General features: G+C 54.5%; 99 protein-coding genes, 1 tRNA gene and 1 pseudogene (2 of these 101 running past the window's edge). 61 read left to right on the plus strand and 40 right to left on the minus strand.

Annotated elements, in window-relative coordinates; translation table 11 throughout:
* Positions 1-493, minus strand: partial view of a triose-phosphate isomerase gene (locus ACKPCT_RS16935; RefSeq protein ID WP_090072668.1) — the 5' portion only. 293 nt of this gene lie to the left of the window's left edge; only the first 493 of its 786 coding nucleotides appear in the window; the start codon lies at positions 491-493; its stop codon lies off the left edge, out of view.
* 269 nt (positions 494-762) lie between these two features.
* Positions 763-1,020, minus strand: a complete 258-nt coding sequence (locus tag ACKPCT_RS16940; protein ID WP_319567483.1) for a hypothetical protein — start codon at positions 1,018-1,020, stop codon at positions 763-765.
* A 459-nt stretch (positions 1,021-1,479) separates the two neighbouring features.
* Between ACKPCT_RS16940 and ACKPCT_RS16945 the strand changes: the two genes are divergently transcribed.
* Positions 1,480-1,746, plus strand: coding sequence for an abortive infection family protein (locus tag ACKPCT_RS16945; protein ID WP_407652495.1), 267 nt, complete (start codon positions 1,480-1,482; stop codon positions 1,744-1,746).
* Positions 1,747-1,893: 147 nt separating this feature from the next.
* Here the strand turns inward: ACKPCT_RS16945 and ACKPCT_RS16950 are convergent, their stop codons facing one another.
* Both ACKPCT_RS16950 and ACKPCT_RS16955 read right to left on the minus strand, forming a co-directional pair.
* Complete coding sequence (locus tag ACKPCT_RS16950; RefSeq protein ID WP_319567484.1) at positions 1,894-2,886, minus strand: AAA family ATPase; 993 nt, start codon at positions 2,884-2,886, stop codon at positions 1,894-1,896.
* 327 nt (positions 2,887-3,213) lie between these two features.
* Positions 3,214-3,765, minus strand: coding sequence for a recombinase family protein (locus ACKPCT_RS16955; RefSeq protein WP_319567485.1), 552 nt, complete (start codon positions 3,763-3,765; stop codon positions 3,214-3,216).
* Positions 3,766-3,958: 193 nt separating this feature from the next.
* On the opposite strand from ACKPCT_RS16955, the gene ACKPCT_RS16960 reads away from it, so the two are divergent.
* Positions 3,959-4,858 carry a DUF3800 domain-containing protein gene (locus ACKPCT_RS16960; protein WP_319567486.1) on the plus strand — a complete coding sequence of 300 codons (900 nt, stop codon included), beginning with the start codon at positions 3,959-3,961 and terminating at the stop codon, positions 4,856-4,858.
* Positions 4,859-4,888: 30 nt separating this feature from the next.
* On the opposite strand, the gene ACKPCT_RS16965 is transcribed toward ACKPCT_RS16960, so the two are convergent.
* Complete coding sequence (locus ACKPCT_RS16965; RefSeq protein ID WP_319567487.1) at positions 4,889-6,574, minus strand: site-specific integrase; 1,686 nt, start codon at positions 6,572-6,574, stop codon at positions 4,889-4,891.
* A 99-nt stretch (positions 6,575-6,673) separates the two neighbouring features.
* Positions 6,674-6,763: transfer RNA gene (locus tag ACKPCT_RS16970), tRNA-Ser, on the minus strand.
* A 362-nt stretch (positions 6,764-7,125) separates the two neighbouring features.
* Here ACKPCT_RS16970 and ACKPCT_RS16975 point away from each other — a divergent pair.
* On the plus strand, positions 7,126-7,446 hold the full coding sequence (locus ACKPCT_RS16975; protein ID WP_090072621.1) for a hypothetical protein: 321 nt from the start codon (positions 7,126-7,128) through the stop codon (positions 7,444-7,446).
* A gap of 118 nt (positions 7,447-7,564) precedes the next feature.
* Positions 7,565-8,206, plus strand: a complete 642-nt coding sequence (gene msrA, locus ACKPCT_RS16980; protein WP_319567488.1) for a peptide-methionine (S)-S-oxide reductase MsrA — start codon at positions 7,565-7,567, stop codon at positions 8,204-8,206.
* A gap of 53 nt (positions 8,207-8,259) precedes the next feature.
* Here the strand turns inward: msrA and mepA are convergent, their stop codons facing one another.
* Positions 8,260-9,264 (minus strand): penicillin-insensitive murein endopeptidase, encoded by a 1,005-nt coding sequence (gene mepA / locus ACKPCT_RS16985; protein WP_319567489.1) that lies wholly within the window; start codon positions 9,262-9,264, stop codon positions 8,260-8,262.
* Between the two features lie 239 nt (positions 9,265-9,503).
* Between mepA and ACKPCT_RS16990 the strand changes: the two genes are divergently transcribed.
* Complete coding sequence (locus ACKPCT_RS16990) at positions 9,504-10,109, plus strand: DUF2799 domain-containing protein (RefSeq protein ID WP_139229259.1); 606 nt, start codon at positions 9,504-9,506, stop codon at positions 10,107-10,109.
* A gap of 280 nt (positions 10,110-10,389) precedes the next feature.
* A complete protein-coding gene (locus ACKPCT_RS16995) occupies positions 10,390-11,310 on the plus strand; it encodes a GGDEF domain-containing response regulator (RefSeq protein WP_319567490.1) in 921 nt (306 codons plus the stop codon).
* A gap of 142 nt (positions 11,311-11,452) precedes the next feature.
* On the opposite strand, the gene lepA is transcribed toward ACKPCT_RS16995, so the two are convergent.
* Positions 11,453-13,258 (minus strand): translation elongation factor 4, encoded by a 1,806-nt coding sequence (gene lepA, locus ACKPCT_RS17000; RefSeq protein WP_090072611.1) that lies wholly within the window; start codon positions 13,256-13,258, stop codon positions 11,453-11,455.
* Between the two features lie 161 nt (positions 13,259-13,419).
* Complete coding sequence (locus ACKPCT_RS17005) at positions 13,420-14,532, minus strand: TRAP transporter substrate-binding protein (RefSeq protein ID WP_090072609.1); 1,113 nt, start codon at positions 14,530-14,532, stop codon at positions 13,420-13,422.
* Positions 14,533-14,839: 307 nt separating this feature from the next.
* On the opposite strand from ACKPCT_RS17005, the gene ACKPCT_RS17010 reads away from it, so the two are divergent.
* From ACKPCT_RS17010 to ACKPCT_RS17025, 4 genes are all read left to right on the plus strand, one after another.
* Positions 14,840-15,331, plus strand: coding sequence for an Lrp/AsnC family transcriptional regulator (locus tag ACKPCT_RS17010; RefSeq protein WP_090072607.1), 492 nt, complete (start codon positions 14,840-14,842; stop codon positions 15,329-15,331).
* 254 nt (positions 15,332-15,585) lie between these two features.
* Positions 15,586-15,825, plus strand: a complete 240-nt coding sequence (locus ACKPCT_RS17015) for a FeoA family protein (protein WP_090072605.1) — start codon at positions 15,586-15,588, stop codon at positions 15,823-15,825.
* A 93-nt stretch (positions 15,826-15,918) separates the two neighbouring features.
* Positions 15,919-18,255, plus strand: coding sequence for a Fe(2+) transporter permease subunit FeoB (gene feoB, locus ACKPCT_RS17020; RefSeq protein WP_319567491.1), 2,337 nt, complete (start codon positions 15,919-15,921; stop codon positions 18,253-18,255).
* Positions 18,252-18,488 (plus strand): FeoC-like transcriptional regulator, encoded by a 237-nt coding sequence (locus tag ACKPCT_RS17025; protein ID WP_090072601.1) that lies wholly within the window; start codon positions 18,252-18,254, stop codon positions 18,486-18,488. The genes feoB and ACKPCT_RS17025 overlap by 4 nt, the downstream gene beginning before the upstream one ends.
* 31 nt (positions 18,489-18,519) lie before the next feature.
* On the opposite strand, the gene ACKPCT_RS17030 is transcribed toward ACKPCT_RS17025, so the two are convergent.
* The 8 genes from ACKPCT_RS17030 to infC form a co-directional block, all read right to left on the minus strand.
* Positions 18,520-19,182 (minus strand): nucleotidyltransferase family protein, encoded by a 663-nt coding sequence (locus ACKPCT_RS17030; RefSeq protein ID WP_319567492.1) that lies wholly within the window; start codon positions 19,180-19,182, stop codon positions 18,520-18,522.
* 136 nt (positions 19,183-19,318) lie between these two features.
* Positions 19,319-19,711 (minus strand): ASCH domain-containing protein, encoded by a 393-nt coding sequence (locus ACKPCT_RS17035; protein WP_090072597.1) that lies wholly within the window; start codon positions 19,709-19,711, stop codon positions 19,319-19,321.
* An 80-nt stretch (positions 19,712-19,791) separates the two neighbouring features.
* Positions 19,792-22,212, minus strand: coding sequence for a phenylalanine--tRNA ligase subunit beta (gene pheT / locus ACKPCT_RS17040; RefSeq protein WP_090072595.1), 2,421 nt, complete (start codon positions 22,210-22,212; stop codon positions 19,792-19,794).
* Complete coding sequence (gene pheS / locus ACKPCT_RS17045; RefSeq protein ID WP_090072725.1) at positions 22,209-23,291, minus strand: phenylalanine--tRNA ligase subunit alpha; 1,083 nt, start codon at positions 23,289-23,291, stop codon at positions 22,209-22,211. The genes pheT and pheS overlap by 4 nt, the downstream gene beginning before the upstream one ends.
* A 303-nt stretch (positions 23,292-23,594) precedes the next feature.
* Positions 23,595-23,954 (minus strand): 50S ribosomal protein L20, encoded by a 360-nt coding sequence (gene rplT / locus ACKPCT_RS17050; RefSeq protein ID WP_090072593.1) that lies wholly within the window; start codon positions 23,952-23,954, stop codon positions 23,595-23,597.
* A 46-nt stretch (positions 23,955-24,000) separates the two neighbouring features.
* Positions 24,001-24,198 (minus strand): 50S ribosomal protein L35, encoded by a 198-nt coding sequence (rpmI, locus tag ACKPCT_RS17055; protein ID WP_090072591.1) that lies wholly within the window; start codon positions 24,196-24,198, stop codon positions 24,001-24,003.
* A gap of 309 nt (positions 24,199-24,507) precedes the next feature.
* Entirely contained in the window at positions 24,508-24,966 is a 459-nt protein-coding gene (locus ACKPCT_RS17060; protein WP_319567493.1) for a TspO/MBR family protein, read from the minus strand.
* 178 nt (positions 24,967-25,144) lie between these two features.
* Positions 25,145-25,681 (minus strand): translation initiation factor IF-3, encoded by a 537-nt coding sequence (gene infC / locus ACKPCT_RS17065; RefSeq protein WP_090072589.1) that lies wholly within the window; start codon positions 25,679-25,681, stop codon positions 25,145-25,147.
* Between infC and ACKPCT_RS17070 the strand changes: the two genes are divergently transcribed.
* Together ACKPCT_RS17070 and focA are read left to right on the plus strand one after the other, a co-directional pair.
* The gene (locus ACKPCT_RS17070; RefSeq protein WP_139229258.1) at positions 25,574-25,930 is read left to right on the plus strand and encodes a hypothetical protein; all 357 of its coding nucleotides are present in this window, start codon (positions 25,574-25,576) and stop codon (positions 25,928-25,930) included. The genes infC and ACKPCT_RS17070 overlap by 108 nt on opposite strands.
* Positions 25,931-26,003: 73 nt before the next feature.
* Positions 26,004-26,864 (plus strand): formate transporter FocA, encoded by an 861-nt coding sequence (gene focA, locus ACKPCT_RS17075; protein WP_319567494.1) that lies wholly within the window; start codon positions 26,004-26,006, stop codon positions 26,862-26,864.
* A gap of 77 nt (positions 26,865-26,941) precedes the next feature.
* Here focA and ACKPCT_RS17080 read toward each other — a convergent pair whose 3' ends face one another.
* The gene (locus ACKPCT_RS17080) at positions 26,942-27,556 is read right to left on the minus strand and encodes a LysE family translocator (RefSeq protein WP_319567495.1); all 615 of its coding nucleotides are present in this window, start codon (positions 27,554-27,556) and stop codon (positions 26,942-26,944) included.
* A 150-nt stretch (positions 27,557-27,706) separates the two neighbouring features.
* Between ACKPCT_RS17080 and ACKPCT_RS17085 the strand changes: the two genes are divergently transcribed.
* Positions 27,707-28,648: an AraC family transcriptional regulator gene (locus ACKPCT_RS17085; protein ID WP_319567496.1), complete on the plus strand. Its 942-nt coding sequence runs from the start codon at positions 27,707-27,709 to the stop codon at positions 28,646-28,648.
* A 40-nt stretch (positions 28,649-28,688) separates the two neighbouring features.
* On the opposite strand, the gene ACKPCT_RS17090 is transcribed toward ACKPCT_RS17085, so the two are convergent.
* Positions 28,689-29,885 carry a glycosyltransferase family 4 protein gene (locus ACKPCT_RS17090; RefSeq protein ID WP_319567497.1) on the minus strand — a complete coding sequence of 399 codons (1,197 nt, stop codon included), beginning with the start codon at positions 29,883-29,885 and terminating at the stop codon, positions 28,689-28,691.
* Between the two features lie 84 nt (positions 29,886-29,969).
* On the opposite strand from ACKPCT_RS17090, the gene ACKPCT_RS17095 reads away from it, so the two are divergent.
* Positions 29,970-30,776, plus strand: a complete 807-nt coding sequence (locus tag ACKPCT_RS17095) for an alpha/beta hydrolase (RefSeq protein WP_090072581.1) — start codon at positions 29,970-29,972, stop codon at positions 30,774-30,776.
* A gap of 82 nt (positions 30,777-30,858) precedes the next feature.
* On the opposite strand, the gene ACKPCT_RS17100 is transcribed toward ACKPCT_RS17095, so the two are convergent.
* Positions 30,859-32,163: an aspartate aminotransferase family protein gene (locus ACKPCT_RS17100; protein WP_090072577.1), complete on the minus strand. Its 1,305-nt coding sequence runs from the start codon at positions 32,161-32,163 to the stop codon at positions 30,859-30,861.
* 115 nt (positions 32,164-32,278) lie between these two features.
* On the opposite strand from ACKPCT_RS17100, the gene ACKPCT_RS17105 reads away from it, so the two are divergent.
* The gene (locus ACKPCT_RS17105) at positions 32,279-33,127 is read left to right on the plus strand and encodes a LysR family transcriptional regulator (RefSeq protein ID WP_090072720.1); all 849 of its coding nucleotides are present in this window, start codon (positions 32,279-32,281) and stop codon (positions 33,125-33,127) included.
* 121 nt (positions 33,128-33,248) lie between these two features.
* Here ACKPCT_RS17105 and ACKPCT_RS17110 read toward each other — a convergent pair whose 3' ends face one another.
* The 6 genes from ACKPCT_RS17110 to ACKPCT_RS17135 all read right to left on the minus strand — a co-directional run bounded on the left by ACKPCT_RS17110 (position 33,249) and on the right by ACKPCT_RS17135 (position 40,924).
* Positions 33,249-34,823: a carboxylesterase/lipase family protein gene (locus ACKPCT_RS17110; RefSeq protein WP_319567498.1), complete on the minus strand. Its 1,575-nt coding sequence runs from the start codon at positions 34,821-34,823 to the stop codon at positions 33,249-33,251.
* 246 nt (positions 34,824-35,069) lie between these two features.
* Entirely contained in the window at positions 35,070-36,461 is a 1,392-nt protein-coding gene (locus tag ACKPCT_RS17115; RefSeq protein WP_319567499.1) for an NAD-dependent succinate-semialdehyde dehydrogenase, read from the minus strand.
* 438 nt (positions 36,462-36,899) lie between these two features.
* Positions 36,900-38,270: a tryptophanase gene (locus tag ACKPCT_RS17120; RefSeq protein WP_090072569.1), complete on the minus strand. Its 1,371-nt coding sequence runs from the start codon at positions 38,268-38,270 to the stop codon at positions 36,900-36,902.
* Positions 38,271-38,511: 241 nt separating this feature from the next.
* On the minus strand, positions 38,512-38,889 hold the full coding sequence (locus ACKPCT_RS17125; RefSeq protein ID WP_319567500.1) for an MmcQ/YjbR family DNA-binding protein: 378 nt from the start codon (positions 38,887-38,889) through the stop codon (positions 38,512-38,514).
* 102 nt (positions 38,890-38,991) lie between these two features.
* Positions 38,992-39,885, minus strand: coding sequence for a hypothetical protein (locus ACKPCT_RS17130; protein ID WP_319567501.1), 894 nt, complete (start codon positions 39,883-39,885; stop codon positions 38,992-38,994).
* Between the two features lie 136 nt (positions 39,886-40,021).
* On the minus strand, positions 40,022-40,924 hold the full coding sequence (locus ACKPCT_RS17135; protein WP_319567502.1) for a hydrogen peroxide-inducible genes activator: 903 nt from the start codon (positions 40,922-40,924) through the stop codon (positions 40,022-40,024).
* Between the two features lie 124 nt (positions 40,925-41,048).
* Between ACKPCT_RS17135 and ACKPCT_RS17140 the strand changes: the two genes are divergently transcribed.
* Positions 41,049-41,705 (plus strand): peroxiredoxin, encoded by a 657-nt coding sequence (locus ACKPCT_RS17140; RefSeq protein WP_090072561.1) that lies wholly within the window; start codon positions 41,049-41,051, stop codon positions 41,703-41,705.
* A gap of 102 nt (positions 41,706-41,807) precedes the next feature.
* Here ACKPCT_RS17140 and ACKPCT_RS17145 read toward each other — a convergent pair whose 3' ends face one another.
* Positions 41,808-43,289, minus strand: a complete 1,482-nt coding sequence (locus tag ACKPCT_RS17145; RefSeq protein WP_090072559.1) for a sensor histidine kinase — start codon at positions 43,287-43,289, stop codon at positions 41,808-41,810.
* A gap of 310 nt (positions 43,290-43,599) precedes the next feature.
* Between ACKPCT_RS17145 and ACKPCT_RS17150 the strand changes: the two genes are divergently transcribed.
* The 11 genes from ACKPCT_RS17150 (at position 43,600) to rsgA (ending at position 55,391) form a co-directional block, all read left to right on the plus strand.
* Positions 43,600-44,352, plus strand: a complete 753-nt coding sequence (locus ACKPCT_RS17150) for a pyrimidine 5'-nucleotidase (RefSeq protein WP_090072557.1) — start codon at positions 43,600-43,602, stop codon at positions 44,350-44,352.
* A 332-nt stretch (positions 44,353-44,684) separates the two neighbouring features.
* The gene (rpsT, locus tag ACKPCT_RS17155; RefSeq protein ID WP_090072553.1) at positions 44,685-44,951 is read left to right on the plus strand and encodes a 30S ribosomal protein S20; all 267 of its coding nucleotides are present in this window, start codon (positions 44,685-44,687) and stop codon (positions 44,949-44,951) included.
* A 688-nt stretch (positions 44,952-45,639) separates the two neighbouring features.
* Positions 45,640-46,080: a rhodanese-like domain-containing protein gene (locus tag ACKPCT_RS17160; protein ID WP_244544687.1), complete on the plus strand. Its 441-nt coding sequence runs from the start codon at positions 45,640-45,642 to the stop codon at positions 46,078-46,080.
* Positions 46,081-46,233: 153 nt separating this feature from the next.
* On the plus strand, positions 46,234-47,754 hold the full coding sequence (gene dnaA / locus ACKPCT_RS17165; protein ID WP_407062721.1) for a chromosomal replication initiator protein DnaA: 1,521 nt from the start codon (positions 46,234-46,236) through the stop codon (positions 47,752-47,754).
* A 195-nt stretch (positions 47,755-47,949) separates the two neighbouring features.
* Positions 47,950-49,068: a DNA polymerase III subunit beta gene (dnaN, locus tag ACKPCT_RS17170; RefSeq protein WP_090072549.1), complete on the plus strand. Its 1,119-nt coding sequence runs from the start codon at positions 47,950-47,952 to the stop codon at positions 49,066-49,068.
* A gap of 145 nt (positions 49,069-49,213) precedes the next feature.
* Positions 49,214-50,410 (plus strand): DNA replication/repair protein RecF, encoded by a 1,197-nt coding sequence (gene recF, locus ACKPCT_RS17175; RefSeq protein ID WP_319567503.1) that lies wholly within the window; start codon positions 49,214-49,216, stop codon positions 50,408-50,410.
* Positions 50,411-50,431: 21 nt separating this feature from the next.
* Positions 50,432-50,863, plus strand: a complete 432-nt coding sequence (locus ACKPCT_RS17180) for a c-type cytochrome (protein ID WP_090072547.1) — start codon at positions 50,432-50,434, stop codon at positions 50,861-50,863.
* Between the two features lie 166 nt (positions 50,864-51,029).
* Positions 51,030-53,465, plus strand: a complete 2,436-nt coding sequence (gene gyrB / locus ACKPCT_RS17185; RefSeq protein WP_090072545.1) for a DNA topoisomerase (ATP-hydrolyzing) subunit B — start codon at positions 51,030-51,032, stop codon at positions 53,463-53,465.
* Positions 53,466-53,553: 88 nt separating this feature from the next.
* The gene (locus ACKPCT_RS17190) at positions 53,554-53,979 is read left to right on the plus strand and encodes a cupin domain-containing protein (protein ID WP_090072543.1); all 426 of its coding nucleotides are present in this window, start codon (positions 53,554-53,556) and stop codon (positions 53,977-53,979) included.
* A 255-nt stretch (positions 53,980-54,234) separates the two neighbouring features.
* Positions 54,235-54,594 (plus strand): hypothetical protein, encoded by a 360-nt coding sequence (locus ACKPCT_RS17195; protein WP_319567504.1) that lies wholly within the window; start codon positions 54,235-54,237, stop codon positions 54,592-54,594.
* A 23-nt stretch (positions 54,595-54,617) separates the two neighbouring features.
* Complete coding sequence (gene rsgA / locus ACKPCT_RS17200) at positions 54,618-55,391, plus strand: ribosome small subunit-dependent GTPase A (RefSeq protein WP_319567505.1); 774 nt, start codon at positions 54,618-54,620, stop codon at positions 55,389-55,391.
* A gap of 97 nt (positions 55,392-55,488) precedes the next feature.
* Here rsgA and ACKPCT_RS17205 read toward each other — a convergent pair whose 3' ends face one another.
* The 3 genes from ACKPCT_RS17205 to ACKPCT_RS17215 all read right to left on the minus strand — a co-directional run bounded on the left by ACKPCT_RS17205 (position 55,489) and on the right by ACKPCT_RS17215 (position 58,162).
* Complete coding sequence (locus ACKPCT_RS17205) at positions 55,489-55,989, minus strand: ferritin-like domain-containing protein (protein WP_319567506.1); 501 nt, start codon at positions 55,987-55,989, stop codon at positions 55,489-55,491.
* Positions 55,990-56,226: 237 nt separating this feature from the next.
* A complete protein-coding gene (locus ACKPCT_RS17210; RefSeq protein ID WP_319567507.1) occupies positions 56,227-57,072 on the minus strand; it encodes a fumarylacetoacetate hydrolase family protein in 846 nt (281 codons plus the stop codon).
* A gap of 118 nt (positions 57,073-57,190) precedes the next feature.
* The gene (locus tag ACKPCT_RS17215) at positions 57,191-58,162 is read right to left on the minus strand and encodes a quinone oxidoreductase family protein (protein WP_319569434.1); all 972 of its coding nucleotides are present in this window, start codon (positions 58,160-58,162) and stop codon (positions 57,191-57,193) included.
* Positions 58,163-58,341: 179 nt separating this feature from the next.
* On the opposite strand from ACKPCT_RS17215, the gene ACKPCT_RS17220 reads away from it, so the two are divergent.
* Together ACKPCT_RS17220 and ACKPCT_RS17225 are read left to right on the plus strand one after the other, a co-directional pair.
* Positions 58,342-60,666, plus strand: a complete 2,325-nt coding sequence (locus ACKPCT_RS17220) for an ATP-binding protein (protein ID WP_319567508.1) — start codon at positions 58,342-58,344, stop codon at positions 60,664-60,666.
* Positions 60,667-60,945: 279 nt separating this feature from the next.
* Positions 60,946-61,923, plus strand: coding sequence for a GNAT family N-acetyltransferase (locus tag ACKPCT_RS17225; RefSeq protein ID WP_244544685.1), 978 nt, complete (start codon positions 60,946-60,948; stop codon positions 61,921-61,923).
* A 107-nt stretch (positions 61,924-62,030) separates the two neighbouring features.
* Here the strand turns inward: ACKPCT_RS17225 and ACKPCT_RS17230 are convergent, their stop codons facing one another.
* On the minus strand, positions 62,031-64,319 hold the full coding sequence (locus tag ACKPCT_RS17230; RefSeq protein ID WP_210186734.1) for an NADP-dependent malic enzyme: 2,289 nt from the start codon (positions 64,317-64,319) through the stop codon (positions 62,031-62,033).
* Positions 64,320-64,652: 333 nt separating this feature from the next.
* Between ACKPCT_RS17230 and mutS the strand changes: the two genes are divergently transcribed.
* The 14 genes from mutS to ACKPCT_RS17300 all read left to right on the plus strand — a co-directional run bounded on the left by mutS (position 64,653) and on the right by ACKPCT_RS17300 (position 82,198).
* Entirely contained in the window at positions 64,653-67,373 is a 2,721-nt protein-coding gene (gene mutS / locus ACKPCT_RS17235) for a DNA mismatch repair protein MutS (protein WP_407652426.1), read from the plus strand.
* Positions 67,374-67,549: 176 nt separating this feature from the next.
* Entirely contained in the window at positions 67,550-70,339 is a 2,790-nt protein-coding gene (locus ACKPCT_RS17240; RefSeq protein WP_319567509.1) for a [protein-PII] uridylyltransferase, read from the plus strand.
* Between the two features lie 137 nt (positions 70,340-70,476).
* On the plus strand, positions 70,477-72,036 hold the full coding sequence (gene murJ, locus ACKPCT_RS17245; RefSeq protein ID WP_090072529.1) for a murein biosynthesis integral membrane protein MurJ: 1,560 nt from the start codon (positions 70,477-70,479) through the stop codon (positions 72,034-72,036).
* 179 nt (positions 72,037-72,215) lie between these two features.
* Positions 72,216-73,292, plus strand: a complete 1,077-nt coding sequence (gene trpS, locus ACKPCT_RS17250) for a tryptophan--tRNA ligase (protein ID WP_090072527.1) — start codon at positions 72,216-72,218, stop codon at positions 73,290-73,292.
* Positions 73,293-73,492: 200 nt separating this feature from the next.
* Entirely contained in the window at positions 73,493-73,993 is a 501-nt protein-coding gene (locus ACKPCT_RS17255) for a universal stress protein (RefSeq protein WP_319567510.1), read from the plus strand.
* 211 nt (positions 73,994-74,204) lie between these two features.
* On the plus strand, positions 74,205-74,759 hold the full coding sequence (locus ACKPCT_RS17260) for a NifU family protein (RefSeq protein WP_319567511.1): 555 nt from the start codon (positions 74,205-74,207) through the stop codon (positions 74,757-74,759).
* A 49-nt stretch (positions 74,760-74,808) separates the two neighbouring features.
* Positions 74,809-75,528: a tRNA (adenosine(37)-N6)-threonylcarbamoyltransferase complex dimerization subunit type 1 TsaB gene (gene tsaB / locus ACKPCT_RS17265; protein WP_319567512.1), complete on the plus strand. Its 720-nt coding sequence runs from the start codon at positions 74,809-74,811 to the stop codon at positions 75,526-75,528.
* Between the two features lie 145 nt (positions 75,529-75,673).
* Positions 75,674-76,213, plus strand: coding sequence for a ribosomal protein S18-alanine N-acetyltransferase (gene rimI, locus ACKPCT_RS17270; protein ID WP_090072520.1), 540 nt, complete (start codon positions 75,674-75,676; stop codon positions 76,211-76,213).
* Positions 76,210-76,641: a Fur family transcriptional regulator gene (locus tag ACKPCT_RS17275; RefSeq protein WP_090072518.1), complete on the plus strand. Its 432-nt coding sequence runs from the start codon at positions 76,210-76,212 to the stop codon at positions 76,639-76,641. Before rimI ends, ACKPCT_RS17275 begins: the two co-directional genes overlap by 4 nt.
* A 124-nt stretch (positions 76,642-76,765) precedes the next feature.
* Positions 76,766-77,578, plus strand: coding sequence for a lysophospholipid acyltransferase family protein (locus ACKPCT_RS17280; protein ID WP_090072516.1), 813 nt, complete (start codon positions 76,766-76,768; stop codon positions 77,576-77,578).
* 184 nt (positions 77,579-77,762) lie between these two features.
* The gene (miaB, locus tag ACKPCT_RS17285; RefSeq protein WP_319567513.1) at positions 77,763-79,127 is read left to right on the plus strand and encodes a tRNA (N6-isopentenyl adenosine(37)-C2)-methylthiotransferase MiaB; all 1,365 of its coding nucleotides are present in this window, start codon (positions 77,763-77,765) and stop codon (positions 79,125-79,127) included.
* A 191-nt stretch (positions 79,128-79,318) separates the two neighbouring features.
* A complete protein-coding gene (locus tag ACKPCT_RS17290; RefSeq protein ID WP_090072709.1) occupies positions 79,319-80,425 on the plus strand; it encodes a PhoH family protein in 1,107 nt (368 codons plus the stop codon).
* A 17-nt stretch (positions 80,426-80,442) separates the two neighbouring features.
* On the plus strand, positions 80,443-80,952 hold the full coding sequence (gene ybeY, locus ACKPCT_RS17295) for an rRNA maturation RNase YbeY (protein WP_319569436.1): 510 nt from the start codon (positions 80,443-80,445) through the stop codon (positions 80,950-80,952).
* 76 nt (positions 80,953-81,028) lie between these two features.
* A complete protein-coding gene (locus tag ACKPCT_RS17300; protein ID WP_090072512.1) occupies positions 81,029-82,198 on the plus strand; it encodes a transporter associated domain-containing protein in 1,170 nt (389 codons plus the stop codon).
* 224 nt (positions 82,199-82,422) lie between these two features.
* On the opposite strand, the gene irrA is transcribed toward ACKPCT_RS17300, so the two are convergent.
* A complete protein-coding gene (gene irrA / locus ACKPCT_RS17305; RefSeq protein WP_280141766.1) occupies positions 82,423-82,851 on the minus strand; it encodes an iron response transcriptional regulator IrrA in 429 nt (142 codons plus the stop codon).
* A gap of 616 nt (positions 82,852-83,467) precedes the next feature.
* Here irrA and fabA point away from each other — a divergent pair.
* From fabA to pnp, 17 genes and pseudogenes are all read left to right on the plus strand, one after another.
* Entirely contained in the window at positions 83,468-83,977 is a 510-nt protein-coding gene (fabA, locus tag ACKPCT_RS17310; protein WP_090072510.1) for a bifunctional 3-hydroxydecanoyl-ACP dehydratase/trans-2-decenoyl-ACP isomerase, read from the plus strand.
* 279 nt (positions 83,978-84,256) lie between these two features.
* A complete protein-coding gene (gene fabB / locus ACKPCT_RS17315; RefSeq protein WP_090072508.1) occupies positions 84,257-85,474 on the plus strand; it encodes a beta-ketoacyl-ACP synthase I in 1,218 nt (405 codons plus the stop codon).
* A gap of 13 nt (positions 85,475-85,487) precedes the next feature.
* Entirely contained in the window at positions 85,488-86,303 is an 816-nt protein-coding gene (fabI, locus tag ACKPCT_RS17320; protein WP_090072506.1) for an enoyl-ACP reductase FabI, read from the plus strand.
* Positions 86,304-86,540: 237 nt separating this feature from the next.
* Positions 86,541-88,073 (plus strand): putative bifunctional diguanylate cyclase/phosphodiesterase, encoded by a 1,533-nt coding sequence (locus ACKPCT_RS17325; protein ID WP_319567514.1) that lies wholly within the window; start codon positions 86,541-86,543, stop codon positions 88,071-88,073.
* A gap of 234 nt (positions 88,074-88,307) precedes the next feature.
* Complete coding sequence (locus ACKPCT_RS17330) at positions 88,308-89,882, plus strand: putative bifunctional diguanylate cyclase/phosphodiesterase (RefSeq protein WP_090072502.1); 1,575 nt, start codon at positions 88,308-88,310, stop codon at positions 89,880-89,882.
* A gap of 144 nt (positions 89,883-90,026) precedes the next feature.
* The gene (gene lnt, locus ACKPCT_RS17335; RefSeq protein ID WP_319567515.1) at positions 90,027-91,616 is read left to right on the plus strand and encodes an apolipoprotein N-acyltransferase; all 1,590 of its coding nucleotides are present in this window, start codon (positions 90,027-90,029) and stop codon (positions 91,614-91,616) included.
* Positions 91,617-91,794: 178 nt separating this feature from the next.
* Entirely contained in the window at positions 91,795-92,208 is a 414-nt protein-coding gene (locus ACKPCT_RS17340) for a helix-turn-helix domain-containing protein (RefSeq protein WP_090072498.1), read from the plus strand.
* A 481-nt stretch (positions 92,209-92,689) separates the two neighbouring features.
* Positions 92,690-93,862 (plus strand): methionine adenosyltransferase, encoded by a 1,173-nt coding sequence (metK, locus tag ACKPCT_RS17345; RefSeq protein ID WP_090072705.1) that lies wholly within the window; start codon positions 92,690-92,692, stop codon positions 93,860-93,862.
* A 158-nt stretch (positions 93,863-94,020) separates the two neighbouring features.
* Positions 94,021-94,758 (plus strand): tRNA (guanosine(46)-N7)-methyltransferase TrmB, encoded by a 738-nt coding sequence (gene trmB / locus ACKPCT_RS17350; protein WP_407062720.1) that lies wholly within the window; start codon positions 94,021-94,023, stop codon positions 94,756-94,758.
* Between the two features lie 326 nt (positions 94,759-95,084).
* The gene (gene rimP / locus ACKPCT_RS17355; protein WP_090072496.1) at positions 95,085-95,690 is read left to right on the plus strand and encodes a ribosome maturation factor RimP; all 606 of its coding nucleotides are present in this window, start codon (positions 95,085-95,087) and stop codon (positions 95,688-95,690) included.
* 12 nt (positions 95,691-95,702) lie between these two features.
* Positions 95,703-97,412 carry a transcription termination factor NusA gene (gene nusA / locus ACKPCT_RS17360; protein WP_319567516.1) on the plus strand — a complete coding sequence of 570 codons (1,710 nt, stop codon included), beginning with the start codon at positions 95,703-95,705 and terminating at the stop codon, positions 97,410-97,412.
* Positions 97,413-97,488: 76 nt separating this feature from the next.
* A complete protein-coding gene (locus tag ACKPCT_RS17365; RefSeq protein ID WP_090072490.1) occupies positions 97,489-98,142 on the plus strand; it encodes an RNA-binding protein in 654 nt (217 codons plus the stop codon).
* 29 nt (positions 98,143-98,171) lie between these two features.
* A pseudogene (infB, locus tag ACKPCT_RS17370) lies at positions 98,172-101,117 on the plus strand (translation initiation factor IF-2).
* 154 nt (positions 101,118-101,271) lie between these two features.
* A complete protein-coding gene (rbfA, locus tag ACKPCT_RS17375) occupies positions 101,272-101,706 on the plus strand; it encodes a 30S ribosome-binding factor RbfA (protein WP_090072486.1) in 435 nt (144 codons plus the stop codon).
* 8 nt (positions 101,707-101,714) lie between these two features.
* On the plus strand, positions 101,715-102,761 hold the full coding sequence (gene truB, locus ACKPCT_RS17380; protein WP_175528046.1) for a tRNA pseudouridine(55) synthase TruB: 1,047 nt from the start codon (positions 101,715-101,717) through the stop codon (positions 102,759-102,761).
* Positions 102,762-102,772: 11 nt separating this feature from the next.
* On the plus strand, positions 102,773-103,042 hold the full coding sequence (rpsO, locus tag ACKPCT_RS17385; RefSeq protein WP_090072484.1) for a 30S ribosomal protein S15: 270 nt from the start codon (positions 102,773-102,775) through the stop codon (positions 103,040-103,042).
* A 373-nt stretch (positions 103,043-103,415) separates the two neighbouring features.
* Positions 103,416-105,545 (plus strand): polyribonucleotide nucleotidyltransferase, encoded by a 2,130-nt coding sequence (gene pnp, locus ACKPCT_RS17390; protein ID WP_090072482.1) that lies wholly within the window; start codon positions 103,416-103,418, stop codon positions 105,543-105,545.
* Between the two features lie 187 nt (positions 105,546-105,732).
* Here pnp and ACKPCT_RS17395 read toward each other — a convergent pair whose 3' ends face one another.
* Positions 105,733-106,260 carry an SH3 domain-containing protein gene (locus ACKPCT_RS17395; RefSeq protein ID WP_090072480.1) on the minus strand — a complete coding sequence of 176 codons (528 nt, stop codon included), beginning with the start codon at positions 106,258-106,260 and terminating at the stop codon, positions 105,733-105,735.
* A gap of 442 nt (positions 106,261-106,702) precedes the next feature.
* Here ACKPCT_RS17395 and ACKPCT_RS17400 point away from each other — a divergent pair, with 442 nt between their 5' ends.
* Complete coding sequence (locus tag ACKPCT_RS17400; protein ID WP_090072478.1) at positions 106,703-107,692, plus strand: 2-hydroxyacid dehydrogenase; 990 nt, start codon at positions 106,703-106,705, stop codon at positions 107,690-107,692.
* A gap of 13 nt (positions 107,693-107,705) precedes the next feature.
* Here the strand turns inward: ACKPCT_RS17400 and moeB are convergent, their stop codons facing one another.
* From moeB to ACKPCT_RS17435, 7 genes are all read right to left on the minus strand, one after another.
* Complete coding sequence (gene moeB, locus ACKPCT_RS17405) at positions 107,706-108,455, minus strand: molybdopterin-synthase adenylyltransferase MoeB (RefSeq protein WP_319567518.1); 750 nt, start codon at positions 108,453-108,455, stop codon at positions 107,706-107,708.
* A gap of 29 nt (positions 108,456-108,484) precedes the next feature.
* Complete coding sequence (locus ACKPCT_RS17410) at positions 108,485-109,225, minus strand: DUF2259 domain-containing protein (protein WP_319567519.1); 741 nt, start codon at positions 109,223-109,225, stop codon at positions 108,485-108,487.
* Positions 109,226-109,490: 265 nt separating this feature from the next.
* Complete coding sequence (cysK, locus tag ACKPCT_RS17415) at positions 109,491-110,465, minus strand: cysteine synthase A (protein WP_090072473.1); 975 nt, start codon at positions 110,463-110,465, stop codon at positions 109,491-109,493.
* 463 nt (positions 110,466-110,928) lie between these two features.
* On the minus strand, positions 110,929-111,717 hold the full coding sequence (locus tag ACKPCT_RS17420) for an SDR family oxidoreductase (protein WP_319567520.1): 789 nt from the start codon (positions 111,715-111,717) through the stop codon (positions 110,929-110,931).
* A 44-nt stretch (positions 111,718-111,761) separates the two neighbouring features.
* Positions 111,762-113,252 (minus strand): sugar ABC transporter ATP-binding protein, encoded by a 1,491-nt coding sequence (locus ACKPCT_RS17425; protein ID WP_090072469.1) that lies wholly within the window; start codon positions 113,250-113,252, stop codon positions 111,762-111,764.
* A gap of 52 nt (positions 113,253-113,304) precedes the next feature.
* Positions 113,305-114,240 (minus strand): sugar ABC transporter substrate-binding protein, encoded by a 936-nt coding sequence (locus ACKPCT_RS17430; RefSeq protein ID WP_090072467.1) that lies wholly within the window; start codon positions 114,238-114,240, stop codon positions 113,305-113,307.
* 124 nt (positions 114,241-114,364) lie between these two features.
* Positions 114,365-115,343 carry the 3' portion of an ABC transporter permease gene (locus ACKPCT_RS17435; RefSeq protein WP_319567521.1) on the minus strand. The gene runs 2 nt beyond the window's last position, so the window shows 979 of its 981 coding nt (coding positions 3-981); its start codon straddles the right edge of the window (only 1 of its three bases is visible, at position 115,343); the stop codon is at positions 114,365-114,367.

Raw genomic sequence — 115,343 nt, forward strand, 5'->3', positions numbered from 1 at the left:
TAGATTTCTGTTCATATGACAGCTTGCCGAGCGCCCCACGGACCTGCTCCTCAAGAATATCGCGCGCGTGTCCAGCTTCTTTCTGTTCAAGAGTTTCCCCGATGCAGATCAGCGGTGTCAATCCATGACTTATGGCAGCTTTGGTTTTCAATCCGACTGTCTCATTGGTTTCGCCAAAGAATTTGCGCCGCTCCGAATGGCCCAGTTCAACCAGGTCAAGATTGCAATCGGTCAACATCAGTGGAGAGATCTCGCCCGTCCAGGCTCCAGCCTCCTCCCAATGCATATTCTGTGCACCAACTTTGACTGAGCTATTGGCCAATAAAGCCTTTACTTCGCGTACCATCGTAAAGGGTGGCACAACAAACCTCTGGATGCGAGGATCCCGCACTGGCTCGGCGGCCTTCAGATGATTGGCAAAGGCGACTGCCTCAGCCAACGTCTTGTTCATCTTCCAGCTCGTACCAATCCAGAGGTTAGGTGTAGGGGACATGCTTCATTTCCTTGCCACAGTAGCTTCAATCCTGCGTCCTTCAGATCCTCGGACACACTATTTTTTTGATTGTTGTCCGAGGCGGTCCACTCATGACCTATGAAATCAGATAAACCGCCCAGACAGAGCGCCGATATCGATGGCTCTACGCGCTACCAATCGATACATGATGGCCTGCCTTCGGTCTTCACCTCTCACGAGGAACCTCCACATCCGGCATTTCAGCAGATCCTTTCTGTTTTCGAATGATTTAGCACTGATGTTGGTGGTTATGGCTTGAGGCTTCTGCTCATCAGTGTTTGCGATTTAAGCTGCTTGTGATTGATGTTGCAAGCGGCGCGGTTGGATTGTCTTCTGCTTAATTCTTTCCCATTTTTCAGAATGGCCTGTCCTCGTCCGGAGTAGACGTCAACCGGGGCTAGATTGAGGGTGTCGGTGACATCATGAACCTTCATGATGGTGCACAACTTCCAAACCACCACATTGCAAGAGAAGTCGTCAAGGATAGCCTCGCGTCTCTTTTTCATGCATTCTCGCGCAGGGATTTTGCTTCGTCCAAAAGAATCACAGCAGCTTGCGAAAATGGCATAAGAGCGCTTCTTGGCTTGCCTCGGGTCCGTGCCCAAGCGCTCTTGCAATGTGGTGCGAGGTGTGCCGTCGGGCTTGACAATAAAGGGCCGTAGCCGGTCCGGCACGGTTACCCTTGCGCTTTACTGCCCGCGATAAAAATCGATGTTCTTACCTAGCTTTGCCATCTGCATAGCGACACTCATTTTGAAACAAGCTTTGTATCAAAATTTGTAGCATGCAGCGCATGAGGTCTAGATTGTATAGGGGAATCAAATGGGCAGCAGGAAATGGCGGAGAGACAGGGACATTCGCCAAACCGCAATAATTCTCAATTAATTCATACACTTAACTTCTCATTGCTTGAAGTAAGAGTAGCATAATCTTGTACCAGCATCAAGCCCGACTTGTACAGCGGTTTGTGCTACTGGGGGGGGTATGGGGGAAATTCTGAGTGCAGCGGCTACGATGGGGTTGATACAATTTTCTGGAGCAAAATTCACCGCTTACACTACATTGGTTCCCTTAGAAATAGGGGAGGCGATGCGCATGCTGGGCGAAGATCGCGAGTTGCCTACCAAGCTCGCCATGCAGCATTGACTGTAAACCTTGCTGGATCGATGGCCCTGTTTTTAATCGAAACATGGCAAGCGCAAAGCGAAAAAACAGATCGGAGCGAGCAGTAAAGGACCAGCCCCGATTATTATTCCTCTAGGAGAGAAATAAAATAATAATTGATCGGGACCGGCTATTCACTGGAGGTGTTGCAGCATGACACTACAACATCCTCCCACGTCGACATGCTGATAAGGCTGATAAGTCAGCCCTTGCGGTTATTCGTCCTGTTCACTGTTCGTCTTTCGCTCTGTTCGTACTTGATGGAAAATCTTGTTGTGTTCCCCTTGCTCCAGCCGTCCGCTCTTCATCGCCTTGCTGAATAGGCCGGACAGTTTGGGCTGACTGATGCCAAGGTGATCCGCCAACTCTTGCTGGTTGGCAAATTCTCGTGTTTCGAGCGCCTCGATAGCTTCTTCGACCGGGTCCACTGACGAGCCTCCGATGACTTGCCAGCCCAAGCCGCCAGTCTCCCCTTCGATCAGCTTGAGGGTTTGCCCCGGATTACCTCCGCCGCCACGATCTTTCTTGAAGTCAATCTCAATGACTGCGCCACTGCCACCAGGTGTACCTTGGGGCCGCGACACCTCAATGACCGTGTTCATGTTCTGGGTCATGCGGGATGTTCCGAGATAGTCCCCGTTTTTGCCTGCATGATGGACAAGCAAGACTGTGATGCCTGCGCTCTGCAGTTCACGAAAGAAGCTCTGAACGGGTAGCCACGTGGTGTCTTCGCTGATGGATGCTTCGGTGACGATGGAGCAGAGGTTGTCGAACACCACGACCTCGATGTCGTGTTCAAGGATCTGTTCAAGATACAGGTCTTGCGCTTCTCGGTCGTCAATCGAAGGGAGTGCCCCCTGCGGCCCAGTCCCCGAGCAAAGCATAAAGAAGTCAGGCAGAGGGCCACCATTCAGTGCAACCAGTCGGCTTTTCGTCTCCGCTTGGTTCATTTCGGCTTCAAAGTAGGCAACCCTTCTTGGCTCCGATGCCTCCCAGTCCAGCAGATCTCGACCGTTCGCGACTGCCAGAGCAACCGACATTGCAAACCAAGATTTGCCTATGCCTGTTGATCCATAAATCATGCAGAGAGAACCGGAAGGCAACCACTTGCCGAGCAAGTGTTCTGGCTCTGGAAAGTCCATCTTCATCAACTCCGAGCCTGCCCAGAGCGGTGGCAGTTTGGGGAGAGAGTTTGCATCAGTCTGCATCAGCACCCCTCCTCTTATCATTCTGCAATTGCTCAACGGCAAGCAGCAGAGCAAGCCGAAGCGCATCCACTTGTTTAGCATTTGCTCCGTTGCTGTTGAGATGATCGATGATAACCCCAAATCGGAAGAGGTCGGTCGCGTTAAGCCTAAACGTCAAGTTCTTTGTCTTCATGAGTTTCCTTGAGTGTGCTGCATGACAAATCCACCGCGAAAGCAGGTCCGACAGGGGTGGCAATTTGTGCATGCAATTGGTTTGTGACGATGAGGGCGCAAAAGGCGCTTTTCCCTCAATAGGCACACTCTTTGGGAGATCTCTTCAGATTGCCGTCAGGCGACAGCTAACGCCCGATAAACCGTCGCTTTCGACAGACCTGTCTCTTTCATGATCTGGGGCACGGTCTTGCCATCCTCTCGGGACTGACGGATTGCAGAAATAGTCTCTTCGGTCAGAGCTGGCTTGCGTCCGAACTTCGTTCCTTTCGCCTTTGCCTTGGCGATCCCGTCCATCTGCCGCTCTTTCCTGATGTTGGTCTCGAACTCTGCAAACACTGCAAGCATGCCCAGAAAGGCTTTCCCTGCGGCATCAGAGGTATCGATAGATTGATCGAGCACCCGAACGGTTACGCCCTTATTATCGAGCTGGCGGGTGATCCGCAGCAAATCCTCAGCACTTCGAGCCAATCGGTCGATGCGCGTGAAGACGAGTGTGTCACCCTCTCGCAGATACTCAAGGCATTGCTTCAGGGCCGGTCGGTTTGTGTCCACGCCTGAGCGCTTCTCTTCGAACAGCTTCTCAACTCCGGCTTCCCTGAGTTTGTTCTTCTGAACCTCCAACGACTGTCCAAGGCTCGACACACGCGCGTATCCAACAACGACCATTCTCACAACTCCTATAGCATTCCGAGAATTACGTTATGAGACATGAAAAGAGACCCGTCAAGAGTCTGTCGCAGAATGTATACTTTTTGAGAAGAGACGATTTACCACCCATAAGTTCACTTAAGAACTGCGAGTGAGTTTATTTTGTTTATTTGAAGATGTATAATTTACCCATACAATCAAAGAGGAAGTTATGAGTTACCAGTATGTACTATTTGTAGACGAAGCAGGTGACGACAAAACTGAAGCGCTTAAGCCTACAAATGCAAACGGAAACTCAGAATGGCTCTGTTTGGGCGGGTATCTCATCAAAGCCGAGCTGGAATCCGAACTAGATTCACGAAGAGACGCTCTTCTGCGAGAAATTGGCGGTCGTGATGGCGGACATCTACATTACCGGAACTACAAGCCAAGGAACAGAGTTAAGATCTGCGAAAAACTATCCACCTATTCGGCTCGAGCCTTCGTTGTTTGCTCATTCAAAAAGACAATGGTCGGCTATAGAAATCCTCGCGCCGAAAACAGCCAGACAGACCCGCGCCAGATACTCTACAACTTCGTTGTTCGCTTGCTATTGGAACGAGTTACGGAGTTCGTCTATGAGCACGCTCAGGCCAAAAAGCTTGAGAAACCTACTTTAAAGATCGTAATGGCAAGCAGGAGAGGGCACCACTTCGGGCACTTCGGGCACTTCAAAGAGTACGTGCAAAAGCTTCAAGACCAAGCACGGTATGGCAATACCTTCTTGAAGAAAAAACAAATTAAGCAAGACGTGTTGCAACAAGACCTAATTATTCGCGCCCCAGCAAGGTCTATGGCAGGACTTCAGCTCGCAGACGCCGTCGTTAGCGCGACATTCCAATCCATTGAGCAGATGTCACCTCACTATTTCGATCATCCTGCTCTTAAGCTTCGACGAGTAATTGCAAAAAAACGACCACATCCGAGAGTGCCACCAAAAGCGGAAGATTACGGAATGACGCTTTACCCCGCCAGAGAAGTTCTCGATTTGCTAAACGATGAACAGTGGCAATTCTTTTCTAGCTTTGGATATGATCGGGATTTCCTGCGCAAGAGCAATCGTCGAAAGTGATCAAGCATCTCAGTTATAGCCCTCGATACGCTACCCTGCGCATAGCCTCATCGAGCCGCTGGAGGCTGTATCCCTTGCCGTAGCGCCCCCAGACATGCCGCGTTCACCATGACCTTGCAAGGCATCCATAAGCTCCTTGGAGACGCCATTGTCGCGGCAGGCATCTTCGAAATTGTGTCGGAAGCTATGGAAGGACGTCTTGTCCCGCTTGGCTCCGACGCTTCGAAGGAACCGATTAAAGTGCTTTGAAAATGGCGAGGAATAATAGCCATCCTTGCCCTTCTTCAGGTCTGGAAAAAGCCGCTCAGCCTTCTCTGCCCGCCTACGCTCAACCAGTTTCAAGAACCCCATTTCGATCAGCTTGGGGTGTATCGGGATCAACCGCCACGAATTGAGGTTCTTCAGATGCTGATCCTCTTCTTCTGCATTGACGCTGAGATAGGCAATGCCGCCTTCCTCCTTCACGTCAGCCACCCGAAGCTGAATGATTTCTCCCATGCGAGCGCCTGAGAACCGACTGATCAGCGGCACCCAATAGATGCCAGCATCACGTGGCACGAGGTCTCCGGGCCGATTCCACTCACGAAGGGATTTGCAGCCCGTGTAGACGGGGGCCGAGAAGATCGCCTTCAATTCATCCATCGTGAAGGGATCACGGTCATCTCTGGCTCGCTTATTGATCTTCAGCTTTACGCCCTTGAAGAGATTGGCAGGGGTTTCATCGTATTGCCCCTCTGCCCACGTCCAGAATGAGCCGACAAAGCCAAGGATCTTGTTGACATTCCTGTCGGACATCGCGGCCAGACCAATCTTGTTGGCTTTCTCTGCCGCCTCTGTCAGCTTTGTGATGCCCTGCAAAGGCTTATGCTTGCTCCAATTTGGCGGGATCTGCATCAACGCGGCTTTGAATGCCCGGGCGTCCGCCTTGGTGTAGTCATCAAGAGGTCTGTCGCCTACGGTCTCGATGAAATGCTGCATCCAGACACGATGCTCTCGCTCTGTCTTGGCAACCCAGCTTGTCTTGGCCTTTTCTGCTGCCCAGTCTCGAACCGCATCGGACAACAAAATCACAGAACTTTGAGCGAACGGCTCTTTGTCAACAGCGGGCATTGGTGGCGTCTCGATGACTTCGCCTTCCGCCCTTTCAGCAATGGCTTTCTGTGCTCTGATAACCGCCTTCTGGTTCTCAATGACAGCCTTGCGAAGGCTCGGAGATGCAGGATCCAGCTTGATCCCCATCAGATCTTTCAGGAAATCTAGGGCGATCTCTTCGTCAATCGAGCGAACCTGCCCTCTGGCATAGTGCGCCTTGTGCAAGCGCATCCTTGCGTCAATACCCGAGCGATAATCTTCGAAGATTTTGGCAACATCCTCTTCGCTGAGTCCGGCTGACTGTCCGAACCCTCGCTCACGCATCCAATCATCAAAGTAGAGCCAGCTATGATAAGCCACATCACCGAACTGCTTTATCTGCTCATCAGACAGTTCTTTGGTCGGAGGCGCCGCTTCCAAGGCAAGCTTAGCCCGATGCTCATCGAAACGTTGATCGACTTCGACAGCCGCGATTCGAACAAGCTTCAAGGCTTCTCGGTAGTCCTTGGTCTTGAGCGAGAACTTCTCTTCGGTTTTTCCGTAAGTTTCTTGAATGTCTACCGGCACGACAGCGCGATGATAATAGGTAGCGTTGCGGCGGTATAAACGGGGATGGCCTGACATCTTTTCCATGGCTCCACTGTACCAGTTTGATGGAGCAACGAGAAGTCAAAGTGTTGACGTATCAAGATGTTATTGAAGTTATTGACCTTGGAAGGGTCATGGCGGAGAGACAGGGATTCGAACCCTGGAGACGGTTACCCGCCTACACGCGTTCCAGGCGTGCGCCTTCGACCACTCGGCCACCTCTCCGTACCTCAAGTGTGGGCGCACTATAGCCAAAAAAAGCACGAACGCAAGCCACTAAACTTCAATCTGTTGACAGAAAACACAGCTTCCTTTGCAAAGGTGGCTAAAACGCTGTTTTGCTGGTGTTTTTTAAGTGTAAAGACGGCCCCTTACGCCACGAAAAAGGAAAGACGCATCAAAAGTGATCCTTCAGCAGGCTGACGCGACACGTTATCCCTTGTCAATTTTACGGATCTTTCTAAAATAAAAACTTCCAACCGATTTGTAACAAATATGATATTGATGCGTTCATTCTCTAAAGTATATTGCATTGAGGGCAGACTGCTGCTCTGGCCGCAAGGCAGTGATTTGGAAAGGCTGGTTCGTTGAGAGTCATTCGTTTTCTGTTTTCCTTTATCGGACTCTGGATCTGCGCCCTGTCTTTATTGGCTCTGGTGCTTGATGGTGTCCGTTCGATCGCAGCCAATACTATTGTGATGAAATCACTGGGAGATACCTGGTTCGAGATCAATCGGGACAGCCTCGTCATGGCTCAGGCTTTCATCCAGCGCACGGTTCATCCGCTGATCTGGGACCCTGTTGTGCAGTGGATTCTGATGGCTCCGGCATGGCTGGTCGTGGGCGTAATCGGCATGCTCTTTGTCTATCTAGGGCGGAAGCGACGCCCGAAAGTGATCCGTATCTAGTGCGTGGCCCTACAAGCAGATAGAAGTTGAGGCGCGTAGGCCCACCTTGCCCCTTAGCCTTAACAGACCTATCTGTGATGTTCATGCTATTATGCTTGATCAGCAAGAGGAGACGATCATGTTCGGATTTCAACGTGCGAAAGCGGTAATGGTCAATCCAGAAGAGGCCCTGCTTGGACGCTCTTCGCCGCTTGAGACAGCTCAAACCCACTTCGTGCTTGGTCGACCTCTGCAGCCGCCCTTCCCCGCGTCTTGTGAAGAGGTGCAGTTCGGCATGGGCTGCTTCTGGGGGGCAGAGCGTGTGTTCTGGCAGCTTGAAGGTGTTTACGTGACCGCTGTTGGTTATAGTGGCGGCTATACGCCCAACCCGACCTATGAGGAGGTATGCAGCGGCAGAACCGGCCACGCCGAAACTGTTCTGGTGGTCTATGATCCCAAGCTGTTGCCATTCGAAGCTCTTCTCAAGCATTTCTGGGAAAATCATGATCCGACGCAGGGGATGCGTCAGGGCAACGATATTGGCACGCAATATCGCTCGGCTGTTTATGTCACCTCAGACGAGCAGCTCATGGCCGCAGAGCATGCGCGACAGGATTATCAGGACGCGTTGGCGGCGCAAGGGTATGGCGCCATCAGCAGCGAGATCAAGCGCAGCGGTCCCTTCTACTATGCCGAGGACTATCACCAGCAATATCTGGCGAAGAATCCGAACGGCTATTGCGGCCTTGGAGGCACAGGCGTGAGTTGCCCCGGCCAATAGCTCCATCGGCGCGGGGCAACGTCTGTAAGCAAACTTTCAGGCAAACCTTGAAATCAATAATATAGCGGTCGCGGCTTAGGCAGGACCGTCAGGGTTCTGTCTGCCTCTATGGGCACATAAGCCGCATCGCCAATCTCGGATGAGGCGACAACAGCGCCTGGTGTCGGGGCTGCGGCCAGAACAGCGCGACAGGCATCGGGCAGATCTGCCAGTGTCACGGCACGTTTCTTGACTACCGGTTTTTTCGGATCTGGCTTTTTCGGTGTCCATGGCGCATCAGACAACCACCAGGCCAGATCTTTGCCGCAGCCGTCACCCGCAGGCGGCGGCGCCTGATTTTTACATCCCGCTTGGCCCGGAGGACAAGCAAGCCGGACATGGAAGTGATAATGGTGGCCATACCATGGACGCACCTGTCGCAGCCAATTACGATCACTTCCGGCCATGTCGCACAAGACCTTCTTGATACCGGGATGCACGAAAATGCGCGCAACCCCGGGCGTAGATGCTGCCCTCTTGATCAGGCGAAAATGGGCTGCGGTGAATTTGTCGGGATCGACGGTGCGCGTTCCGCTCTTGAGCATGGAAATGGCCGATACAGATTCGCGCTCTTTTTTAGAGAAGCGGCCCGCAGGCATGGGGCGCAACCAGATATCCGCATCCAGACCGATCTGATGGGATGCGTGCCCCGATGTCATGGGGCCACCACGGGGCTGGGCAATGTCTCCCACCAAGAGGCCATTCCAGCCGTCATATGCCTTGGCATCGGCCGCCAGCTTCTCCAGAAAATGAATGAGAACCGGCTGCCCCCAGTTGCGATTGCGCGACAGGCGCATGGCCTGCCATGCGGGTCCGTCAACGGGCAAGGCGACGGCCCCGGCCTGACACCCCTTGGCGTAGGAGCCTATGGCACGGGCCTGCAAATTGGCAGGAAGTTTCTCTTTGCCAAACAGCACCTTGGCTGGCGTTTGCGCCAAGGCTTCATCCTTGGTGCCAAAGGCAATCGACAAGGAAAGGCAGCCAGCCAACAGGGCAAAACGGCTGATCCATCTGGGCATAAAGGGCGTCTCCCGCCCGTCCGCTAAAATCGCCTTGTCCCTCTTACTTGCTGCTCGATATAATCGCATGGTGCAACTCCGCCTCGTGAAGGTTTCCATGATTGCGATCCTATACATAAATTGTTAACCATATATAGAGCGCGGGAAAATTTCTTTCATACTTGACTCATGCGCGCTTCGAGCAGAGCATCTGTTACGGGATCTATCTGAAATTCAAGTGATTTTACGGATTTCGAGCCTTGAAGACTTTTAAAAGACGAGACATCACCATGCGCAGCTTCCCTGCCCTTTTTCTGTTGTTGCCCCTGTTGGCTGGCTGCGCGAGCCTTTCTCAAGAGGAATGCCAGACCGGCGACTGGGGTGCCGTTGGTGCCAATGACGCCATGGAAGGACGCGATGCCACGCGCTTTTCCGAGCATATCGAAGCCTGCTCGAAATATGATATTGCGCCAGACAAGAAGCTTTACGAAATCGGCTACCAAAAAGGCCTGAGAAGCTACTGTACTCCGTCAAACGGTTTCTCCGTCGGGCGGAACGGCTATTCCTACCGTCAGATCTGTCCTCCAGCAAGCGAACCGGAATTCATGCGCGGCTATTTGCGCGGCAGTGCCTTGCATGAAACCGAAACCGAAATTGCTGAGAAAGAGCAAGAACTGACACGCCTAAAAACCGAACGAGCCGAGCTGCGCGCTTCCAAAAAGGAAGACAAGAAGCGCAAGAGCCTCAGACGCGTTGCCCGCGATATAGACGCTCTGGAGTGGGACTTGCACCGCTTGCGTTTCAAAAGAGATCGCGCCCTTGTTGAAGCAGATCACTTTCTTCAGACAATAGAACCCGTCATCTAGGTACAAAATCTCCTTAGACGTGTACTAAAAGCTTGAATCCGCCTTGGTTGAAGGGCGGGTTTCTATACATTTCTTTCGCGAATTTCCTTATCAAATTAGGCAGTTGCAAGATTTTCTTTATTTTCTTCCGCTTTAAAGCGTGATCAACAGCTTTCTCGATCTCCTGTTCAGAATTTCTTGTAAAATTCCCACTAGGGTCCGAGGAAAGCTGAAGCATTTCTCGTGAAGTAACCTCCCGAGAATTGAAGGGGACATTTGGCAAAAGGGCGCTAAGAACTGCATGAGAATCGTACTGGTTGAAGACAACGACGAAGATCGCGAAGCAATCCGCACCATTCTCGAACAGAGACGGGAGAGCGTTTTTGCCTTTCATTGTGGCGATAGCGCCTGGGAATTTGTGCAGAAAACCCCCGATATTGATGTTGTGATTGTCTCTCTGAATCTTGAAGACGCATCGGGGTTGGAAATCTGCTGGAACTGCCGCATCCTGGCCGCCGAGCGCAAAGCCATGTATGTGGTTGCCATCTCAGAATATACCAACGCCGATATGCTGGTGGAAGCTCTGGATAGCGGCGCAGACGACTTTCTACATAAACCCCTTCAGGAAGATATTCTTTTGGCCCGTTTGCGTGTGGCCGAGCGCGTTATCATGCTTCAAAAGCAGTTGGTACAGCTCGCAAACCGTGACCCCATGACCAATCTGTATAACCGACGCGCGTTCTTTGAAAAGGCCCACGCCTTGATAGAAAAGCAGGGGGACGCCCACCCCGTCTCGGCGATCATGTTCGACATTGATCACTTCAAGTCCGTCAATGACCGCTTTGGTCATGATGTCGGAGATCAGGTTATCAAGACCGTCACCAAGATCGCTCTTGGTGAAAGCGACTTTATCGGCAGGCTTGGTGGCGAGGAATTCGCCGTGCTCATTCAGGGTCAGAGCTTCTTTGCGGCAGCCTGTGCAGCCAATCGCATCCGCGAGATGATCGAGAACACCACCATTATAGCCGAGGGCAACAAGGTTCAGATCACATCCAGCTTTGGCGTTGCGCGCCTTCAGGAAGGGGATGATATCTATGCCCTGCTCAAGCGGGCTGATCGGGCGCTCTATCGTTCCAAGAATAACGGGCGCAATATGGTGACAATTGATCGATCACAAGCGGCTAAAAGAAGCGATATCTCCAGCTGTTGTGCCGCCCAGTAAAGGCGCGGTTCAGGCGTTTGCCTTTGCGCCTGTTCCGTCAACCAGATTCCCCAGCCGCTGTTTTGGCGATCGGGCTATAAAAACGGGCCGTGATGGGCCCGTCTTTCCAAATCCTCATTTCAGAAGAAACACCTGACGCCGCTCAGCTATCCATCTTGAGCGCGGCGATGAAGGCTTCCTGCGGAATCTCCACCTTGCCGAACTGGCGCATCTTCTTCTTGCCGGCTTTCTGCTTTTCCAACAGCTTGCGCTTTCGGGTGGCGTCACCGCCATAGCATTTGGCCGTTACATCCTTGCGCATGGCGGAAATTGTCTCACGGGCAATGACGCGGCCACCGATGGCGGCCTGAATGGGTATCTTGAACATGTGGCGCGGAATGAGATCCTTAAGCTTCTCGCACATGGAGCGGCCACGGATTTCAGCCTGAGAGCGATGCACCAGCACCGAAAGTGCATCCACCGGTTCGTCATTGACCAGAATCGACATCTTCACCAGATCACCCGCGCGGTAATCAGCAAGCTGATAGTCAAAGCTGGCATAGCCCTTGGAAATGGACTTGAGGCGATCATAGAAATCGAACACCACTTCGTTGAGCGGCAGATCATATTGCACCATGGCGCGGGAGCCGACATAGCTTAGGTCGGTCTGCACGCCTCGCCGCTCCTGACACAGCTTCAGAATGGCGCCCAGATATTCATCCGGCGTCATGATATTGGCTTTGATCCATGGCTCACGGATTTCCCTGATGCGTACCACATCAGGCATGTCTGCCGGATTGTGCAGGGTGATCATTTCATCATTGGTCATCTCCATCTCGTAGACCACGCTCGGAGCGGTGGCGATAAGATCGAGATCGAACTCGCGGGAAAGACGCTCCTGAATGATTTCCAGATGCAAGAGGCCAAGGAAGCCGCAGCGGAAACCGAAGCCAAGCGCAGCGGATGTTTCCATCTCGAAGGAAAAGCTTGCATCATTGAGCCGCAGCTTGCCCATGGCGCCGCGCAGATCTTCAAAATCATTGGCATCAACCGGGAAAAGGCCACAAAAGACCACTGGCTGCGCAGGACGGAAGCCAGGCAGCATCGTCTCGCATGGGCGCTTGACATTGGTTATGGTATCACCAACGCGCGTATCAGCCACTTCCTTGATCGACGCGATCAGGAACCCGACTTCGCCGGGCGCAAGAACAGGCACGTCCGTCATCTTGGGCCGGAAGATACCGATACGGTCCACATCATAGGATGCTCCGGTGCCCATCATGCGGATCTTGTCGCCCTTCTTAAGCTCCCCGTCGATGATGCGCACGATAACCACAACGCCCAGATAGACGTCATAATAACTATCAACCAGCAAAGCCTTCAGCGGAGCTTCCTTGTCGCCTTCGGGCGCGGGAAGACGCTTCACGATGGCTTCCAGAGTCTCCTTGATGCCGATGCCGGATTTGGCACTGGCTTCAATGGCCTCCGAAGCATCGATACCGATCACGTCCTCGATCTGTGCACGCACCCGCTCTGGCTCGGCGGCAGGCAGGTCGATCTTGTTGAGAACCGGCACGATCTCGTGATCATTGTCGATGGCCTGGTAGACATTGGCCAGCGTCTGCGCTTCGACCCCCTGAGAGGCGTCAACAACCAACAGCGAACCCTCACAGGCAGCCAGAGACCGGCTGACTTCATAGGCAAAGTCAACGTGACCCGGCGTATCCATCAGGTTGAGCGTATAGGTCTCCCCATCGTCCGCCTCATATTTCAGAGAAACGGTCTGAGCCTTGATCGTGATGCCGCGTTCCTGCTCGATATCCATGCTATCGAGCACCTGTTCGCGCATCTCGCGCTCAGTGAGCCCTCCAGTATACTGGATCAGGCGGTCGGCAAGCGTGGACTTCCCATGATCGATATGCGCGATAATGGAAAAGTTGCGGATTTTGTCGAAGCTTTGTTTGGTCATGGCAGCGCTTATACCCTTAGCTCTTCCATGAGAGAAGAGGCTTTTTGATGCCTATGTCATGGCTTGGGCAAAATATCCAGTCAGAAATGCAAAAACCCGGCCGTAAAAGACCGGGTTTTTAAAAATTACAGGTCCAATCGTGTCTGGACGCGGTGAAAAGGCTAGATCAGGCCTTTTTCAATCGCCATCGCCCGCATGCGTACGATCTCCCATTCGGCATTCATGATATATTCGCTAGCGATATCGCGATATTTCAGGAAGCTGTCATAAATCTCGCCAGCAAGCGGGGAACTGTCAGCAACCTCTTCAAGCACGCCTTTTGATTCCTTGGCCATGGCCATCATCAGTTCCTCGGGAACCTTGTGCATCTGGACGCCTTCCTTGGCCAACAACGGACGCAAGGACATTGCATTGTGATACTGGTAGTCTGCCATGGTTTCGAGCGCTGTGGACTGGGCAGCCTCCTTGACAATCGCCTTCAGATCCTCAGGCAGTTCCATGAACTTGTCTTTGTTGACGATGATCTCGAGCCCCGCGCCAGGCTCATGGAAAGCAGGCATGTAATAGTGTGGAGCCACCTTATAAAGACCGAAGGCCAGATCATTCCACGGGCCGACCCATTCGGCCGCGTCAATGGTACCATTCTGCAAGGAGGTGAAAATATCCGTTGCCGGCAGCATGATGACCGAAACCCCAAGGCGACGCATGACTTCGCCGCCAAGGCCGGCGATGCGCATCTTCAGGCCTTTCAAATCATCAAGGCTTTTGAGCTCCTTGGCAAACCAGCCACCTGCCTGCGTGCCAGACGCACCGGCATAGAAGGGGATCACGTTGAAGGGATCGTAGGCTCGTTCCCACAGCTCCTGACCACCGCCGAAGCGCAGCCATGCTGCATGCTCGATCTGAGTGAGGCCAAAAGGAACGCCGGTATAGAAATGGAAAGAAGGATCCTTGCCCTGCCAGTAATAGGAGGTTGCGTGGCCGATCTCTGCCGCTCCACTGGAAACAGCATCGAACACTTCAAGGGGGGGCACAAGTTCGCCAGCACCAAACACCTTGATTGTCAGGCGACCGCCAGACATCTTGCCGACACGCTCTGCAAAGCGAACACCATTGATGCCGACCCCTGGCAACTGTTTGGGCCAGGACATGGGCATTTTCCAGACAATCGACTCGCTGGCCTTGACGACGGCCGGACTGGCCAACGTTGCTGCGCCACCGACCGCAAGCCCGGTCAGAACCGAACGGCGATCAAGTGATCCACCTTTTCTCATTAAATTATCCTCCGACTGTGAAAAGAACGAGAAACTATTGTTATTTTGTAAAGCATGCTTGCACGACCTAAAGGCGAGCGCAAGATCTGGTCAGCGCCAACCATTTCATTTCCTCATACAAATGCCCGGACAGGTATTTTTTGTTATCCTCTTTTGGTTTATATCTCGAACAAATGAGTGGATTACCCGATAATGTGCGCCGCAATATCGCACTGACTTGGTTTGATTAACGCGCAATTTCCTGTAACTAGTAAGGCTATTGTGGAATAATGTTTCGTATTCCCATTTGAAACAAGGATCAAAAAGCGTGCCGCGCAAAAGCTCCAAGCTCGATCGAATTGATCTGCATATTCTGGATGAGCTTCAGAAAAACGCCCGTATTACAAACAAGGCTCTGTCGGAGATCGTGGGACTGTCACCCAGCCCCTGTCTGCAGCGGGTCAAGCGGCTGGAAGATATCGGTCTGATCAGTGGCTATCTCGGCCTGATCAATCTTGAGGCTCTGTGCCGCCATGTCACCGTGATTGCGACGATCACGATACGCGATCACGATCATTCGATTTTCTCGACATTTGAAAAGGCCATTGCCGAACTGCCCGATGTTGTCGAATGCCTCAAGATGAGCGGGTCATTTGATTATCTGGTGCGGTTTGTCTGCACCGACATCCAGCGCTATCACGCAGTGACCGAAGACCTGCTTGTGCAGGTGGGCGGCAAGATGCAGATCGCTAGTCATGTTGTTTTGGACCAAACCAAACAATATCATGGGGTCGACCTTGAAGAACTCGTTCATGGATAAGTGATTGCTTTGTCTTACTTTAGAATAAATCAAAACTAATATAAGTTCATATACTTAACCCGATAGTCGTTATCAATTGATTCAGTAATAATTTGTATCTTTTTTTCAAGTTTTTTACTTTTTTTGATGCATATCAATTGACATTGAGCTTGATTAGCAGGATGAATTTGCAAGTCATTCTCAATAATTCGAACATCTGCCGTACGGGGAAGCCGACAGAACGTCCGATCCAAGTGAAGAAATGGAGTCAGTCGATGATTGCTACTCTTAATGATCTCACGACCGGAGATCATGGTCGTATCGCCAAGCTGGATGTAGCCAACCGAGCGTATAAACAGCAATTGATGGCCATGGGCCTGACCCGTGGAGCCGAATTCACGGTTATGCGCATTGCACCTCTTGGTGATCCAATCGAAATCAAAGTGCGCGGCAGTGCTCTGTCCTTGCGCAAATCTGACACCATCGGTGTCCAGATCGAGACCGACGACCGCTAGACCCAAGTCCTCCATTTCTTAAAAACGTGTTCGCTTTCCAACGTTGTCCTCCATCGGACAGCGAACGATACCTTTATATTCAAGAGACCGCTTATGACAGATATCCGGATCGCTTTTGCAGGAAATCCTAACTGCGGCAAGACCACTCTCTTCAACGCCTTAACGGGCGCACGCCAACGCGTGGGCAACTGGCCCGGTGTCACGATTGACCGGAAAGAAGGGCATTACACCCACAATGGTCAGGAAGTCGCCATTGTCGATTTGCCCGGCACCTACTCACTTGATACCACCTATTCAAGCGGTCTGGATGAGGCCATCGCCCGAGACTATATTCTGGATGGCGAAGCCGACCTTGTCGTCAATATCGTTGATGCAGCCAATCTGGAACGCAACCTCTTCCTGACCTCCCAATTGCTCGACATGCGCGTGCCGATGATCGTCGCCTTGACCAAAACAGGCCTCGCGCGCAAGGAAGGCATCGAGATTGATGCGGATACTCTCTCCAAGCGGCTCAAGGTTCCGGTCATTGCGGTTGATCGCAAGGATCGCGTGAATCAGGGGCGCCTCAAGGATCTGGTCGAACAGGCTGCAAAAGCAAAAGCCATCAGCGATGTCGCCATCGAGTATGATCCGGAGCTTGAAGTGGTTCTGGAGCGCCTTGAAAGAAAGTTTTCCGATCTGGCCAAAATCAATAGCGTGCATCCCCGCTGGCTGGCCGTCAAATCGCTCGGCGGTGATGGCAAGGCTCTGTCCTTTCTCGATCCGGGAGCCAGAACTCTTCTGGATCATGAACTGCACCAGATTCAGGAGCAGAATGATGAAGATGCAGACCTGCTGATCGCGGATGGCCGCTATGGCTTTGCCAATATGCTGGCCCAGGACTCCATCCGCCATATCCGTCAGGTGCCTCGCACCTGGACTGAACGCATCGACAGCATCGCCCTTAGCCGTATTCTGGGCATTCCGATCTTTCTGCTGATCATGTATGTCATGTTCCTGTTGACCATCAACCTGGCAAGCGCCTTCATCGACTTTTTCGATATTCTGGCGGGCACGGTGATTGTTGATGGTCCGGCGCACTGGATGGCCAGCATGGGAATGCCGGAATGGCTCATTGCCCTTTTGCCAAACGGGATTGGCGTAGGTATCCAGACGGTTGCCACCTTTGTGCCCGTCGTGGCCTTCCTGTTTCTGTTCCTCACCTTTCTTGAAGAAAGCGGCTATATGGCGCGCGCGGCCTTTGTGGTTGACCGCGCTATGATTTCTGTAGGTCTACCGGGAAAAAGCTTTGTGCCCATGTTGCTCGGTTTCGGCTGCAACGTACCGGCTATCATGGCATCGCGCACGCTGGATAATCCGCGCGACCGTATCGTCACGGCGCTGATGGCTCCCTTCATGTCCTGCGGCGCCCGCTTGCCGGTCTATGCCCTGTTCGCTGCGGCCTTCTTCCCGACCGGTGGTCAGAATCTTGTCTTCCTGCTGTACATCATCGGTATTCTCTTTGCGGTCTTCACCGGGTTGGTGCTCAAGAAAGCCGTCTTTGGCGGCAAGGCGCTGCCATTCCTGATGGAGTTGCCCCCTTATCAGCTGCCGAGCCTGTCTTCAGCGCTGATCCGCACATGGGACAGGGTGAAACAATTCATCCTTGGCGCAGGCAAGGTCATCGTCGCCGTGGTCTTCGTGCTCAGCATTCTCAATTCCATGGGCACGGACGGCAGCTTTGGTCATGATGACAGCGAACACTCCGTATTGGCCAATATCGGCAAGTCGCTAACCCCTGTTGTTGAGCCTCTGGGGATTACCGAAGCCAACTGGCCCGCCACCGTCGGCCTCTTTACCGGTGTGTTTGCCAAGGAAGCCGTTGTGGGCACGCTCAACTCGCTGTACAGCCAGATTGACGCCACCAACGCAGAGCTCGCAGCAGTGGAAGAGGAAGAGTTCGATTTCTTTGGCGGCATTGCAGAAGCTTTCGCAACCATTCCAGCTAATCTTATTGATATGACGAATGCCTTTGAAGATCCGCTAGGCATGAGCGTTGGCGATGTTTCCACGCTGGACAGCGCTGCGGCCGAGCTAGAAGTCGACAACAGCACATTTGCAGCAATGATCACACGCTTTGACGGCAAGGTGGGAGCCTTTGCCTATCTGCTCCTGATCCTGCTGTATGTTCCATGCGTGGCAGCCGTCGGAGCCCTGTTTCGTGAAGTCGGACGCACATGGACCCTGTTCGGCATCGGCTGGACGACCATGCTGGGCTATTGCACCAGCGTCTTCGCCTATCAGGCGGGCACCATCGCGCGCCACCCGCAAAGTTCCGTCATCTGGATGATTTCAATGGTCGCAGTCGTCGCAGTCGTCGTTGCCGTGTTGCATATTATCAGCCGCAACACTCCGCAAGGCCCCGGCAAACTGGCAAGGAGTTCGCTATGATTCTGTCAGACGTCAATCGCTATCTCCGGGAGCGGGGAAGAGCCAACACCTCCGACATTGCCACCCATTTTGGCGTGGCGCCGGAGGCTGTTGAAGGCATGTTGCAAATGCTTGAAGCCAGAGGAAGGGTGCGTGCCCTTCCTGCGGAAACCTCCCCATGCGGCAGCAGCTGCTGCAATTGCTCCATCAGCAAATGCTCCAGCCAGATGTGGGAAACGATGCAGCGGCACTAGGCCCGCCGCACGGCCGAAGGCCCGAGGGCCTTCAATCAAGCAGTTCTGGGCGCACCGGTTCGCCAGTTTCCCAATGCAGGATTTTCAATTCAGGCCAAAGGCGTGACATGCGTCTCGCCTTTTTAGCATAGTGCGTCCTGTTGCTTTCCAGCTTGTGGCAGGGACGGATGGTCAGAGCAAAGATGTCCGCCAGACCGAAGGGAGCGGCTACGGAGAGGGTGTCATCCGCCTCGAGCCGAACGGCGACGGCATGGGTGGTGCACATGTAGTTCTCAAGGCTTTCATCCGTGCCCGTCAGCTCGGGATAGGCCCCGCCAAATTTCTCACGATACCACAGATGCACCCGCGCCTGATTGCGCACCTCAATGCGCCCTTTCCACGCGGGCAAGGCCTCGTCCACCTGTTTGATAACAGCGTCCTCAGCGTCCCAGGAGCGATCCGAGGGATCGAAATAGGCAACGTCATAATCTTTGATACCATGGCCCTGTGGTCGGCCTGTGACGCGATTCCACACTGTTTGATAGAGAGCCCCCGAGACCAACCGCCAATCGGGTAGATCCAGCGCGCGGAGTCCTTCAAGGATGCCCATCAGCTGGTTGTCTTCGCGGATGAAGCGCACAAGCAAAGCCTGTCTCTGCTCTTCATTCAACGCTTCAGACTCGTTGTCTTTGCGCACCACAAACGGACTATCCATGCTTCACCCCATCGTGTCATCCAGAGAGAAGACCAAGGTCTTCGATTCTCAGGCATTTGGCAAAGAAGAGACGCAGATATGAACATATTTGCCCGCTTGACGGACATTCGCTCGGCGTTCGGCTGGTCGGTACTGGCTATCGATCCAGTACTTCACACAGGCGGAAGCGTTCGCATACCAGTTTCATGTCTTCGGAAAAGCCGCCATTGCGGGTGAAATATTCCTTATGGCCCTGGCGCCAATATTCGTAGGAGAGATCACCCTCTCCTTCTGCACGCGCAAAGGCTTCATCGACCTCATCAAAGCGGCGGATCGTAACATCAACGGTTTCAATCACCGCAGCGGGCTTCTGGCGCCCATCGAGCAGGAGATATTTGTCTCCCACCCTGGGCATGGGAATATTGTCCTTTTGCATCAATTGCAGTGAGTCGCAAGACGCGGTTTTCTTGCCCTCAAGAACCAGAGCCAACAATTCATCGGCCAGTTCGGGCGAATCACCCATGGCATAGGAATCAACAATGTCATGCATGGCTCTCTCCCCTTCAGAAGCCAGAAAAAAGAAATCCCGCGGCCCTCAAGAGTCGCGGGATTATGGATGTTTTCGTCAGATCAGCCGCGCAGTTCGCCGCCGGTTGCCTTGGCAACAGCTGCGACGATCTTCTTGGAGATCGCTTCAAGATCTTCATCTGTCAGCGTCTTGTCTTTCGGCTGCAGGGTCACTTCGAAGGCAACGGACTTCTTGCCCGGCTCCATATGTTCCCCTTCATAGACGTCGAACAGGTTGACGTCGGTGATCAGCTTCTTGTCGGCGCTGGCAGCGGCCTTGAGAACCGTTGCTGCGGTCACTTCATGGGCCACGACAAAGGCAAAGTCGCGACTAAGTGGTTGCAGGTCGGAAAGCTGCAGAGCCGCACGGGACTTGGCTGCCTTCTTCTTGGGTTCCGGAGCGGCTTCGATGGTGATTTCGAAGGCGCAGACAGGGCCGTCCACCTTCAATTCATCGAGAACCTTCGGATGCAATTCACCAAAGGTGCCGAGAACCACTTTCGGGCCAAGCTGGATCTTGCCGGAGCGTCCCGGATGGTACCAGTCCGGACCACCTGCCACGATCTGCAGCTTGGAGCTGTCCATACCCATCGCTTCCAGAACGGCCAGAGCGTCTGCCCGTACGTCAAAAACGTCAGCAGCCTTGGCCGGATCGCGCCAATGACGGCCATTGCCGACAATCTGGACCGCTCCACGGCGAATGCCGGTGGCATGGGTGAACTGTTCATCAGGCTTGTCGCCAAGGAAGATCTGGCCAACCTCGAACATGGCCAAATCATCAAAGCCACGGTCCACGTTGCGCTGCGCAGCCAGCAACAGGCCGGGCAGCAGACTTGGACGCATGTCGGAAAGCTCAGCAGAAATCGGATTGGTCAGCGCCAATTCCGGTTTGCCACCACCGAACATTTCAGCCAGTTTCTTGTCCACGAAAGACCAGGTGACCGCTTCTACCATACCGCGGGCGGCAAGCTGGCGGCGAGCATTGCGAATGCGTTTCTGGCGTTCGGTCAAAGGTGGCTGGGTGACTGCGTTGAGACGCGGCAGCGCAGCGTTCGGTACGCGGTCCACGCCAACGATGCGGGCCACTTCTTCCACGATGTCCGCCTTGCCATGCACGTCAGGACGGAAGGTCGGCACAGCAACCTTCACATGATCGCTGGCGCCCGATACCCAGAAGCCAAGACGCTTGAGCACGGTCTTGATTTCCAGCTCAGGCACATCAAGGCCAGCCAGACGTTTCACCTCGGAAAGCGGGAAGTCGATGATCTTGTCCTCAACAGGCGCTTCACCGGCAACAACCATTTTCGAAGGTTCACCGCCACACAGGTCCATCACCATCTGGGCAGCCAGATGGCCACCGGGAATGACGAAGGCCGGATCGCAGGTGCGCTCGAAGCGATAACGGGCGTCGGACTGGATGCCCAGCGCGCGACCGGCACGCGCCGTCTTGATCGGATCAAACCATGCGCATTCCACGAAGACATTGGTGGTTTCCGGCTGGGACCCAGTGCCCTCACCGCCCATGATACCACCAAAGCCGACGGGGCCATTGTCGTCAGCGATTACGCAGATATCTTCGCCTGCCTCTATTTCATATTCCTTGCCATCGAGGGCAACCATCTTTTCGCCAGGCTTGCCAAGGCGCACATGGATGTCGCCTGCCACCTTGTCTGCATCATAGACATGCAGCGGGCGACCACGGTCGTAGGAAATATAGTTGGTGATGTCGACCAGCGCGTTGATCGGCCGAAGGCCAATGGCCAGCAAGCGACGCTGCAGCCATTCCGGGCTGGGACCATTCTTGACACCCTTGATGTAAACACCGGTGAAGACCGGACAAATCGGATTGTCGCCTTCTTCTTTCAGCGTCACATTGATCGGGCTATCGAAGCTGCCAGCCACGTCCTTGGGATGATGCTCCTTGAGCGTCCCGATGCCGGCACCGGCAAGATCGCGGGCCACACCATAAACACCAAGCGCGTCACCACGGTTTGGCGTGATGGCAATGTCGATAACAGGATCATCAAGGCCGAGAACCGGAGCGAAAGGTTCGCCGATCGGCGCATCTTCCGGCAGCTCGATGATGCCATTATGCTCGTCGGACATGCCCATTTCGCGCTCGGAACACATCATACCGTTGGATTCGACCCCACGGATGACGGTCGGCTTCAATTTCATGCCGTTGGCCGGAATGACAGAGCCGTTCTGAGCCAGTACGACCTTGATGCCAGCGCGGGCATTAGGCGCACCACAGACGATCTGAAGCACTTCCTTACCGGTGTTGACCTTGCAGACACGCAGGCGGTCTGCATCAGGATGCTGCTCGGCTTCCTCGACATAGGCAACCGTGAAATCCTTCAGATCTGCGGCCTTGTCGATGACTTCCTCGACCTCAAGGCCGATGATGGTGAGCTTGTCGAGAATTTCTTCCAGAGACGCGTCAGTCTCGAGATAATCCTTCAACCAGGAGAGTGTGAATTTCATGAGGAGAGCCCTCCTACCAGAGAAGGAATGTCAAGGGGACGGAAACCGTAATGATCGAGCCAGCGTTTGTCGCCATTGAAGAAGGCCCGCAGATCAGGCATGCCATATTTCAGCATGGCGATGCGATCGATGCCCATACCGAAGGCGAAGCCGGTGTAGCGGTCCGGATCAAGATCACAGTTGCGCAGCACATTCGGATGCACCATGCCACAGCCGAGAATTTCGAGCCAGTCGTCGCCCTCGCCGATGCGCAGTTCGTTGCCCACGCGCTGACAGCCAATATCCACTTCCATGGATGGCTCGGTGAAGGGGAAGTGCGAAGCACGGAACCGCATCTTGACGCTGTCCACCTCAAAGAAGGCCTTGCAGAATTCTTCCAGTGTCCATTTGAGGTGCCCCATATGGATGCCCTCTTCAATGACGAGGCCTTCCACCTGATGGAACATCGGGGTGTGGGTCTGGTCACTGTCGCAACGATAGGTGCGGCCCGGGCAGATCACGCGGATCGGCGGTTCCTGGCTGGTCATCGTGCGGATCTGAACCGGAGAGGTGTGGGTGCGCAGAACCTTCTGGTTGCCTTCGGCGTCGACAGGCAGGAAGAAGGTATCATGCTCCAGACGGGCCGGATGATCAGGCGGGAAGTTGAGCGCGGTGAAGTTGTAGAAATCTTCTTCGATGTCCGGCCCTTCCGCAACAGCAAAGCCCATATCGGCGAAGATTGCAGTCAGTTCGTCGGTTACCTGCGCAATCGGGTGAACGCGGCCTTCGAATGGCGATCCCATGCGGGTGGGCAGGGTCACATCAACGGTTTCGCTCTTGAGGCGTTCGTTAAGCGCCTGATCCTTGAGGATCTCCTTGCGCGCTGCAATCGCGTCACCAACGCGCCCCTTGAGGCCGTTCAGCGCCGGACCCATTTCCTTGCGTTCTTCCGGGCTCATCTTGCCCAGTGTTTTCATCAGCTCCGAGATCTTGCCCTTTTTGCCAAGAGCCGAGACGCGGACTTCTTCCAGTGCAGGCTCATCAGTTGCCGCTTCAATAGCGGCGGTGATCTCCTGCTCGAGTGATTTGAGTTCCGACATAATCATTCCGTTTTGGGCCATTCCGTATGGACCGGTCTGGCCGGGCTTCGTGCCCTACGAGACTTTGCTGTATGCGTTTTAACAGATTGGCATGGACAATAAAGGGTCTTTTCCTCACTTAATCCCGTCAATCTCCTTGAAGACAAATAAAAACCCGCCTCGATCACTCGACGCGGGTTTTTAAACCGTAAAACTAGTTCGTGCGCCGATACGAAATCATTGCAAACCCTTGTCGGGATTGCCTGAATTTCGGCCTCAACACGAATTCCTTCAAAAAGCGATGCTTTTCAACCGGAATGCGCCTTAGGCGGCAGCAGCAGATTTGGCTTTTTCAACCAGGCTTGCGAAAGCCTCTGGCTGATGAATTGCCATATCCGAGAGGACCTTACGGTCGATTTCGATGCCAGCCTTGTTGAGGCCGTCGATAAATCGTCCATAGGTCAGACCCTGTTCGCGAACAGCAGCGTTGATACGCTGGATCCACAGAGCGCGGAAGTTGCGTTTTTTGGTCTTACGGTCGCGATAAGCGTACTGACCAGCTTTTTCAACTGCCTGTTTTGCAATGCGAATGGTTGAACGACGGGCGCCATAATAACCTTTGGCTGCCTTGAGGGTCTTTTTGTGACGGGAATGAGCCGTTACACCGCGTTTTACACGTGCCATTATTCTATCTCCTAAACCAGAATGCTGTATTCAAGCTGCTTGGCGCTTACTTGTAAGGCAGAAACTGCTTGACGATTTTCGCATCCTGCTCAGCCAGAGTGGTGGTGCCACGTGCTTTGCGGATGAATTTGGTGGTGCGTTTGATCATACCATGCTGTTTGCCAGCCTGTGCGGATACGATCTTGCCAGTACCGGTAACCTTGAAGCGCTTCTTGGCACCGGATTTTGTTTTCAGCTTGGGCATTTTGCTCTCCTGAAATCCTTGGCGGATTGTTGTTTTTGACAAAGCTCTAAGAGGGTGTTCCTCGCCATGAAGGCACTGGATCCAACCATCCCGGATTGAGCATTTCAAACTCCCCACGGCAGCCCTAAAATCAGCCGGGCGAGTCACTTACCTTGCAGTCAGACCAGCATCCACCCTAAGGAGACATGCTGGTTGCCTACAGATTGGCGGGTTATAGCGATGCGCGGGAAGGGAATCAAGAGGCAAGATCAAAGAATCTGCCCGTTATCCGGTAAAAGCCAGCGCTGAGGCCATCGGTTGGCTGCGGAATCAATTCAGCAGCCAGATAGACAGGTTCAGATAGCTCGCATAGCCGACCCAGAGCAGATAGGGCACGAAGAGAAGAGCGGCCAGTGGATCGCGCTTTCTGGTCCTCACAATGAAGCTGATGATGATAACAAGCAGAAGCGTGATAATGGCAACAGATCCGGGCAGGTTCTTCAGCGTGAAGAAGACCGGGCTCCAGGCGAAGTTGAGCCCCATTTGCACAAGCCACATGGGGAGCAGATCTTTTGAAAATGCCGATTGATAGATCCGCGCGCCGACGATGCCGATGAGAATATAGAGAAATGTCCAGGCCGGAGCGAACAACCAGTTGGGCGGCGTGAAGGGTGGTTTGACCAGCCCCTGATACCACGGACCGGGAATGTTATTGGCGCCGATCAACAGCCCTCCCCCAACAGAAATCAGGAGAAAAAGCCCATAGGTTAGCCAGCTTGAGGATTTCATGTTCCTATCCTGCGCGTTTTCACTTGTTTTACAACCCTCATAATAAAGGGAACCGCGCCTGTTTTTGTTCCCCGAAACAGGGCACAAATCACATGGCGCCATTTATACGGGCCAATAAAAAACCCGGATCCAGAGATCCGGGTTTTTTTGACGAAAAAGTATTGTGCCCAGAGAATACTTATTTCGGAGCGAGAATCATGATCATCTGGCGCCCTTCGAGTCTGGGTTCCAGCTCTACCTTGGTGCGTTCGATCATCTCGGCTTTGACCTTCTGGAGCAATTCCATGCCGAGGCTTTGGTGCGCCATTTCACGACCACGGAAGCGCAAGGTGAATTTGACCTTGTCACCGTCTTCGATAAAGCGATTGGCATTGCGCATTTTCACTTCATAATCGTGGGTGTCGATGTTTGGCCGCATCTTGACCTCTTTCACATCGACAACTTTCTGCTTCTTGCGCGCTTCGGCGGCTTTTTTCTGAGCCTGATATTTGTACCGGCCATAATCCATGATCTTGCAGACCGGCGGCTTTGCGTTCGGCGAGATCTCAACCAGATCCAAACCGGCTTCAGCAGCCATGTCTAGCGCTTGTCTGGTCGGAGTGGATCCATGGTTATGTCCCTCATCATCGATGAGCTGCACTTCGTCAATACGGATTTGGTTATTGATGCGCGGTCCCGTCTCGCGGGGCGCTTGCGCTCTATTTGGGCGGCGAATGGTCGTAATCTCCTGTTTATTGCAACAATAGCGTCAAATACATATGACGCAGCTTGCGCCACCTTTCAAGCCCTGCCATGGAACAGGGGCAGGGATAAAAGGCAGAATTCTCTATCCTTTCACAAGCTAATGCCGAGTCTTGTCAAAATCTTGCCGTTACTGGGATATTTCGCGCAGCCAAAAGTTCTGCTATGCAAAATTAGCATGGCTCGGGATGACCAATATCAACGATATGCGACCATCGTATGATAAAGAGCCAACAAATGTTATAGCTGGTGCCTGTCGCCCTATCGTGTATCCAAAGAGCAGAAAAGTCTACTCCATGTCCGAAACGCCTCAATTCCAATTTGACGCCCTGATGCCCGCCGAAATGGCCAAGAAAGCCGAGGATGTTGGTGTCTATAAAGCAACCAAACAGCCGCTGACCACATTCGTTTTGGCGATCACTGCGGGTGCCTTCATCGGCATCGCCTTCATTTTCTATACGGTGGTAACCAACGGAAATGGCGATATCGGCTGGGGAGCCAACAAATTCATCGGCGGTCTGGCCTTCAGTCTTGGCCTGATGCTGGTTGTCGTCAATGGCGGCGATCTGTTCACCAGCACGGTGCTCACCGTTGTGGCCAAGGCCAGCAAGAAAATCACCTGGGGACAGCTCGGCAAAAACTGGGTTATCGTCTATGCGGGCAACTTTGTCGGTGCCATCGGTCTGGTTGTTATCATGCAGATTGCCCAGCATTACGAGCAGGGCAACGGCTCTCTTGGTCTGAACTATATGCATGTCGCCCAGCATAAGCTGCATCATGGTTTCTTTCAGGCCGTAGCGCTTGGCGCCATGTGCAATGTCATGGTTTGTCTTGGCGTCTGGATGTCCTATGCGGGACGTTCTGTCACCGACAAACTGTTGGCCGTGACCCTGCCTGTCGCCATGTTCGTTGCTTCCGGCTTTGAGCACTGTGTCGCCAACATGTTCCAGATCCCGATGGCCATCATGACCAAGACCTTTGCCGGTCCGGAATTCTGGGCCGCAACCGGCACCACAGCGGCGGACTTCGCCGATCTGACATGGGGTCATTTCGTGATCAACAACCTGATCCCGGTCACCATCGGCAACATCATCGGCGGCGGCGTTCTGGTAGGCCTCATTTACTGGTTCATCTATCTACGCCCACAGAAGCACTAAGCTTCGCCCGACTATCGCGCATTCGCAAAGCCTGATCTGGCGGCTCGATTCTGGCCGGATCAGGCTTTTTCTTTGTCTTACAAATGGATCAGCATGGGCGCCATGCTGGCAACCAGGAGCAAGGCCATGATCCGGTTGAACCATATCAGCCGGGAGCCTTGAGATAGCCGCTTGCGCAAGGCTGCCCCGGATATGGCCCAGATGCTGATAGAGGGGATATTGACCACCGCAAACACCGCCACCAGCACGATAAGGTTGGTGAGATAATCCTGTTCGGTCATGTAGGTCACGGTTACCAGCAGGGCGACAGTCCATGCCTTGGGGTTGAGCAACTGTAATAGAGCGGCCTGAATGAAGGAGACCGGGTTGGCCAATTTTTCTCCCTCTTTGCCAGCATCGGACCCCATGGATCTGGCGCCAGCAATCTTGTAGGCCAGCCAGAGAATATAGGCCCCGCAGGCAACTCTGAGGCCGGTTTCAACCATCGGCGCTTCCTTGAGCAATTGCCCCAATCCGAGCCCGACGGCAAACACCATCGACAAAAAGCCAAGCGACACGCCAAATATCAACGGCAGAGACCGCAACACGCCGAAATTGGCGCCAGAGGCCAGCAACAGAAAATTGGCGGGGCCGGGCGAGATGGACATGACAAAGGCAAATCCGATGAGGGCAAGTATCATTTCCAAAGGCATTTGAATCTTCGCTCCACAATCATTGGGTCAATCAAGCATTGGGTCGGTCAGCGACCTATCCGCCTCTGCCCAATGCTTGCCGCAATGGCTGGCGCTTGTTAATGATTGAAACGCCCTCATTCTTAGCAGATCGTCCAGAAAGTGATACGCATGCATAAGACAGATCTGATTTCCGATATTTTTGCGACCCTGCGAATCGCCGGGGAGCTCTATTTTCGCGCCCAGCTATCCGGCCCCTTCGCAGTTGCAATTCCTCCCTCTCAGCGCCATATCCGATTTCATATCGTGCTGAATGGCTCCTGCTGGCTCTGTCTGGAGGAAGAAGAGCCGGTGCCGCTGGAGAAGGGCGATATCGTGCTGGTGCCCCATGGCGTAGAGCAGAGCATCAAGGCGACTCCGGATCTCGCACCAACGGATTTGGCCGGATTGATTGCCAGCGGGGCCTTGCTGGACGGCGTATTGAGACTCGGCAAAGAGCGCGATAAAGCCGCCTTGCTCTGCGGTTTTCTGCATTTTGATGAAGAAATCGAGCATCCCGTGCTGGCGCTTCTGCCGAGCCATCTTCATCTTAGGCCAGAGGATATGGCAACCGTGCCATGGATGCGCTCCACCCTTGATTTGATCTCCTTGGAGGCCAATCTCGGGGAACAGGGCATGGCGGCCATTGTCAGCCGTCTGATCGAAGTGATTTTCATCCAGACCATTCGGCAGCTCGCCCAGACGGCCACCGACGAGACCAAAGGCTTCCTGCGCGCCCTTTCAGACAAGGCCATAGCGCGCAGTCTCAATGCCATCCATGCCGAACCGGAGAAAAAGTGGCTTGTTGAAGATCTCGCCGCACTGGCCGGGCAATCCCGCTCTGCCTTCGCTCGCAATTTTGCCGAGGAAGTGGGGCAGACACCGATGGATTATCTCAGGAGCTGGCGTCTCACCAAGGCCCGTATGCTGCTCACCACGACCCATCTGTCGATGGGTGACGTGGCCAGCCGGTGTGGCTATGATTGCGTGCCATCCTTTTCGCGCAGTTTCAAACGGACCTTCCATATCGGCCCGGGCAGCTTCCGCCGCAGGGGCCTTGAAGACGGGCACTGATGAGGAGCGCCGAGTTGGGCGCTAAGTTGGGCGCAATCGGCTAGCGCTCGGCTCCATAGCGATCCGCCAGATCACATCCCAGCAGTTGATCATAGACAGCAAGAGTCTGCTGGCCCATGGATTTAAGCGAAAAGCAGGCCTCGATCAGATTTCTGGCGACCGGGGCCACCTGCTGTTTCTTTGCCTCGGGCATGGTAAGCGTTTGGGCGATGGCGCCCTGCCAGCCTTTTGCATCATCATGAGCGATGACGCTGGCGATCCATTGTTCCGGCGTCACATCCATGGGCGGAGCCACGACCTCGGGCTGGGCGCCCAGATCGCCAACAAGGGTCGGCTTGCCCATGGCCAGTCCTTCGGCTGCCGAGCGTCCGAAGGTCTCCGCATCCTGACTGGGCACAATCACCATAGTGGCCAGCGCATAGGCTGCCGGCATGTCCTTGCAATGGCCAACCCGACTGACGCAGTCAGCCACATCGTGCTCGGCGATCAGACGATCCAGCTCCGCGACATAGGATTCACGCCCCTGTTCATCGCCGATGAGAAGCAATTGGAAGGTTGGCCCAATGGCTTTCTTGAGCGCGCCCATCACTGGAATGATGAAACTCTGCCCCTTCCAACGCGTCAGCCTTGAGGGAAGGATCATCACGGGGCGGGCATCCAATTCCCATTTGCTGCGCAGGGCTTGAATCCGCTCGTCAGAAATCTTTTGTGGATCGAACAGATCCATATCGACACCGCGGTGAATAGTCATCGTCCGGTTTTCCGCATCCGGATTGCGCCCGATGACGAGCCGAGCCGTGTAATGGGAATTGGCGATCACAATATCGCCTTTGGCCATGACCGAATTATAGAAGGCCTTCAGCCGCCCCTTCTGGCTGTAGGCGCCGTGATAGGTGGTCACGAAGGGCACACCGGCGCGCCGGGCAGCAATATAAGCGCTCCATGCAGGGGCACGAGAGCGGGCATGGACGAGATCCACCCCTTCCTCTCGGATCATGCGCTCGATGGCTTTGGCGTTGGAGAAGAGAATCCGCAACGGATTCTTGCTAAGCCCCTTGAGCGGCAACAGGCGTCCGCCCACCGCCTCCAATTCGGGCAGCAACCGCCCTGCTTCAGCGGCCACCAGAGCCTTGCCACCAGAGCTGGTTATCGCGGCTGCGATATCCACCGTTCCGCGCTCTACGCCACCGGAATCGAGCCAAGGAATAACCTGTAGAATTGTTGGGGCTTTCGTCATGCGGTCCACCGCGCTATGTAACTGGCATCCCCGTCGCCGCGCTTGCCAACGGTGCCGTTTGATTTCTTTCCCGGAGACATAACAATGTCAGCCCCCCAAAAGCAAACCTTCCTTGTCGGAAACCCCTTGGTTGAGGGGGACCATCCCCGCGAAATTGCCTTCAAACAGCGATTGGCCGCAAAAGCGGGCCAGCCGGGGCTGTTCTGGATGAATGGCTACAAGTCCAACATGGAAGGGGACAAGGCGCAGTGTCTGGATGAATGGGCGACAGAAAATGGCGCGGCCTTCACCCGCTTTGACTATTCCGGCCATGGCGTCTCCGGCGGAGACTTTCTGGATGGCACCATCTCGCGATGGCTCGCCGAAAGCCTTGCGGTGTTCGATGAAAAGACAGATGGACCGCAAATCATCTGCGGCTCATCCATGGGCGGCTGGCTCGCCCTGTTGCTCACCCGAGCGCATATCGCACAGGTCGGGCTTGAAAAGAGCCGCATCAAGGGCCTTGTCCTGATCGCACCGGCAATCGACATGACCAAAGTGTTGATGTGGGACAATTTTGACGAAGCAGCCAAGGCCGAAATGGCGGAAACAGGCATTTTCCGGCGCCCAAGTGCTTATGATGATGGCCCTTATGAAATCACCGCCAAACTGATCGAGGATGGCAAGGCTCATCTGTTGGGCGATGATCTGATCGAAACCGGTTGTCCGGTGCATATCCTGCAAGGGGTCAAGGACGACGCAGTTCCCTGGCATTCATCAGTCGATCTGGTTGCCCGTCTGGCGCGTGACGATGTCAAGCTGACGCTGGTCAAGGATGGCGATCATCGCCTCTCCCGCCCGGATGATCTCAAGCTACTGATCAGGGCGGTAGAAAATCTGCTTGAGCGCTAAAGCGCTAACAAAATGCAGACGCCATGAAAAACCCGCTGCGGAAGGGTTTCGCACCATTCGCAGCGGGTTTGTCTTTTGTACCCTATTTCGTGGCAGCGGCCATCGAATCGGAAATGATGTTGAGGGCCTTGTCGATTTCTTCGGCGGACACCGTCAGCGGCGGAGCAATGCGGAAGACGCCGCCCATGCCCGGCAGCTTGACCACATTCATGGAGAGGCCGCGCTGCATCGCTTCTTCCATGATTTTGGTACCCAGCTCGTAGCCCGGAGCCTTGGTTTCCTGATCCTTGACCACTTCGAGCCCGATCAGCAGGCCGCGCCCGCGAATATCGCCGATGCAATTGAACTGTTTTTGCAGTTCCAAAAGACCATTGCGCATCTGGGCTCCGCGTTCGGTTGCCTTTTCAACCAAGCCATCCCGAGCGACCACATCCAGCACCGTGTTGCCGATGGCGGCGGGCAGCGGATCGGACACATGGGTGGTGTAGAAAAGGAAACCGCGTTCATGGGCCTTTTCTTCGATTTCCTTGCTCGTCATAATCGCCGCCAGCGGCAGGCCAGCGCCAAGGGTCTTGGACAGACTCATGATATCGGGCGTAACGCCATCGCGCTGGAAGGCAAACATGGTGCCGGTCCGACCGACGCCGGTCTGGGCTTCATCGAGGATGAGCAACATGCCGCGCTCTTCACATTTCTTTTTCAGAGCTGCCAGATAGCCGAGCGGCAATTCGATGATGCCACCGCTTGAAAGGATCGGTTCTGCGATGAAGGCGGCCAGCTTGCCCGAAGTCTGGCAATCGATGAGGCGGAAGGCGTCATCCAGCTCGGTCTGCCAATCAAGGCTGCCATCGGCATTGGTAAAGCGCGGGCGGTAGGTGTCCGGGGCAGGAATGACGAAAGAGCCAACGGACGCAGGCCCATATCCGAAGCGACCCGCGCTATAGGTGGCCGAAGCAGCCGCACCCGTCATGCCATGCCAGCTCTGGGCAAAGGCAACGATCTCATGGCCACCGGTCACCAGTTTGGCCATGCGGATGGCGGCTTCGTTTGATTCGGCGCCGGTGGTTACCAGCATCACTCGATCCAGCCCCGGCGCAAGCTCGGCAAGGCGGGAGGCAAGGTCTACAACCGGACGAGAGAGCATGCCGGAGAAAAGATGGGCAACCGTCGCCATCTGTTTGTTGACGGTGGAGACGATATCCGGATGGGAATGGCCAAGCAGGGCGCTCATCTGGCCGGAGGTGAAATCGAGAATGGCGCGGCCATCGGCGTCATAGACATAGTTGCCTTCGGCGCGCTCGATGATCAGTTTTTCAAAGGCAGAGCCATAGCGGATCAAATGGTCGTTAGCGCGGTTCCAAAAGGCCGGATCATCATTTAAGGACATGCTGTTTCTCTCTGGTATCGGGGCGATGTTTTTTGTTGCTCATCCAGCCTTAGCAAGGCTTGAAAATTCAGGCAAATTGATAATACTAAATTCAGATATCAATCGGACTTATATCATGCAGTCACTCGACATCGCCTTGCTGAAAAATTTCGTCATTGTGGCACAAACAGGCTCCATCAGCCTTGCCGCCCAGCAGGTCGGGCGCACACAGTCGGCGCTCAGCATGCAGATGCATCGTCTGGAGGCTCAACTTGGTAAACCGCTTCTGCATCGCACCGGAGCGGGCGTCAGGTTGACTGCAGCGGGTGAGAAATTGCTTGTCCATGCCGAGGCTCTTCTTACCCAGCATGACGAAATCCTGATGGATATGACCGGAACCACCTTGCGCGGTTCGATCAGCCTTGGCTGTACGGAGGATTATGCAAGCGCCTTCTTGCCCCAACTTCTGGGTAGCTTTTGCGCGCGTTATCCGGACATCGATTTGAGGCTGGCCTGCGCCCCTTCAACAGATCTGAGGCCGCAACTGCAGCAGCGCTTGCTGGATATGGCGCTGGTCTCCCTGCCTTCAGCCAAGGCGGACGGGGTTATTCGCAAGGAGCAGCTGGTCTGGGTGGCCAATGAAGCTGCGCCGGCGATCCTTTCGGCTCCGATTCTACCGCTCGCCCTGCCCACTCCGAGCACGATCGACTATCGGGCAGCCTGCACCGTGATGGAGGCGATCAACCGGCGCTATCGGGTGGCCTATGCCAGCAACAGTCTGGCCGGTCTTCTGGCTATTGCCCGCTCGGGCCACGCCATCAGCGTTCTGACCCGCAGCGCCGTGCCACAGGATCTGCATATCATATCAGATGACTTGCCACCGCTACCCGCCATAGGCATCACGCTGGAACTGGCCGATCAGCGTCCTTCCGCTGCGGTTTCGGCATTGGCGGACCATATCCGCACGACTTTGCCGCACTTATAAGGCTTAGGTCCTGCATGACGGGCAGCTTTCTCGCTCAGATAAAGAAACATCCAGCCCAATTCCTCGAGCTGGATGATGGTCTCACTATCTTGTTTCAGGCTTCTTTCAGGCAGCCATATCCCTAGACAGCATCAATCGCCACATCCTGCCATGCTGCGCGTCGCTCGGCACCAATGAAGTCCTGCCCAATGCTCGGCGTGGCGTCAAAGCGCAGATAGTCGAGCGCCTCGGGATCATGCTGTGGCCAGTCTGGCAGGTCTGATGTCTGCGGATTACCGGTGCGGGCAAACGCAATGAAGCTGTCGCGCATACGTTCTGACACCGTTTGGGCTTGCTTGGTCCATTCAACAGGGAACGGCGCCTCATTGGGCTTGCCAAACGTGAATGCAATATCAGAGGCATGAGCGGCTCCGATCGGGGAGGCCTTTTGATAGTCGAAGCGATAGCTCCAGACATCCGCGCCTAGGCCCTTCAGCTGATCAGCCAAGCGCAAAGAGGGAATACCGGTAAAGCTGTCGCTGAAGAGATCCATCAGCGGATCGCGTTCTGGCCTTGCATGCGCCTTATAGATTCTTGCCAGTTCATTCCATTTTTCCTCACCCACGAGACTGCGTACCTTGAGCGGTAGGCCTTCGAACAGATTTTCAAAATGGGCAAAGGTCTGGCCCTCATTCTCGCAGTGACCAATAAGAGCAGGAATGGCCGAGAGTGTTTCCAGTGGATGCTTGGGCAGAACCGAGTCGCCAATGGCGGGATGGAATGGCTCGCCCCCAAGCAGGATACTCTTGGATTTAGCTCCCATAGCCGCAAAGATGCGCTTGAGTTCTTCAAGTGGCAAAGCCATAAGCTTTTCGTCTTCACCGGGCTTGAGACCTGCTTCAGCCAGTGCAAAAGCCAGCACCTCTTCTGCCTCACGGGCCGAATAAATGGGACGTGCGCCACCGCTCTGGATGATGGCACGGGCGAACAGACCACGCGCGCGCGGCGATCCGATAAGCGTGCTGATGGCCATGGCTCCGGCCGATTCCCCCATCACTGTGACATTGGCAGGATCACCGCCGAATTGCTCGATATTCTTCTGGATCCATTGCAGCGCGGCTACCTGATCGAGTAGAGCGAGATTGGCCGAATCTGCATCCAGCGAGGTGCGCAGAAAACCAAAGCCATTGAGGCGATAGTTGATGGAGACATAAACGAGATCGCCGCGCTCTGCATAGTCATCACCGTAATAAACCGCTTCCGAGCCGGAGCCGGCCACATAGCCGCCACCGTGAATCCAGACCAGCACCGGACGCGGCGTATCAGATCCTTTTTCTGGAGCCCAGACGTTGAGATAAAGGCAATCTTCGGCGCCAGCATCGGGCACCGGCATGCCAGCGCTCAGTGCTTGCTGTACGGCCTGATTGCCAAAGGCAACCGTCTCTTTCTGCCCTGCCCAGGACGAAACCGGACGAGGGGCACGGCCGCGCAAATCTCCAACAGGCGGTTCGGCAAAGGGGATGCCGCGCCAGACGCGGGTGCCATTGGCTTCGCGCGCACCAATAATCTGCCCACCAGTGACAGTAAGGGCCGTGGCGGCATCCACCTTTGTGGTCTCGCCAGCTGCTTGTGCCGTGTTGCTCCAATGCGGGGCAACCCCGAGAGCCGCCAGAGAGGCCACCGAGGTCATGAATGTTCTGCGAGAAATAGCGGTCATGAAAAATCCTTCTTCTATGAGTGGCCGAGCAATAGACCTCAAAAGGGAGCCAGAACCAGCAAATGCCAAATGAGCATCTTCGGCTTCCATCTCTCTGCCTCTTATCTAGCCAAATCATCCAGACCATTCAATCAATGCATCCGCATTGCATCTGTGAACAAGGCTTCTGAATGTGGCGAGAGCCCGCTCAGTACACTGAACGGGCTCCCGATTGCATAAGGTCAATAAAAGGCTTTTTTGAGCCGATCAGAAGGCAGCGTCGATATCGACAACATCAATCAGCTTGTGGTTGACGAACTCGGTCAAACCAAGATCAAGCAATTCGCGACCATAGCCAGAGCGGCGGATGCCGCCAAATGGCAAGTCAGCCTCAACCTTGGTTGGATGGTTCACAAACACCATGCCGGTAGAAATCTGCGCGGCCACGTCTGCGCCGTGTTTTTCATCCTTGGTGAAGACCGAGCCACCCAGACCAAACGGGGTATCATTGGCGATGCGGACTGCGTCTGCCTCGTCTTTTGCCCTGAAGAACATGGAGACCGGACCGAAGAATTCCCAGTAACGGGCTTCATTCTCTTCGCCCAGACCACTCAGGATGGTTGGCTGCACAAAGGCCCCCTTGGTGGGAACGGCAGGGCCGACTTCTTCGGCTTTTGCCCCTTTGGCAACGGCCTTCTTGATCTGTTCCTTCACATCATCAGCGGCCTTCTGGGAAGAAAGCGGCGCAAGGGTGGTGTTCGGGTCAAACGGATCCCCTGCCACCAGTTTGGCAACGCCAGCCTTATATTTTTCGAGGAATTCATCATAGACCGAATCCTCGATGATCATGCGCTTGGAAGATACACAGACCTGCCCGCCGTTCCAGTGGCGACCAAAGACGGCCCAATCCACGGCCTTGTCAATGTCGGCATCCTTGAGCACGACGAAGGCGTCGGCACCACCCAGTTCCATGGTGGACTTCTTGAGCGCCTTACCGGCCTGAGCCGCCACAACGGAGCCTGCCGCTTCGGAGCCTGTGAGGGCCACGCCATGCACACGCGGATCGTTGATGATCATCTCGATCTGGGAGCGGGTTGCATAAAGGTTGGTAAAGGCCCCTTCCGGCAGGCCGGCTTCCTTCATCAGCTTTTCAAAGCGGGCGGCGCTCTGAGGCACGTTGGACGCATGCTTGAGCAGAAGCGTATTACCGGCAGACAGCTGCGGTGCGAGAATCCGGGCGATCTGATAGTAAGGGAAGTTCCAAGGCTCAATGGCCAGCAGGACGCCGAGCGGTTCATGCACCAGCGTCGCATCGCCTTCAGCAGGGTCAAGCACTGGTAGCTTGCGCGGCTGGAGAAGCTTTTCTGCATTGCGGACGTAATATTCAAGGATCTTGGCGGAGAGCTCAACCTCGGCCTTGGCTTCAGCAGTAATCTTGCCCATTTCAAGGGTCAGGAGCTTTGCATGCTCGTCGGCGTCGGCGCGCAGCAGATCGGCAGCTTTTTGCAGAATCTTTGCCCGCTCGGCAAAGCCGGTTTCGCGCCAAGCCAAGAAGGCATTATGCGCCTTGTCGATGGCTGCGCTTACTTCTGCATCCGTCGCATCGGGGAAGGACGCTACCTGTTCGCCGTTATATGGATTAATCGTTGCATATGCCATGATCTTTCCTCTCCTTATTTTTCTTGCCCTTTGGTCTTGGTGGCCGCTGGTTTTGAAGACCATCCAGACCGTCGGGCTTATTGTGTTGAGTTGAGCGGTTGATCTGTTGAGAGACTGGCGAAATCTGTTTCCCTCAGCGGTGCAACGATCCCTACTCTTATTGACTGATTTCCGAAAGCGCTTGAAGCGGCCCCAAAGACCTCTCTTGCGTTTCGCATATTCTGAATATGGTTGTCTCTTTTGAGCAATTCAAAGATGATCAGATCATCGGTCTCATGACAAAATTGCATGGAACAAATGTATTTAATTGAGGATTTTCATACTTAAAGGATCTTAAGTCCGGAGACCGCCCGACTTGCCGACCTGAAGACATAAGAAAAGGCGCGCCAGCAAATTGGGCTGGCGCGCCTTCGCACAATCAGGATGGCCCAGTCGGAGTTAGCCGTCCAGAGGTGCGAAGCTGCAGGTGAAGTGCCGCATCAGTTTTGGTTCCCTGATGATCTTGAACCCCTTGAGCTGATCTTTTTCAGCGGCCAGTTGCTCAAAGGCTTCCACCACATAATCTGCGTGGGATTGGGTATAGGTGCGACGCGGGAAGGCAAGGCGCACCAGTTCCATGGCTGCGGGCTTTTCCGAGCCGTCGGTCTGACGACCAAACATCACCGACCCGATTTCGCAAGAGCGGATGCCGCCAATCTCATAGAGCTTGCAGGCCACGGTATGGGCCGGGTATTTCAGCGGATCGATATGGGGCAACCAGCTTTTGGCATCAACAAACACCGCATGGCCACCGGCTGGCTTGACCACCGGAATGCCAAGGGCATCAAGTTTCTCGATGATATATTCGTTGGTGCGGATGCGATATCTGAGATAATCCTCATCGATAATCTCGTGCAGCCCTTGTGCCAGAGCCTCCAGATCACGTCCGGCTAGGCCACCATAGGTGGGAAAGCCTTCCGTCTGAATGAGGCGAACGCGGGCTTGTTCCGCAAGCGAATCGTTGTTGAAGGCAATCCAGCCACCGATATTGCCAAAGGCATCCTTCTTGGCGCTCATGGTCATGCCATCAGCCACCGAGAAACAGTCGCGCACGATGTCCTTGATGGAGCGGTCCTGCTGGCCTTCTTCGCGTTGCTTGATAAACCAGGCATTTTCCGAGAAGCGGCAGCCATCGATTATGAAGGGCTTGCCATATTCATGGGCCAGCGCCGCAACACCACGGATATTTTCAAGGCTCACGGGCTGACCACCGCCAGCATTGTTGGTGATGGTGATCATCACCATGGGTACGCTGTCGCCTTTCTCCTCCAGAAAGGCCTTCAGCTTGCCAAGATCCATATTGCCCTTGAAGGGATAAAGCGAAGCCGGGTCCTTGCCCTCCTCGATCACCAGATCATAGGCCTCGGCACCCGATGCCTCGATATTGCCGCGCGTGGTGTCGAAATGGGTGTTGGAAGGGACATGTTTGCCCGCACCGCCAAAGATAGAAACCAGAATCGCCTCTGCCGCGCGCCCCTGATGGGTCGGGATGATATGCTCAAAGGGCATCAATTCCTGAACACTATCGCGGAAACGATAATAAGAGGGAGAGCCGGCGTAGCTCTCGTCGCCACGCATCACGGCGGCCCACTGCTCGGCACTCATGGCACCCGTCCCCGAATCGGTCAGAAGGTCGATGATCACGTCTTCGGACTTGAGCGCGAAGAGATTATAGTCGGCAGCCTTGAGCTTTGCCTCGCGTTCGGCACGCGTGGTCATGCGAATGGGCTCTACCGATTTGATGCGGAAGGGTTCGATAATGGTTTTCATCACTGTATCTCCGGTCTGATCAGCCCGGAGTTGTGACCATGAAACCATGTTCGATGTGAACGTCCGGGCTGTGCGCCGCGGTTGCCCTCCTCGATGCCGGTTGAAATGACAGGGCGTCAAATTCCGACAGGATGACCGCGCTCAGCGCCGAAAGGTTTACAGACAGGATTTTGGCAAAACCCCATCACAGGGTCAAGTCCTTGATATCGCAATTTCGACGCGAATTTTGAGCCGGATTGTTTCAGATCCGATTCGACCCATCTGAAAGGCCAAGCTCTGCGCGGATCTTGCGGGTCAACTTGCCAACAATGATCTCGTAAGCCACATCCAGATGCTCCTTGAGATCCTCATCACTCATGGCATCGGGCGCAGTGAGCTGAACCCATTTGGCCCGCGCCAGATGGGGCGCGGGAATGATGCCCGGCTCATCGCGCAGAATCTCATAGACCATGTCAGAGCATTTGAAACTGATTTTTGGGTGATTGCCGTCTTTTGTCTCTGGTGCGCAGAGCGCGAAGATCTTGCCACCGATCTTCCAGACCGAGCAGCCACCCCACTGCACCACATTGGTGGCGTGGCGCAGGGTGGCGCAATGGGTATCAAATTCGTCGCGTGTCATGGCTTCCAGTCGCTATGCAGTTCAGGCTCGGCTCCCCTTCGTCCGATAGGACATAGGGAGCTATCCAATAGCATGGAATCACGCGTGCGGACAGGACTAGGCTTAGGGTTTGTAGACATCATACTTATAGACGCCTTCATTAATAACCCCCTTTTTGCGCATGGTCTTGACCAGATTTTCAATCGTCATGTTCCGGGCGATTCCAGATTCGGGTTCCAGTGCCTGTATCTTCTTAAAGAAGGCTTTTTGGTCGGCTTTCTTGGCCGTTAGAACTGCAGTTGAAAATTTCATGATGGCTTCGCGCAGTTTTTTGTCGCTCACATTCCGGAACCCACAATTGAGCAATTTGGCCGGTGTCAGGTCGACGCCTGTACGCTCGGCTTCGGTCTTACCCGTTGCTTCCTTTTCCTTGCGCTTCCTGACCTGGTGCTCGATGTGTCTGAGATCAATCGCATGGCCTTCGCGCAACTTCTTCTCGATTTTAGCGGCCTCATCTGTGCGCCCAAGGGCTTGGGCAATCATGTATTTTTCCAGTATGTTAGCATCGTAATGCTCGTCCAGATCCAGTTTCTTGGCAACCTTCTTGGGATCTCCCATATTGGCTTTGGCCTTAGCGATGGCAGTCTGCTCATGCCATTTCCGGAAGATATCTCGCTGGTAAAAAGCGGGCACGATCTTGCTGTCAAATCTCTTGATGATGTCCTTGCGCATCAAGGCAACGATCTTGCTCCATTTGTCGAGATCCGCGCTAGATGTCCCGCGCATCATCTGTGAGGCGGCTTGGCGAATTTGATCAGCCACTTTTACGGGATTTTCTGCATCAGGAGACAAGTATTTGACATACACCTCGCTCGGAATCGGCGGGCTCAGAAGGAACTCCAGTTCATTGGCAAGTAAAGGACTGCTGCCCATATCTTGCCGTATCAGGCGTCTGAGCTCGGGCACCTTCAACAAATCGAGAATGCCGTCAGGATATGTGATGCGATCTTTCTTCATAAAATCAAACCTCGTCTAAGAGCCGTCGTTTGACTTTATGTGCTGGATAAAGGCGGAAAAGTTCATCGCCCCATTCAAGCCTATTGCTGTGTGGCTTCTTGATCGCTGGCTTCAAGCGCGCGCAAGCGCCTGTTCCCTAGCCTATGCGCAGGCTCTCTCTGGCCTTGATGATCAAGTCCCCCAGAGCCCGGAAATCGTCTTTGCGGGTGGAGGATTTACGCCAGACCAGAGTGATCTTGCGGGGCAAGGAGGTTGGCAAATCGATCTCGACCACATCATGCGCCTTGGTCAATCCAGCATCAATGGCCACATTGGGAATGAGGGTCGAGCCCAGCCCCTCTTCCACCATCGCCAACAGGGTGGCCAGGCTGGTGGCGTCAAACTCCACATCCTTGTTCAACAGCCCCGGAAAGGCAGACAAGGCATGTTGCTGCAAGCAATGGCCGCGCTCCAATAGCATAAGAGGTTCATTCTTGAGCATTGTGCCATCGGCCAGACTTTTGCAGGCCAACTCATGATCCAGCGGGGCAACAAGGTGATAGCCGTCTTCAAACAGTTCCAGTGTATCCAGATCGCCTACATCGTGGGGCAATGCGATGAGCGCCACATCAAGCCGCCCGCTTCTGAGGCCTTCAAGCAGTTGGTCGGTCAATTCCTCACGCAAGTAGAGCCGCAGGCGGGGATGCTCGTCACGCAACAATGGACGCAGACGCGGCAAAAGGAAGGGACCGACGGTGGGAATCACACCGAGATGCATGTCGCCGGCCATGGCCTCGGCTTCCAACGCGGCCGTTTCCACCAGATGCTGGGTATCGGTCATAATCTTGCGCGCCTGCTCGACAATCTTGCGGCCGATGGGCGTCATGATCACGGAGCGCTTGGAGCGTTCGGCCAGTGTCACGCCCAATATGGATTCCAACTCCTTCAGCCCGGCACTGAGGGTTGATTGGGTCACATTGCAACGCTTCGCCGCATTGCTGAAATGCAGTTCATCCGCTAAGGCAATCAGGAAGGTTAGCTGGCGCAAGGATGGGATCATGTCAGTTATCGTTTTTTTCGATTAAAACGTCAAAAATAACTCATTTCACTAATAACTAGACTGCTGATATTGTGCCGTCAACAGCAATGGACGCACTCAGCGTACCTAAAAAGGAGTATTTTACATGACAGATATTGAAACCACAGTAGAGGCCCCGGCATTCCCGCAACTGAATAAACCCGCTCCGGATTTCTGCGCTCCGACAACTGCCGGTGTCAAGAAACTGTCCGATTATGAAGGGAAATGGCTGATCCTGTTCTCCCACCCGGCCGACTTCACACCAGTTTGCTCCACCGAATTCATGGCCTTTGCCAAAGCCTATGACCAGTTTCAGGAAATGAACTGCGAATTGCTCGGTCTGTCGATCGACAGCATCCATTCCCACATCGCATGGGTGCGCAGCATCAAGGAAAATTGGGGCGTTGATATCCAGTTCCCGATCATCGACGACATTTCAATGACCGTTGCCAAGGCCTATGGCATGATCCATCCGGGTGCCAGCGACACGTCTGCAGTGCGAGCAACCTTCCTTATCGACCCGAAAGGCATCCTGCGTGCCATGGTCTATTACCCGATGTCCAACGGCCGTTCGATTCCGGAATTTGCGCGTCTTTTGGCAGCCCTGCAGACATCAGATGCCAATAAGGTGGCAACGCCGGAAGGCTGGCAGCCGGGCGACAAGGTCATTGTTCCGCCGCCATCCACCGTTGAAGGCGCCAATGCCCGCGCTTCGGAAGGCTATGAAACCGTTGACTGGTATTTCTCCAAGAAGGATCTCTGAGATCACTGCGTGATCATTGGCTCCTTCAAGGAAAGGTCAGGGCCTGCCAAGCGCCCTGGCCTTTTTGTTGGCCAATCTCCTGTCCGCCTCGATCTGGCGCCTTTACTCTCTGGGCAGGCTGATTTCAAAATGGGCGCCGGGGCTGCGATCGAGCAGACGAATAGCCCCCCCGTGTGCGCGGACAATTTCAGCGGCGATGGCAAGACCCAGCCCAGTGCCACCCTTGCGCACAGAGCCCTGAAAGGGCCTGAACAGATGCGCTCGTGCGACCTCGGGAACACCGGGGCCAGTATCAGACACTTCTATGATGGTCTTGTCATTTTCGATGCGAGCAAACAGATCCAGTCTGCAAATCACCGCTTCTTCCTTGCGCCCCTGCATCACATCCACCGAGTTGCGGCACAGATTCATCAAGACCCGAAACAGCTGAGACGGATCGGCATAGACCTCAAGATCCTTCGGGATATGGTTTGAGAAGGTCAAGCGCGATGTTTCGGATAGGTCCAACAGGTCGCGCATTTCCTCGCCGAGCTGATGCAGATTCAGCAGCCGTTTGTCTGGCGGCGCTTCCTGTGCCTTGCCATAGGACATGACCGCGCGGGAATAGTCCACCGCCCGATCCAGCGTCCCCATTAGCTTGGGCACGACCCTTTGCACGGTTGGATCATCCAAAATCGACAGGCGATCGGAAAAGAGTTGGGCCGAGGCGATGATATTGCGCAGGTCATGATTGATCTTCGAGACTGCCAGCCCGAGATCGGCTAGGCGACGCTGCTTGTGCAGCGTATTGGCAAGAATGCCCTCCATCTCGCCCAATTGCATCTCGATCATGCCGATCTCATCGCGCCGTTCAGAAGGCTTGATGACAGCGTTGGTATCTTCGGGATTGGAGGTGAAGCGGGCCATATTGTCCAGAAGCCCCAGAATGGGCCGCACAAGCAAGGCCCTGAGAGACAGATAAACCAGACCGGCTGTCATCATCGAAATAACAAGCGACAGCAACAGGATGTTGATGGAAAAGCGAATCATGTCGCCGCGCAATCCGGTCTCATCAAAGACCATTTCCACCATGCCCTGATTGTCCTTGGTCTGAGCAACCACGCGGATGGTGCGCCCCTTGCCGAACAGCAGCGTATCAAAGGCAGCCGCAATCAATTCCGGCGGCCCCATGCTCTGGATATTGTCATCGCGCATGATCTTGCCGGGCATATCGACCATAGCCAGCAGGCGCCGTTCGCCATGATTGCGCAAGCCAAGGGTCTGCACATTGAGGCGATTGAGCAGCTCCTGCTCGATGGCCTTGTCTTTCAGATCATCAGAGGCATTGGTATAGATCAGCGCCGCTACTTCTGCCAGTTCCAGCTTGCGCGTGATCCAGTCGGCACGGAATTTGGAAATGGAGGGCACAAAGATCAGAATTTCGCTGAGCATGACGAACACGATGGTCAGTAGCAAGAGCTTGGTTGACAATCCGAAGCTGGGATAGCCCTTTTCCTTGCCGTTACCCGCCGATTGCCCCTTCGCCGAGCCGACCAGAAGGCCATTGGCCTCGCTACCCTTATAATTCTGCGCCCTGTCGTCCATTCAGATTGCCCTTGATCCCTTGCCCGCTTGTCTTTTCATGGCGGCCACCCCATGCCATGATACCCTATACCGATCTGAAGAAAATGACCTTTTTGGGCCATGCCACGCACGAATACTTACCGGATCTATCTAATGCAGGGCTTTTGCTCCTTGGCAAGGGCTTTCCCCCAAGATCATAAGGTGAGCAATTTTTCACTAAGCCATGCCGCCCGCTTGGTTTATGCTCTCATTCGTGGCATTGTCCCGGATCGTTTCCTGCCGACATGCAGGACAAGGCCCGTTGGGCAAAGGAAGACTATTGGAGATCTAAATGCAAAGCGATCATGGCTCCGGCACCAATTTGCTGGAGAGTTTCAGGGATATCGACAGTTGGATCTTCGATCTGGATAACACGCTCTATCCGCGCCATATTGATCTTTTCGCGCAGATGGAAGTGAAGATGAACGAGTTCGTGTCCAATCTGCTGGGCCTGACACTCGATGATGCATCTCACCTGCGCCATAGCTATTACAAGCAATATGGCACCACGCTGCGCGGCCTGATGATCGAGCATGACATCGCGCCCGATGACTTTCTTGAATATGTCCATGACATCGATCACAGCGTCGTGGAACCCGACCCTCTGTTGGGACAGGCACTCTGTTCCCTGCCCGGCAAACGCTATATCTATACCAATGGCACGAAAGACCATGCCCGCAAGGTGTCCGAGCGGTTGGGCATTACCGACTATTTCGATGACGTATTCGATATTGTATGGGCCGGGCTTGAGCCCAAGCCCAATCGCACGCCCTATGAGCGGCTTTTGGAGCAGACCGGCATCAATCCGAGCCGCTCGGCCATGTTCGAGGATCTGGCGCGCAATCTGCAGGTACCAGACGCGCTGGGCATGACATGTGTGCTTATTGTACCTGATCAGATGCGGGACGTTTTTCATGGCCGCTGGGAGGCCGAAAGCACACAGGTGCCTTATGTTCATCATGTCACAGACAATCTGGGCCGCTTTCTGAGCGATGTGCTGGAAGCCATCGGTCGAGGTGCGCCAAACACGCCTGTGCGCGCTTGAAGATCAGAGCGAATAACGGGTTAATCTTTTATGAATCCGAAAAAGGCCGGTTTCTGCGCCTTTTCGTCGATCAGAATGGTTGACGCGGCAACCAAGTTTGACTATAAGCGCGGATCAACGGGCGGCCCTTGTGTGCCGCCTTTTGCTGTCGATATGCAGCAGGGGCCTTTGGGCCTTCATCATTCATATCATTTTCGAGAAAGCAGAGCGCATCTCCGCTTTGCTAAGGTTGGCTGCTCGTCCTTCCTGGCCTGTACAGATTTGAGGGCTGTTGTGATGTAGCGGCGTGAGCGGACTGGTAAGGCTCCGCATGGAAAACAAGGATAGGCTCAATGGCCAATACAGTATCCGCCAAAAAGGCGACCCGTAAAATTGCTCGTAAGACTGCAACCAACAAAGCACGTCGCACGCGCGTTCGCACCTATATCCGTTTCGTTGAAGAAGCCATCGCTGCTGGCGATCAGGCTGCCGCTTCCGAAGCTCTGCGCAAAGCCCAGTCAGAAATGATGCGCGCTGTTGCCAAAGGTGTGTTTCATGCCAATACCGCTTCTCGAAAAATCTCCCGTCTGAGCAAACGCGTTAAGGCGCTGGCTGCTTAAGACCGGTTTCCTATGCCTGAAAGCCCGGTTTTGGCCGGGCTTTTTTGTGACGATACGCAGGAATCGTCATAAAATGGCAATATGGATCGATAGTTTTAACGAATCCGAAGCAATCGTTCCCCTTTTGACTGACGAATCTAAAAATGCATATTTTTCAGGGTCTTGAACGAAAAATCGAGACTTAAGAAAATCGCAACAATGATTCTCTTTTCGGTCAATATCGGAGTCGATAAAAAAAAATTCCGCTGCAATGAATCTGCATAATGTTACCGAATGGTGACAGAATCTGAAGAGTCGCAAAGGGATAGCCCGGTCAAGAAAAAATTGGCGCATTCTGCTCGGTTTGATTGAAGCCAACGGGGACAAAGAATCTGATTTCGTTCTTCTTGCACGCCCCACCCCGGCTGTGTATGGTCGGTTATCGCAGGGACATGGTTGCTATAGAAGAGCAAAATGCCCGAAGGCATTTTTGAAATCAAAACTGACAACCATAGCGGGAAGTCATTCCAGTCATGAAGAAGGCATTTGGGCCTTCACGTCTTGTGGGCAGCAAGATGTATGGATGACTTTTCAGGTTCTTGCCGTGTCGGAGCACGGGCCGTAACCAAAGCACGGCCATGCCCATGGACAGGTTCATGCAGTACCATCATCTGGTGGCTTGATGTCACCCGAACAGGAGTGTTTGTCTTTGAGTAAAACGGCATCTTATGCAGGCGACGTTGATGTACTGACAGCCTGGAAGGCCCTGTCTCAGGATCCTGAAGCCGTACTCGTAGACGTGCGTACCCATGCAGAATGGTCTTATGTCGGCATCCCCGTGCTGGACCAGCCTGATAGGGACGTGCTTCTGGTGGAATGGCTCTCCTATCCCGACATGAGCGTTCATGGCGATTTTGCCGAACGGCTACTGACCGAGCTTGAAAACAGGAAGGTGGCAAAGGACAGTCCGATCTATTTTTTGTGCCGCTCAGGCGCCCGCTCCCAACATGCGGCGATCGAGATGACACCCAAATGGGATGGCCCTTGCTACAATGTCGCTTCAGGCTTTGAAGGCGATCTGGACGATACGTTGCACCGATCAAACTGCAACGGATGGAAGCACGCAGGGTTGCCCTGGCGACAATTCTGAACGTCTTTTGGATGTTTTTCGAATTGCCGAAACCGGTAGCTTGGAATAGAAAATTCAAATTGGCTGCAGCAAGAAGAGCGAGATAAACTCACCAGAATTGCGGCTTATCAAGGAAACAGCTGTTTTTGGCGGCTATTAGGCTAGAACAACAAGATGACAATACAGCAGACGGCCACAAAGGGAAATGTTGACATGGAGATGAGTGCGGCGACTCATCAGGCTTTTCCCGAGGCTGACTCCCGAAAAGAGGAGCCTTCGGTGAAAGTGGGCAAAGAAGAATGGGAACGCGTGAAGAAAAGACTGCGCGCGGAACTCGGAGAAGACGTATTTTCAAGCTGGTTTGCCAGTGTAGAAATTGAGGATGAGCAGAACGGACTGGTTATTCTTTCCGTTTCCACCCGATTCCTCAAATCCTGGATTCAGTCGCATTATGGCGAGCTGCTGATGGCACTCTGGCGCGAGGAATGCGAGCAAGTGCGCCGCATTGACCTGTATGTGCGCGGTGCTGTGCGTCCGAAGACCGTTCAGAACAAGGCTCCGGCCAAGTCGGCAGAAGCGGGCAACAAGGATTCCGGTTTTGCGCGTCCTTCAGCGGCAGCTGCCATGGGGCAGGAGCAGGACCAGTTGGGCGGCTCTCCGCTTGATCCGCGCCTGACATTCGAAACCTTTGTTGTCGGTCAGTCCAACACGCTGGCTCACGCTGCGGCCAAACAGGTGGCCATGGCCCAGCCCGGCCAGCCTGTTTCCTTCAACCCGCTCTTCCTACATGCCTCCGTTGGTCTGGGCAAGACCCATCTGTTGCAGGCGATTGCATGGGAAGCCAAGAAGTCGAACCCGACCGCGCGTGTTCTCTATCTGACTGCCGAACGCTTCATGTATAGCTTTGTTCAGGCGCTGAAGAGTCAGGCAGCCATCGATTTCAAAGATACGCTGAGAGACATCGACATTCTGCTGATCGACGACCTGCAATTCCTTCAGGGCAAGAGCATCCAGCAGGAATTCTGCCATACGCTCAACAGCCTCATTGACGGCGCCCGTCAGGTGGTGGTTGCTGCCGACCGTCCTCCGGTCGAGCTGGAAAGCCTTGACGAGCGCGTCCGCTCGCGTCTGGCTGGTGGTCTGGTCAGTGAATTGCAGCCGCTTGAAAAAGAGCTGCGTCGGTCTATCCTGTCTGATCGCGCCACGCAGGCTGCGCGTCGGGATCCGAACCTGACCATTCCGGAACTGGTGCTTGATCATGTGGCTGGCATCATCCGCTCCAACGGCCGTGATCTGGACGGTGCCTTCAACCGTCTGATGGCCCATAACCAGCTGACAGGGGCTCCGATCTCCATTGAGATGGCCGAACAGGCTCTCAAGGACCTGATCCGCTCCAAGGAACCGCGCCGCATTCGCATCGAAGACATTCAGCGCGTTGTTTCCAAGCACTATAATGTATCCCGCTCGGATCTTTTGTCTTCTCGCCGGACCCGCACCATCGTGCGCCCGCGCCAGATTGCAATGTATCTTTCCAAAATGCTGACGCCACGCTCCCTGCCGGAAATCGGACGTCGCTTTGGTGGCCGGGACCATACCACGGTGCTGCATGCGGTGCGCAAGATCGAGGAGCTGGCATCTTCGGACAATACCTTGCAGCAGGAAATCGAAATGCTGAAACGGAACATCGCCGAATAGCGGTTCCGCCACGCATTACGCTTGATCATGCAGGCGCATTGGCGCTGACATGTGGAAGAAATATGAGGGGATCGCGCCTGAATCGGGTCGATCCCCTTGCCTTATCAGGGAAGAAGGGTCAAAGTTGCTTCCCCGCCATTGCAGGGCATGGTATGGGCAAAAATAGTTCATGTATTGATGTAGGGAATTTGGGATATGAAAGTCACTCTCGAACGGGCAACCCTTTTGAAGTCTCTAAACCATGTCCATCGGGTTGTTGAACGGCGTAACACTATTCCGATCCTGTCCAACGTGATGCTGCGCGCAGAAGGTGGAGACCTGGTTTTCAAGGCAACCGACCTTGATCTGGAAGTGCTGGAGACGGCGCCGGCGATGGTAGAGATCGGCGGAGCAACCACTGTTCCGGCGCATATGCTTTATGACATTGTGCGCAAATTGCCGGACGGATCGCAGGTCACGCTGGAAACCAACGAAGAACAAACCGCATTGGCGATCATTGCCGGTCGCGCGCATTTCACCTTGCAGATCCTGCCGGTCACGGATTTCCCTGATATCACGGCTGGTGAATTTTCGCATCATTTCACCATTCCGGCGCTGGATCTGAAGAAGTTGATCGATCACACCCAGTTTGCGATCTCAACCGAAGAAACTCGCTATTATCTCAACGGTATCTATGTGCATAGCCTTGATATCGATGGCGCCTCGGTGCTGCGTGCCGTTGCCACCGATGGCCACCGTCTGGCACAAGCCCAGCTTCCCGCGCCTGCCGGTGCCCAGGGCATGCCGGGGGTTATCGTTCCGCGCAAGACTGTGTCTGAAGTGCAGAAGCTGATCGAAGATCCGGAAGCCAACATTGCCGTTGAGCTGTCCGAAACCAAAATCCGCCTGACAATCGGTCCGGTGGTGCTGACCTCCAAGCTGATCGACGGCACCTTCCCTGACTATGAGAAGGTGATCCCCAAGGGCAACGACAAGGTCATGAAGATCGAAAACGCCCTGTTCGCTCAGGCTGTTGACCGTGTGTCTACCGTGTCGAACGAACGCGGTCGCGCTGTCAAGCTCAGCCTGCAGCCCAACAGTCTGGTGCTTTCGGTTTCCAACCCGGATTCGGGTACGGCAACCGATGAGCTGACCGTTGAGTATGAATCCGATCCAATGGAAATCGGCTTTAATGCCCGCTATCTGCTGGACATCACCAACCAGTTGGAAAGCGACAGCGCCCAGTTCCGTCTGGCCGATTCCGGCTCGCCAACGCTCATCCAGGACGATGGCGACAACAACACGCTTTATGTGTTGATGCCGATGCGCGTCTAGCAGGGCTCAAGCCTTGCGAAAAAATGAAAGATGCATGGGGCATTTCCATTCGAAATGCCCTATTCTTTTGTGCATGTGATTCTTTCTGTCGCATCCCGTCCTCCAGAGAGCGGCAGATGTCCCCTAAATCAAAGGAAATGCGGCCTTGAATACAGCTTCGATCTGCCCGGACCCGACTGCCCAGCTTCAGCGGCCTGTCGACAGGGTGACGGTCGCATCAATCAGTCTGGCCAATTTCCGCAATTATGCTTCCCTCAGCCTCGGGCTTGATGGCAAGCATGTGGTGCTGACGGGCTCGAATGGCTCCGGCAAGACCAATCTGCTTGAGGCTGTTTCCTTTCTTTCTCCCGGTCGCGGCCTCCGGCGCGTTGCCTATCCAGAGATTGCGCGGGAACAATCGGGTGAAGGCAGTTGGGCCGTTTCGGTTACACTCGATACGCCCTCTGGCGATATCAAACTGGGCACAGGATTGCAGCCGGGCCCGGATGGCAGCCTGCAACGACGCATCCGCATCAATGGTGCCACAGCCAAGTCAGCCGAGAGCCTGTCCGATCATGTCTCCGTGCTGTGGTTGACGCCGCAGATGGACAGTCTGTTTACGGGTGCTGCCTCCGAGCGACGCAAATGGCTGGACCGGATGGTGCTGGCCATCGACAAGACCCACGGCACACGGGTCAACGCCTTTGAAAAGGCCATGCGCCAGCGCAATCGCCTGCTTGACGAAGCTCCCCATGAGAGCGTGTGGCTGGACGGGATCGAAGCACAAATGGCCGAATTCGGCTCAGCCATTGCCACAGCACGGGCTGAATTGATTGCGCTTTTGAACCGCTCTTTGTCGATCCTGCATGGGGAAGAAGGAACAACGGCCTTTCCCAATGCTGTGCTCGATCTGGAAGGGCAGCTGGAGAGCGAGGCCTTTTCGCGACCGGCCATTGAAAGCGAAGAGCATTATCGCTCGGTGCTGCGGCAAGGACGACCACGAGATCGCGCCGCCGGGCGCACCTTGACCGGCCCGCACCGCTCAGATCTGTTGGTTCGCCATGGGCCCAAAGACATGGCGGCAGCCAAATGTTCTACCGGAGAGCAGAAGGCGTTGCTGCTGGGCATTGTGCTTGCCCATGCGCATCTGGTCTCCGAGCGGGCCGGACGCACGCCTCTGGTGCTTCTGGACGAAGTTGCGGCCCATCTGGACGAGACCCGCAGGCTGGCGCTGTTTGATCTTCTGGACCGGCTCGGCTGTCAGGCTTTCGTTACCGGAACGGATGACAGAATCTTTTTACCACTGGGAGAACGAGCAGAACGCTTTAACGTTTCCTGTGGTACAATTCTTCCTCTAGAGTAAGAAGCGAGAAACGGGGTCATTATGGCGCGAAGACGTCGTATTCCTTTTGCCAAATCCAGAAGCAGCCTGATATTCATGTGTATCTCGCTGTTCATTCTTTTGTTGCTGATCACCACCGGCGACTATTTTTCAAAACAGAATGACGACAAGCTGATCGCCACCCTCGATAGTGCCCAGATCAGGAAGGAAGGCCTAAAGCTTTACAATGCCAATTGCCTCAGTTGCCACGGTGTGGGAGGACGCAGCACAAGCTTTGGTCCGGCCCTGATCAACCGGATTTATAGCAAGGGTAATCTTTCGGATCGGGCCTTCATTCAGGCCGTGAATTATGGCGCTCCGCAGCGCAATTGGGATTATGGTCCGATGGACCCTGTGGAAGGTCTGACACAAACAGAAGTCGCCCAGATACTGGCTTATGTCAGATCCGAGCAGGAACGGGCACAGAAGCGCTGATTTCTGCCACTATTATGTGGTATCAAGTGACTTCTTCGCCTTCTGAAGCAAACTCTCCACAACAGGAGGCCGCGATCGCTTCCTGCGATGGCGAGAAGCGGTTGAACGCGGCGAAAAACCTCGTATAAGTGAAGGGTTAGCCGTAGCTTAAGGATGACTGATTCGCATGAGCGATATTGAAAACACCCCCCAGAGTGCAGACGCCGAATATGGCGCTGATTCCATCAAGGTTCTCAAAGGTCTGGATGCCGTTCGTAAACGCCCGGGCATGTATATCGGGGACACGGATGATGGTTCTGGCCTGCATCACATGGTTTACGAGGTGGTGGACAATGCCATCGACGAAGCATTGGGCGGATATGCGGATCTTGTGACCGTAACCCTCAATGCGGACGGCTCGGTGACGGTCACGGATAACGGACGCGGCATCCCGACCGACATCCACCATGAAGAAGGCGTTTCCGCTGCCGAGGTCATCATGACCCAGCTGCATGCGGGTGGTAAATTCGACCAGAACAGCTACAAGGTCTCCGGTGGTTTGCATGGCGTGGGCGTTTCTGTGGTGAACGCGCTTTCGACCAAGCTGAAATTGCGCATCTGGCGCAATGACAAGGAACATGAGATTCATTTCGAGCACGGCAATGCTGTCAGCCCGCTGAAGGAGCTTGGCCCGGCCAACGGACAAAAGGGAACCGAGGTGACCTTTACCCCGAGCCCGGAGACCTTCACCCATATCGAATTCAACTTCGCCACGCTGGAACATCGCCTGCGCGAGCTGGCCTTCCTCAACTCCGGCGTCCGCATCCTGCTGACTGATGATCGCGGTCCGGACAAGGTGCAGGAAGAGATGCTCTATGAGGGCGGTCTGGAAGCCTTTGTGACATGGCTCGACCGCGCCAAGAAGCCGATGATCGAAAAGCCGCTTGCCGTCTCTGCCGAAAAAGATGGTATCACGGTGGAAGCGGCCATGTGGTGGAATGACAGCTATCATGAAAATGTGCTGTGCTTTACCAACAACATTCCCCAGCGCGACGGCGGAACCCATCTGGCCGGTTTCCGCGCGGCGCTGACACGTCAGATCACATCCTATGCGGAGAGCTCCGGGCTGCTTAAGCGTGAAAAGGTCAACCCAAGTGGGGATGACTGCCGCGAGGGCCTTACCTGCGTGCTTTCGGTTAAGGTGCCCGATCCGAAATTCTCGTCCCAGACCAAAGACAAGCTGGTCTCTTCCGAGGTGCGTCCGGTCGTTGAAAATCTGATCAACGCCGCCCTTGGTGAATGGCTGGAAGAGAACCCCAATGAAGGCAAGACGATTGTCTCCAAGGTGGTGGAAGCAGCTGCAGCGCGCGAAGCCGCCCGCAAGGCGCGCGAATTGACGCGCCGCAAAGGGGCGCTCGATATCGCATCGCTCCCCGGCAAGCTTGCCGATTGTCAGGAACGGGACCCGTCCAAATCCGAACTCTTCCTGGTGGAGGGTGATTCCGCTGGCGGATCGGCCAAACAGGGCCGTCATCGCTCCAATCAGGCCATTCTTCCCTTGCGCGGTAAGATTCTCAACGTGGAACGTGCCCGTTTCGACCGGATGCTCTCCAGTCAGGAAATCGGCACGCTGATCACGGCGCTGGGCACCGGCATTGGCAAGGATGAATTCAACCCCGACAAGCTGCGCTATCACAAAATCATCATCATGACTGATGCTGACGTCGACGGCGCCCACATTCGTACCCTGCTGCTTACCTTCTTCTTCAGACAAATGCCCGAGCTGGTCGAGCAAGGTCATCTCTATATTGCCCAGCCGCCGCTCTACAAGGTCAAGCGCGGCCAGTCCGAGCAATATCTCAAGGATGAGCAGGCTTTCGAGGATTATCTGATCAACACGGGCATTGAAGAAGCCGTTTTGACGACCGGATCAAAGATCGAGCGCGCTGGCCGCGATCTGCGGGCTCTGCTCGATGAATCACGCACCTTCTCGGCTACTCTGGAAGGGCTGCATTCGCGTTATAATCGCGCGGTTGTTGAACAATCTGCGATCAGCGGGCTGTTTGATCCGGCGATCAGCGAAGATGAAAAGCTTATCGAAGAAGCTCTTGCACGGGTTTGCCGGCGCCTTGACCGGATGGCCGAAGAGACCGAACGCGGCTGGGAAGGCTACGTCAACGATGACGGATCCTATGTCTTTGAACGCACAGTGCGCGGGGTCAAGGAATCCGCAATTCTCGACGCGGCCTTGCTGAACTCCGCCGATGCCATCAAGCTCAACAAGCTTGGAGAGGATATCAAGGAAAACTTCGACTATGGCACCGTCATGCGTCGCCGCGAAAAGGAATATATCATCTATGGTCCGGGTTCCCTTCTCAAGGAAGTCTATATTCTTGGCCGCAAGGGTATTTCCATGCAGCGCTATAAAGGGCTGGGCGAGATGAACGCCGAGCAGCTTTGGGAAACCACACTGGATCCGGAAGCCCGCACTCTGTTGCAGGTTCGGGTGCAGGAGGCCGATGATGCCGATGACATCTTCGCCAAGCTGATGGGGGACGATGTGGAACCCCGGCGAAACTTCATTCAGGACAACGCCCTCAACGTGGCAAACCTGGATATCTGATCAAGCAAAAGGCGCACAAAGATGCGCCTTTTCTTTTACCCCTCGAATACCCAACCCTTTGCACTTTCTTCTGTTATGGAGGTCCGTCATGCTCGATGCCGATGCCGTTATTGCAAAGCTGGGGATGCAGGCCCACCCGGAAGGTGGCTATTTTGTCGAGACGTTCCGGGATGATGAAGGGCCGGAAGGGCGCGGCCATTCCACAGTCATCTATTATCTTCTAAAGGCTGGAGAGGTTTCCCATTGGCATCGGGTGGATGCGGTGGAAGCGTGGTTCTGGCAGGCGGGCGCTCCTCTTGAGCTGAGCATCGCACAAGAGGGATCTGACAAACTGACCCTTGTCATGGGGCCGGATATTCTGGCAGATGAGCAACCGCAGGGCATTGTGCCGCGGCATGCCTGGCAATCGGCGCGATCCACTGGTGCATGGAGTCTTGTTAGCTGTATGGTTGCGCCGGGCTTTGTGTTTGAAGGCTTCGAGATGGCACCCGATGGCTGGGCCCCGCAAAGCTGAGCCTTTCACGCAACAGTCTTGCTGATCCCGTATCATGTGCAGCCAGTAGATGGTGACAAGCGCGAAACGCTCGGCTATGGTGACGCTAGTTTCACCCCATTGCGGATAATTTGTCGGGAAGGAGGGTATTTATGAGTGTCATGAGTGTCTTCCGGGCACATTGCGGTTGAGCCTTGCGCTCCCCTTGCTTGCCTGGACCAAACGGCCCTGCCGAAAGGCTCGCGCCGCAGGTAGTTTATTGCATAAGGCAAGACAATGACGTCTTTCGATGATTTTCTAAAGCATATACCCGCAAAGTCTGTCGACTCTTCGGATAAATCCACGCATCCAACCACTTTTGATCCCGCACTGGCGGCAAAGCAGAACTGGACGCTCTCCGAGTTGGGCTTTTCCTCCCATTTCATGAGCCAATTGGACATGGAAGAGCTTGAGACGCTCACTCCCTATCGTATCTCCGAGATCCAGCGGTCCATCCTTGTTGGTCTGGGAGAAGCGGGGACACGCTCGCTGCGCACGCCACACAAGGTGCCGACCTCGGCCTTCGGCGTGGGAGACTGGGTTCTGGTCGATCACACCGATCAGATTGCCCGACGTCTTGACCGCGCTCGGAACTGAAGCGCCGTGCCGCAGGGACCGACGTGTCCGAGCAGCTGATGGCGTCCAATGTGGATTTGCTGTTTGTGGTGACATCCTGCAATGATGACTTCAATCTGGCACGGATCGAGCGGTTTCTCGCATTGGCGCGGGATGCTGATGTCACGCCTGTTGTGCTGTTGACCAAGGTGGATCTATGCGAGGATGCCGCACCCTATATCGATCAGGCCAAGGGCCTAATGGACGGGCTTGATGTGCTCGGGCTCAATGCCAAAGATCCCGATGTGGTCGGCCAGCTTGCACCCTGGTGTGGCAAGGGCCAAACCATCGCCATGGTCGGATCTTCCGGCGTTGGCAAGACCACGCTGTTAAATGCCTTTACCGGCCGAAGCGACGCCACGCAGGATATTCGCGAGGATGATTCCAAAGGGCGGCACACAACAACCTATCGCTCCTTGCATCCGACGATCAACGGGGCATGGCTGGTGGATACACCGGGCATCCGTGCGCTGCGCCTGCATGAGAAAAGCACAGGCATCGAACAAGTGTTCGATGACATTCTGGAACTGGCAGGTCAGTGCAAATTCCGCAATTGTCGCCATGAAAATGAACCCGGCTGCGCCATACAAGCCGCCATCAAGGCCGGAGAGCTGGATGCTGCACGCCTTGACCGCTGGCGCAAACTGGAAGCAGAAGACAATCGCAACACCCAAAGCGTTGCCCAAAGCCGCCGCAAGTCCAAGGCTTTCGGCAAGATGGTCAAGAATGCGATGAAGGAATCCGACCGCTTCAAAGGGCGTGATCGCGAGGAATTCTGAGGGTCATTCCGGATCCGATTTATTAGAATAAGAACGCGCAAAATGATTGGAAAGGGGCCAGACCATTGGCCCCTTTTTCATATGCTCTTATACTCGCTCATCGTGCCGAGCAGCGCTGGAATGCTGGCAGGTGTTTCTGCTGGGACGCATCGCTCAAGGCCGTGAATACGGTCGTGATATCCGGATAGGCTTTAACCGCAGGCAACAGCTCATCGGTGTAAAGGCCCGCATTGTCGATTTCAGCCTGAACACCGATGGAGCAGGCTTCTCCCAATGTCGCAGGAACTGCGGCGCGGATCTCAGCGGACTTCAATTCCGTATTGGCCGGAATGGCCACGCCGTAGCGTGCCATGATGTCTATCAGAGCGGATTGGTGCATCTGCTCGGCCCGGATGATGTTCGAGAAGGGGCGCACGGGGCCAAATTTTTCCATCACGGCATCATAGAAGGCTTCTGCGTGATATTCATCCTGCAACGCAGTGATCAGCGCATCCTCGACGGGCTTCGGCACATTGCTTGCTGCGCTGACTGGGCTGGCCAGAAGGCCGGTGGCAACGAGAGCCGAGAGAATGGCGATTCTGCTGGTCTTGATGGTCATGATCTGTCTCCTCCAAAAGGATCGTTAGTTTCGATATTTTGAATATATCAATCCTTTTCAGGTAAAACAGGGCAGCTGGCAGGTGTTGTGTACTCACACAGTCTGATTGTGTAATCCTCTGTCGCAGATGACGAGAACCGCACAATTACGCCATTTTATCCCGTCGCTTTGGGCAAGAGAAAGGCTGAGGCGCCGCAAAGCGCCCCAGCCCTATCCAAACCTTCGGCAGATCACATCTTACTTGGAATAAGCAACGACCTTCTGGCATTGCTCGCCCAGACCTTCAACACCGAGGCGCACTTCATCGCCCGCCTTGAGGAATTGCGGAGGGGTCATGCCCATACCGACCCCGGGAGGAGTGCCGGTGGTGATGATATCGCCGGCATGCAAAGTGATGAAACGGCTGAGATGGGCGATGATCTGCGGCACAGTGAAGATCATGCGGGCCGTTGTGCCGCGCTGCTTGGCTTCGCCGTTAACGTCGAGCCAGAGATCCAGCTTTTGCGGATCGGCAATCTCGTCACGGGTCACCAGCCAGGGGCCGATAGGTCCAAAGCCATCACAGGATTTGCCCTTGATCCACTGGCCACCATGATTGTTCTGGAAATCCCGCTCGGAAATGTCATTGACGACGCAATAGCCAGCCACGGCATCAAGTGCGTCTTCCTCGCTGATATGGCGAACGGTCTGATTGATCACGACACCCAGTTCGACCTCCCAGTCGGTGTGGGAGGAGCCCTTGGGCAACATCACCGCGTCGTTGGCTCCGGTAGGTTCGCAGGCTTTCATAAACACGATCGGGTTTTCCGGAGGCTCGATCCCTACCTCTGCGGCATGGTCGCTATAATTGACGCCAATACAGAAGATGCGTCGCACATTGCCGACACAAGGAGCAATGCGCACCCCTTCGGGGACTTTCGGCAGAGCGGCCAAATCCAGATCCGCAATGGTCTTGAGAGCATAGGGAGACAATTCATCCGGTCCCAGATCATCCATATGGGCGGACAAATCGCGCCCGATGCCGTCGGCATCCAGTATCGCCGGTTTCTCGGCCCCTTCTTCACCATATCTGAAAAGCTTCATGCACAGGTCCTCCTTGGGCAATTCTTTGATTCTGAAATCGGGCCGCACGACAGATCCGCGCACAGCCCTGTAAGTAGGTGAGCCCTCCCCTGCGATGACGATTGGGAAGGCTTGATCCTTATGGGATCAGTACCAGTGATCCGGTGGTTTTGCGGCTCTGCAAATCGATATGCGCCTTGGCCGCGTCGGCCAGCGCATATTCAGTCGGGTCGGCGATTTTGATGGCGCCGGAAGCAATCGCTGCGAAGAAATCATTGCTTGCCGCCTCAAGAGCGGCTCGCGTGGGAATGAAATGGCCCAAGGTCGGGCGGGTCACCATCAGGGACCCCTTGCTGGCCAGAATGCCCAGATTGACACCATCCACTGCGCCCGATGCATTGCCGAAACTGACCATCAGGCCACGTGGACGCAGGCAATCCAGACTGTCTTCAAAGGTATCCTTGCCGACACCGTCGAAGACCACTGGAAGCTTGGCACCATCAGTGATGGCCTTAACTCGTTCCGGAGCCGATTCGGTGCGGTAATTGATGACATGATCACAGCCCAGTGCCTTGACGAGATCGGCCTTTTCTTCCGAGCCGACCGTACCAATGACCGTAGCGCCTAGCGCTTTGAGCCATTGCACCGCAATCTGGCCAACGCCACCGGCTGCGGCATGGAAAAGCACTGACTCGCCCTGTTGTACCGGATAGATCTGGCGAATAAGATATTGCACCGTCAAACCCTTGAGCAAGCAGGATGCGGCCTGCTTTGCGGTGATGCTGGTAGGCAGAAGCACCGCCGTTGCGCCATCGATGATATTGTGGGTCGCATAAGAGCCGATGGGGCCGGAGCAATAGGCCACCCGATCACCCGCCTTCACATGCGCAACGCCGTCGCCAACCGCTTCGACCAATCCGGCAGCTTCGCCACCGAGCCCGGTTGGCATGGGCAGTTGATAAAGCCCCGAGCGGTGATAAGTATCGATGAAATTGACGCCAATCGCCTCATGGCGCACAAGGATCTGACCCGGCTTCAACTCTGGCAGATCGCGCTCCACAAGCTGCATCTGCTCGGGACCGCCATGGGCGTTGATTTCAATTCGCGTCATCTTGCTCATCAGATCCTCCGATCGTGATTTTGGTTTTTCTTGCCTGTAGTCTATGAAACTATGCCAGCGCCTCAAAATTGCAACGCCTTTTCTGTTTCTGGGTGGAGCTTTCAAGACACAGCAAGAATTTGGTCACCGCCTTATGTTAAAAGGGATCAAAGTCACAGCCGGAAGTTTATATGCCACATCCACGTACCTTGTTTGATCCCCCTGCCCGACATTTGGCCAGAGCCAGTTATGTTCTTATTCCTCTCGGGTTTCTCGGGTTTACGATCAGTGCCTTTGCACTGACACTGGGTGGTGTGTGGGTTTGGGCAGGTGCGTTTGGCTGGTTTCTTTGCGGCCTGTTGGGAGCAGTGCTTGCTTTGCGCACCGGAAGTCGACCCGGAATGTTGCCCGAAAAGGAAGAAACCCTGCGCGCCCAACTCGAACAGCTCGACATGGCCTGCGAGGGGCTGCTGGACCAGAATTGGGAATTGCGCGAAGCCGAGCAGAAATACAAGGCGCTGCTCAATCGGCAAGGTGACATCATTCTGCATCTGGATGAAAAGGGCGGCATCCTGTTTGCCAATGATCCTTTTAGCCAATATTTCGAAAGCGAATCGAAGCGCTCTCCCTTTAAGCCCGAGGCAAGTGGGGACGAAGAAGGAGATGCTGACAGCGCTAAAGACCATTGCACAGACCATAGCTTGGGACATGATCCACTTTGGGAGCGGCAGATAGAAACCCGGATTGGTCCGCGCTGGTTCCGCTGGACCGAGACGCTGGTGCGCTCGATCCATAAAGAGACCGGCACTCGTCTTGTCATCGCGCGCGATATAACGGCCTTTCGCGAAGTGGAAGCCGCCAGCGAAGCAAAATCCCGCTTTCTTGCCACCATCAGCCATGAAATGCGCACGCCACTCAATGGCATTATCGGCATGGCCAATCTGCTGGAATCAACACCCCTGTCATCGGAGCAGTCCAGCTACAGTCAGGCTTTGAGGCAATCGGGCACAGCGCTGCTGGCTCTGGTCAATGATGTGCTGGATCTGTCGCGCATCGAAGCAGGCAAGATGACGTTGACCTATGAATGGACCTCTCCAGCACGCCTGATGGAAGATGTGGTTGAGCTGCTTGCGCCCGATGCGCAGGAGAAAGGCCTGTCCGTAGCATCGTGGATCGGGGCCAATGTTCCAGACAAGCTGTTGATCGATCCGGTGCGTGTGCGGCAGATTCTGGTGAATCTTCTGGGCAACGCGATCAAATTCACCCCTGACGGGGCGGTCAATCTCTCCCTTTCCTGTGAATCTGAACCACAAGAAGGCGAAATGGTAACGCTCTTGATGTCTGTGCGCGACACCGGGCCGGGCATTGATGAAGAATTGCAAACGCGCCTGTTTGAGGAGTTCGAGCAAGCCGATACCACCCGCGCCCGCCAGCATGAGGGGTCGGGTCTTGGTCTGGCCATCTCCCGCAGGCTGGCCCGTATGATGGAGGGGGATATCGAGTTATCGAGCCTTCCGGGCAAAGGGTCAACCTTCACCCTGCATATTGAGGCAGCCTGGCTCAATGATGAAGGCGAAGAGGCCTCCTCGGATTCTCTTCCCATCAAGGACGCAACAAGCGCCCTTAACGGGCAAAGTCTGGTGGGTATCGACCTGACCAAGGCAGATGAACGCGCGCTCTTTTCCTATTGTCAGGACTGGGGCATGACCTTTCATTCCTTCACTCATGCGCAATGGAAAAGAGAAGGCGGCGCGCTGTCGCCGGACCATCTGCTGATCAATGGAGCCGAGCCGGACAAGGCCTCCGACATCATTGCCGACTTTGACCCGATGCGGGGTGGACGGCTGACACGCCCCCTGCCACGCAGCCGGATCATTCTGCTAGAGCCAAGTGAACGCAAGGTCATCCCGCAGATGCGCAACAGCGGTATCCTTGCCTATCTGGTCAAACCAATCAGGCAGCTCTCCTTGCAGCAGTCCCTGCTGGGCCATCCACATGGGCAGGATAGCAAGCAGTTGGATGACCTGATGACGGATCCTTCCAGCGTCCCGCAAGGCCCTGTCAGCAGCCCATCCACATCCGGGAAAAGTGTCCCGGTTTCTATACCAGGCCCAAAAGGCGGCGCAGATGGGGGGCGCGGCGAGCGCCTGCGCATCCTGCTGGTCGAGGATAACGAGATCAACGCGCTGCTGGCACGGACGGTTCTGGAAAAAGCTGGCATGGATGTCCATCTTGTCTCTTCGGGACAGGCCGCGCTTGATGCCTACAAGCAGAAACAGCCCTTCAAACTGGCTCTTCTGGATCTGCATATGCCAGATATGGATGGCTTGAGGCTCTTTGATGCCATGCAGGCTCAAGATGCAGCCAACGGGCGCTCCATTCCCAAGATTGCTTTTACCGCCGACGCCTTGCAGGAAACCAGAGAAACCTGCCTTTCCCGGGGCTTCAGCGCCTATATCGTCAAGCCGGTCCAGCCCGAAGATCTTGTCGAAATTATTCGAAGCGTGCTTGATTAAAAGCTCAAATGTCACAAAACTGTACTATAATTTCTTTACCCCTGCCGCAGAAAAGCGGCAGCTGTTGCTTCCTGTCTGAAAAGATTCGAAGCGTATTTGACCGTTGTTCATACAGTCTTTCGTTGAAGAAGCTGTATTAAATCAAATACCTGTTTTTTCGCCTGTGTTAGACGACACGGGCAGACAAAAGGCCTGCGAACAAGACAGGCTACCAATATTCGACAATTTAGCGCAGCGAATCACTCGCCCGGCTCTTGATCGTCTAGGAGGACGAACGTGATGGCCATGCAGGATAATCACAGCGATTGCGACCCTGAGAGGACGCAATGGCAAAATCCGCCTGTATTAAAGCCCAATTTGTCCAGCAAGCTGCTCGCGGCTTTGCGGCGCAATCGCCTGAGAGACGGCTATCCGATCAGCTCCAAGCCCATAACCCTTGGTCGCGTAGGCTCGCTTGAAATCCGCCTCGCCCAGACCGAGCGGGAAATACGCAAGGCCCAACGCCTGCGCTATAAAGTCTTCTACAAGGAGATGGCAGCCAAGCCGGATAGCCAGACCAAATTCACGCGCCGCGATGCAGATGCCTATGATGCGATCTGCGACCATCTTCTGGTGCTGGATCATGATTCACCCAAGAAAAAGTTCCGCCGGCTTGAGCCGCGCATTGTAGGTACCTACCGTTTACTGCGGCAGGAAATGGCCAATCTTTACGGCGGTTTCTATACGGCCTCAGAATTCAAAATCGGCTCCATTCTCGAAGCCCATCCGGATCGACGCTTTCTGGAGCTGGGGCGCTCCTGTGTGCTGAAGGAATATCGCACCAAGCGCACCATCGAACTGCTGTGGCAGGGCATCTGGGCCTATGTGCAGATCCACAAGATCGATGTCATGATCGGCTGCGCCTCCATTATGGGAACAGATCCCAAGGAGTTGGCAGAACCGCTGACATTCCTGTCCAAGCTGGGTAAGGCCCCTGAAGAATGGTCGGTTGATGCTTTGCCGCATATCAGCCTGCCCCTTGAGCAGATGGACCCGGCGGCCATCAATGACAAGGCCGCGTTGCGCCGCCTGCCTCCTCTGTTGAAGGCCTATATGCGCCTCGGCTGCTATTTCAGCAACAACGCCATGGTCGACCATCAGTTCGGCACCACCGATGTACTGATCATTCTGCCGCTGGAAAATATCGATACCAAATATATCGAGCATTACAGCACAACGAATGTCAAAGACGCAGTCGCCATGCATCAATTTCAGTAGAGGGCGCTGCTCCGCCACCTCGGGCAAAGCGGAATAGCAGATATACAAAAGGGAAGCATCAAGCTTGATGCTTCCCTTTCTTTTTTCATGTTGCAATCCGGGGGTAATCAAACACCCAGATTATAGGCGGCCAGTGCAGCCATGTTGACGATGTCGACATCCTTGGCTCCAAGTGGCAGAATCTGAACCGGCTTGTCCAGCCCCACCAGAAGAGGCCCCAAAATGGTAGCGCCACCGAGTTCCTGCAACATCTTGGTCGAAATGGATGCAGCGTGGAAGGCTGGCATCACCAGCACATTGGCAGCGCCGGACAGACGGCAGAAAGGATAAGCTTTCATCAAATCCGGATTGAGCGCCACATCTGCAGCCATTTCACCATCATATTCGAAGTCAACCCGGCGACGGTCCAGTATCTTGACCGCTTCGCGCATATTCTCCGACCGTTCTCCGGCCGGATGGCCGAAGGTCGAGTAGGCCAGCATGGCAACCCGAGGCTCGATACCGAGCTTGCGGGCGACACCGGAGGTTTCTTCGGCAATATCGGCCAGTTCCTGCGCTGTCGGCATTTCATTGACGGCCGTATCAGCCACCAGAACCGTACGCCCTTTACAAAGAGCGATGGTAACGCCGATCACCCGATGACCCGGATGCGGGTCAATGACCTTCTGTACATCTTCCAGCACAATGGAATAATTCCGCGTGACACCGGAAATCATCGCATCCGCATCCCCCATGGCAATCATGGACGCCGCGAAGATGTTGCGATCATTATTCACCATGCGTAAGCAGTCACGATGAAGATAACCCTGACGCTGCAAACGATGATAGAGATGTTCCGCATAGGCCTCACCCCGTTCGGAGAGACGCGCATTGACCACTTCAATGCCGGGGCGATTCAGGTCGATGCCTGATTCTTCTGCGGTTTTGAAGATCTGCTTATCACGTCCGACAAGGATCGCCGTGCCCAACTGATCGTTGGCAAAGGCAACCGCTGCACGGATGACCTGCTCCTCTTCCCCTTCGGTGAAAACAACCCGCTTGGGATTGCGGCGTACTTTGGAATAGACCCCCTGCAGGGTTGAAGCCAGCGGATCGCGTCTTGCATGAAGCTGTTGCGCATAGGCATCAAGATCGACAATCGGTTTGCGGGCAACGCCGGTTTCCATGGCCGCCTTGGCGACAGCCGGAGGAATGGTGCTGATCAGGCGCGGATCAAACGGCACCGGAATGATGTAATCCGGGCCGAATTTGGGTCGATTGCTACCCTGATAGGCACTCACCACTTCATCGGGTACGTCTTCCTGTGCCAACGAGGCAAGCGCACGGGCAGCCGCCACTTTCATTTCATCATTGATGCCGGTTGCCCGCACATCCAGCGCACCGCGGAAGATATAAGGGAAGCCCAGAACATTGTTGACCTGATTGGGATAATCCGACCGGCCCGTAGCGACGATAGCGTCAGGACGGGCTGACTTGGCTTCTTCCGGTGTGATTTCCGGATCCGGGTTGGCCATGGCAAAAATGATCGGCGACGGGGCCATTTCAGCCACCATATCCGGAGTCAACGCACCCTTGACCGATACGCCGAAGAACACATCAGCGCCTTTGAGGGCTTCTGTCAGGCTGCGCGCATCCGTGGGAACCGCGTGTTTTGATTTCCACTGGTTCATGCCTTCCTTGCGGCCTTCATAAATCGGGCCCTTGGTGTCGCAAAGAATGACATTCTCATGAGGAATGCCCATGGCCTTGACCAGCTCGATGCAGGCAATCCCCGCCGCTCCGGCGCCGTTGCAGACAACTTTGGTGTCCTTGAGTTCACGACCGGTCAGTTGCAGGGCATTGAGCAAACCGGCTGCGGCGATGATAGCCGTGCCATGCTGGTCGTCATGGAATACCGGAATATCCATGAGTTCCTTGAGCTGCTGCTCGATGATAAAGCATTCCGGTGCCTTGATATCTTCAAGGTTGATGCCTCCAAAAGAAGGCCCAAGATAGCGCACGGCGTTGATGAAATCATCCGGATCCGATGCATCGACTTCAAGGTCGATGGAATCCACATCGGCGAAGCGCTTGAACAGCACTGCCTTGCCCTCCATCACCGGCTTGGACGCCAGCGGGCCCAGATTTCCAAGACCAAGAATGGCCGAGCCGTTGGAAATCACGGCAACGATGTTGCCACGCGCCGTATAATCAAATGCGGTTGAGGGATCCTCTGCAATTGCTCGAACCGGAGCTGCGACGCCGGGCGAATAAGCCAGAGAAAGATCGCGTTGCGTTGCCATGGGTTTGGTTGCAACAATTTCGATTTTCCCCGGTCTGCCCTTCTGATGGAAGTCCAAGGCCTCCTCATCCGTCACAGTCACACTAATAATAGGGTTGTCCTGATCCACCTTCACTGTAGTCTCCAATCATTTTTGGTAGAGCTTTTTTGAAAAGCTTCTTATCCTTTGGCTACTCAGTCACACTTCGCACAAAAACAATCCTCCAGTATATGCGAATAATCAAAAATATGATTTTTGTTTATGACCGGTCGAATTCTCAAGAGCAATTGTAGGGGCCCTTCTGTCCATCGCCATAATAGGGTAAGCAGTTATTCACATTACACCTTCGGCTGAGGTGAAACAATTCGCCAAAATGGCTCAGTGCTGGCTCTCTTGCATATCCCTTGATAGATTGCCGCCGATTGGCACCTAAAGATTCGCGATTAACACGGAAGCACCAGATCATTCATGTCGAGCGCCGGGCAAGAAAAACCATCCTCAAAAGCATCTCCATCTGCAAAGGCTACGCCGATGATGGAGCAATTTATCGAGATCAAAACGGCCAATCCGGACAGCCTGCTGTTCTATCGTATGGGCGATTTCTACGAGCTTTTCTTTGATGATGCGCGCGAAGCGTCCCAAGCGCTCGGCATCACACTGACCAAACGCGGCAAGCATCTGGGGAAAGACATTCCGATGTGTGGCGTGCCGGTGCATGCGGCCGAGGGCTATCTGGAGCGGCTGATTGCCCTTGGCTACAAGGTGGCCGTTTGCGAGCAGACCGAAGATCCGGCGGAAGCCAAGAAACGCGGTGCAAAATCTGTGGTTAAGCGCGATGTTATCCGCCTGATCACGCCAGGTACCCTGACCGAAGACAGCTTGCTGGATGCGTCCAGTTCCAACTATCTGGCCGCCGTTGCCCGCGTTAAATCGGGCGATGAAGGGCAGCTTTATGGTCTTTCCTGGTTGGAACTTTCCACCGGCGATTATGGCGTTCTGGCGCTTGATCATCTGCGGCTGGGGGCAGAGCTTGCACGGATTGATGCGCGCGAGGTGATCATTGCCGATCACATGCTGATGGATGAAGACATCCGCCCACTGACGGACACACTGCGCGCCAGCTTCTCACCTGTCCCGCGCGCCTTCTTTGACGGGGCGACGGCTGAAGACCGATTGCTGGACTATTTCGGCCTCTCGACGCTGGATGGCCATGGTCATTATCAGCGTGTCGAGCTGATGGCTGCCAGTGCCATTCTCGCCTATGTCGAGAAGACCCAGCTTGGTGCACGACCTCCTCTCAACCCGCCGCAACGCGAACTTTCGGGCCGTACCATGGCGATTGATTCGGCGACGCGGGCCAACCTCGAACTGGTGCGTACGCTTTCGGGTGACAAGAAAGGCAGCCTGCTTTCCATCATCGACCAGACGGTCACCGGCGGCGGCTCACGCATGCTGGCGGCTCGTCTTTCTGCGCCGCTTGCGGAACTGGACCCAATTCTGGCACGGCAGGATTCGGTTGGCTGGTTCCTTGAAAATAGCTGGATACGCGAGGATCTGCTTGAAGATCTCAAGGCGGCACCGGATATGCCGCGCGCGCTTTCCCGGCTCGCCCTGGATCGTGGTGGCCCCCGCGACATGGGCGCCATCCGTAGCGGTTTCGCCACTGTTTTTGCTCTTATGGATCATCTGGCCTCCGCCCATACGGAAACGGCCCTGCCCAGCGAGCTTGCAAGCGCACAGGCCGCGCTTTCTGCCATGCCGCAAGAGCTCGGGCAACTTCTGAGCAATGCGCTGGATGATGAAATGCCACTGCAAAAGCGCGATGGCGGCTTTGTGCGTTCCGGCTATGACGAGAGCCTTGACGAGCTGCGCTCCCTGCGCGACGAAAGCCGTCGGGTGATTGCGTCGCTACAGGCCAACTATGCAGAGCAGACCGACATCAAGTCGGTGAAAGTCAAGCATAACAATGTGCTGGGCTATTTCGTCGAGGTCACGGCAAACAATGCCGACAGGCTGATGACGGCACCGCTGAATGAGACCTTCATCCATCGCCAGACTCTGGCCAATGCGGTGCGCTTTACCACCACGGAGCTCGCCGATCTTGAGGCACGCATCGCCTCTGCCGGTGCCAAGGTGGTGGCCATCGAGCTTTCCATATTTGATCAGCTGCGTGACGCGATCCTTGCCTCTCAAGACCTGATCAAGCAGGCTGCGCAGGCAATTGCCGTGTTGGATGTGTCCATCGCTCTGGCCCGCCTTGCCGAGGAGCGCAACTATTGTCGTCCGCGCGTGGATGGCAGCCTTGCCTTTGACATCCACAATGGGCGACATCCGGTCGTCGAGATCGCTCTACAGAAGGATGGCAGCGATCCCTTCGTCGCCAACGACTGCGACCTCAGCCCCAAGGACAGTCACCTGCATGGACGGATCTGGTTGATGACCGGCCCGAACATGGCCGGTAAATCGACCTTTTTGAGACAGAATGCGTTGATCGCCATATTGGCGCAGATGGGCTCGTTTGTTCCGGCTGACGCGGCACATATCGGCCTTGTCGACCGGCTTTTCTCTCGCGTTGGCGCTGCCGATGATCTGGCGCGTGGCCGCTCCACCTTCATGGTGGAAATGGTCGAAACCGCAGCCATTCTCAATCAGGCCGGGGAGCGTTCTCTGGTGATCCTTGATGAAATCGGGCGCGGCACGGCCACTTTTGACGGCCTCTCCATTGCCTGGGCGACCATAGAGAATCTGCATGAGGTCAATCGTGCCCGTGCTCTGTTTGCCACCCATTATCACGAGCTGACCGTGCTGCATGAAAAGCTGCCACGGCTCATCAATGCCACGGTGAAGGTCAAGGAATGGCAGGGGGATGTGGTGTTCCTGCATCAGATCGTGCCCGGTGCAGCGGACCGCTCTTATGGTATTCAGGTTGCCAAGCTGGCGGGCCTGCCCGATGGGGTCATTGCACGTGCCCGCGACGTGCTGCAGCATCTGGAAGAAGGAGACCGCCAGTCACCGGCGGCTACCATCGATGATCTGCCGCTCTTTTCGGTATCCATGCAGAAGCAGGAGCTGGTCGAAGCGGAGCCGGATGCCTTGAGGGATACGCTACAAGTGATCGATCCGGATGATATGAGCCCGCGTGAAGCCCATGAGGCGCTTTACAAGCTCAAGGCCCTGCTTCAGGGTTAAGAGGGCGGCAGGCGGACAGTCAGACGCATAAGTCCGGCTTTTCCCTGTATGCTCTCATTTGCGCTTCATTGCGCCTATATTATAGTAAATACAGAGATATTTTGGCCAATTTAACCAGAAATCAAATCTATTTGTGCCATGGATGCCGTTAGCGGAAAGAGACAAGGCGAAAAAACATGATCATTGCCCCCCAGAATGACGGTCTGATTGACTTTGATGCCACCAAGGCGAAACTGGAACAAATTGTTGTCGAGCATGGGGGAGATGCTTCCGACTTCAAGACAAGAGCCGAGATACTGCAGCTTTTCAAGGATGTCTTGCAGAAGGGGCGCGCCCGAGCAGAAACCCTGCTGAATGAAGATGGTCTTGGCATCCTGTGTGCCATTCGTCTCTCCTATCTGGAAGATCAGATCATCACGCTGATCTATCGCTTTGCCATTGAGCATGTCTATCCGGCTGAAAATCCTTCTTCTTCCGAGCATCTGTCCGTGGTGGCCGTGGGCGGCTATGGCCGCGCCACTCTTGCGCCCCATTCCGATATCGACCTTTTGTTTTTGCTACCCTACAAGCAGACGCCTTGGGGCGAGAGTGTCGTTGAATATATTCTCTATATGCTGTGGGATCTGGGCCAGAAGGTTGGCCATGCCACCCGCACGCTGAATGAGTGCGTGCGCCTGTCGCGCAGCGACATGACGATCCGCACCGCGATCCTTGAAGCCCGCTTCATTGATGGCGAGAAAAAGCTCTATGATGAGCTGATCGAGAAGTTCGACAAGGATGTGCTGCGCAACACTTCAGCCGAATTCATTGCGGCCAAGCTGGCCGAACGCGACGCCCGCCATAATCAGCAGGGCAATTCGCGCTATATGGTCGAACCCAATATCAAGGAAGGCAAAGGCGGCCTGCGCGATATCCAGACCCTGTTCTGGATCGGGCAATATGCCTATCGCGTGCGCCGCGCCCGCGCGCTGATCAAGGCGGGGGTTTTCACCGAAGAGGAATATAACCGCTTCAAGAAGGCCAACAACCATCTCTGGACCGTGCGCTGTCATTTGCATTTCTTGACAGATCGGCCGGAAGAGCGTCTCTCGTTCGATGTACAGCGCGAGCTTTCCACGCGCCTTGGCTATCGCAAGCGCCCCGGACAGAACGGGGTCGAACGCTTCATGAAGCATTATTTCCTTGTTGCCAAGGAAGTGGGCGAGATCACACGTATTTTCTGCTCGGCGTTGGAAGAGGATTTCGGACAATCCGCGCCGGGCATCAATCGCTTTTTTGCCGCCATTCCGATTCCTTCTCCGTTCAAGCGACGCAAGGTGCGCAATGCAGAAGGGTTCCTCATCGATCACGGGCGCATTTCCGTGGAGAGTGCGGAGACATTTACGTCAGATCCGCGCAATCTTCTCAAGATTTTCGAGTTGGCCGATCGGGAGAATGTGTCTTTCCATCCTGATGCTATGCAGGCCATTCATCGCAATCTCAATCTCATCGACAATGATCTGCGCAATGATCCCGAGGCCAATGCCATATTCCTGCGTATTCTTACCTCGCGCAATGACCCCGAAAGCATCCTGCGTCGCATGACCGAATCCGGCGTTCTGGGCAAGTTCATTCCCGAATTTGGTCGCATCGTCGCGATGATGCAATTCAACATGTATCACCATTATACGGTGGACGAGCATTTGTTGCGTGCAGTGGGCATCCTCTCGGAGATTGAAAAGCAGGAGCTGGGCGATGAACATCCGCTGGCCCATGATTTCGTGCTCGATATCAAAGACCGCCTTGTGCTTTATGTCGCGGTGTTCCTGCATGACATCGCCAAAGGCCGTCCGGAAAGCCACTCCACCGCTGGCGCCAAGGTGGCGCTGGAGCTTTGCCCGCGCCTGGGGCTGACCGAAGAACAGACCGAACAGGTTTCCTGGCTGGTGCTGGAACATCTGACCATGAGTCAGGTTTCCCAGTCGCGCGATCTATCCGACCGCAAGACCATTCTCGACTTCTGCGCCGTGGTGCAAACCATGGAACAGATGCGCATGCTGCTGATTCTGACCATTGCCGATATCAAGGCCGTTGGGCCGGGTGTCTGGAACGGCTGGAAGGGACAATTGCTGCGCACGCTTTATTCTGAAGCCGAACCGATTTTGACTGGCGGCCATTCGCAGAAGAGCCGCGATGCGCGCGTCGCTGCCATGAAGGAGCGTGTCGCGTCGCGCCTCTCCGACTGGAATGCAGCCGACGTCGAAAATTACCTCAATCTGCATTACGAAGCCTATTGGTCGCGCACCGACGTGGACAGCGCGGTGGAACATGCCGAGTTGATCCGTCAGGCCGACAAGGAAAACCAGAAGGTCGCCACGGCCATCAAGCCTTACGAATTCGAAGGCATCACCGAAATCACGATACTGGCGCCAGACCATCCGCGCCTGCTGTCCATGATTGCTGGTGCCTGCGCCGCAGCGGGGGCCAATATTGTTGATGCCATGGTCTTCACCACCACTGACGGGCGAGCGCTGGATACCATCCTGATCAATCGCGAATTCGATGAAGATCGTGACGAACGCCGTCGGGCCAACCGGATCGTTGATCTGCTGGTGCAGGTGCTCAAGGGCGAAACCCGCCTGCCACCTCTGGTCAAACAGAAAGAAGGGCACAAGAAGCGCTTCAAGACCTTCCGGACCAAATCCAAGGTTTCCGTCAACAATGAGCTTTCCAACCGATCAACGGTTGTCGAGGTCGAAGGCATGGATCGCTCGGGGCTGCTATCCACCCTCACGCGAACCCTATCTGCGCTCAATCTCGATATAGCCTCGGCGCACATCACCACCTATGGTGAGCGCATTGTGGATGCTTTCTATGTGACAGACCTGACGGGGGCCAAAATCACCAACCCCGACCGCAAAAAAGCCATCGAAGAGCGCATGATGGAGGCCTTGACGGGCAAACCCAAGGAAGAGCCCAAGCGATAAATTCGTTTCATGGGCTCCTTGGGCTATCTGAAAACAAGCTGTTGCCAGCCCTAGGATTGGCATTGATTGTGCCCTCAAGCGCACTATAAGTGCTTTCGGCTGGCTCCTTTGTCAGCGGAATTGCGGAAGGATAAGGCATGTCGATGCTGAAGAATTTCGCCACCGTCGGGGTGGCAACGCTTGCAAGCCGTGCGTTGGGCTTTGTCAGGGATATATTGATCGCTGCCAGCCTCGGCTCGGGGCCTGTCGCCGATGCCTTCTTCGTGGCCTTCCGCCTGCCGAACCTGTTTCGCCGCCTCTTTGCCGAAGGGGCGTTCAACTCGGCCTTCATTCCCATTTTTGCAGGCTCCCTACAGGAAGACGGACCGCAGGGCGCGCGGCGCGTGGCCGAAGAAATTCTGGCTGGCCTGCTTTTTGTGCTACTGATCTTCACGGCGCTATCAGAGCTGGCCATGCCATGGATGATCCATATTCTGGCACCGGGCTTTAACGAAGATCCGAGCAAATTCGACCTAGCCGTTGTGCTGACGCGGATCACCTTTCCCTATCTTTTATGCATGTCGGTGATTGCCTTTCTTTCGGGCATTCTCAATTCCCTCGGCCGCTTTGCTGCAGCCGCCTTTGCGCCGGTATTGCTCAATGTGGTGCTGATTGGCACCCTTATGCTGATCCTGTTGGTCAAGGCGGAAAACGGAGCCACGGCCGGATATTTTCTGGCATGGGGTGTGTTTGTTGCCGGCTTTGTGCAGTTGGCCGCTCTTGTCTGGGCGCTCCTGCGCTCTGGCTTCGGTTTGCATCTACGCCGACCGGCCTATACGGCCAATGTCAAGAAACTGCTCAAACTGGGCGTTCCGGGCATCGTTGCGGGCGGGGTGACACAGCTCAATATCACCATCGGCACCATCATCGCGTCCTTTCAGGCGGGTGCGGTGTCCTATCTCTATTATGCCGACCGCATTTATCAGCTGCCGCTTGGTGTGGTGGGGATCGCCATCGGCGTAGTGCTGCTGCCGGACCTGACGCGCAAGGTCAGAGCGCAGAATGAAGCTGCGGTGGATCATGCCCAGAACCGGGCAATGGAATTTGCCATGTTCCTGACGCTGCCCGCAGCTGTCGCACTGGCCGTTGTGCCCGGACCGATCATCGAAGTGCTGTTCCAGCGCGGCCAGTTCACCGAGCATACCACCAGCATGACGTCCATGGCACTGGCAGCCTATGCTTTCGGCCTGCCCGCCTTCGTGCTCAACAAGGTGCTGTCGCCGGGCTTCTTTGCACGCGAAGATACCAAAACTCCAATGAAATTTGCCACCGTTGGCATGATTATCAATGTCGGTGGTTCACTTCTGCTGTTCCCCTTCTTCCAGCATGTGGGCATCGCCGTAGCCACAACGAGTGCTGGCTGGATCAACACGCTGCTGTTGGGCATCACGCTCTGGCGCAGAGGTCATTTTCATGCTGATGCTCTTCTGATCAAGCGCCTGATCATGTTTTCCCTTTCTTCCCTTATCATGGGTGGCGGGATTTACTGGCTAGCCGATTATCTCGCCCCCTGGTTCGACGCCCCGCTGCTGGCAACGCGGATCGGCGCGCTGGCAGCGCTCGTCGGTGCGGGGATGGCATTGTTTCTCATCGCCGCGATTGGCACTGGCGCCTTCTCTCTTTCCGAGTTCAAAAACCGCCTTCGCCGTAAAGGATGACGACAAAACGGTTATCGGTTGCAGGAATTGTCTTGCATCCGCCCTGCTCTTGTCCGATAACGCCCGAAGCCGCATTGGTCCCGCCGCGCTCATCTGACGTGGAATATGTGACAGTGCGGCGTCTTTTTAACCTCCCCCTCGCGCTTCCAACCGCCTGGGCAACATCACGAGGATTGATCATGGCCATTTTCGAGCCACGCGTTTTCTCCGGCATTCAGCCATCGGGCAACCTGCATCTGGGCAACTATCTTGGTGCCATCACTCGCTTTGTCGAGTTGCAGTCGTCCTACAATTGTATTTTCTCTGTCGTTGACATGCATGCAATCACCGTTACGCAAGACCCTGAAGGGTTGATGCGTCGCACCCGCGAAGTGACTGCAGGCTTTCTCGCTTCGGGCATCGACCCGGAGAAGCATATCGTGTTCAACCAGAGCCGTGTTTCCGCCCATGCCGAACTGGGCTGGATCTTCAACTGCGTGGCACGGATGGGTTGGCTCAACCGCATGACCCAGTTCAAGGATAAAGCAGGCAAGAACCGGGACAATGTGTCCACCGGACTGTTTGTTTATCCCAACCTGATGTCTGCCGATATTCTGGTTTACAAGGCCACGCATGTGCCAGTTGGTGAAGACCAGAAGCAGCATGTAGAACTGTGTCGCGACACCGCGCAGAAATTCAACGTCGATTATGCAGAGCGCATCGCTGCGCTGGGCTATGGCGTGGAGAATGTTGGTCGTAACGAGACAACCGATCCAGAACAGGTCTTCTTCCCGATGACCGAACCGCTGATCGGCGGCCCGGCACCGCGTGTGATGTCCCTGCGTGATGGTACCAAGAAGATGTCTTCTTCGGATGCATCGGACAAGGCACGCATCAACATGACCGATGATGCCGATGCGATTGCCCTCAAGATTCGCAAGGCCAAGACGGACCCCGAAGCGCTGCCAAGCGAGTTGGATGGTCTTACCGGCCGCGCCGAGGCTTCCAACCTTGTCGGCATCTATGCTGCACTCTCGGGCAAAAGCAAGGCTGACGTTCTGGGCGAGTTTGGCGGAGCGGAATTCTCCACCTTCAAACCGGCTCTTATCGATCTGTCGGTCAGCAAGCTGTCTCCGATTACCGACGAAATGCGTCGCTTGATGGACAATCCTGATCATATTGATGCCGTGTTGGCAAAGGGGGCCGAGAAGGCCGCCGTTATTGCCAATCCGGTCCTTAATCAGGTCAAGGATATCGTCGGCTTCATTCGCAGCTGACCGGACCATTTCAAATTCATTTCGGAACCGGAATTAAAATCTCATACACCCGGCAACCAGCGGATTGGTCGCCGGGTTGTTTTTTGCCGCAGAACTTGGTCTACTTACGCAATGGTCTTTAGGCGGGGTGTCCCTTAAAGGCTGGGCAGTTCGCAAAGGTGCCTCTTGCCCAAAGAGGCGCGACATGGCAGGGTCATTTCATGATTATGAAACGCACAATTCACGATGAAGGTCACACCCGAAAGTTTCTTGTCGTTGTCGACGACACGGAGGAATGTGACCGCGCCATAACCTATGCAACCTACCGTGCGGCTGCGACCGGCGGAGCATTGGTGATGATGGTGGCTATCGAGCTAGAACATTTCAATCATTGGCTCGGCGTGAAAGAAATCATGCTTGCCGAAGCCCATGAAGCCGCTCACGAGCGGCTGGCAGAATATAAAGAGCGCGTGGAAGAAATCGCTTCTGTACCCACTGAATGTGTTGTGCGTGATGGCAAGGTGGCTGAGCAGATTACGGCCCTGATCGAGGAAGACAAGGATATCGGCATTCTGGTATTGGCCGCTGCTGTTGGCGCCAAGGAAGGGCCTGGTCCGCTTGTTTCTTCCATTTCCAGTCAATCGGGCAAATCCTCGTTTCCCTTGCCGGTCACCATCGTGCCCGGCGATCTATCGGATGACGATATCAAGGCCATCTGTTAGAAATCAGGACCTCAGGCCGATAGAATGCCGGTCTTTGGCGCCAGCTTTTGACGCGCGCCTTGAAGATCGCGGTGAAACCCATATCTAAAGCAGAAATGCTGGACGTCGGAAAAGTGTTTAACTTTTCGATTGTTCGCCGACCATAATAGCATATATGATGGGGAGCAGCGCATGAGAGTGATTGCGACGCCATGCTCCAAAAGGAAACCGTATGTTTATTCAGACCGAAGCAACCCCCAATCCCGCGACCCTGAAATTCCTTCCCGGTAAGGTTGTTCTGGAATCGGGCACCATGGATTTCCGTTCCGCCAGTGAAGCAACAGCCTCGCCTCTGGCCGAGAAGCTGTTTACGATCGATGGTGTGGAAGGCGTGTTTTTCGGGTTCGATTTTGTCTCCATTACCAAGGGCGATACCGATTGGCAGCACATCAAGCCGGCCATTCTAGGCGCTATCATGGAGCATTTTATGTCTGGCGCGCCGGTGATCAAGCAAGAGGAAGCCGAGCAGCTGGGCGGCGAAGATTTTGATGAAGCCGACGCCGATATCGTGGCAACGATCAAGGAATTGCTCGATACCCGCGTGCGCCCTGCTGTGTCTCAGGATGGTGGTGACATCACCTTCCACGGCTATCGCGACGGAGTGGTCTATCTGACCATGCGCGGTGCCTGCGCCGGATGCCCTTCGGCGACAGCCACACTGAAACATGGCATCGAGAATCTCTTGCGCCATTTCCTTCCTGACGTGCAGGAAGTCAAGCAGGTTTAATCCCGACCTGCTTCCCCCTTGAAAGACTAGACGGCGGATCTGAATTATCGTGACCCAAGAGCAAGAAATTTGTCTGGCGCTGGATACAGCGCTGGAGGCCTGTTCCGTTGGATTGGCGATCCGCGCCAATGGAAAAGTGACTCACTTTGAACGTTCCCTTGCTCTTGGCCGTGGCCATGCAGAGCATCTGATGGATGAGCTGCAGCTTTTGCTCAATGGGCAGGGGCTCGCCTATAAAGATCTCACCCGCATCGCCGCCACCGTTGGTCCGGGCAGCTTTACCGGTCTGCGCGTCGGGCTTGCCACGGCGCGTGCTCTGGCCCTGGCGCTGGATATTCCCGTCATTGGCGCTTCAACGCTGATGGCTTTGGCTCTTGATGCGCAGGCCTCCGGCAAAAGGGGCACAATCGGCTGCTTTATCGACGCCCGTCGCAACCAGATTTACGGACAGTTCTTCACCCTTGGTGATGAATGCACCCCACCACAAGCCATCTCGGAAGCCGAAGCCAAAACGGCAGACCAGTTTGCACAAGAGTGTACCGCATTCCCCGACCTGACCCTTATTGGCAATGGCGCTCCCCTTGTGATCGCCGCAGCACCGGTTGAAAAGCTTGGGAATGCGACCTTCCTTCCGGTTTCCTATCCACGCATGGCGGCACTTGCCCGTTGGGCGCTTGATGAACCCAAAGCGGCGACGCCTCCCGCTCCGCTGTATCTCCGGGCGCCAGACGCCAAGCCGCAGGCCTCAAAAGCCATCGCACACCAGTAATTTTGCCGTTTCTTCTACATTTAGGGGTCTGGAACCTATTGCATTCAAGTGGGAACATGGTGCATTGATTCCGCAAGGATAGTCTCCGCATTTGGCTCAAGTCGTCTGGTTCTTTCAGCCGTCGGCTTTGTTCGGGAGGGAAATCATGATTTTTCCGCTCAAAACGACATCTTTGGTCATGCCCGCCGCTTATGCGGACATTGCTGATTTGGCTGATATTCATAGCCGATGCTTTTCGCGCGGCTGGTCGGCAAGCGAGTTTCAGACCCTGCTGCAGGACAAGTTTGTAGAGGCGCTCGTGCTGCGCCGGAGCAATTTGCGCATCACGGACAAGCCCGTCGGCTTTGTGCTCGCTCGTTCTGTTCTGGATGAAGCGGAGATCCTGACCATTGCCGTGGACCCTGACCATCAAAAGACTGGTGGTGGCAAACAATTGATGCAGGAGATGATCCGGCATCTTTATGGCAATCGCGTTGCCAAGCTTTTTCTGGAAGTTGACGCAGGCAACAAAGCTGCATTATCCCTTTACGGTGGCTTTGGGTTCACTAAAGTGGGTGAACGAAAAGGCTATTACCACAATGATAACGGCGAAGCCTCAACGGCCTGGATCATGCAGATCGAACCATTGAGCAAGCGCCGTATATTGGGCACCCCGCAAGGTGAACAGAAGGCATCATCGCTATGACAGCAGACAAAAAGACGACCATTGAGGAATTGTGCGCCAAGTCTGGCATGCGAATGACCGAACAAAGGCGTATCATTGCCCGTGTTCTGGATAGTGCCATCGACCATCCTGATGTGGAGGAGCTGTATGCCCGTTCGGTCAAAATCGACAGCAATATTTCCATCTCCACGGTTTATCGCACCGTCAAGCTGTTTGAAGACAGTGGCATCATCGAACGCCATGATTTTCGTGATGGCCGCTCACGCTATGAAACCATCACCGAAGAGCATCATGACCATTTGATCGACCTGCGCACAGGCAAGGTGATCGAGTTTCGCGATGAAGAGATTGAGCGCCTGCAACAGGAAGTCGCCCGCCGCCTCGGTTTCAAGCTTGTTGATCACAGGCTTGAGCTCTATGGTGTGCCCATTGAAGAATCAGACAAATAGCTCTCTGACAATCGTCGGGACCAGACCTGATCCCAAGGTCGTCTGATCGAGGTTATGGAGCATGACAATTCCAAGGTCCCCATCAAGGCAATCAGGCTTGTCCGTATCGACGATACGGGCCAGCATGGCAATCACGCTTATCGCGCTTGTCGCTATCATCCTTATCCCCCTGCAATATCTGTCGGTAACACTCAATTTGCCAAGCAAACGCTGGATTCCGGTGTTGTTTCACCGCGTCAATTGTCTGGCTCTCGGCATTCACAAGACCATCAATGGAGCGCCCATTCGCGATGGCGCGGTGTTGATCACGGCCAATCACTGCTCTTGGACCGATATCGTGGTGCTGGGCAGTCTGCAGCCGTTATCCTTCATCGCCAAATCCGAAGTGGCCAGTTGGCCGATTTTCGGACTGTTTGCCAGGCTGCAGCGCTCGATTTTTGTCAACCGTACCAAGCGCTCGGCCACCGGAGCGGTCGCCAAAGAGATCGCACAACGCCTCAAGGAAGGCGACGCCATGGTCCTTTTTGCCGAGGGCACCTCGTCTGATGGCAACCGGGTGCTCCCCTTCCGCTCGGCCCTCATTGGCGCTGCAAAGGCGGCCATGACGTCTGAGCAGAATGGCCCTCAAGACGGAACCGGCCCGCAGCAGAAGGTCTGGATCCAGCCGCTTTCGATTGCCTACACAGCTCTGCATGGTGTGCCCATGGGGCGCCAGCATCGCCATATGGCCGCCTGGTATGGCGACATGGATCTGGTGCCGCATCTTTGGGCCTTGATGAAGGAAGGCGCATTGGATGTATCGCTCACCTATGGTGAACCGATCCTGTTTGACCCTTCGGTGGACCGCAAGGAAGCCGCCCATGCTGCCGAACGTTCGGTGCGCCAGACCATGCTGCATGACCTTCACCACTACACCAGCAAGCGTCGGCGCAAGTGACAGGTGATGTTCTTTGGCAACGGATTCCCTTTTTGCGACAGAAACCGGCTATTTTTTCGCCCTTTTCTCTTTGCAAAATGGGTAAAACGCGCTACAGCCTTTGCTCTGAAAATGGACTGACTGTCCTGTGCCCTATGTGCCCAAGAACGCTCCCTCAAACGAACGCGACCCGGACAAAGCCGATATGACTGCTTTTGAAGACAAGAAAGTCTTTGTGAAAACCTATGGCTGCCAGATGAATGTCTATGATTCCAACCGGATGATGGATAGTCTGGCGACCAAGGGATACAGCCCAACCGAAGCGATGGAAGATGCGGATCTGGTGATCCTCAACACCTGCCATATTCGCGAGAAGGCCGCAGAGAAGGTCTATTCCGAGCTTGGCCGCATTCGTCAGGTCAAGGAAAAGCGCGCCAAGGATGGCAAGGGCGAGATGAAAATCGGCATCGCCGGATGTGTTGCGCAGGCCGAGGGTCAGGAAATTATCCGCCGTGCGCCGGTGGTCGATCTGGTCGTGGGGCCTCAGGCCTATCACAAGCTGCCCGACCTGCTGGATAAGGCCAACCATGGTACTCGCGTGGTGGAGACAGATTTTCCGCTTGAAGACAAGTTTGCCGTGTTGCCAGACGCCCGCAAGGAAGTGACCCGCAAGCGCGGTGTCAGCTCTTTTCTGACGGTTCAAGAAGGGTGCGATAAATTCTGCAGCTTCTGTGTGGTGCCCTATACCCGTGGTGCGGAGGTTTCTCGCCCGGCAAGCCAGATTATTCATGAAGCGGAAAAGCTGGCCGCAGCCGGTGTGCGTGAAGTCACGCTGCTTGGGCAGAATGTCAACGCCTATCATGGAGAGAGCCCGGATGAGGGCGATTGGGGCCTTGGCGAGCTGCTGTTCCGGCTGGCTGAAATCGATGGTCTTGATCGGCTGCGCTACACCACCAGCCATCCGCGCGACATGGACGATACGTTGATGGCGGCGCACCGGGATCTCGATATTCTGATGCCTTATCTACATCTGCCTGTGCAGGCTGGATCGGACAAGGTGCTCAAGGCCATGAACCGCCAGCATACCTATGACGACTATGTGCGCCTGATCGATCGCATCCGCAGTGCCCGCCCGGATATCGCCCTCTCGGGTGATTTCATCGTTGGTTTTCCGGGCGAGACGGATGAAGATTTCGAGGAAACCATGCGCATCGTGCGCGAGGTGACCTACGCCTCGGCATACAGCTTCAAATATTCGCCCCGCCCGGGAACGCCGGCTGCGGACAGCGAAGACCAGATTGAAGAGGCCATCAAATCCGAGCGCCTTTATCGTCTGCAAGATCTGCTCGCCCAACAGCAGAAGGACTTCAATGCCTCCAAGGTCGGCACCGAGATGACGGTGCTGCTGGAACGCAAGGGTCGCGAGCCGGGACAGCTGGTTGGTAAATCGCCATGGCTGCAAGCTGTACAAGTTGATGCAGCAGAAGAATTGATTGGTGAAATTGTCACAGTTAAAGTGGATAATCTGGGAAGCAACAGCCTGTTCGGCACCATGATCGACCGGCCATGAAGGCATGGCCAAAAGATGCCGGACGGTTATCCGCCCAAATTCAAGTTGTTTGAAGGGATAAGCGTTTGAGCGATCAGCATCGCGATAAAAGCAAAAACCGCAAAGAAAACCGGAGCAAGCCTCAGAAGCATTCGGGTTTCAAGAAGAGCTGGGATCCTGCTGCGAGCCAGGCAACGACTGCAGCGTCAGATATGGGCCATATTGTTCTTTCCTATGATGACAATCGTCTGGCTGCCGATCTGTTTGGTGAATATGACCAGAATCTGGCCCGCATCGAACAGAAACTCGGCGTCGAGGCGATTGCACGCGGCAACCGAGTGACGATCAAAGGGCCGGGCGATCTGTGTGACGATGCCAAACGAGCGCTGGATTCGCTCTACTTCCGCCTTCAGGAAGGGGAAGTGATCGAGCAAGCCGACGTTGACGGGGCCATTCGCATGGCGCAAGCCTCCGACGAGCAACTGGTGCTGCCCGAAGTCATGCCCGAAAGAAACGAGTCAGCGGGGAAAATAAACTTTGCCCAGATTGCAACGCGCAAGAAAAAGCTGACGGCCCGCACCGCAACACAGGATGCCTATATCCGTGCCATGGATCGGGCTGACCTCATTTTCGGCACCGGCCCGGCAGGCACCGGCAAGACCTATCTGGCTGTTGCCTATGCGGCAGCTCTTCTGGAGCGCGGCGTGGTGGAGCGGATTATTCTTTCACGTCCGGCCGTGGAAGCGGGCGAGCGTCTGGGCTTCCTGCCCGGTGACATGAAGGAAAAGGTCGATCCCTATCTGCGTCCGCTTTATGATGCGCTGTATGACATGATGCCTTCGGACAAGGTCGAGCGAGAAATCGAAGCCAAGATCATCGAGATCGCCCCGCTTGCCTTTATGCGCGGGCGGACACTTTCCAATGCGGTGGTCATTCTGGACGAGGCGCAGAACACGACATCCATGCAGATGAAGATGTTCCTGACGCGCCTTGGTGAAAATTCCAAGATGATCATCACCGGTGACCCAAGCCAGATCGACTTGCCAAGCGGTGAACAGTCCGGACTGGTACAGGCCATGGAACTGCTGGCGGATATCCCCTCGATTGTGCGTGTGCAATTCACGGCGCAGGATGTGGTGCGTCATGAGCTGGTCGCCCGCATCGTCAATGCCTATGACGAGGATGCCCGCAGACGCGCCAAGGCGCGTCAGGTCCTGGGGCGTGAGCGCTTTCACAAGCGCGAAGTCGAGGAGCATCTGACAGCTGCCGATTACAATCCGGCAGCTCCCGAAGAGATCTATGACGAGGCAGAGGAATGAGCCATTTGTCTGCTTCGCTGCCAGACCTTGATAGGGATTTGCTGATTGAATCCGATCTCTGGCAGAGCCTTGAAGATCTGGAAGCCGTGATTGATCGCGCGCTTACGGCAGGCCTTGCCTATGTCACCAAGGAGGAAGGCATTGCCTTCCTGCCAGAATGCGAGCTGTCGCTGGTCTTTACTGACGATGCGGCCATTCGCACACTCAATGCCGATCACAGAGGCAAGGACAAGGCCACCAACGTTTTGTCCTTTCCCATTGATGAAGAGGCAGACCCCTTTGGCCCGATGCTCGGCGACATTGTTTTCGCTTATGAAACCGTAGAGCGAGAATCCCGGGATTTGGGGGTTGAAATCCGTGATCACTTAACACATTTGTGTTTACATGGTTTTTTACATCTTCTGGGCTATGATCACATAGAGCCGGATGAAGCGGACAAGATGGAAAGCGTCGAAGTCGCCATTCTGGCCCAGTTGGATTTGCCCAACCCTTATGAAGGCACAGTGCCTTTGGAGAGTCTGGACTGATCAGGCAAAGTGCCCGGAAGTCCGCATTTTGGAACAGGATTGATAGCGCAGCCAAGCACTCTGCGCCGGAACGAGAATGAACGACCCCGACCCTTCTTTATCTTCGCCGTCATCCAAGGCCGACAGGCCAGAAAGTGACGCTCAGGTCGACAACGGCGACGCTGAACCACACCAACCGAAATCGAACTGGTTTACCAGTTTGATCAAGGGCTGGATGTCAGGCTTGACCAATCCCTCGCTGCGTTCGCAGATGGAGGGCGCTCTCGCAGACGAAAACAGCAATGACCAGACCTTTTCTGCCGAAGAAAAGGCAATGCTACGCAACATTCTCGAACTGAGAGAGATGCGGGTCAGTGATGTGATGATTCCGCGAGCAGATATTGATGCCATCGAGGACGAAATCTCTCTGGGCACCCTGCTTGCGGTCTATCAGGATGTTGGCCATTCGCGTTTGCCGGTCTATCGGGAAACCCTCGATGATCCGGTGGGCATGGTCCATATCAAGGATGTTCTCTCTCTGCTGACGAAGGAATGCTGCATTCCCGAACCCTCGGAAAGCCCTGCTCTTGATTCCATGGAAGGCTCGCTGACGAGTGTCCATTTTGCCTCGGATGGAGAGATGTCGCTGGCCAATCTTCCCCGCACCCTGAGTAACATCAATCTGGATCGTCCTCTCAAGGATCTTGGCGTCATTCGCGATGTGCTGTTTGTTCCTCCGTCCATGCAGGCCATTGACCTAATGGCAACCATGCGGGCGGCACGCACACAGATGGCTCTTGTCATTGATGAATATGGCGGTACCGATGGTCTGGTGTCTCTGGAGGATATCGTCGAAACAGTGGTTGGCGATATCGAAGACGAGCATGATGATGAAGATGAAATCTTCATTGCAGGCGCTGGTCCCAATCTGTTCATTGCCGATGCAAAAGCCGAACTGGACGATGTCATCGAAGCAATCGGGACGGACTTGCCTCAGGATGATGAGTCCATGGAAGATGTCGATACGCTTGGCGGCTTCATCTTTACCCTGATTGGCCGCATTCCGGTGCGTGGCGAGCTTATTACCGTCAAGGAAGGGCTTGAATTCGAGATCATGGAGGCGGATCGTCGGCGCATCAGGCGGGTCAAAATCCGCCTCAAACCGATCAAGAAGCCTTTCAAGCGTGCTTTCTCCTTGCACAAGCCGTCGGACGCAGAGGAAGGCGAGCAGCCAGCCGAGCACAGAAATGATGCCGCAGCGGAATAGATGCGGCACTCAACCAACGATCCTACGCACCAGTGACTGAGGCATTCTGCCGCAAGGACAAATTGATCATGGATAAATGGTCATAAAGACCCTGTGAGCCCCTGTGAGAGCCCACGTGAGCAGATGAAGTTTATGCATACACATATGCATGCAAAATCAGTATTGGCACCACGCGATGGTGCCAAGCGGTCCTGTCGACAAGGATTTTCAAGAAAGCGTGCGGCTTAGTTCTGCTTCTGACGCAGGCGAACCACGACATCAACACGCGTGATTTCCATGTCGTCTGGAACTTCAGGCAGCTCGGATACGTGCAGTCCACCCGGTATATCGACAACCTTGCCCTCTTCTTCCATGTAGAAATGGTAGTGGTCAGACACATTCGTATCGAAATAGGTTTTTGTTCCCTCAACGGCAACTTCTCGCAGAAGCCCGGCTTCAGTGAACTGATGCAAGGTATTGTAGACTGTTGCCAGAGAGACGGAGACATTGACCTTTTCGGCTTCTTCATGCAGGCGCTCGGCCGAAACATGTCGATCCCCTTTGGCAAACAAAAGCTCAGCAAGTGACAGTCTCTGACGCGTCGGGCGCAGGCCTGCCCCCACAAGCATATCCCGAGCAGATCGCTTATCGAATTTTTGCAGCTGTGAGGTCATGTCATTGGTCCTTGATATCCGTTCCATCTGATTGTCGATCTTCAGATCCCTACCCTTGGCGAAACCCAGTGCCACCGGCGGTCTCCCAAACAATCAGGTCGCATCTTGACTGATATAATTCTTTTTGCGCCCTTGGGCAAGGCAACTAGGGAAAATCGCATAGCAATCATAGCATATTGGCTAAGGTTTTTTAACATTTCCATTCATTTTATGAATATTTGAATGTCTGTTAGCTTGCGTGCACCCAAAGACGCTTCGTGCGTCCTTGATAGCGAGCAGGTGCGCGCAGAAGACGCCTTGAAAGCGCAGACATGACAATCTAAATGAAAAGGGATGATTCAGACCCTGATTTGTGCGGTGAACTCCCTTGATCCTGATTGGTCTGGAAGAGGCTTTGAAATGTGAACTTAATCGTTTGCACGCCTAGTGCTTGCGCAGAGAAAAGGCTATAAGCTTAGCACGAAAAGCAAGCTTGCATTCAATTTGGCAACGTAGGCACAAAGAAGGATCAATCAATCAAATTCAATTAATTGGATTTGTTGTGCAGATTCTGCAAGTATAGACTGTATCGCCCATCAAAGCGGGTGAAACATAGAAGGATAAGAGTGGAAACCGTATGGAACAGCGCCAATCCAGCTACACCTATGAAGAGATTCTGACCTGCAGCCGCGGAGAGATGTTCGGCCCAGGCAATCCGCAATTGCCGTTGCCGCCAATGCTGATGCTGGATCGGATTACACATATTTCCGAAGAAGGTGGTGAGCATAACAAAGGCATGATCCGCGCGGAATATGATATCAACCCCGAGCGGTGGTTCTTCGATTGCCATTTCGCCGGCGACCCGGTGATGCCTGGCTGCCTTGGTCTGGATGCCCTTTGGCAGATGACCGGTTTCTATCTGGGCTGGTTGGGCCTTGAAGGCAAGGGCCGCGCCATCTCTGTTGGTGAAATCAAGTTCTCCGGCATGATCACGCCAGACATCAAAACCGTTACATATGGCGTTGACTTCAAGCGCGTGATGAAGGGCCGTCTCAATCTCAGCATCGGTGATGGCTGGGTTAAAGCCGACGATAATGTGGTGTTCGTGGCTAAGGATTTGCGCGTCGGAGCCTTTAAGGACTCCTAAGCAGCGCCTTTAGCCAACAGGTACATGCTCTGGGCCGGGCAACTGTGGCAAGAAGGGCAGAAATGTCTGCGTGACCTTCTCCATGCCACTTTTCCGGCTCATTGAGCATTGAGAATTGGTTATTTCAGGGATCTTTAGAGAATAAGGTCTTTGAGAGATGTTGCAGCTTCTGAAAAGAACACCTATCAAGAGACTAATTCGGTCATATCGCTAGCAAAGATTTTCGCTGCGATATGATCTGGCAAATAGAGCCCCGACAATTACAGTGAGGCCCCGATTATGAGACGTGTAGTCATTTCCGGCTTGGGTATTGTTTCCTCCATCGGCAACGATGCCGAAGCCGTTACCGCATCCTTGCGTGATGCTAAATCTGGTATTTCCTTCTCTCAGGATTTTGCCGACCATGGATTCCGTAGCCATGTTTGGGGATGTCCAGACATTGACACTGCAGATCTGGTTGATCGTCGCGCCAAACGCTTCCTTTCCCGCGGCGGTGAATGGAACCATGTTGCCATGAAGCAGGCAATCGCAGATTCCGGCTTGGAAGAAAGCGATATAACCAACGAACGCACCGGCATCATCATGGGCTCTGGCGGCCCTTCGACACAGACCGTTGTGCAAGCTGCCGACATCACCCGCAAAAACGGCTCTCCGAAGCGCATCGGGCCATTCGCGGTACCTAAGGCAATGTCTTCGACCGCATCGGCAACCCTTGCCACATGGTTTAAGATTCACGGTGTGAACTATTCCATTTCTTCTGCCTGCTCTACCTCTGCACACTGCATTGGTAATGCCTACGAACTGATCCAGATGGGCAAGCAGGACATCATCTTTGCCGGTGGCCATGAAGATCTGGACTGGAGCATGTCCAACCTGTTCGACGCTATGGGCGCCATTTCTTCCAAGTATAATGATACGCCGGAAACCGCGTCACGCGCATTCGACGCGACCCGCGACGGCTTCGTGATTGCCGGTGGTGCCGGCGTGCTGGTTCTTGAAGAGCTGGAACATGCCAAGGCTCGCGGCGCCAAGATCTATGCCGAATTGGTAGGCTATGGCGCAACATCTGATGGCTATGACATGGTTGCTCCAAGCGGGGAAGGCGCAAAGCGTTGCATGCGGCAGGCAATGGCCACGGTTGATGCCAAAATCGATTACATCAACTGCCACGGCACGTCCACGCCAGTTGGTGACACCGCCGAGATTGGTGCGATTCGCGAAGTCTTTGGCGACGATCAGCCTAATATCGCATCAACCAAATCCCTGACCGGTCACTCTTTGGGTGCTGCAGGTGCACAGGAATCCATCTATTCTCTGCTTATGATGCAAGCCGGCTTTATCGGCGAATCCGCCCATATCACCGAGTTGGATCCGGAATGCGCCGATATGAACATCGTTCGCCAGCGCATTGACAAGCCAATTGACGTTGCCCTGTCCAACAGCTTCGGCTTTGGCGGAACCAATGCTTCGCTGATTTTCCAGCGCTATAACGGATAAGGGCTGCCAGCATATGAACGGTCTTATGGAAGGAAAACGCGGCCTGATCATGGGCGTCGCGAATGCCAGCTCAATTGCCTGGGGAATCTCCCAGGCGCTGCATGATCAAGGTGCCGAACTTGCTTTCACCTATCAGGGTGATGCCTTGGGCAAGCGGGTGAAGCCACTCGCAGAATCTGTCAATTCCGACTTCGTGATGCCTTGCGATGTGGAAGATCTCGATTCCGTTGATGCAGTCTTTGCGGCATTGAAAGAAAGATGGGGCAAGATCGACTTCATCGTGCATGCCATCGGTTTTTCAGACAAGAGCGAGCTGCGCGGTCGGTATGCAGATACATCGCGGGACAATTTCTCCCGCACGATGGTTATTTCCTGCTTTTCCTTCACGGAAGCGGCCAAACGCGCTGCGGATCTCATGAGTGATGGCGGATCCATGCTCACGTTGACCTACGCCGGGTCCACCCGCGTCATGCCCAACTATAATGTCATGGGTGTCGCCAAGGCCGGGCTTGAAGCCTCAGTACGCTATCTGGCCAATGATTTCGGCCCGTCAGGCATTCGTGTGAATGCGATTTCCGCCGGTCCCGTACGGACATTGGCAGGCAACGGCATTGCCGACGCACGCCAGATGTATAGCTATCAACGCGACAACAGCCCGATGCGTGATGTTTGCACAATCGAGGATGTTGGCGGTGCGGCGCTCTACCTGCTTTCGGATCTTTCCAAAAAGGTGACCGGTCAGGTGCAATTCGTCGATTCGGGCTACAGTTGCATATCCATGCCAACGGTGGAAACGCTCGCGAAATTGGACAAGATCGACAAATCTTGATTTGCCAATATCTTAACGGCGAATATTGCGACAACTATTAAGAAGAGGGCATTGCCCTCTTTTTCTTTATCTTGATCGATGTGAATTATTTATAACTTCCATTTCCTTTCTGACAAAAGAATAGTTATTACCGGATCTGTATTTGTTCTAATAATAAATCGACATTTACTATAGGCGTTAGGCATGAATTAGCTTGTTTGATATATTATTTCAGTCAACTCGTGCTCTGGAGCTCTTATGATCGGCTTTTTTGGAAAATATGATCGTCTGTTCAGCAAGGAAATAGCAGCCCTTGCCGTCTTGATGGTGGCCAATTTTATTTGCGCTTTAACTGTTTCCATTATTTTCGACAATCAGGATCCGGAAACCCGATCCATGATTCAACTTGCAACGATTGCCTTTATTTCAATGCTGTCGTGCGTTGTCCTGATTCAGCTAAACAGCTCCCGGGTGGCCGCCGTGGAAGCGATGGATACTCTGGTCGCCAAGGATAAATTGACAGGGCTCGCCAATCGCGAGGCTTTTCAGAAAAATCTGGCCAATCGTGTGGAGAATGAAAAAAGCCAAGCCTTCATTCTTCTGCTTCTGGATATTGACCGGTTCAAGGAGTTGAATGCCTTTCTGGGTTACAGCTCTGCCGACCAGCTTTTGCAGCAGTTTGCGACACGCCTTGCGCAATTGGCGAAGACCGATGCCGATGCAGCCCGCATAGGTGGCGACGAGTTTGCCCTGATCGTGCCCTATGATGGCAGCAGCGACAGCCTGAAAACCAAGGTGCGCGATATCTTTGAAGCGCTCTACAAGCCCTATCTGTGCCACAAGCAATCGGTCGACATGACCGTTTCTATGGGCACCACCCTGTTTCCTGAGGATGGCAAAGACCCCGAAGGACTGAACCAGAATGCCTATTTCGCGCTTCAGCGTGCGAAAAAGGAAGGCCATAACAGGGTTTGTTGCTATGACGAAGTCGCCGATTCCAAAATGATGGATTACCATTATCTATCGCAGGACATGGATCGAGCCTTGCAGGAGGGCGAATTTGTCCTCTACTTCCAACCGCAATTCAGCTTTGCGACTGGCAAGCAGACAGGCTTTGAAGCCCTCGTGCGTTGGGCCCACAAGGATCGCGGCGTGATTTCGCCCAACATATTCATTCCCATTGCCGAGCAGAATGGCCTGATTATCCCGATTTCGGAATTTGTTCTGCGCAAAGCCTGCCAAGTGGCCAGTAAATGGGAAACACCGCTCAAGGTGGCTGTAAACCTGTCTCCCATTCAAATGCGTCAATGTGCCATTTCAGATCTGGTGACCGAAACTCTGCTTGAAACCGGGCTAGATCCGAAAAGGCTGGAGTTGGAGGTCACTGAGAGCTTGTTTATCGACATCAATGATGAAATCTCCGCCGATCTTCTTCTTTTGCAACGGCGCGGCATTTCCATTGCCCTGGATGACTTCGGAACGGGCTATTCATCCCTAGCCTATCTGACCAGCTTTCCTTTCGACAAAATCAAGATTGATCGCTCCTTTGTACAGAATCTTGCCAACGACGACAGTTCGATGGCCATCATTTCTGCCGTGATCGGTATGGGAAAAAGCCTGAATATGCAGATTACCGCTGAGGGAATCGAAGACAAACGGGCTTATGAAATCCTGCGGCTTGCCGGTGTGGATCAGGCTCAGGGCTTCTTGCTCGGAGAACCAAGGGATATCGAAGCAGAACCGGAGCAGACAGCACAGACGCCCTTGTTGCCACGTTTTGAGGTGGCCTGACGCTTACGCACCCCAGAGAGTTGCGGCAAGTCTATCTATAGACATGCATGGCCATTATACCCGAGCATCCCTCCTTTCTATTATAAAAATCTCTGGATTCGGGATTTCTATTTGCGTTGCACAGATTACTTTAGCTTCGATTCAGTGGAGGTTTTCATTAACCATCAATGTTCCGATTTTCTTCAGGAATATACTGTATTGTTCAGGTCAGGCTTGGCTAAAAAGAGCAGTTAGATGCAAGACCCGTCGACCAAATACAAACTGATCGACTCCGATTTAGGGGCGCCTCGTAAATTCTTTGTGCTTTTGGGCTTGCTGGTCCTGGCGCTGGTTTTGTCTCATCATACCAGCCCCTTCATACGGCAGCTTCCCATTCTGACGCTGACCCTTCTGGTTGGCTATTATTTTCTGTTTCTCAATAGCAAGCAGAAGCGCAGACGTGAAACGCTGCGCAGCATGATCGAAGAGCTTAAATCCCGGGACAATCTGACAGGGCTTTCCAACCGACAGCTCTTCCTCTCTTCGGTCTATCAGCGCCTGAAATCTGCTGAGCATCAGAACACGCCCTTCGCGCTGCTTCTCATAGATATTGACCGGTTCAAAGAGCTGGACACCATTCTGGGCACTGAAAACGGAGATTTGCTGCTGCAGGAATTCGCGCAGCGCCTGTCCCACTTTCAGCAAAACAAAGCGATGGTTGCCCGCCTGTCCGGCAATGAATTTGCCATTATTATCGATCAGTTGGGAACCAGTGCGACATTCGAGCAACGCATTCAGATCCTGCATTCCTATCTCAAGCAGCCCTATCGCTTCAATGGTCGCCCGATCGACATTACGGTCTCTGGTGGCTATATCCAGTTTCCGCATCATGGCTACAGGGTCAGTGTGCTGTTACAGCAGGCCAAACTGGCCCTGCTGCGCGCAAAACAGGAAGGGCGCAACCAGATCTGCTGCTTTGAGCAGCGTCAAGATGTGCGCGCTCACATGGACCATGAGCTGTCTCAGGAGATGGGCAAGTCGATTGCTCTTGGCGAATTCAAGCTTCATTTCCAGCCGCAATTCAGCATTATGAGCGGCAAACAGACCGGCTTTGAGGCCCTGATGCGCTGGGATCATCCTGTGCGCGGCTGGATCTCGCCGGGCACCTTCATCCAGATCGCCGAGCGTAATGGCCTGATCCTGCCGCTCTCTGAATTTGCCCTGCGGGAAGCCTGCACAACAGCTGCCCAATGGACTCAGCCCCTACGGGTTGCTGTCAATCTGTCTCCCATCCAGTTCAAAAAGATCGATCTGGTACCTATGGTGGAGAGTATTCTCAAAGAAACCGGCCTGCCAGCCCACAGACTGGAGCTGGAGGTTACCGAAAGTCTGTTCATTCAGAGCAACCAACGGACCATCGAGACCCTCAAGCAGCTGCGGACCATGGGAATCACCATTGCGCTGGATGATTTCGGAACTGGCTATTCTTCCTTGAGCTATCTGTCATCCTTCCCAATTGACAAGATCAAGATCGACCGCTCCTTCGTGCGCGACCTGGCCAATAGCCACGGCAACATGGCCATCATTTCCGCCATGATCGGCATCGGTCGCAGTCTTGATATCGAAGTGCTGGCAGAAGGCATTGAAGACAAGGAAACGCTTGAGATGCTGCGCGTGGCAGGCTGTCAGGAAGCCCAAGGCTATTATCTGGGGCGTCCGCGCGATTTGGCCGCCGAGCCGGGTTTCGAGATGTCGCAGCCAGCGCTGGACGACATCGCTGAAAAGGCCAAAGCCCTCAAATTGATCAAGAATCCATCCATGTGTGCGTGAATACTGGCCTGTACTGATAAGCTTTCGGGGCGCAATCTTGCGCATTCTCGCGCCTGCGGGCATATTATTGCTTTGAATGAGGCCACCGACTCCTATACCAATGGGCCAACTATTTTGTGATTCTTTGTCAAACGGCCCATTTTCATGGCGTTTCTCATTTCCAATCTTGTTTTGCTGGATGGTTGGCGACGCCTGCTGGTCGCTTTCCTTGCTGGATGCCTGGCGAGCTTGGCGCAAGCGCCTGTTAGCTGGTTCCCGCTGCTTTGGCTCTGTGTTCCCGTTTTTATCTGGCTGCTGGATTCCGCCTCGCTGGGCAAAGGCGCGAAAATGGCCGCCCGCTCCATGGCTCTTGTGGGCTGGGTGTTCGGGCTGGGCTTCTTTCTTTGTACCTTTTATTGGATTGGTGCAGCTTTCCTCGTGGAAGCAGACAAATTTGCAGTCCTGATGCCCTTTGCCCTGTTTTTCTTTGCGGCCGGACTGGCCCTCTTCTGGGCTGCCGCCTGTGGTCTTGTTGCTCCGCTGTGGTCATCATCGCCCATGCGGATCATATGGCTGGCTCTGGTCTGGGCAGCGCTAGAGTGGCTACGTGGCACGATTTTCACCGGCTTGCCATGGGGCGGTCTAGGGCAGGCGCTGACATCCACCACTGTCATGATGCAGGCGCTCTCGCTCGTCGGCCCCCAAAGCATGGGGTTGATTGCCCCCATTATCTTCGCACTGCCGGTCTTTTTCTTCACCGAAGCCTCTTCACGCAAAACCGGTTACCGGCTGGCCTCCATAGCTGTGCTTTTGTTCGTAAGCCAAGGGGCATTCGGCTTTTATCGCCTGGGTCAGCCCCTGCCCAAGCCAGCCGCCCCTGTGACCGTGCGTATCGTGCAGCCGAATATTATGCAGCGGGAAAAATGGAAACTGGAGAATCGTTCCTGGATTTTCAGCCGCCTTCTCGCCTTAACGACTTTGGATCGCGATGGGTATCCTGTTGAAAAAGTCGACCTTTTTGTCTGGCCAGAAACAGCCATTCCTTTCTACCTGATCGAACAACCTGCCGGGCTGGCAGCGATTGCCGACGCTCTGCCGGACAAGGCCACATTACTGACCGGCGCTCTTAGACGAGAGGTAAATTTTACCAATAGCGAACAAGTTTACAATTCCATCTATCAGCTCTCCGGCGACGGAACCATCATGGCCTCGTATGACAAGATACATCTTGTCCCGTTTGGCGAATATTTGCCCAAAGAGCGTTGGTTGCGTGCCATCGGGCTTAAACACCTAGCCGCGCAACTTTCCGGTTTTTCGTCTGGTACGAAAAGAAAACTGCTGGGTGGTGATAATCTGGGAAAAATTCTACCCCTGATTTGCTATGAAATAGCATTTCCAAGCGAAATTCTTTCCTATCCAGCAGGGGCAAACATGATTGTAAATGTCACCAACGATGCATGGTTTGGTCTGACTGCGGGTCCTTGGCAGCATCTGCATCTGGCACAGATGCGGGCCGTTGAAACCGGCCTACCGGTTATTCGTTCCGCAAATACAGGTATTTCAGCGGTTATTGATCCCTTCGGCAGACTGGTTGCAAAACAGGATCTTGGTACCGATGGTTTGGTCCAGGACATCGTGCCGGCGAGGCTGTCTTCGACCCTCTATAGCCGCTTTGGTGATAGCCTCTTTCTTTTCTTATGGTTGCTGACCGGTGGTCTTACATTAATCAAAACGAGAAAATCGAAATTCCGCTAATTGTAATAATTGACATATAGCGCTAATACACGGCACTATTGTAAAATCCTGTTCTCTATAGCCAAAGGCGCAAACGGTTTACGGGAAAAACGCAGGCAGCGGAACCTGCAATATAACCAGATCGACGTGCAAAAAATTTGTCATACAGAACAACACGTCAAACAAAAAAGAGAGCCAAATGGCCAGTAAAAAAGCACCGAACCCAATCGATGTCTATGTTGGAAGTCGTGTCCGACTTCGTCGTATGATGCTTTCTATGAGCCAAGAAAAACTTGGAGAGCATCTGGGCATTACATTCCAGCAGATTCAGAAATACGAAAAAGGTACCAACCGGATTGGTGCCAGCCGTTTGCAGCATATTGCAACCGTGCTGGAAGTTCCGGTCTCCTTTTTCTTCGAAGATGCCCCAGGTACCCCCCAAGAAGCTCAGGGCCTCGCCGAATCCAAGTCGGAGAACTATGTCATCGACTTCCTATCCTCTTCAGAAGGCCTTCAATTGAACCGTGCCTTCGTACAGATCAAAGACCAGAAAGTGCGACGCAAGATCGTTGAGCTGGTACGCGAGATCTCTGGAGAGGGGGCGGAAAGCTAATTCCGGTTTGCTTCACTCATGTGCGGCATACCTGCTTTCTAGCAAAAGGCGGTTGGGAACCTGGTTTCTGGCCGCCTTTTCATTTCATGATCTGCTCTTTGATGCAAAGCGCTGTATGGCAAGACATGGCGCGCTGTCGGAAAGATTCGTAATTTTACCCATGTCAGAGTGCCTTCGGATTTTTGTCTTACCATATTCCATTACCCACCCAGAGGTTGCATTTAACTGAAGACACTCTCTAACCTGAACGTCAGAAATAGCGATTCTTCAAAACACCGCCAAACGTGCGGCCTCTACGTTGGAGAGGCAGTTTGGCATTCAGGGCATGAAATTTCACACTTTTGTTTCGAGCATTCTTTCAATGATTTCCCATGCGAGAATGCAGGATTTAGTAACCGGCAATTTCGCTTTGGATTGCGTCAGGTTTCTCAATGTGATAACGACATGCAGAACCCTTTATATCACAGAAAAAGACATTCCCATGGCCCGCAAAGAATATCTGTTTACCAGTGAGTCCGTATCCGAAGGACATCCGGACAAGATCTGTGACCGTATCTCCGACGCAATTGTCGACGCCTTTATCAAGGCCGACCCGCACGCGCGTTGCGCTGTGGAGACCATGGCCACAACCAACAAGGTTGTTCTTGCAGGCGAGGTCAGGGGACCTGCTGAAGTTGATAGCCATATCATGGAAAAGGCTGCGCGCCGCGTGATCAGGGAGATCGGCTATGAGCAGGACGGTTTCCATTGGGAAAAAGCCGATATCGACATCTATGTGCATGAGCAGTCAGCCGACATCGCTCAGGGCGTTGATGAAGCCGATGGCAAAGATGAAGGCGCTGGCGATCAGGGCATCATGTTCGGTTATGCCGTCAATGAAACGCCTGAATTGATGCCTGCCCCGATTCTCTATGCCCACAAGATCCTGCGTCTGATCGCCGAAGCCCGCCATGCCGGCACGGAAGCCCGCCTGGGGCCGGATGCGAAAAGCCAGCTCACATTGCGCTATGTCGATGGCAAGCCGGTAGAAGTGGCTTCTCTGGTGCTTTCCACGCAGCATTTTGACGGCAGCCTCACCTCTGCCGATATCCGCGAGATCGTAACGCCCTATATTACGGCGGCTCTGCCGGAGGGGTGGCTGACCGACAAGACCATCTGGCATGTGAACCCGACCGGTAAGTTCGTCATTGGCGGACCGGATGGAGATGCGGGCCTAACGGGCCGCAAGATCATCGTTGACACCTATGGTGGCGCTGCGCCCCATGGTGGTGGTGCCTTCTCGGGCAAAGACCCGACCAAGGTGGACCGTTCTGCAGCCTATGTTTCGCGCTATCTGGCAAAGAATGTGGTTGCTGCCGGGTATGCTGAAAAGTGCTCCATCCAGCTGGCCTATGCCATCGGCGTTTCGGAACCTCTTTCGCTCTATGTCGATACCTATGGCACCGGCTCGGTGCGGGATTCGGTTATCGAAAAGGCCCTTTGGGACATTGTACCCCTGACACCACGTGGCATCCGCACCCATCTTGGCCTCAACAAGCCAATCTATGAGCGCACCGCTGCTTATGGCCATTTTGGCCGTGAACCGGACGCTGACGGTGGTTTTTCTTGGGAAAAAACCGATATTGTCGACTCCTTGCACAAGGCAATCGGCTAAAGAAGACACGCTTTGCGCATAAACAAGATCGACCTTGTTTTGGCCTGCCCGAACAATCGCGTTGCTTGAAACGCAGTTTGGTTCGCGTGGGCCAAACTGTTATTATGAACGCAAAGCCTTTTGCTTTCAGTTCAACAAATCGCATCCAGTCCGAGACCATGAGCCCATTTTCTTCTGAAAAGCCCCAATTCCGCCCCTCCCAATCCCGCCTGATCGAAAAGCAGATCGCGACCAGTTTCTTCGGGCGGCGCAAGGGCAAGCCACTGAGCCCCGCACAGCAAAGGCTGATTGATGAATTGCTGCCAAAAATCAGCCTCAACCCGACCCGCCCGATCGACAGCATCAAGGCGCAATTTGCCCATGAGCCGGGTGAGGTCTGGATGGAGATCGGCTTTGGCGGCGGCGAGCATCTCATCAGGCAGGCGACAAACAACCCAACTGTGGGCCTGATCGGCTGCGAGCCTTTCATCAACGGAGCCGTCAAGGCTCTGGCCGCGATCGATGAAAAGCAGATTGGCAATATCCGGCTTTATGACGAGGATGCAGCCCATATCCTGGATTGGCTGCCGGACGCATCCCTCGACAGGATTTTTCTGCTCTATCCGGATCCATGGCACAAGAAGCGTCACTGGAAGCGGCGGTTTGTCTCCAGCCAGAATCTTGATCGCATCGCACGCGTGTTGAAACCGGGTGGCATCTTCCGTTTTGCCTCGGATATTGAAGACTATGTGGAATGGACGCTGGAGCATGTTGATGGCTGCGCAGCACTGAGCGAGGAATGCAACACTCCTGAGGACCGGTTGATTGCATGGCCGGATTGGGAACGCACACGCTATGAAGCCAAAGCTTTTCGCGAAGGAAGAAGACCGCAATATCTGACATTTCGTCGTAAATAGAAGAGAAATGTCGCAGCTGATCGTAAAAACCCTTGCTTTTTACGCTCTTTCTGGTGTATGAAGCTCTCAAAATCTAGACAAGCTGTTTAGAGTGGGCCGCGACAAGGACCCGCTCTTTTTTGTTAGGTGGCCTCCCCTTCTACAGCCGGGTCTGGTAAATTAGGTGATCAGTATCCGATATGCTGGCCCGCTTCCACGCTTTGGAAACAGGCAACTCCCAAGGGACAAGACGCATAACGGAAAGCAGTTGCCTTGAGTTCAAACGCCTTTCGCACGTGACATATGTCGCCTGCATGGACGAAGAGAAATGGAGACAGGCTTTCCCTATGGTTGAGAGCAGTCAAGTAAAAGCGGGCAAAGAGCCGCGCCTCACGGGCGAAAAAGGGCTGGAAGCACGCATCGCCAGCATCGTTGAACCTGTGATTGTTGATCTGGGCTACGATCTGGTCCGCGTGAGAATCACCGGCCAGCATGGCTGTACCGTTCAGATCATGGCCGAAGCCCCCGATGGCACGATGACGATCGAAGGCTGCGAGGCTGTATCCCGCGCCCTTTCGCCTGTGCTTGATGTCGAAGATCCGATTGACAGCGAATACTATCTTGAAGTTTCCTCTCCAGGCGTGGACCGTCCGTTGGTGCGGGTACGCGATCTGGTGGCCTGGAGTGGGCATGACGCCAAGATAGAGCTGTCCGTTCCCATGGATGGTCGTCGCCGGTTCAGAGGCATTCTTGACGGTGTCGAGGGAGAGGAACTCAAGCTGATTTTGCCCGACGCACCGCAGGATAGCGACCCCAATGTACGTCTGCCGCTTTCGGATCTGGCAGATGCGAAGCTTGTAATGACTGATAAACTCATGGAGCTGGCGCTGAAAGCTCAGCCCGCAGAACCGGCAGAAGTGGAAGAAGCCACTGACGCTGACAGGGAAGAATAGGAGACACTGACGATGGCAATCAGTGCAAACCGTCTTGAACTTTTGCAGATCGCAGATGCTGTGGCGCGCGAAAAATCGATTGATCGCATGATCGTGATCGGGGCCATGGAGGACGCAATCCAGAAAGCTGCGCGCTCCCGTTATGGTCAAGAGACAGAAATCAAGGCGACGATCAACCCACGCACCGGTGAAACCCGGCTCGAGCGGTTGATGGAAGTGGTTGACGAGGTCGAAGATTACGCAACCCAGATTGCCTTGGTTGATGCCAAGGACAAGAAGCCGGATGCCCAGATCGGCGATATCGTCTCCGATCAGCTGCCGCCGCTTGAATTCGGGCGTATTTCTGCCCAATCTGCCAAGCAGGTCATCGTGCAGAAAGTGCGCGAAGCCGAACGTGATCACCAGTATGAAGAATTCAAGGACCGCCAGTTTGAAATCGTCAATGGTCAGGTCAAACGTGTTGAATATGGCAACGTCACCCTTGATCTTTCTGGTAGCGAAGCCATTGTCCGTCGCGATGAATTGATCGCACGCGAAGCCTTCCGTCCGGGCGACCGCATCCGCGCCATTATCTATGATGTGCGTCGTGAACAGCGTGGCCCGCAGATCTTTTTGTCCAGAACACATCCACAGTTCATGGCCAAGTTGTTTGCACAGGAAGTGCCAGAGATCTATGATGGCATTATCACCATCAAGTCTGTGGCGCGCGATCCTGGCTCCCGTGCCAAGATCGCTGTGGTTTCCAGTGACAGTTCCATTGATCCGGTCGGCGCCTGCGTTGGCATGCGTGGATCCCGCGTTCAGGCCGTTGTCAACGAGCTGCAGGGTGAAAAGATCGATATCATTCCATGGTCCGAAGATCCTGCGACCTTTATCGTCAATGCGCTGCAGCCGGCTGAAGTGGCCAAGGTTGTGCTTGATGAAGACAGCGAGCGGATCGAAGTTGTTGTTCCCAATGACCAGCTCTCGCTCGCCATTGGCCGTCGCGGTCAGAATGTCCGTCTTGCTTCCCAGCTGACCGGCTGGGACATCGACATCATGACCGAGGAAGAAGAATCCGAGCGTCGCCAGAAAGAATTCAACGAACGCGCCCAGCTCTTCATGCAGGCACTTGATGTTGATGATATCGTCGCCCAGCTTCTGGCTTCCGAAGGCTTCACCTCTATTGAAGAAGTGGCCTATGTGGATGCAAGCGAAGTCTCCGACATCGAGGGCTTCGATGAAGAAACCGCTCAGGAAATCCAGAGACGCGCAAGCGAATATCTGGAAGCCGAAGCGGAAAAACAGAATGAAGAGCGCCTCGCGCTGGGTGTTTCCGACGATCTTCTTGAAATTTCGGGCCTCACCCTGCCGATGCTTGTTGCGCTTGGTCGCGACGATATCAAGACCATTGAAGATCTTGCTGGCTGCGCAACCGATGATCTGGTTGGCTGGACCGAACGACACAATGGTGAAGTGAAGCGCTTCAAGGGCACCCTGTCCGATTTCGATATTTCGCGTCAGGAAGCCGAAGACATCGTCATGCTGACCCGCGTTGCGGCGGGATGGATTGATCCTTCCGAACTGCTGAGCGAAGAAGAAGCTGCCGAATATGAGCAGATGGAAGCAGACGAAACGGATGATCTGGATCTGGACGATGAAGCCACTGGCGCAATCGCAGATGATCAACCGTCTGAAGAAGAAGAGGAAGCACCCGCTGAGGAAGAAGAAGAAGAGGCCTGAAACCGGTCTGAACTGTCGCCCGAATAGTCTCGGTTTGCGACAAGATTTGACAAAAACGGCCTTGAGAGGATAAACCGTGCCGCAAAAGAGCGAACAGACAACAAGACAATGTCTGGTAACACGGGAAAGTCTTCCCAAGGACCGAATGATACGGTTTGTGCTGGCTCCTGATTTCAGCGTTGTTCCAGACTTGAAAATGCGGTTACCCGGACGTGGCGTCTGGGTGACAGCAAGGCATGATCTGGTGAAGCAGGCCGCAGACAAAGGACTGTTTGCGCGCGGTTTCAAACAGAAAGTGCCAAAATGCGACGGCTTGGCAGAGCTTGTCGCAGAACTCATGGAAAAGGGGTGTTTATCGTCCCTATCCATGACGCGAAAAGCCGGACAGATTGTGACCGGCTTTGCAAAGGTAGAAACGTCCATTGCACAAAGGGGTGCAATTGGACTAATACATGCGGCAGATGCTGCAGAAGACGGACAGAAGAAACTGTCCCAAGCCGTACGGCGCCATTATGGCAGCGACTGCGAACTGCCTATTGTTCGCAGATTCAGCGCTGAGGCGTTAAGTAACGCGCTTGGATACGGAAATGTGGTACATGCTGCCTTGATCGCCGGTTCGGCGAGCAAGAGCTTCATCAAACAGGTTGCGGTGCTGGAAGCCTACTTGCAACCAAGTGAACCGGATTCTAACAGCGGTCCGGACGACCGAACCGCTGGACAGGCCTCTTGAGGGAGGCAGTGAAGGGTATTGACCGAGAAATGAGCAACGAAAACAGCAGCGACAACAATAGCCCGTCAGAGAAAAAGACATTGTCTCTGGGCAAGAATGTGGGGCAAGGCACCGTACGCCAGAGTTTTTCTCATGGCCGATCGAAGGCCGTTGTTGTTGAAAAACGAAAGCGGCGGTTCACTGCACCAGGTGAAACGAAGCAGACGACTGGCGGCAAGCCGGCCGCCAGCGAAGCTGCGCCCAAGTCTGCAGACAAGCCAGCCGCCGCTTCCGGTCAGCCGCAAAATCGCGGCTCGGATAACCGTTCGGGCGGTGGCAACGGCGGCAATGGCGCCAACCAGGGCAAGGGCTCGGGTGGTCGCGGCCAGCGCCAGCGCAATCGCAACGGCAACAATCAGGGCAACGGTGGCAACAATGCGACCGGTCAGCGCAATCTGACGTCTTCGGAAAATGCGAAACGCCTCCAGGCGCTTGAAGCGGCGAAAGTCCGCGCGCGCGAAATGGAGCAGCGCAAGAAAGAAGAAGAAGCCAAGCGCAAGGTTGAAGCTGCACGCAAAGCTGAAGAAGAAGCCAAACGCAAAGCCGAAGAAGAGGCCGCTGCAGTGCAGAAGGCCAAAGAAGAAGCCGAAGCGAAGAAGGTTGAAGAAGAGCGCAAGGCTCGCGAAGCTGCCGAAGCGGCAAAAGCTGAGACCAAGCCAGCCAAGGCACCTACCGAAGCTAAGGGTGATGCTCAGCCTCGCTCCAAGGAACGCTCAGGCAAACCGGCCGATCGCCCACCAAGAGGGGATCGTCCGCAAGGTGACCGCCCGGCACGCGATGCCAAGCCTGGTGCTGACAAACGTCCAGCCAAGCCACGTGGCCCGCGTCGCGAGGGTGATGATGATCGCTCCGGAGCCCGTCCAGGCGCCAAGATCAACCGCCCACAACGAGGTGGTGCTCGTGCGTCTGCAGGAGAAGGCTTTGTTGCACCGGATGCGTCGGTTGAAGCAAAACCGGGCGCAAAAACCCTCAAGCCTGTGCCAAAGAAGCCACGTCCTGACGATAATGCCCGGGCAGCCACGCCAGCCAAACCACGTTCTGATGCGCAGCGTCGTCGTGGCAAACTGACCTTGACCAATGCGCTCAATGCCGACGAGCAGCGCGAGCGTTCACTCGCTTCCATGCGCCGTCGTCGTCAAAAGCAAAAAGGTGCCCAGCACGATGCGCCGCGCGAAAAGGTCTTCCGCGAAGTGGTTATTCCTGAAACCATCACGGTACAGGAACTGGCCCAGCGTATGACCGAACGCGCCGTCGACGTGATCAAGATCCTGATGAAACAGGGCATGATGGTCAAAACCGTCGATGTATTGGATGCTGATACCGCACAGCTGGTGGCCGAAGAACTGGGCCACACTGTTAAACGCGTTGCCGCATCTGACGTTGAGGAAGGTCTGTTCGACAAGAAAGACGCCGCAGATGAAATGGTATCCCGTCCGTCTGTCGTGACCATCATGGGTCACGTTGACCACGGCAAGACCTCGCTGCTTGATGCCATTCGCCATGCCAATGTGGTACGCGGCGAAGCTGGCGGCATTACCCAGCATATCGGTGCCTATCAGGTTACGCAGAATGATCAGAAGATCACCTTCATCGATACGCCAGGCCACGCTGCCTTTACCGAAATGCGTGCCCGCGGTGCTCAGTCGACTGATATCGTCATTCTCGTGGTTGCTGCAGACGATGGCGTCATGCCGCAGACCATTGAGGCGATCAACCACGCCAAGGCCGCTGAAGTGCCAATCATCGTGGCAGTGAACAAGATAGATCTGCCAGCAGCAGATCCGACCCGCGTTCGCAACGAGTTGCTTCAGCATGGTGTGTTTGTCGAAAGCATGGGCGGCGACGTTCTCGAAGTGGAAGTGTCTGCCAAGGAACAGCTGCATCTGGAAGATCTTCTCGATGCCATTCTGATGCAGTCAGAACTGCTTGAACTCAAGGCCAACCCGAACAGGGAAGCCGACGGTATCGTGGTTGAAGCCAAGCTCGACAAAGGCCGTGGCCCAGTTGCAACGGTTCTGGTGCAGAATGGTACCCTCAAGGTTGGCGACATCGTTGTTGCCGGTGAGCATTGGGGTAAAGTTCGCGCTCTGATCGACGATCAAGGCGAAAAGGTTGAAGAGGCAGAGCCGTCCAAACCGGTCGAGATTCTGGGCTTTGACGCCGCACCTGACGCTGGTGACCAGTTCGCTGTTGTTGAGACCGAAGGCCGCGCTCGCGAGATCACCGACTATCGTGTCCGCAAGAACAAGGATCTTGCCGCAGCCAAGGCCAACCGCGGGTCTCTGGAACAGATGCTTAGCAACCTGAAGGAAAGCGGCGACAGCCAATCCTTCCCGCTTGTCATCAAGGGCGACGTGAAAGGTTCTGTCGAAGCCATTATCGGCGCACTCGACGGCATCGGCAACGAAGAGGTTTCCGCACAGATCCTGCATTCCGGTGTTGGTGGTGTGACCGAATCCGATGTGACCCTTGCGGCTGCGTCCGGTGCTCCGATCATTGCCTTTAACGTGCGTGCAAACGTACAGGCCAAGCAGGCTGCCGAGCAGAAAGGCGTCGAAATCCGCTACTATAACATCATCTACGATCTGACCGATGATGTGAAAGCGGCAATGTCCGGTATGCTCAGCCCAGAAGTTCGCGAAACCTTCATCGGTTACGCGGAAATTCTGGAAGTGTTCAACATCACCAAAGTCGGCAAGGTTGCTGGCTGTCGCGTCACCGAAGGTGTGGTGGAACGTGGCACCGGCGTGCGTCTGCTGCGTGATGATGTTGTTATCCATACCGGCAAGCTGTCGACCCTCAAGCGCTTCAAGGACGAAGTCAAGGAAGTGCGCGTTGGGCAGGAATGCGGTATGGCCTTCGAAGGCTATCAGGACCTGCGCGCTGGCGATCAGATCGAATGCTTCCGTGTGGAAGAGATCGCCCGGACGCTCTAAGGATCTTTTGTTAACGCAATCGGGCAAAGGTCGAGGGTTTTCCCTTGACCTTTGCCATTTTTAATATACCTAACGCATGAAGCCGCATGGCTGACGTGATTTCAGGCTTGGCCGGTCCAATCCCGCCCATAGCCTCCAACAATTAGGACATCTTATGGGACGTAGTTCTCGCAAGGGCGGCGGCATGCCGTCCCAGCGCCAGTTGCGCGTAGGCGAACTGGTTCGAAAATCCTTATCCGAATGCCTCACCCGGGGCGAGATCATCGATCCGTTTCTGGAACAATTCGTGATTTCCATCCCCGAAGTGCGCATGAGCCCGGATCTGACATTGGCAACCGCCTTTGTCATGCCGCTTGGTGCGCCCGGTGAAGAAAAAGCCATCGTGGATGCGCTCAACGGCCACAAGAAATATCTGCGCGGCCGTCTGGGGCGTGACCTGACGCTCAAGCATACGCCCGACTTGCGCTTTCGCTATGACGAGACCTTTGATGAGGCTTCCCGCATCGATGCCCTGCTTGATTCGCCCCTTGTTCAGAGAGATCTGCATCACGAAGACGATGCATCTGAAGACGATACTGACGACAAGTAGGAGCCAAGATGAGCGAAGATATGCAGCAGGCGGGCTCCGCATCTGAAGAACAGACAAGCGAAGCCCCGAAACCGAAGAAGAAAAAGAAGCAGCAATTCCGCGCCAAGCGCCGAACCGACGTGCATGGATGGATCGCTCTGGACAAGCCGCTCAACATGACCTCGACGCAGGCTGTTGGTGCGATCAAGCGTATCTTCAATGTCAAGAAGGCTGGCCACGCTGGCACCCTTGACCCGTTGGCTTCCGGCTGCTTGCCGATTGCCATTGGCGAGGGCACCAAGACGGTTTCCTTCGTCATGGATGGCTACAAGGAATATGAATTCACGGTGCGCTGGGGCGAAGAGACCTCGACGGATGACGCGGAAGGCGAGTTGATCGACAGCTCGGCCCACCGCCCGACCGAAGAGGAAATCGAAGCTGCCCTTGAGCATTTTTCCGGCGAGATCATGCAGGTTCCCCCTGCCTTTTCCGCCATCAAGGTGAATGGCGAACGCGCCTATGATCTGGCGCGCGATGGCGAAGAGGTCAAACTCGCCGCCCGCCCGGTTACCATTCATCATCTTGAACTCCTCGAAGCACCGGACGAGGATACTGCAGTTTTTGTCGCCGAATGTTCCAAGGGCACCTATGTCAGGTCTCTGGCACGGGATATTGGGCGACATCTCGGAACGCGTGGCCATGTTGTGGCCCTGCGTCGGCTCATTTCAGGTCCATTTACCGAAGAAATGCTTATTTCGCTGGACGATCTGGAACAGTTGAGCCATAGTGCGCCCGGCGAGCCCGGGCTCGCCTCTGCCTTGCTTCCTGTTGAGACCGCGCTGGACGACATCCCGGCTCTGGCCATAAACAGGAATGCCGCAGCAAGATTACGCCGAGGACAATCGGTTTTGCTGCGTGGACAGGACGCTCCAATCGACGGTCACGTCGCGGCCATGAATGCAGGATTGCTGGTGGCCATATGTGAAGTGATCGAAGGAGAACTCTGGCCTAGGCGCGTTTTCAATCTGCCTGAGCATCCGCCTGTCTTTTCAAGCGATGCCGAGCCAAAGAACTAAAGGAGAAACCGATGTCGATTACTGCTGAACGCAAGCAAGAGCTGATCAAGGAATATGCCACCAAAGATGGCGATACCGGTTCCCCAGAGGTACAGGTCGCTGTTCTTACCGAGCGGATCATCAACTTGACTGAGCATTTCAAGTCTCACAAGAAAGATAACCACTCCCGTCGTGGCCTTCTGAAACTGGTTTCCCAGCGTCGTAAGTTGCTTGACTATGTCAAAGCCAAAGACGTGGCACGTTACCAGTCGCTGATCGAACGCCTCGGACTGCGTCGTTAATTCTCTGATAAACGCGGTGGCCTGCCGGTCGCCGCGTTTTCAAATTGTACGATCCGCAACCCTTTTGATAGTGCTACTTTTCAAAGGATTGACGTTATTTCCAGATCGTACGCATTTTCGTTGTGCGCTTGAGCGATAAACGAAATGCCAAAGGGAAACCCTCCCGTTGCTCTGGCATAACCCTGCCGGAGTGGTTTAAAAATTGGTGCAATCGGATTTTCTGATTCACCATCGTTCACAGGCAGGATTGCCAGCCGCTTTGCCCAAGCGCCACAAAGTGCTGAAGCCGCTCGTTGTCTTGCCCGTGATCAAATAGAGTTAGATCGATGCCCCATATATCCGATATGCCGGGCATACAGGAAAGGACATTTGAATGTTCGATATTCAACGTGAAGAAATCGATTGGGGCGGGCAGAAGCTCGTTCTGGAAACCGGTCAAGTTGCTCGTCAGGCTGACGGCGCTGTTCTGGCTTCCCTTGGCGAAACCACTGTTCTTGCGACCGTTGTGTCTGCAAAACAGCCTAAGCCGGGCCTCGACTTCTTCCCGCTTACCGTCAACTATCAGGAAAAAACCTACGCTGCCGGTAAAATTCCGGGTGGTTACTTCAAACGTGAAGGCCGTCCAAGCGAAAAAGAAACCCTCACCTCTCGTCTGATCGACCGTCCGATCCGTCCGCTGTTCGTTGATGGATATAAATGCGAGACACAGGTCATCATCACCGTTGTCAGCCATGACATGGTCAATGACCCAGACATTCTGGCTATGGTTGCCGCTTCCGCAGCGCTGACCCTTTCCGGTGTTCCTTTCATGGGCCCGATCGGCGGTGCCCGCGTTGGTCTCATCAATGACGAATTCGTTCTCAACCCGGCCATCGACTCGATGGAAGATTCCAAGCTGGATCTGATTGTTGCCGGTACCAACGATGCCGTTCTGATGGTTGAATCCGAAGCGCAGAACCTGACCGAAGAAACCATGCTGAAGGCCGTGATGTTCGGTCATGCAGGCTTCCAGCCGGTTATCGACGCCATCATCCGCCTTGCTGAAAAAGCTGCCAAAGAGCCTCGCGAATTCTCCATGCCGGACTATTCCGAGCTGGCTGCCAAGGTTGAAGAAATCGCTGGTGAAGACCTTCAGGCTGCTTTCAAGATTGCTGCCAAGACCGAACGCTATGCTGCAGTTGATGCGGCAAAAGAAAAAGTCATGGCAACCCTGTGCAATCCGGAAGACGAAAATGCAGCTGACGCTGTTATCGTTGGCGATCTGTTCAAAAAGGCTGAAGCCAAGATCGTTCGTGGCCAGATCATCAAGACCGGTGGTCGTATCGATGGTCGCGATCTGAAGACCGTTCGCCCGATCGTTTCCGAAGTTGGCAAGCTGCCTCGTACCCATGGTTCTGCTCTGTTCACCCGTGGTGAAACGCAGGCTCTGGTGGTTGCGACCCTTGGTACCGGCGATGACGAACAGTTCGTCGATTCTCTGGCTGGCACTTACAAGGAAACCTTCCTGCTGCATTACAACTTCCCCCCGTTCTCTGTTGGTGAAGCTGGCCGCATCGGGTCTCCGGGCCGTCGCGAAATCGGTCATGGCAAGCTGGCATGGCGCGCTGTGCATCCTATGCTGCCTGCCCATCATGAATTCCCATACACCCTGCGTGTTGTTTCCGACATCACCGAATCCAACGGTTCCTCTTCCATGGCGACCGTTTGCGGCACCTCTCTGGCGCTGATGGATGCCGGTGTTCCTCTGAAGGCTCCTGTTGCCGGTATCGCAATGGGCCTGATCAAGGAAGGCGACGACTTTGCTGTTCTTTCCGACATCCTTGGTGACGAAGATCACCTCGGCGACATGGACTTCAAGGTTGCCGGTACCTCGGAAGGCATCACCTCCCTGCAGATGGACATCAAGATCGACGGTATCACCGAAGAGATCATGCAGGTCGCTCTGGAACAGGCAAAGGGTGGTCGTCTGCACATTCTGGGCGAAATGAGCAAGGCTCTGGGCGAAGCTCGCGCTGAAGTTGGCGAATTCGCACCACGCATCGAAACCCTGAAGATCCCTGTCGACAAGATCCGCGAAGTCATCGGTTCTGGCGGCAAGGTCATCCGTGAGATCGTTGAAAAAACCGGCGCCAAAGTCGACATCAGCGACGACGGCACCATCAAGGTTGCTTCTTCTGACGGCGCAGCCATCACCGCAGCGATCAACTGGATCAACTCCATTGCTGCTGAACCTGAAGTTGGCGTTATCTACAAAGGAAAGGTTGTCAAAACCGTTGACTTTGGTGCTTTCGTGAACTTCTTCGGCGCACGCGATGGTCTGGTTCACATCTCCCAGCTGACCCCACAGCGCACCAACAAGGTGACCGACGTTGTGAAAGAAGGCGACAGCGTCTTCGTCAAGCTGCTCGGCTTTGATGATCGCGGCAAGGTTCGCCTGTCCATGAAAGTGGTTGATCAGGAAACCGGCGAAGAAATAAAACAGGAAGAAAAGAAAGCCGACTAAGGCTTTCCCCTTCTTGAATGAAATAAAAAGGCGCTCCCGAGCAATCGGTGAGCGCCTTTTGTTTAACTGGAAAGAAGTCGGGCTGGAAGCCGGCATGCCTTCGGGCAATCAACTGCCAGTCACATGCTCATACAGACACCTGCTCATGCAGATGCCACAGGATCGCCATGGACGCCCGTGAGAGAATTCAGTTGATCTCTTCATTGGGATAGACGCCCCAGAGGAGATTCGCCTTCAGCCAGCCGCTGTAGCTCTGCACGGCGACTTCACACCAGCCTCTTTCACACTCTGTGATATCCACCTGTACGCCAACCTGAGCCTTGGCCGCCACCGGCGCATCTTCGGCCGGGTTTCTGAGCAGGTCCACCAAAGTGCCTGCAGTCTGCCAGGGGCTGATAAGGGCCGTGCGTCGCCCGGAAAGAAGGGAATGGTAGACCCAGCCTTCTTCCCCTTCGGAATCGCGAATCTGGCGCCAGTTTTCAAACTCATGCACAATTTCCACCGGCAGACCGGCGCGACGGAAAACCCATTTCACCTTATGGTCCGTGGATGGACCGCCCCGCACATTGACGCGATCAGACTTCAAAGAGACAAACCTGGGAATCTTCAGCCCGGACGGCCCTATGGTGGTGCCCTGAGCATGGGCTGGCAGGTCAGCGATGGCGATCAAGCATATCGCCGCAATCCATTGTGCAATGAACGGTCTCTTTTTCATCTTGCCTCTGCGCTGCTTTCCTACTTGGCGTTCCTCAATTCGACAGAGTCGAAGCTACACCACTGCAATAAAGAATCTTTTAACCCTGAGTGACCTGCATGCATAAGTTCGGCACATCTCAAACCATGGGATGACTGGTCATGACAGGGGCATTCCCTATAGCATTCCAAAGGGTGCCTGCGATTGAATTTATTGCGATTTTTTGCAAGTTATCACGGCCCCTTGAGAAGACACGGATATCAAATTCACTCTGAATTGATCCTATCCTGACTTCACAAAGCGGAATGGCGTGCTGTTGGCATGCTGAAAATCGAAGAAATTCACCTGAATACGCTTCTTTAAGCGAAAAGGATAAACACCAGAAACCCGAATTCTCTGTGTGTTTTAGCCAATATCGCTGCTGGAAACGGGTGATGCTATGAGGCAGGAATAGGGCAAACCTATGGCGAGACAAAAGCCGATTGTGGTCGTTACCCGCAAACTCCCAGCTGCTGTGGAAACGCGGATGCGCGAATTGTTTGATACGCGTCTGAAGGAAGATGACAAACCAATGAGTCAGGCGCAACTGGTCGAGGCGGTCAAACATGCTGACATTCTTGTGCCAACGGTTACAGACCGCATCGACGCGCATCTTCTCTCGCAGGCGGGAGAAAATCTCAAGCTGATCGCCAATTTCGGCAATGGTATCGACAATATAGATGTCCTGTCAGCCAATGCCCGCAACATCACCGTGACCAACACGCCCGGCGTTCTGACAGAAGACACAGCCGACATGGCCATGTCGCTCATTCTAGCTGTGCCAAGGCGCTTTGCCGAAGGCATGCTCTATTTGAAAGAACATAAGGACTGGCCGGGCTGGTCGCCCACTTGGATGTTGGGCAAGCGCGTCTGGGGCAAGCGGCTGGGCATCATCGGCATGGGGCGCATCGGGCAAGCCGTGGCACGACGGGCCAAGGCCTTCGGCATGCAGATCCATTATCACAATCGGCGGCGCCTCTCAGAAGATGTGGAATATGACCTGGAAGCGACCTACTGGGAGAGCCTTGACCAGATGCTGGCGCGAATGGATGTCATATCAATTCACTGCCCCCACACGCCAGCCACCTATCATCTGCTCTCGGCCCGACGACTCAAGCTGGTCAACAAAGACGCCTATATCGTCAATACAGCACGCGGCGAGGTGATTGACGAACAGACACTGGCCCGCCTGATCGAGAATGGCGACATCGCTGGCGCAGGGCTCGATGTGTTCGAGAATGAGCCTAAGATCAACCCAAAGCTGGCCAGATCGGAGCGCGTGGTGCTCATGCCTCATATGGGGTCGGCCACGGAAGAGGGCCGTATGGATATGGGGGAGAAGGTGATCATCAATATCAAGGCCTTCATTGATGGGCACAGGCCACCGGACAGAGTGTTGCCATCCATGGTGTGAGGACCAAGCCTTATCACTCCTTACGGCGACGGTAGCGGATGGTTTCAAAGCGGCTCGCCCGCGCATCATACAGGATGAGGCGGCCAACGAGCCCTTCCCCGAGGCCCACAATCTCCTTGATGACCTCAAGCGCCATCATGGAGCCAATGACGCCAGTCAGTGCGCCAAGAATGCCCGCTTCGGCACAGGCGGGAATGGAGCCCGGCGCAGGCCGGTTCGGGAAAAGGTCTTGATAACGCGGATTAAGACGACCTTGCGCATCCTTCTCATAGGGTTTCAGCGTGGTGATAGATCCATCAAACATGCCCACCGCACCCGTGATCAGAGGCTTGCAGGCCTCTTCACATAGCTCTGCCACCAGATAGCGGGTATCAAAATTGTCTGTGCCATCGATCACCAGGTCGTAGGACTGCAGCAGCGTCTTGCCGTTTGCCGCATCAAGACGCATGGCATGAGGCTGCACCACCACATGAGGATTGATGCGCGCAAGGCTGGCTTCTGCGCTCTCCACCTTCAACATGCCAACCGCTTCACTAGCATGAATGATCTGCCTTTGCAGATTGGAGAGGGCTACTGTGTCATCATCCACGATGCCAAGAGTTCCGACCCCCGCCGCAGCCAGATAGGCCAGAAGAGGCGAGCCAAGCCCTCCTGCCCCGACCACTAGCACCTTGGCTGCTTTCAGCTTTTGCTGGCCCGGACCGCCCACATCCCTTAGCAGAATGTGGCGGGCGTAGCGTTCCAGTTCGTCTTTACTCAGCATGGCGTGGCTTTCATTCCCCGAAGGACAGATCAAAAAGAGAAGGGCACCGCGATATAGCGCAAATCCTGCCCGTCATCGGTCTGACTGAAGACACCCACCAGCGCCACCGCATGGGTCTGCGCTTCCATCCGCGTTGGCGCAAAGACAGCCGAGAGGTGATAGTCGAGCGGACAGCCACGCGAGCGCGGAGCCGACGTCTCGTCATGCAACTGTCGGGTCTCGCCTGTGGGCGTGGTCAGGGTCAGCGCAAAACCGGTTACCGTGCCGCCACCCATTTCGCACCCGTTCAGATCCCGTACATCCTTGGTGTTGATCTCGAGGGTGTAAGGAGACGCGCTGTTGCTCAACAGAGGCTGCGATGTCTTCTGGAAACGCATGATGGCTTTTTCCCCCACCTCACTGATGGGCGAAGCGGCCAAGACCACACCGGAATTGGAAATCTGATATTGCTGCATAATGGGCGTGGCTTGTTCAAATGCCTTGACGCGGGCCACGATCGGAGTTTCGCCTTCTTCTTCCAAACGCACGCGCACCGGCGTATCTGGCACCCACTTATCCGTCGCCAGATCAACGATATAGATATTGGAATAAGGATAGTGGGGGCCACTCTCCACGCCAAATTCCTCAAAGGCAAAATAGCGGCCCCGCTCATCATCTGAGAAACCATGGGACCGAAATTCGGCTGCGTCTCCTGCCACCACCGGTCCGGCCAGTGCTGCGGCAGACGCTGCAAGCAGCGATAGGGCGAGACAGTTCGAAAATCGGGTCATTCCATCACCATTCTGTTCGGGTCTTTACGGGCGGCTTTCCTGTCGTTCCAGACAGAAGCGCCATCTCCATTTTAATTGCAGGGACTGTGCTCGCTCTACGGACAAAAGAAGCAGAAGTACACGGTCCCTCATGCAAATCAATTGCGATTCAAAAAGATGCATGAACCATATCACAGATAGTAAAAAGCCGTGGTGGGGAAATATGATCCCACCACGGCCAATGCACTCAGAAAATGTTTCGGAATTGGAACAATTTTCGGTTTTCTTATTCTCCAATTCCATCAAACAAGGCAGTGGACAGATAACGCTCGGCAAAGCTTGGAATGATGATGACGATATTTTTACCGGCAAATTCATCCCGTTTGCCCAATTCGATGGCTGCAGCCAATGCGGCACCGGATGAAATGCCAACTGGCACACCTTCTGTGCGGGCCAATTCACGCGAAAAGGCAAAAGCATCTTCATTGGAAACCTGAATGATTTCATCAATGAGGCTGGTGTCCAGAACATCAGGCACAAAGCCCGCGCCGATGCCCTGAATCTTGTGTGGCCCGGGTTTGCCACCAGAGAGAACCGGACTATCTGAAGGTTCAACCGCCACCACCTTCAGATCTGACTTGCGAGCCTTGAGCTCAGAGCCGACACCGGTGATGGTGCCGCCGGTGCCCACGCCGGAGACTAGCGCGTCCACTTCCCCGTTGGTGTCATTCCAGATTTCTACGGCGGTGGTGCTGCGATGAATTTCAGGGTTGGCGGCATTCTGGAACTGCTGCGGAATGATGGCATTGTCAATTTCATTGACCAGCTCTTCTGCGCGCGCAATCGCACCCTTCATGCCTTTGGGTCCTTCGGTCAGCTCCAGCTCGGCACCCAGATAGGCAAACATCTTGCGGCGCTCGATGGACATGGTTTCCGGCATGACCAGAATGAGGCGATAGCCCTTGGCAGCTGCCGTGAAAGCAAGTGCAATGCCGGTATTACCGGATGTCGGCTCGATCAGGGTGGTTTTGCCCGGCTCGATCTTGCCATCGTCTTCCATGGCTTCAATCATATTGACGCCGATGCGATCCTTGACGCTTGCAAGCGGGTTGAAGAATTCTAGCTTGCCGATCAGGTTTGCCTTGACGCCATGCTTGGCAGCAATCTTGTCGAACCGCACCAGTGGTGTGTTGCCGATGGTGTCGATGATGGAATCATAGATCCGGCCGCGGCCTTCAGTGGTTTTCGGAGTGTGGGCCATTTTTGTTCCTCGCATTTAGAACGTCATGCACGCTCTTTCCCTGCAAGATCCCTGATCGGGATCGGGGCAAGCGTATGGATCGTTCATCCCTAGCATTAAATCTCTTGACCACAATGTAGGTAATTCGATGGGGGACTACGAGAAATCCTGTACCAACTTGTGCGATAGAATAGAAAAATTTCGCTACGGTTCAAATATGCAACGAAACAGACTACCCCAAGCCCCATATTGGACAGGCGTTGTGGCAAAATTATTCTATGAAGCGGTCTTTCCTGTCTATGGGTGCGGCATGAAAGGCATCGTTGCATCGAATAAAAAAGTGCCTGCTTTTACAAGCAGGCACTTGAATTGACTGGAGCTATTCTTGCTGAAGGAGAAGGTACTTAGGCAAGAAAGGATTGCAAGGGAGGTGCCAGTCAATCCTCATCCGGACTTAGCGTTCCGGAATTCTCTTTTTCGCCACTCACCAGCAGCAGAAGCCACCATCCACCAGCAGGTTCACACCCGTGCAGTAGGAGGCAGCATCACTGGCAAGAAAGATGGTTGGACCAACCATTTCTTCCACGCTGGCCATACGATGCATCGGCGTCTGGTCTTCAAATTCCTTGGTCTGGTGCACCATTTCGGGGCGCGTGTTCATTGGCGTTGCCGTGTAACCCGGGCTGATGGCATTCACACGCAGGCCCCCATCAACCCATTCCATTGCCATGCTCTTGGTCAGATGAATGACGCCAGCCTTGGAGGAATTGTAATGCACCTGCATCAGGCCGCGGTTGACGATTACACCAGACATGGAGGCGATGTTGACGATGGCGCCCTTGCCATGCTTGAGCATTGCGTTGGCTTCAGCCTGACAGGAGAGGAAGACCCCCTTGAGGTTGATGTCCATCAGGGTCTGGAACTGCTCTTCGCTCATTTCCTCCGCCGGATTGGCGTTGGCGATACCAGCGGAGTTAACCGCGATGGCCAGATCTCCAAGCTCGGCTTCCGTTTTGGCAACAGCCTCGACAAGGGAGTCCTTGTTGGTCACATCAGCGGTGATGGCGATTGCCTTTTTACCAACCGCCGTGATGGCATCAAGCGTCTTGGCAAGGCCATCATCTTCACGGCGGTCCAGGCACGCAACATCTGCGCCACACTGGGCCAGACCAATGGCAATATGCTGTCCAATGCCACTGCCAGCGCCGGTTACCAGAGCCACACGCCCGCCCAGATCAAACATTGCTGGCGCATTGAAGTTAAATTCGGACATATCTTTCTCCCATATACGAACGAGGAAATCCTCTGCCAGACGAGCTAGCTGGTAGCCAGTTCCATCACTGACACGTCATTTGCATTTGCGCGATCCAGAATTCCGGCTTGTCTGCCTTCAGCCATCACCAGAATCCGGTTGGAAACACCCAGCACTTCTTCAAGGTCGGAACTGACAACGATCACGCAGATCCCTTTTGCTGACAGCTCGACAATGATGTCATAGATGGACGAACGGGCCCCAACATCAATGCCACGGGTCGGCTCATCCAGAACAACCACTTTCGGATCGGTCGCCAGCCATTTGGCCAACACCACCTTCTGCTGGTTGCCGCCAGACATTTCATCGGCATTCTGATGTCCCTGCCCCTTCACTCCGAAGCGATGGATATTGGCCGCTGCAAAACTATCGATAGCCTTCTTGCTCACCCATTTTTTGGGCGCAACGGCCTTCATGTTGGCGTAGCCGATATTTTCTGAGATGCTGTGTTCCAGCACCAATCCCTGCAACTTGCGATCTTCTGGTACCAGCACAATGCCATTGCGAATGGATTGGCCCGGACTGCGCGGCGTGACATCCTTGCCATCGAGATAAATGCTGCCGGCGGAAATCGGGTCGGCCCCAGTGATGGCGCGAACCAGTTCGGTGCGCCCTGCCCCGACCAGCCCGGCAATGCCGAACACTTCGCCTTTATGCACCTTGAAGCTGACATCATGGAACGCATCCAGCGCCGATGTGAGATCCTTGACCTCAAAGGTCACGTCGTCACCAACCGGCGGGAAGTGCGGGAACATGCGACCCAGTTCGCGGCCCACCATACTTTCAACAATGGTGCGGACGGGCACATCGCCCTTGTCGAATTCCTGCACCTTGGCGCCGTCGCGCATGACCACAATGCGGTCAGCGATGCGCCGGATCTCTTCCAGGCGGTGCGAAATATAGATGATACCGACGCCATCGGCCCGAAGGCGATCGATTTGCTTGAACAGCAATTCCGTCTCGGCATCGCCGAGGGCTGCTGTGGGTTCATCCAGAATGAGCAATCTTGCATTGAGGGTGAGCGCCTTGGCAATTTCCACCAGCTGCTGATTGGCCGTGGAAAGCCCCTCGACCTTACGGTTCGCAGGCAGATCAAGACCCAGCCGTTCCAGCTGTTCTTGCGCTTTGCGCTCCATGGCCTTGCGGTCAATCTGACCGCGGGATTTGGGCCAGCGCCCCACAAAGACATTTTCTGCAATCGTGAGATGGGGGAGCAATCTCAGCTCCTGATGGATCAGACCCAGCCCGGAATCGATTGCCTCGCGAGGGTTGGCGGGCGCGTATTCCGCGCCTCGCCATGTCATTGAGCCCGAACTTGGCCGGATGGTTCCGCAGATGATGTTGGACACCGTTGATTTACCGGCTCCGTTTTCTCCCAACAGCGCAACCACTTCTCCTTCATGAATATCAAGATCGATGCCATGAAGAATCTGCAACGGTCCATAACTCTTCTTGATTTGACGAAGAGAAAGAATTGGAGATTTGACCTCAGCCATTTCGGGCCCTCCCTTATCCAGCCATTATCGAACAATCAGACGTCAGATCCGATCAAGGATGATTTTCGATGAACGGGCCAACATTGTCCTTTGTGGTCAGAGTTGCCGGCAGCAGCTGCAGTTTCGGAACTTCTTCACCAGCGACAAGCTTGATGGCGCTATCCACGGCCAGACGACCGAAATACTGGGTGCGCTGGGTGCTGGTTGCATCGAAGACGCCGTCACGCAGAGCTTCAAGCGCTGCGGTATCACCGTCAAAGCCGAAGACGAAAATATCCTGCGGCAGGTTGGCAACTTTCACAGCCTGTGCTGCGCCAAGAGCCAGAGCGTCTGCCTGTCCCCAAACGATGGTTGCGTCAGAATGAGCCTGCAGCATGTTCTGGGTGATCTGGAAGCCTTCGTCCTGTGACCACATCTGGCTATATTGCTCAGAGGCAATGGTGATATCCGGGAACTTTTCCTTGGCTTCCATGCAGCCCTTGGTGCGATCTACTTCAGGGGTGGTGCCTTTCTGGCCATGCACGATCAGCATGGTGCCTTTTCCGCCAACCTGCTCGAAGGCATAGTTGCAGATTTCCTTGGCAGAAGCGACCGAATCGGAAGCGATGAAGGTGTCGCCCGGTGCGCCTTCAGGGTTACGGTCAATGTTGATGACGGGAACACCCTGAGCATGAGCCAGACGGGTTGGCACAGCAGCGGCTGCGGCACCTGCGGGAACATAAATCAAGGCCTGGATATCCTGCGTGAGCAGATCCTGAACCTGGCTAACCTGGGTTGCGCTATCGCCCTTGGCGTCAACGATGATGAGTTCAAGGCCTTTTTCTTTGGAATAGGCTTCAACCGACATCTTAATTTGGTTGAAGAAGTTGGCCTGAAGGTTGGCGACTGCGAGACCGAGCTTTTGAAGTTCTGCTGCAGAACTACTTACTGGTGTCAGAGCGGTTGCTACAATAGCAGCGGCTGCAAACAGGGAATGTTTGAGTTTCATGTGATATTTCTCCTCCGTTAAGACCCAGACACTGCCTCCAACAACAACGTGTCTGGAATTTTCCGGCTTGCGCCGGCTGGTGGTGGCCCGTGCTCACCACCATTTTTGGCACGATGCCAAATTCCTATCCCTTCTTTTTCTTGAGCACTTCGGCAGCCACTGCCAAAGCAATCACGACCCCGATAACCACCTGCTGCGTGAAGGGAGAGACCCCCAGCAGATTGAGGCCGTTGCGCAAGACACCAATCACCAGCACACCGATCACCGTTCCGGCTATGCCGCCGGTACCACCGCTGAGGCTCGCGCCGCCGATAACCACGGCAGCAATCGTATCCAGCTCGTAGGAAACACCCGAGCTTGGCTGAACCGAGTCAAGCCTTGCGGCCAGTACGATACCTGCAAGGCCGGAAAGAACCGCCGAAGTGATGTAGACGAGGATGGTGGATAGACGCACATTGATACCGGCCAGACGCGCCACTTCCTGATTGCCACCGATTGCATAAAGGCAGCGACCGCCCGTGGTGTTGCGCAGGAATATCCATCCGGCGGCAAAGACAATCAGCATCAAGCCGACAGTCACGGTCAGAAAGCCGCCATGGCGAATGATTGCCAGCAGGTTGAACCAGCCCGGAAACCCGACGATCTGCTGACCATCTGTAATCATATTGGCCAGACCGCGCGCGACCGACATCATGGCAAGCGTGGAAATGAAGGCTGGAACGCTGAATTCCGTAATCAGCAACCCAGTCACTGCTCCGGCTGCGGCTGACGCAAACAGGGCAATAACAATTGCCAATGGCAGCGCTATGCCCAATTCATTGGATAGATAGCCCATGACCATCATGGACAGAGCCAGGATTGAACCAACGGACAGATCGATACCGCCAATAAGAATGACAAAGGTCATGCCCACGGCCATGATCCCGAGCACCGTGATCTGGTCGAGAACGTTCAGAAGATTGCGCGCTGTGAAGAAGGAATCCGTCGCAAAGCTGAGAAAGGCGCAAAGCAATAGAAGTCCGATAAGAGGTCCAGTTGCCCCACCTAAAGAAAACAGGCTTGAGACAGACGGTGAGGATGTACGCCCCCGTGCTACTGAAATC

Source organism: Cohaesibacter marisflavi (assembly GCF_963665895.2).
Classification (GTDB): Bacteria; Pseudomonadota; Alphaproteobacteria; order Rhizobiales; family Cohaesibacteraceae; genus Cohaesibacter; species Cohaesibacter marisflavi.

Coding starts and splice junctions, on each gene's coding strand:
- ACKPCT_RS17115 (WP_319567499.1), bottom strand. CDS start 36,461: ATGGCATATGCAACGATTAATCCATATAACGGCGAACAGGTAGCGTCC.
- ACKPCT_RS17205 (WP_319567506.1), bottom strand. CDS start 55,989: ATGACCATCAAGACCAGCAGAATCGCCATTCTCTCGGCTCTCGTTGCC.
- rpsT (WP_090072553.1), top strand. CDS start 44,685: ATGGCCAATACAGTATCCGCCAAAAAGGCGACCCGTAAAATTGCTCGT.
- fabA (WP_090072510.1), top strand. CDS start 83,468: ATGGAACAGCGCCAATCCAGCTACACCTATGAAGAGATTCTGACCTGC.
- rpsO (WP_090072484.1), top strand. CDS start 102,773: ATGTCGATTACTGCTGAACGCAAGCAAGAGCTGATCAAGGAATATGCC.
- mepA (WP_319567489.1), bottom strand. CDS start 9,264: ATGCCCAGATGGATCAGCCGTTTTGCCCTGTTGGCTGGCTGCCTTTCC.
- ACKPCT_RS17125 (WP_319567500.1), bottom strand. CDS start 38,889: ATGACACGCGACGAATTTGATACCCATTGCGCCACCCTGCGCCACGCC.
- ACKPCT_RS17215 (WP_319569434.1), bottom strand. CDS start 58,162: ATGACGCGAATTGAAATCAACGCCCATGGCGGTCCCGAGCAGATGCAG.
- focA (WP_319567494.1), top strand. CDS start 26,004: ATGTCCGAAACGCCTCAATTCCAATTTGACGCCCTGATGCCCGCCGAA.
- miaB (WP_319567513.1), top strand. CDS start 77,763: ATGACTGCTTTTGAAGACAAGAAAGTCTTTGTGAAAACCTATGGCTGC.
- ACKPCT_RS17255 (WP_319567510.1), top strand. CDS start 73,493: ATGATTATGAAACGCACAATTCACGATGAAGGTCACACCCGAAAGTTT.
- ACKPCT_RS17410 (WP_319567519.1), bottom strand. CDS start 109,225: ATGACCCGATTTTCGAACTGTCTCGCCCTATCGCTGCTTGCAGCGTCT.
- ACKPCT_RS16955 (WP_319567485.1), bottom strand. CDS start 3,765: ATGGTCGTTGTTGGATACGCGCGTGTGTCGAGCCTTGGACAGTCGTTG.
- ACKPCT_RS17025 (WP_090072601.1), top strand. CDS start 18,252: ATGATTCTGTCAGACGTCAATCGCTATCTCCGGGAGCGGGGAAGAGCC.
- ACKPCT_RS17195 (WP_319567504.1), top strand. CDS start 54,235: ATGACGTCTTTCGATGATTTTCTAAAGCATATACCCGCAAAGTCTGTC.
- ACKPCT_RS17100 (WP_090072577.1), bottom strand. CDS start 32,163: ATGTCCTTAAATGATGATCCGGCCTTTTGGAACCGCGCTAACGACCAT.
- ACKPCT_RS17220 (WP_319567508.1), top strand. CDS start 58,342: ATGCCACATCCACGTACCTTGTTTGATCCCCCTGCCCGACATTTGGCC.
- ACKPCT_RS17240 (WP_319567509.1), top strand. CDS start 67,550: ATGATCATTGCCCCCCAGAATGACGGTCTGATTGACTTTGATGCCACC.
- ACKPCT_RS17130 (WP_319567501.1), bottom strand. CDS start 39,885: ATGAAGAAAGATCGCATCACATATCCTGACGGCATTCTCGATTTGTTG.
- lnt (WP_319567515.1), top strand. CDS start 90,027: ATGGCGTTTCTCATTTCCAATCTTGTTTTGCTGGATGGTTGGCGACGC.
- ACKPCT_RS16940 (WP_319567483.1), bottom strand. CDS start 1,020: ATGAAAAAGAGACGCGAGGCTATCCTTGACGACTTCTCTTGCAATGTG.
- ACKPCT_RS17095 (WP_090072581.1), top strand. CDS start 29,970: ATGTCAGCCCCCCAAAAGCAAACCTTCCTTGTCGGAAACCCCTTGGTT.
- murJ (WP_090072529.1), top strand. CDS start 70,477: ATGTCGATGCTGAAGAATTTCGCCACCGTCGGGGTGGCAACGCTTGCA.
- cysK (WP_090072473.1), bottom strand. CDS start 110,465: ATGGCCCACACTCCGAAAACCACTGAAGGCCGCGGCCGGATCTATGAT.
- ACKPCT_RS17225 (WP_244544685.1), top strand. CDS start 60,946: ATGGCCATGCAGGATAATCACAGCGATTGCGACCCTGAGAGGACGCAA.
- ACKPCT_RS16965 (WP_319567487.1), bottom strand. CDS start 6,574: ATGTCAGGCCATCCCCGTTTATACCGCCGCAACGCTACCTATTATCAT.
- ACKPCT_RS16950 (WP_319567484.1), bottom strand. CDS start 2,886: ATGCAGACTGATGCAAACTCTCTCCCCAAACTGCCACCGCTCTGGGCA.
- ACKPCT_RS17110 (WP_319567498.1), bottom strand. CDS start 34,823: ATGACCGCTATTTCTCGCAGAACATTCATGACCTCGGTGGCCTCTCTG.
- ACKPCT_RS17140 (WP_090072561.1), top strand. CDS start 41,049: ATGACAGATATTGAAACCACAGTAGAGGCCCCGGCATTCCCGCAACTG.
- ACKPCT_RS17180 (WP_090072547.1), top strand. CDS start 50,432: ATGGCGCGAAGACGTCGTATTCCTTTTGCCAAATCCAGAAGCAGCCTG.
- rpmI (WP_090072591.1), bottom strand. CDS start 24,198: ATGCCCAAGCTGAAAACAAAATCCGGTGCCAAGAAGCGCTTCAAGGTT.
- ACKPCT_RS17035 (WP_090072597.1), bottom strand. CDS start 19,711: ATGCATGACATTGTTGATTCCTATGCCATGGGTGATTCGCCCGAACTG.
- ACKPCT_RS17420 (WP_319567520.1), bottom strand. CDS start 111,717: ATGTCCGAATTTAACTTCAATGCGCCAGCAATGTTTGATCTGGGCGGG.
- ACKPCT_RS17070 (WP_139229258.1), top strand. CDS start 25,574: ATGGTTATGTCCCTCATCATCGATGAGCTGCACTTCGTCAATACGGAT.
- nusA (WP_319567516.1), top strand. CDS start 95,703: ATGGCAATCAGTGCAAACCGTCTTGAACTTTTGCAGATCGCAGATGCT.
- moeB (WP_319567518.1), bottom strand. CDS start 108,455: ATGCTGAGTAAAGACGAACTGGAACGCTACGCCCGCCACATTCTGCTA.
- ACKPCT_RS17430 (WP_090072467.1), bottom strand. CDS start 114,240: ATGAAACTCAAACATTCCCTGTTTGCAGCCGCTGCTATTGTAGCAACC.
- ACKPCT_RS17400 (WP_090072478.1), top strand. CDS start 106,703: ATGGCGAGACAAAAGCCGATTGTGGTCGTTACCCGCAAACTCCCAGCT.
- gyrB (WP_090072545.1), top strand. CDS start 51,030: ATGAGCGATATTGAAAACACCCCCCAGAGTGCAGACGCCGAATATGGC.
- ACKPCT_RS17135 (WP_319567502.1), bottom strand. CDS start 40,924: ATGATCCCATCCTTGCGCCAGCTAACCTTCCTGATTGCCTTAGCGGAT.
- ACKPCT_RS17280 (WP_090072516.1), top strand. CDS start 76,766: ATGGCAATCACGCTTATCGCGCTTGTCGCTATCATCCTTATCCCCCTG.
- ACKPCT_RS17120 (WP_090072569.1), bottom strand. CDS start 38,270: ATGAAAACCATTATCGAACCCTTCCGCATCAAATCGGTAGAGCCCATT.
- ACKPCT_RS17395 (WP_090072480.1), bottom strand. CDS start 106,260: ATGAAAAAGAGACCGTTCATTGCACAATGGATTGCGGCGATATGCTTG.
- ACKPCT_RS17260 (WP_319567511.1), top strand. CDS start 74,205: ATGTTTATTCAGACCGAAGCAACCCCCAATCCCGCGACCCTGAAATTC.
- ACKPCT_RS17030 (WP_319567492.1), bottom strand. CDS start 19,182: ATGGATAGTCCGTTTGTGGTGCGCAAAGACAACGAGTCTGAAGCGTTG.
- fabI (WP_090072506.1), top strand. CDS start 85,488: ATGAACGGTCTTATGGAAGGAAAACGCGGCCTGATCATGGGCGTCGCG.
- fabB (WP_090072508.1), top strand. CDS start 84,257: ATGAGACGTGTAGTCATTTCCGGCTTGGGTATTGTTTCCTCCATCGGC.
- ACKPCT_RS17425 (WP_090072469.1), bottom strand. CDS start 113,252: ATGGCTGAGGTCAAATCTCCAATTCTTTCTCTTCGTCAAATCAAGAAG.
- mutS (WP_407652426.1), top strand. CDS start 64,653: ATGTCGAGCGCCGGGCAAGAAAAACCATCCTCAAAAGCATCTCCATCT.
- ACKPCT_RS17275 (WP_090072518.1), top strand. CDS start 76,210: ATGACAGCAGACAAAAAGACGACCATTGAGGAATTGTGCGCCAAGTCT.
- truB (WP_175528046.1), top strand. CDS start 101,715: ATGAGCGAAGATATGCAGCAGGCGGGCTCCGCATCTGAAGAACAGACA.
- ACKPCT_RS16995 (WP_319567490.1), top strand. CDS start 10,390: ATGAGAATCGTACTGGTTGAAGACAACGACGAAGATCGCGAAGCAATC.
- ACKPCT_RS16960 (WP_319567486.1), top strand. CDS start 3,959: ATGAGTTACCAGTATGTACTATTTGTAGACGAAGCAGGTGACGACAAA.
- irrA (WP_280141766.1), bottom strand. CDS start 82,851: ATGACCTCACAGCTGCAAAAATTCGATAAGCGATCTGCTCGGGATATG.
- pnp (WP_090072482.1), top strand. CDS start 103,416: ATGTTCGATATTCAACGTGAAGAAATCGATTGGGGCGGGCAGAAGCTC.
- pheT (WP_090072595.1), bottom strand. CDS start 22,212: ATGAAATTCACACTCTCCTGGTTGAAGGATTATCTCGAGACTGACGCG.
- msrA (WP_319567488.1), top strand. CDS start 7,565: ATGTTCGGATTTCAACGTGCGAAAGCGGTAATGGTCAATCCAGAAGAG.
- ACKPCT_RS17015 (WP_090072605.1), top strand. CDS start 15,586: ATGATTGCTACTCTTAATGATCTCACGACCGGAGATCATGGTCGTATC.
- ACKPCT_RS17085 (WP_319567496.1), top strand. CDS start 27,707: ATGCATAAGACAGATCTGATTTCCGATATTTTTGCGACCCTGCGAATC.
- lepA (WP_090072611.1), bottom strand. CDS start 13,258: ATGACCAAACAAAGCTTCGACAAAATCCGCAACTTTTCCATTATCGCG.
- ACKPCT_RS17060 (WP_319567493.1), bottom strand. CDS start 24,966: ATGAAATCCTCAAGCTGGCTAACCTATGGGCTTTTTCTCCTGATTTCT.
- ACKPCT_RS17005 (WP_090072609.1), bottom strand. CDS start 14,532: ATGAGAAAAGGTGGATCACTTGATCGCCGTTCGGTTCTGACCGGGCTT.
- dnaA (WP_407062721.1), top strand. CDS start 46,234: ATGACAATACAGCAGACGGCCACAAAGGGAAATGTTGACATGGAGATG.
- ACKPCT_RS17210 (WP_319567507.1), bottom strand. CDS start 57,072: ATGAAGCTTTTCAGATATGGTGAAGAAGGGGCCGAGAAACCGGCGATA.
- ACKPCT_RS17340 (WP_090072498.1), top strand. CDS start 91,795: ATGGCCAGTAAAAAAGCACCGAACCCAATCGATGTCTATGTTGGAAGT.
- ACKPCT_RS17080 (WP_319567495.1), bottom strand. CDS start 27,556: ATGCCTTTGGAAATGATACTTGCCCTCATCGGATTTGCCTTTGTCATG.
- ACKPCT_RS17150 (WP_090072557.1), top strand. CDS start 43,600: ATGCAAAGCGATCATGGCTCCGGCACCAATTTGCTGGAGAGTTTCAGG.
- metK (WP_090072705.1), top strand. CDS start 92,690: ATGGCCCGCAAAGAATATCTGTTTACCAGTGAGTCCGTATCCGAAGGA.
- ACKPCT_RS17105 (WP_090072720.1), top strand. CDS start 32,279: ATGCAGTCACTCGACATCGCCTTGCTGAAAAATTTCGTCATTGTGGCA.
- trpS (WP_090072527.1), top strand. CDS start 72,216: ATGGCCATTTTCGAGCCACGCGTTTTCTCCGGCATTCAGCCATCGGGC.
- rbfA (WP_090072486.1), top strand. CDS start 101,272: ATGGGACGTAGTTCTCGCAAGGGCGGCGGCATGCCGTCCCAGCGCCAG.
- ACKPCT_RS17330 (WP_090072502.1), top strand. CDS start 88,308: ATGCAAGACCCGTCGACCAAATACAAACTGATCGACTCCGATTTAGGG.
- pheS (WP_090072725.1), bottom strand. CDS start 23,291: ATGTCGGAACTCAAATCACTCGAGCAGGAGATCACCGCCGCTATTGAA.
- ACKPCT_RS17300 (WP_090072512.1), top strand. CDS start 81,029: ATGAACGACCCCGACCCTTCTTTATCTTCGCCGTCATCCAAGGCCGAC.
- dnaN (WP_090072549.1), top strand. CDS start 47,950: ATGAAAGTCACTCTCGAACGGGCAACCCTTTTGAAGTCTCTAAACCAT.
- rplT (WP_090072593.1), bottom strand. CDS start 23,954: ATGGCACGTGTAAAACGCGGTGTAACGGCTCATTCCCGTCACAAAAAG.
- ACKPCT_RS17145 (WP_090072559.1), bottom strand. CDS start 43,289: ATGGACGACAGGGCGCAGAATTATAAGGGTAGCGAGGCCAATGGCCTT.
- rimI (WP_090072520.1), top strand. CDS start 75,674: ATGATTTTTCCGCTCAAAACGACATCTTTGGTCATGCCCGCCGCTTAT.
- feoB (WP_319567491.1), top strand. CDS start 15,919: ATGACAGATATCCGGATCGCTTTTGCAGGAAATCCTAACTGCGGCAAG.
- rimP (WP_090072496.1), top strand. CDS start 95,085: ATGGTTGAGAGCAGTCAAGTAAAAGCGGGCAAAGAGCCGCGCCTCACG.
- ACKPCT_RS17290 (WP_090072709.1), top strand. CDS start 79,319: ATGGGCCATATTGTTCTTTCCTATGATGACAATCGTCTGGCTGCCGAT.
- ACKPCT_RS17190 (WP_090072543.1), top strand. CDS start 53,554: ATGCTCGATGCCGATGCCGTTATTGCAAAGCTGGGGATGCAGGCCCAC.
- ACKPCT_RS17090 (WP_319567497.1), bottom strand. CDS start 29,885: ATGACGAAAGCCCCAACAATTCTACAGGTTATTCCTTGGCTCGATTCC.
- trmB (WP_407062720.1), top strand. CDS start 94,021: ATGAGCCCATTTTCTTCTGAAAAGCCCCAATTCCGCCCCTCCCAATCC.
- ACKPCT_RS17325 (WP_319567514.1), top strand. CDS start 86,541: ATGATCGGCTTTTTTGGAAAATATGATCGTCTGTTCAGCAAGGAAATA.